99 protein-coding genes and 3 tRNA genes (2 of these 102 running past the window's edge) are annotated in these 115,343 nt (G+C 69.2%); 55 read left to right on the top strand and 47 right to left on the bottom strand.

Features of this window, described 5'->3' with window-relative positions:
• The 4 genes from ACWGSK_RS13150 to ACWGSK_RS13135 form a co-directional block, all read left to right on the top strand.
• Positions 1-110, top strand: the final stretch of a protein-coding gene (locus tag ACWGSK_RS13150) for an ATP-binding protein (RefSeq protein WP_452455908.1). It extends 1,669 nt beyond the left edge of the window; the window shows 110 of its 1,779 coding nt (coding positions 1,670-1,779); the start codon falls outside the window, past its left edge; its stop codon occupies positions 108-110.
• Between the two features lie 85 nt (positions 111-195).
• Positions 196-381 (top strand): hypothetical protein, encoded by a 186-nt coding sequence (locus tag ACWGSK_RS13145; protein ID WP_452455907.1) that lies wholly within the window; start codon positions 196-198, stop codon positions 379-381.
• Positions 378-593, top strand: a complete 216-nt coding sequence (locus ACWGSK_RS13140; RefSeq protein WP_452455906.1) for a helix-turn-helix transcriptional regulator — start codon at positions 378-380, stop codon at positions 591-593. The genes ACWGSK_RS13145 and ACWGSK_RS13140 overlap by 4 nt, the downstream gene beginning before the upstream one ends.
• Positions 593-2,050, top strand: a complete 1,458-nt coding sequence (locus ACWGSK_RS13135) for a site-specific integrase (protein ID WP_452455905.1) — start codon at positions 593-595, stop codon at positions 2,048-2,050. The genes ACWGSK_RS13140 and ACWGSK_RS13135 overlap by 1 nt, the downstream gene beginning before the upstream one ends.
• 136 nt (positions 2,051-2,186) lie before the next feature.
• Here ACWGSK_RS13135 and ACWGSK_RS13130 read toward each other — a convergent pair.
• Positions 2,187-2,260, bottom strand: a tRNA-Ile gene (locus ACWGSK_RS13130).
• Between the two features lie 262 nt (positions 2,261-2,522).
• Between ACWGSK_RS13130 and ACWGSK_RS13125 the strand changes: the two genes are divergently transcribed.
• Together ACWGSK_RS13125 and ACWGSK_RS13120 are read left to right on the top strand one after the other, a co-directional pair.
• On the top strand, positions 2,523-3,515 hold the full coding sequence (locus ACWGSK_RS13125; RefSeq protein WP_358514876.1) for a malate dehydrogenase: 993 nt from the start codon (positions 2,523-2,525) through the stop codon (positions 3,513-3,515).
• A 119-nt stretch (positions 3,516-3,634) separates the two neighbouring features.
• Positions 3,635-6,130, top strand: coding sequence for a DEAD/DEAH box helicase (locus ACWGSK_RS13120; protein WP_358514884.1), 2,496 nt, complete (start codon positions 3,635-3,637; stop codon positions 6,128-6,130).
• Positions 6,131-6,139: 9 nt separating this feature from the next.
• On the opposite strand, the gene ACWGSK_RS13115 is transcribed toward ACWGSK_RS13120, so the two are convergent.
• Both ACWGSK_RS13115 and ACWGSK_RS13110 read right to left on the bottom strand, forming a co-directional pair.
• Positions 6,140-6,625, bottom strand: a complete 486-nt coding sequence (locus ACWGSK_RS13115) for a cytidine/deoxycytidylate deaminase family protein (protein WP_358514873.1) — start codon at positions 6,623-6,625, stop codon at positions 6,140-6,142.
• A complete protein-coding gene (locus tag ACWGSK_RS13110) occupies positions 6,622-7,326 on the bottom strand; it encodes a RibD family protein (RefSeq protein ID WP_452455904.1) in 705 nt (234 codons plus the stop codon). Before ACWGSK_RS13110 ends, ACWGSK_RS13115 begins: the two co-directional genes overlap by 4 nt.
• A gap of 533 nt (positions 7,327-7,859) precedes the next feature.
• Here ACWGSK_RS13110 and ACWGSK_RS13105 point away from each other — a divergent pair.
• Positions 7,860-8,747: an SAM-dependent methyltransferase gene (locus ACWGSK_RS13105; RefSeq protein ID WP_452455903.1), complete on the top strand. Its 888-nt coding sequence runs from the start codon at positions 7,860-7,862 to the stop codon at positions 8,745-8,747.
• Between the two features lie 126 nt (positions 8,748-8,873).
• On the opposite strand, the gene ACWGSK_RS13100 is transcribed toward ACWGSK_RS13105, so the two are convergent.
• Together ACWGSK_RS13100 and ACWGSK_RS13095 are read right to left on the bottom strand one after the other, a co-directional pair.
• Positions 8,874-8,946 (bottom strand) — tRNA-Asn (locus ACWGSK_RS13100).
• Between the two features lie 59 nt (positions 8,947-9,005).
• Positions 9,006-9,078, bottom strand: a tRNA-Asn gene (locus ACWGSK_RS13095).
• Positions 9,079-9,239: 161 nt separating this feature from the next.
• Here ACWGSK_RS13095 and ACWGSK_RS13090 point away from each other — a divergent pair.
• Positions 9,240-9,572: a hypothetical protein gene (locus tag ACWGSK_RS13090; protein WP_358514864.1), complete on the top strand. Its 333-nt coding sequence runs from the start codon at positions 9,240-9,242 to the stop codon at positions 9,570-9,572.
• Positions 9,573-9,574: 2 nt separating this feature from the next.
• Positions 9,575-10,117 (top strand): hypothetical protein, encoded by a 543-nt coding sequence (locus ACWGSK_RS13085; RefSeq protein WP_452455902.1) that lies wholly within the window; start codon positions 9,575-9,577, stop codon positions 10,115-10,117.
• Here ACWGSK_RS13085 and ACWGSK_RS13080 read toward each other — a convergent pair.
• The 4 genes from ACWGSK_RS13080 to dnaG all read right to left on the bottom strand — a co-directional run bounded on the left by ACWGSK_RS13080 (position 10,114) and on the right by dnaG (position 17,608).
• Entirely contained in the window at positions 10,114-13,026 is a 2,913-nt protein-coding gene (locus ACWGSK_RS13080; RefSeq protein WP_452455901.1) for an FAD-binding and (Fe-S)-binding domain-containing protein, read from the bottom strand. The genes ACWGSK_RS13085 and ACWGSK_RS13080 overlap by 4 nt on opposite strands.
• Positions 13,027-13,101: 75 nt before the next feature.
• Positions 13,102-14,427, bottom strand: coding sequence for a glycoside hydrolase family 18 protein (locus ACWGSK_RS13075; protein ID WP_358514856.1), 1,326 nt, complete (start codon positions 14,425-14,427; stop codon positions 13,102-13,104).
• 116 nt (positions 14,428-14,543) lie between these two features.
• On the bottom strand, positions 14,544-15,674 hold the full coding sequence (rpoD, locus tag ACWGSK_RS13070) for an RNA polymerase sigma factor RpoD (protein ID WP_452455900.1): 1,131 nt from the start codon (positions 15,672-15,674) through the stop codon (positions 14,544-14,546).
• A 59-nt stretch (positions 15,675-15,733) separates the two neighbouring features.
• The gene (dnaG, locus tag ACWGSK_RS13065; protein ID WP_358514850.1) at positions 15,734-17,608 is read right to left on the bottom strand and encodes a DNA primase; all 1,875 of its coding nucleotides are present in this window, start codon (positions 17,606-17,608) and stop codon (positions 15,734-15,736) included.
• Between the two features lie 148 nt (positions 17,609-17,756).
• Between dnaG and ACWGSK_RS13060 the strand changes: the two genes are divergently transcribed.
• Both ACWGSK_RS13060 and ACWGSK_RS13055 read left to right on the top strand, forming a co-directional pair.
• Entirely contained in the window at positions 17,757-18,926 is a 1,170-nt protein-coding gene (locus ACWGSK_RS13060) for a hypothetical protein (RefSeq protein WP_358514847.1), read from the top strand.
• A complete protein-coding gene (locus tag ACWGSK_RS13055; RefSeq protein ID WP_452455899.1) occupies positions 18,923-20,524 on the top strand; it encodes a VWA domain-containing protein in 1,602 nt (533 codons plus the stop codon). Before ACWGSK_RS13060 ends, ACWGSK_RS13055 begins: the two co-directional genes overlap by 4 nt.
• A gap of 20 nt (positions 20,525-20,544) precedes the next feature.
• On the opposite strand, the gene ACWGSK_RS13050 is transcribed toward ACWGSK_RS13055, so the two are convergent.
• From ACWGSK_RS13050 to ppdK, 3 genes are all read right to left on the bottom strand, one after another.
• Positions 20,545-21,795: a deoxyguanosinetriphosphate triphosphohydrolase gene (locus ACWGSK_RS13050; RefSeq protein WP_358514844.1), complete on the bottom strand. Its 1,251-nt coding sequence runs from the start codon at positions 21,793-21,795 to the stop codon at positions 20,545-20,547.
• A 23-nt stretch (positions 21,796-21,818) separates the two neighbouring features.
• Positions 21,819-22,853 (bottom strand): YdcF family protein, encoded by a 1,035-nt coding sequence (locus ACWGSK_RS13045; protein WP_452455898.1) that lies wholly within the window; start codon positions 22,851-22,853, stop codon positions 21,819-21,821.
• Between the two features lie 276 nt (positions 22,854-23,129).
• Positions 23,130-25,823 carry a pyruvate, phosphate dikinase gene (gene ppdK / locus ACWGSK_RS13040; protein WP_452455897.1) on the bottom strand — a complete coding sequence of 898 codons (2,694 nt, stop codon included), beginning with the start codon at positions 25,821-25,823 and terminating at the stop codon, positions 23,130-23,132.
• A 440-nt stretch (positions 25,824-26,263) separates the two neighbouring features.
• On the opposite strand from ppdK, the gene trhA reads away from it, so the two are divergent.
• Entirely contained in the window at positions 26,264-26,986 is a 723-nt protein-coding gene (gene trhA / locus ACWGSK_RS13035) for a PAQR family membrane homeostasis protein TrhA (protein WP_358514177.1), read from the top strand.
• Between the two features lie 61 nt (positions 26,987-27,047).
• Here trhA and fdhD read toward each other — a convergent pair whose 3' ends face one another.
• From fdhD to ACWGSK_RS13015, 4 genes are all read right to left on the bottom strand, one after another.
• Positions 27,048-27,893 (bottom strand): formate dehydrogenase accessory sulfurtransferase FdhD, encoded by an 846-nt coding sequence (gene fdhD / locus ACWGSK_RS13030; RefSeq protein ID WP_452455896.1) that lies wholly within the window; start codon positions 27,891-27,893, stop codon positions 27,048-27,050.
• Between the two features lie 204 nt (positions 27,894-28,097).
• Positions 28,098-29,486: a glycine--tRNA ligase gene (locus ACWGSK_RS13025; protein WP_358514181.1), complete on the bottom strand. Its 1,389-nt coding sequence runs from the start codon at positions 29,484-29,486 to the stop codon at positions 28,098-28,100.
• A 195-nt stretch (positions 29,487-29,681) separates the two neighbouring features.
• The gene (locus ACWGSK_RS13020) at positions 29,682-29,975 is read right to left on the bottom strand and encodes an antibiotic biosynthesis monooxygenase (RefSeq protein ID WP_358514183.1); all 294 of its coding nucleotides are present in this window, start codon (positions 29,973-29,975) and stop codon (positions 29,682-29,684) included.
• Between the two features lie 77 nt (positions 29,976-30,052).
• A complete protein-coding gene (locus ACWGSK_RS13015) occupies positions 30,053-33,769 on the bottom strand; it encodes a CDP-glycerol glycerophosphotransferase family protein (protein WP_452455895.1) in 3,717 nt (1,238 codons plus the stop codon).
• A 482-nt stretch (positions 33,770-34,251) separates the two neighbouring features.
• Between ACWGSK_RS13015 and ACWGSK_RS13010 the strand changes: the two genes are divergently transcribed.
• Genes ACWGSK_RS13010 through ACWGSK_RS12995 form a run of 4 tightly spaced genes read left to right on the top strand, consistent with a single transcriptional unit; the run spans position 34,252 to position 36,774 of the window.
• The gene (locus ACWGSK_RS13010; protein WP_358514187.1) at positions 34,252-34,602 is read left to right on the top strand and encodes a DUF6703 family protein; all 351 of its coding nucleotides are present in this window, start codon (positions 34,252-34,254) and stop codon (positions 34,600-34,602) included.
• A 60-nt stretch (positions 34,603-34,662) separates the two neighbouring features.
• Complete coding sequence (locus ACWGSK_RS13005) at positions 34,663-35,514, top strand: metal ABC transporter ATP-binding protein (protein WP_358514189.1); 852 nt, start codon at positions 34,663-34,665, stop codon at positions 35,512-35,514.
• Positions 35,507-36,400, top strand: coding sequence for a metal ABC transporter permease (locus ACWGSK_RS13000; RefSeq protein WP_358514191.1), 894 nt, complete (start codon positions 35,507-35,509; stop codon positions 36,398-36,400). Before ACWGSK_RS13005 ends, ACWGSK_RS13000 begins: the two co-directional genes overlap by 8 nt.
• Positions 36,397-36,774 (top strand): Fur family transcriptional regulator, encoded by a 378-nt coding sequence (locus tag ACWGSK_RS12995; RefSeq protein ID WP_358514193.1) that lies wholly within the window; start codon positions 36,397-36,399, stop codon positions 36,772-36,774. The genes ACWGSK_RS13000 and ACWGSK_RS12995 overlap by 4 nt, the downstream gene beginning before the upstream one ends.
• Positions 36,775-36,856: 82 nt before the next feature.
• Here ACWGSK_RS12995 and ACWGSK_RS12990 read toward each other — a convergent pair whose 3' ends face one another.
• The 4 genes from ACWGSK_RS12990 to recO all read right to left on the bottom strand — a co-directional run bounded on the left by ACWGSK_RS12990 (position 36,857) and on the right by recO (position 40,189).
• Positions 36,857-37,696 (bottom strand): SGNH/GDSL hydrolase family protein, encoded by an 840-nt coding sequence (locus ACWGSK_RS12990; protein ID WP_358514195.1) that lies wholly within the window; start codon positions 37,694-37,696, stop codon positions 36,857-36,859.
• Positions 37,697-37,839: 143 nt separating this feature from the next.
• A complete protein-coding gene (locus ACWGSK_RS12985; protein WP_358514225.1) occupies positions 37,840-38,601 on the bottom strand; it encodes an SGNH/GDSL hydrolase family protein in 762 nt (253 codons plus the stop codon).
• A 32-nt stretch (positions 38,602-38,633) separates the two neighbouring features.
• Positions 38,634-39,461, bottom strand: a complete 828-nt coding sequence (locus ACWGSK_RS12980) for an isoprenyl transferase (RefSeq protein ID WP_358514197.1) — start codon at positions 39,459-39,461, stop codon at positions 38,634-38,636.
• Positions 39,458-40,189: a DNA repair protein RecO gene (recO, locus tag ACWGSK_RS12975; protein WP_358514199.1), complete on the bottom strand. Its 732-nt coding sequence runs from the start codon at positions 40,187-40,189 to the stop codon at positions 39,458-39,460. Before recO ends, ACWGSK_RS12980 begins: the two co-directional genes overlap by 4 nt.
• A gap of 365 nt (positions 40,190-40,554) precedes the next feature.
• On the opposite strand from recO, the gene ACWGSK_RS12970 reads away from it, so the two are divergent.
• Positions 40,555-41,436: a CAP domain-containing protein gene (locus ACWGSK_RS12970; RefSeq protein WP_358514201.1), complete on the top strand. Its 882-nt coding sequence runs from the start codon at positions 40,555-40,557 to the stop codon at positions 41,434-41,436.
• 84 nt (positions 41,437-41,520) lie between these two features.
• Here ACWGSK_RS12970 and leuA read toward each other — a convergent pair whose 3' ends face one another.
• The 3 genes from leuA to ACWGSK_RS12955 form a co-directional block, all read right to left on the bottom strand.
• Positions 41,521-43,221, bottom strand: coding sequence for a 2-isopropylmalate synthase (gene leuA / locus ACWGSK_RS12965; RefSeq protein ID WP_358514203.1), 1,701 nt, complete (start codon positions 43,219-43,221; stop codon positions 41,521-41,523).
• Positions 43,222-43,663: 442 nt separating this feature from the next.
• The gene (locus ACWGSK_RS12960) at positions 43,664-44,032 is read right to left on the bottom strand and encodes a hypothetical protein (protein WP_452455894.1); all 369 of its coding nucleotides are present in this window, start codon (positions 44,030-44,032) and stop codon (positions 43,664-43,666) included.
• Positions 44,033-44,199: 167 nt separating this feature from the next.
• Positions 44,200-45,339: a protein-L-isoaspartate O-methyltransferase family protein gene (locus tag ACWGSK_RS12955; protein ID WP_358514207.1), complete on the bottom strand. Its 1,140-nt coding sequence runs from the start codon at positions 45,337-45,339 to the stop codon at positions 44,200-44,202.
• A 661-nt stretch (positions 45,340-46,000) separates the two neighbouring features.
• On the opposite strand from ACWGSK_RS12955, the gene ACWGSK_RS12950 reads away from it, so the two are divergent.
• From ACWGSK_RS12950 to ACWGSK_RS12940, 3 genes are all read left to right on the top strand, one after another.
• Positions 46,001-47,053 carry a hypothetical protein gene (locus ACWGSK_RS12950; protein WP_358514209.1) on the top strand — a complete coding sequence of 351 codons (1,053 nt, stop codon included), beginning with the start codon at positions 46,001-46,003 and terminating at the stop codon, positions 47,051-47,053.
• Between the two features lie 17 nt (positions 47,054-47,070).
• Positions 47,071-47,553 (top strand): hypothetical protein, encoded by a 483-nt coding sequence (locus tag ACWGSK_RS12945; protein ID WP_358514211.1) that lies wholly within the window; start codon positions 47,071-47,073, stop codon positions 47,551-47,553.
• A gap of 229 nt (positions 47,554-47,782) precedes the next feature.
• Positions 47,783-49,057: a M14 family metallopeptidase gene (locus ACWGSK_RS12940; RefSeq protein ID WP_358514213.1), complete on the top strand. Its 1,275-nt coding sequence runs from the start codon at positions 47,783-47,785 to the stop codon at positions 49,055-49,057.
• A 50-nt stretch (positions 49,058-49,107) separates the two neighbouring features.
• Here the strand turns inward: ACWGSK_RS12940 and ACWGSK_RS12935 are convergent, their stop codons facing one another.
• The 4 genes from ACWGSK_RS12935 to ACWGSK_RS12920 form a co-directional block, all read right to left on the bottom strand.
• The gene (locus tag ACWGSK_RS12935) at positions 49,108-50,376 is read right to left on the bottom strand and encodes an amidohydrolase family protein (RefSeq protein ID WP_452455893.1); all 1,269 of its coding nucleotides are present in this window, start codon (positions 50,374-50,376) and stop codon (positions 49,108-49,110) included.
• Positions 50,377-50,560: 184 nt separating this feature from the next.
• Positions 50,561-52,276, bottom strand: a complete 1,716-nt coding sequence (gene gcl / locus ACWGSK_RS12930; protein ID WP_452455892.1) for a glyoxylate carboligase — start codon at positions 52,274-52,276, stop codon at positions 50,561-50,563.
• Between the two features lie 128 nt (positions 52,277-52,404).
• Positions 52,405-53,292, bottom strand: coding sequence for a 2-hydroxy-3-oxopropionate reductase (locus ACWGSK_RS12925; protein WP_452455891.1), 888 nt, complete (start codon positions 53,290-53,292; stop codon positions 52,405-52,407).
• A 32-nt stretch (positions 53,293-53,324) separates the two neighbouring features.
• A complete protein-coding gene (locus ACWGSK_RS12920) occupies positions 53,325-54,122 on the bottom strand; it encodes a hydroxypyruvate isomerase family protein (RefSeq protein ID WP_358514221.1) in 798 nt (265 codons plus the stop codon).
• Between the two features lie 374 nt (positions 54,123-54,496).
• Between ACWGSK_RS12920 and uraD the strand changes: the two genes are divergently transcribed.
• The 6 genes from uraD to alc all read left to right on the top strand — a co-directional run bounded on the left by uraD (position 54,497) and on the right by alc (position 60,552).
• A complete protein-coding gene (uraD, locus tag ACWGSK_RS12915) occupies positions 54,497-55,051 on the top strand; it encodes a 2-oxo-4-hydroxy-4-carboxy-5-ureidoimidazoline decarboxylase (RefSeq protein ID WP_358514223.1) in 555 nt (184 codons plus the stop codon).
• On the top strand, positions 55,048-55,392 hold the full coding sequence (uraH, locus tag ACWGSK_RS12910) for a hydroxyisourate hydrolase (protein ID WP_358511984.1): 345 nt from the start codon (positions 55,048-55,050) through the stop codon (positions 55,390-55,392). Before uraD ends, uraH begins: the two co-directional genes overlap by 4 nt.
• Before the next feature lie 183 nt (positions 55,393-55,575).
• Positions 55,576-56,472 (top strand): factor-independent urate hydroxylase, encoded by an 897-nt coding sequence (gene pucL / locus ACWGSK_RS12905; protein WP_358512123.1) that lies wholly within the window; start codon positions 55,576-55,578, stop codon positions 56,470-56,472.
• A 341-nt stretch (positions 56,473-56,813) separates the two neighbouring features.
• Positions 56,814-58,307, top strand: a complete 1,494-nt coding sequence (locus ACWGSK_RS12900; RefSeq protein ID WP_358511987.1) for a nucleobase:cation symporter-2 family protein — start codon at positions 56,814-56,816, stop codon at positions 58,305-58,307.
• 90 nt (positions 58,308-58,397) lie between these two features.
• The gene (locus ACWGSK_RS12895; RefSeq protein ID WP_358511990.1) at positions 58,398-59,336 is read left to right on the top strand and encodes a LysR family transcriptional regulator; all 939 of its coding nucleotides are present in this window, start codon (positions 58,398-58,400) and stop codon (positions 59,334-59,336) included.
• 88 nt (positions 59,337-59,424) lie between these two features.
• The gene (gene alc, locus ACWGSK_RS12890) at positions 59,425-60,552 is read left to right on the top strand and encodes an allantoicase (RefSeq protein WP_358511993.1); all 1,128 of its coding nucleotides are present in this window, start codon (positions 59,425-59,427) and stop codon (positions 60,550-60,552) included.
• 99 nt (positions 60,553-60,651) lie between these two features.
• Here alc and allB read toward each other — a convergent pair whose 3' ends face one another.
• Positions 60,652-61,998, bottom strand: a complete 1,347-nt coding sequence (gene allB, locus ACWGSK_RS12885) for an allantoinase AllB (RefSeq protein WP_452455890.1) — start codon at positions 61,996-61,998, stop codon at positions 60,652-60,654.
• On the bottom strand, positions 61,995-63,278 hold the full coding sequence (locus ACWGSK_RS12880; RefSeq protein ID WP_452455889.1) for a DUF6986 family protein: 1,284 nt from the start codon (positions 63,276-63,278) through the stop codon (positions 61,995-61,997). Before ACWGSK_RS12880 ends, allB begins: the two co-directional genes overlap by 4 nt.
• Positions 63,279-63,522: 244 nt before the next feature.
• Here ACWGSK_RS12880 and ACWGSK_RS12875 point away from each other — a divergent pair, with 244 nt between their 5' ends.
• Positions 63,523-64,305 (top strand): IclR family transcriptional regulator, encoded by a 783-nt coding sequence (locus ACWGSK_RS12875; protein WP_358512002.1) that lies wholly within the window; start codon positions 63,523-63,525, stop codon positions 64,303-64,305.
• A gap of 82 nt (positions 64,306-64,387) precedes the next feature.
• Here ACWGSK_RS12875 and era read toward each other — a convergent pair whose 3' ends face one another.
• The 6 genes from era to ACWGSK_RS12845 form a co-directional block, all read right to left on the bottom strand.
• Positions 64,388-65,356 (bottom strand): GTPase Era, encoded by a 969-nt coding sequence (gene era / locus ACWGSK_RS12870; protein ID WP_452455888.1) that lies wholly within the window; start codon positions 65,354-65,356, stop codon positions 64,388-64,390.
• A 9-nt stretch (positions 65,357-65,365) separates the two neighbouring features.
• The gene (locus ACWGSK_RS12865) at positions 65,366-65,710 is read right to left on the bottom strand and encodes a cytidine deaminase (RefSeq protein ID WP_358512008.1); all 345 of its coding nucleotides are present in this window, start codon (positions 65,708-65,710) and stop codon (positions 65,366-65,368) included.
• Positions 65,707-67,098 carry a hemolysin family protein gene (locus ACWGSK_RS12860; protein ID WP_358512010.1) on the bottom strand — a complete coding sequence of 464 codons (1,392 nt, stop codon included), beginning with the start codon at positions 67,096-67,098 and terminating at the stop codon, positions 65,707-65,709. Before ACWGSK_RS12860 ends, ACWGSK_RS12865 begins: the two co-directional genes overlap by 4 nt.
• Positions 67,095-67,592: an rRNA maturation RNase YbeY gene (gene ybeY, locus ACWGSK_RS12855; RefSeq protein WP_304077739.1), complete on the bottom strand. Its 498-nt coding sequence runs from the start codon at positions 67,590-67,592 to the stop codon at positions 67,095-67,097. The genes ACWGSK_RS12860 and ybeY overlap by 4 nt, the downstream gene beginning before the upstream one ends.
• A 137-nt stretch (positions 67,593-67,729) precedes the next feature.
• Positions 67,730-68,824: a PhoH family protein gene (locus tag ACWGSK_RS12850; RefSeq protein WP_358512014.1), complete on the bottom strand. Its 1,095-nt coding sequence runs from the start codon at positions 68,822-68,824 to the stop codon at positions 67,730-67,732.
• Between the two features lie 216 nt (positions 68,825-69,040).
• A complete protein-coding gene (locus ACWGSK_RS12845; protein WP_358512017.1) occupies positions 69,041-69,391 on the bottom strand; it encodes a histidine triad nucleotide-binding protein in 351 nt (116 codons plus the stop codon).
• 341 nt (positions 69,392-69,732) lie between these two features.
• Between ACWGSK_RS12845 and ACWGSK_RS12840 the strand changes: the two genes are divergently transcribed.
• Positions 69,733-70,263: a SigE family RNA polymerase sigma factor gene (locus ACWGSK_RS12840; RefSeq protein WP_358512126.1), complete on the top strand. Its 531-nt coding sequence runs from the start codon at positions 69,733-69,735 to the stop codon at positions 70,261-70,263.
• The gene (locus ACWGSK_RS12835) at positions 70,260-70,973 is read left to right on the top strand and encodes a hypothetical protein (protein WP_358512020.1); all 714 of its coding nucleotides are present in this window, start codon (positions 70,260-70,262) and stop codon (positions 70,971-70,973) included. The genes ACWGSK_RS12840 and ACWGSK_RS12835 overlap by 4 nt, the downstream gene beginning before the upstream one ends.
• 86 nt (positions 70,974-71,059) lie before the next feature.
• On the opposite strand, the gene ACWGSK_RS12830 is transcribed toward ACWGSK_RS12835, so the two are convergent.
• From ACWGSK_RS12830 to hrcA, 3 genes are read right to left on the bottom strand one after another with little or no spacing between them, the layout of a single operon-like run.
• Positions 71,060-71,797, bottom strand: coding sequence for a 16S rRNA (uracil(1498)-N(3))-methyltransferase (locus ACWGSK_RS12830; RefSeq protein ID WP_452455887.1), 738 nt, complete (start codon positions 71,795-71,797; stop codon positions 71,060-71,062).
• A complete protein-coding gene (dnaJ, locus tag ACWGSK_RS12825) occupies positions 71,794-72,945 on the bottom strand; it encodes a molecular chaperone DnaJ (RefSeq protein WP_358512026.1) in 1,152 nt (383 codons plus the stop codon). The genes ACWGSK_RS12830 and dnaJ overlap by 4 nt, the downstream gene beginning before the upstream one ends.
• A 4-nt stretch (positions 72,946-72,949) precedes the next feature.
• On the bottom strand, positions 72,950-73,963 hold the full coding sequence (gene hrcA / locus ACWGSK_RS12820) for a heat-inducible transcriptional repressor HrcA (RefSeq protein ID WP_067605768.1): 1,014 nt from the start codon (positions 73,961-73,963) through the stop codon (positions 72,950-72,952).
• A 177-nt stretch (positions 73,964-74,140) separates the two neighbouring features.
• Between hrcA and ACWGSK_RS12815 the strand changes: the two genes are divergently transcribed.
• Positions 74,141-74,980, top strand: a complete 840-nt coding sequence (locus ACWGSK_RS12815) for a DUF3097 domain-containing protein (RefSeq protein ID WP_452455886.1) — start codon at positions 74,141-74,143, stop codon at positions 74,978-74,980.
• 40 nt (positions 74,981-75,020) lie between these two features.
• On the opposite strand, the gene ACWGSK_RS12810 is transcribed toward ACWGSK_RS12815, so the two are convergent.
• Complete coding sequence (locus ACWGSK_RS12810) at positions 75,021-75,512, bottom strand: hypothetical protein (protein WP_452455885.1); 492 nt, start codon at positions 75,510-75,512, stop codon at positions 75,021-75,023.
• On the opposite strand from ACWGSK_RS12810, the gene ACWGSK_RS12805 reads away from it, so the two are divergent.
• Entirely contained in the window at positions 75,501-75,830 is a 330-nt protein-coding gene (locus ACWGSK_RS12805; protein ID WP_358512036.1) for a DUF4870 domain-containing protein, read from the top strand. The genes ACWGSK_RS12810 and ACWGSK_RS12805 overlap by 12 nt on opposite strands.
• Positions 75,831-75,863: 33 nt before the next feature.
• Positions 75,864-76,505: a DUF4870 domain-containing protein gene (locus ACWGSK_RS12800; protein ID WP_452455884.1), complete on the top strand. Its 642-nt coding sequence runs from the start codon at positions 75,864-75,866 to the stop codon at positions 76,503-76,505.
• Positions 76,506-76,580: 75 nt separating this feature from the next.
• On the opposite strand, the gene hemW is transcribed toward ACWGSK_RS12800, so the two are convergent.
• A complete protein-coding gene (gene hemW, locus ACWGSK_RS12795) occupies positions 76,581-77,813 on the bottom strand; it encodes a radical SAM family heme chaperone HemW (RefSeq protein WP_452455883.1) in 1,233 nt (410 codons plus the stop codon).
• A gap of 257 nt (positions 77,814-78,070) precedes the next feature.
• Here hemW and ACWGSK_RS12790 point away from each other — a divergent pair, with 257 nt between their 5' ends.
• A complete protein-coding gene (locus ACWGSK_RS12790; protein ID WP_452455882.1) occupies positions 78,071-78,616 on the top strand; it encodes a hypothetical protein in 546 nt (181 codons plus the stop codon).
• Positions 78,617-78,726: 110 nt separating this feature from the next.
• Here the strand turns inward: ACWGSK_RS12790 and ACWGSK_RS12785 are convergent, their stop codons facing one another.
• Positions 78,727-79,794: a LacI family DNA-binding transcriptional regulator gene (locus ACWGSK_RS12785; protein WP_358512048.1), complete on the bottom strand. Its 1,068-nt coding sequence runs from the start codon at positions 79,792-79,794 to the stop codon at positions 78,727-78,729.
• A 96-nt stretch (positions 79,795-79,890) separates the two neighbouring features.
• Here ACWGSK_RS12785 and ACWGSK_RS12780 point away from each other — a divergent pair, with 96 nt between their 5' ends.
• The 5 genes from ACWGSK_RS12780 to ACWGSK_RS12760 all read left to right on the top strand — a co-directional run bounded on the left by ACWGSK_RS12780 (position 79,891) and on the right by ACWGSK_RS12760 (position 86,852).
• Entirely contained in the window at positions 79,891-81,492 is a 1,602-nt protein-coding gene (locus tag ACWGSK_RS12780) for a glycoside hydrolase family 13 protein (RefSeq protein ID WP_452455881.1), read from the top strand.
• 142 nt (positions 81,493-81,634) lie between these two features.
• Positions 81,635-82,867, top strand: coding sequence for a sugar ABC transporter substrate-binding protein (locus tag ACWGSK_RS12775; protein ID WP_452455880.1), 1,233 nt, complete (start codon positions 81,635-81,637; stop codon positions 82,865-82,867).
• Between the two features lie 216 nt (positions 82,868-83,083).
• Positions 83,084-84,334, top strand: a complete 1,251-nt coding sequence (locus ACWGSK_RS12770) for a sugar ABC transporter substrate-binding protein (protein WP_452455879.1) — start codon at positions 83,084-83,086, stop codon at positions 84,332-84,334.
• A gap of 2 nt (positions 84,335-84,336) precedes the next feature.
• Positions 84,337-85,953 carry an ABC transporter permease subunit gene (locus tag ACWGSK_RS12765; RefSeq protein ID WP_452455878.1) on the top strand — a complete coding sequence of 539 codons (1,617 nt, stop codon included), beginning with the start codon at positions 84,337-84,339 and terminating at the stop codon, positions 85,951-85,953.
• Positions 85,950-86,852, top strand: a complete 903-nt coding sequence (locus tag ACWGSK_RS12760) for a sugar ABC transporter permease (RefSeq protein WP_358512062.1) — start codon at positions 85,950-85,952, stop codon at positions 86,850-86,852. The genes ACWGSK_RS12765 and ACWGSK_RS12760 overlap by 4 nt, the downstream gene beginning before the upstream one ends.
• 94 nt (positions 86,853-86,946) lie before the next feature.
• On the opposite strand, the gene lepA is transcribed toward ACWGSK_RS12760, so the two are convergent.
• Entirely contained in the window at positions 86,947-88,785 is a 1,839-nt protein-coding gene (gene lepA / locus ACWGSK_RS12755) for a translation elongation factor 4 (RefSeq protein WP_452455877.1), read from the bottom strand.
• Between the two features lie 232 nt (positions 88,786-89,017).
• Between lepA and ACWGSK_RS12750 the strand changes: the two genes are divergently transcribed.
• The 5 genes from ACWGSK_RS12750 (at position 89,018) to holA (ending at position 95,085) form a co-directional block, all read left to right on the top strand.
• Complete coding sequence (locus tag ACWGSK_RS12750) at positions 89,018-89,998, top strand: hypothetical protein (RefSeq protein WP_452455876.1); 981 nt, start codon at positions 89,018-89,020, stop codon at positions 89,996-89,998.
• 208 nt (positions 89,999-90,206) lie between these two features.
• Positions 90,207-90,476, top strand: coding sequence for a 30S ribosomal protein S20 (rpsT, locus tag ACWGSK_RS12745; RefSeq protein ID WP_067605805.1), 270 nt, complete (start codon positions 90,207-90,209; stop codon positions 90,474-90,476).
• A gap of 153 nt (positions 90,477-90,629) precedes the next feature.
• Positions 90,630-91,727 (top strand): helix-hairpin-helix domain-containing protein, encoded by a 1,098-nt coding sequence (locus ACWGSK_RS12740; RefSeq protein WP_452455875.1) that lies wholly within the window; start codon positions 90,630-90,632, stop codon positions 91,725-91,727.
• Positions 91,728-91,734: 7 nt separating this feature from the next.
• The gene (locus ACWGSK_RS12735; protein WP_452455874.1) at positions 91,735-94,074 is read left to right on the top strand and encodes a ComEC/Rec2 family competence protein; all 2,340 of its coding nucleotides are present in this window, start codon (positions 91,735-91,737) and stop codon (positions 94,072-94,074) included.
• Between the two features lie 48 nt (positions 94,075-94,122).
• On the top strand, positions 94,123-95,085 hold the full coding sequence (gene holA / locus ACWGSK_RS12730; protein ID WP_452455873.1) for a DNA polymerase III subunit delta: 963 nt from the start codon (positions 94,123-94,125) through the stop codon (positions 95,083-95,085).
• A gap of 5 nt (positions 95,086-95,090) precedes the next feature.
• On the opposite strand, the gene ACWGSK_RS12725 is transcribed toward holA, so the two are convergent.
• Together ACWGSK_RS12725 and hflX are read right to left on the bottom strand one after the other, a co-directional pair.
• Positions 95,091-96,299 (bottom strand): amidohydrolase family protein, encoded by a 1,209-nt coding sequence (locus ACWGSK_RS12725; RefSeq protein ID WP_358512080.1) that lies wholly within the window; start codon positions 96,297-96,299, stop codon positions 95,091-95,093.
• A 448-nt stretch (positions 96,300-96,747) separates the two neighbouring features.
• Entirely contained in the window at positions 96,748-98,196 is a 1,449-nt protein-coding gene (hflX, locus tag ACWGSK_RS12720; RefSeq protein ID WP_358512083.1) for a GTPase HflX, read from the bottom strand.
• Between the two features lie 314 nt (positions 98,197-98,510).
• On the opposite strand from hflX, the gene aceB reads away from it, so the two are divergent.
• The 4 genes from aceB (at position 98,511) to ACWGSK_RS12700 (ending at position 104,339) form a co-directional block, all read left to right on the top strand.
• Positions 98,511-100,115 carry a malate synthase A gene (gene aceB, locus ACWGSK_RS12715; RefSeq protein ID WP_358512086.1) on the top strand — a complete coding sequence of 535 codons (1,605 nt, stop codon included), beginning with the start codon at positions 98,511-98,513 and terminating at the stop codon, positions 100,113-100,115.
• A 123-nt stretch (positions 100,116-100,238) separates the two neighbouring features.
• On the top strand, positions 100,239-101,729 hold the full coding sequence (locus ACWGSK_RS12710) for an FAD-linked oxidase C-terminal domain-containing protein (protein WP_452455872.1): 1,491 nt from the start codon (positions 100,239-100,241) through the stop codon (positions 101,727-101,729).
• Positions 101,730-101,760: 31 nt separating this feature from the next.
• Positions 101,761-102,951, top strand: coding sequence for an FAD-binding oxidoreductase (locus ACWGSK_RS12705; RefSeq protein ID WP_452455871.1), 1,191 nt, complete (start codon positions 101,761-101,763; stop codon positions 102,949-102,951).
• Positions 102,952-102,983: 32 nt separating this feature from the next.
• Positions 102,984-104,339: a (Fe-S)-binding protein gene (locus tag ACWGSK_RS12700; RefSeq protein ID WP_452455870.1), complete on the top strand. Its 1,356-nt coding sequence runs from the start codon at positions 102,984-102,986 to the stop codon at positions 104,337-104,339.
• Here ACWGSK_RS12700 and dapF read toward each other — a convergent pair.
• Positions 104,305-105,120, bottom strand: coding sequence for a diaminopimelate epimerase (dapF, locus tag ACWGSK_RS12695; protein WP_358512096.1), 816 nt, complete (start codon positions 105,118-105,120; stop codon positions 104,305-104,307). The genes ACWGSK_RS12700 and dapF overlap by 35 nt on opposite strands.
• A gap of 92 nt (positions 105,121-105,212) precedes the next feature.
• Between dapF and miaA the strand changes: the two genes are divergently transcribed.
• Positions 105,213-106,220, top strand: coding sequence for a tRNA (adenosine(37)-N6)-dimethylallyltransferase MiaA (miaA, locus tag ACWGSK_RS12690; protein WP_358512099.1), 1,008 nt, complete (start codon positions 105,213-105,215; stop codon positions 106,218-106,220).
• Here the strand turns inward: miaA and ACWGSK_RS12685 are convergent, their stop codons facing one another.
• Positions 106,221-106,907 (bottom strand): class III extradiol dioxygenase subunit B-like domain-containing protein, encoded by a 687-nt coding sequence (locus ACWGSK_RS12685; protein ID WP_358512102.1) that lies wholly within the window; start codon positions 106,905-106,907, stop codon positions 106,221-106,223.
• Positions 106,908-107,041: 134 nt separating this feature from the next.
• On the opposite strand from ACWGSK_RS12685, the gene ACWGSK_RS12680 reads away from it, so the two are divergent.
• Positions 107,042-107,785: a TetR/AcrR family transcriptional regulator gene (locus ACWGSK_RS12680; RefSeq protein ID WP_358512105.1), complete on the top strand. Its 744-nt coding sequence runs from the start codon at positions 107,042-107,044 to the stop codon at positions 107,783-107,785.
• A 19-nt stretch (positions 107,786-107,804) separates the two neighbouring features.
• A complete protein-coding gene (locus ACWGSK_RS12675; RefSeq protein ID WP_358512108.1) occupies positions 107,805-109,052 on the top strand; it encodes a cytochrome P450 family protein in 1,248 nt (415 codons plus the stop codon).
• 18 nt (positions 109,053-109,070) lie between these two features.
• Here the strand turns inward: ACWGSK_RS12675 and miaB are convergent, their stop codons facing one another.
• A complete protein-coding gene (gene miaB, locus ACWGSK_RS12670) occupies positions 109,071-110,537 on the bottom strand; it encodes a tRNA (N6-isopentenyl adenosine(37)-C2)-methylthiotransferase MiaB (protein WP_452455961.1) in 1,467 nt (488 codons plus the stop codon).
• 358 nt (positions 110,538-110,895) lie between these two features.
• On the opposite strand from miaB, the gene ACWGSK_RS12665 reads away from it, so the two are divergent.
• From ACWGSK_RS12665 to ACWGSK_RS12645, 5 genes are all read left to right on the top strand, one after another.
• Entirely contained in the window at positions 110,896-111,639 is a 744-nt protein-coding gene (locus tag ACWGSK_RS12665) for an amino acid ABC transporter ATP-binding protein (RefSeq protein WP_157091065.1), read from the top strand.
• Positions 111,640-111,695: 56 nt separating this feature from the next.
• Positions 111,696-112,538: a glutamate ABC transporter substrate-binding protein gene (locus ACWGSK_RS12660; protein WP_358512132.1), complete on the top strand. Its 843-nt coding sequence runs from the start codon at positions 111,696-111,698 to the stop codon at positions 112,536-112,538.
• Positions 112,539-112,614: 76 nt separating this feature from the next.
• Positions 112,615-113,289, top strand: a complete 675-nt coding sequence (locus ACWGSK_RS12655) for an amino acid ABC transporter permease (protein WP_358512111.1) — start codon at positions 112,615-112,617, stop codon at positions 113,287-113,289.
• Positions 113,286-114,284 carry an amino acid ABC transporter permease gene (locus tag ACWGSK_RS12650; protein ID WP_452455869.1) on the top strand — a complete coding sequence of 333 codons (999 nt, stop codon included), beginning with the start codon at positions 113,286-113,288 and terminating at the stop codon, positions 114,282-114,284. The genes ACWGSK_RS12655 and ACWGSK_RS12650 overlap by 4 nt, the downstream gene beginning before the upstream one ends.
• Positions 114,285-114,455: 171 nt before the next feature.
• Positions 114,456-115,343, top strand: partial view of a S9 family peptidase gene (locus tag ACWGSK_RS12645; protein ID WP_452455868.1) — the start only. It continues 1,290 nt past the right edge of the window; 888 of the gene's 2,178 nt are visible here — the first part of the coding sequence; the start codon lies at positions 114,456-114,458; its stop codon lies beyond the right edge, outside the window.

The raw sequence follows: 115,343 nt of genomic DNA, 5'->3' as shown, positions 1-115,343 counted from the left end.
GGCCGGTCGAGGCCGGCACTTGCACTTCCTGCGAGGCCTCGTTCCGCCGTTTCGAGGCCACCACTCACCCGACGGTGTGCACCGGTTGCGCGCACCGCCACCGGTCCTGACCGCACACACGACAAAGCGGCCCCGGCTCGTACCGCCAAGCACCCGCCGGGGCCGCACCTCAACCGAAGGAGAGGCACCTTCAGCATGACCGATCAGCGCAAAACCCGCCTGGATCTGGCCAAGGTCCGGGTGATCGGACCGCCCGAGGTCGTGGACCAGGTGGTCGACGCCATCACCACCGCGTTGCCGTCCGCCAACCCCTCGCGGCCCTACCCCAGCCGCCACAACCCCGAGCACGTCCGTGTCTACCTGGAGGTCATCCCCGCATGAGCACCAAGATCCTCAGCGTCCCGGCACAACGGTCCCGGAACTGGTTGACCGTCGACGAGTTCTGCGAAGAGCTGGGAATCGCCAGGTCGACTTTCAACGACTGGCGGGCGAAGGGCCGGGCGCCCAAGTGCGCCAAGCTCCCGAACGGACAGCTTCGAATCCGCCGGTCGGTGTTCGAGCAGTACATGGCCGAGTTGGAGGACCTCTCCTGATGGACGGCACGACCTTCGACGTTCGGATCTGGAAGAAGATCGAGGTCTACAAGGGCAAGCGGAAGACCACCCATACCGTCCGCTGGCGTGTGGGAACCGGAGAGTTCCGCGAACCCCACGCGACCGCGGCCATGGCCGACTCCTTCCGGTCCCGTCTGGTCACCGCCACCAACCGTGGTGAGGCGTTCGGCCTCACCACGGGGCGGCCGGTGTCCTGGGTGGAAGAGGCCGCGAACGAGGAACCCGAGGCGACCTCGTGGTTCGAGTTCGTGACGGGCTACATGGACACGCACTGGACCACCGCTTCGGCCTCGCACCGGAAGGACCGGGCGAAGTATCTGGCCAATGCCTCCGTGTCCCTGATGGACCACCAAGCGGCCGGACAGCCGGACGTGGACCTTGTCCGCGAGGCGCTGCGGAACTGGGCTCTCAACAAGGTTCACCGGCACTCTGAGCGGCCCCCGGAGATCGAGGACGCTCTGGCGTGGCTGACGCGACACACCCTTCCGGTGGAACGTCTGGAGGATCCCGTGGTGGCCCGTGAGGTCCTCACGAGGATCACCAGCAGGTTGCCGGCCAATGGTGGTGGGCCGCTCGGGGCGAAGGCCGCGGTGAAGGCCAAACGCATCCTTTCGCACTGCCTCGACTTCGCAGTCGAACAGGGCCATCTCAAAGCGAACCCGGTGAGCCATCACAGGAACCCCACCGGGGCCATCAAATGGCGGCCTCCGAAGGTGAACAACCTGGTGGACAAGCGGTCGGTACCCAACCCGCAGCAGGCCCGGCGCCTGTTGGACGCCGTGTCGTCGGAGGGACGAAGCGGTCACCTTCTTCGTCCATTCTTCGCGGTGATGTACTTCGCCGCCCTACGTCCCGAGGAGGCAGTGAACCTTCGTTGGTCGGACCTGACCCTTCCCGAGTACGCCTGGGCTCCCGAGAAGGACGACTGGCTCCCTCTGAGTTCGGGGTGGGGAGAGATCAACGTCCAGGAGGTGGCTCCGGACGTGGGCCGGCGGTGGACCGACAGTGGCCGGCACCGGGACAGGCGACCTCCGAAGGGCCGGGCCGAGAACGAGACCCGGCCGGTCCCGTGCGCCCCCAAGCTGAGCCGCATCCTGTGGGAACACCGGAAACTCCCCCACCAGGGGCCGGATGGCCTGGTCTTCTTCGGGGAGAGGGGACGCCAACTCGCCACAAGCACCTACTCCAAGCAGTGGCGCAAGGCTCGTGTGAGGGCTCTCACCGCCCAAGAGGTGGCCTCTCCCCTGGCGAAGCGCCCGTACGACCTGCGTAGCGCCTGTGTGTCCACCTGGTTGAACAGTGGCGTCCCGCCCCGACAAGTGGCCGAATGGGCGGGTCACGGCCTCGATGTCCTGCTTAGGATTTATGCCCGAATTCTGGACGGCAGTGAGCACGAATCCCGGAGAAGGATGGCGGATGGCTTCGAGGACTTCTGACCCGAGGAACTTCAACGTGTATTCCCCGCAACCGACCGGACCGACCCGTAGTCGACCGTAGTCACTCGGATAACGAGAAAAGCGCCGCTGGCCTGTATCCGCAGGCTGGCGGCGCTTTTTGCATGCAAGGAAGGGGTAGGCCGGGCAGGACTCGAACCCGCGACCCAGGGATTATGAGTCCCCTGCTCTAACCAACTGAGCTACCGGCCCTCCGCCGTTGGCAAACGTCATCCTAACAGGATGCGTCCGCCGTTTCCGCGCCCGAATCCGTTACTCGGCAGAGGTTGCACGACCACCCGGTATGCGTCCCGTGGCGACTGACCCGACCTTGGTCACGGACGTGGGAGACGGGCGGTCTAGGGTGGGTTGGTGCGGTGCTCGCCAGGCCGTACCCCCTGGGCCCGGCGCCGGAACCGCTTCGAACCCGTTGGTAACATCGCGGGTCGCACATCGTCGTCAGGAGAGTTCACGCATGTCCAAAGCACCCGTCAACGTCACCGTCACCGGCGCCGCCGGCCAGATCGGCTACGCCCTGCTGTTCCGGATCGCCTCCGGTCAGCTGCTCGGCGCCGACACCCCGGTGAAGCTGCGTCTCCTTGAGATCCCCCAGGCGGTCAAGGCCGCCGAGGGCACCGCGATGGAGCTCGACGACTGCGCCTTCCCCCTGCTCGCGGGCATCGACATCTTCGACGACGCCAAGAAGGCCTTCGAGGGCACCAACGTCGGCCTGCTGGTCGGCGCCCGTCCCCGCGGCAAGGGCATGGAGCGCGGTGACCTCCTGGAGGCCAACGGCGGCATCTTCAAGCCCCAGGGCGAGGCCATCAACGCCGGTGCCGCCGACGACGTCCGCGTCCTGGTGGTCGGCAACCCCGCCAACACCAACGCCCTCATCGCGCAGAACCACGCTCCGGACGTTCCCGCCGAGCGCTTCACCGCGATGACCCGTCTGGACCACAACCGCGCGCTCACCCAGCTCGCCAAGAAGCTCGGTGTGTCGATCAACGACATCAAGAAGCTCACCATCTGGGGCAACCACTCCGCGACCCAGTACCCGGACCTGTTCCACGCCGAGGTCAACGGCTCCAACGCCGCCCAGGCCGTGAACGACCAGTCGTGGCTGGAGAACGACTTCATCCCGACCGTCGCCAAGCGCGGCGCCGCGATCATCGAGGCCCGTGGAGCGTCCTCCGCCGCCTCCGCCGCGAACGCCGCCATCGACCACGTCCACGACTGGGTCAACGGCACCCCCGAGGGCGACTGGACCTCCGCGGCCATCCCGTCCGACGGCTCCTACGGTGTGCCCGAGGGCATCATCTCCTCCTTCCCCGTCGTGTCCAAGAACGGCGCGTGGGAGATCGTTCAGGGCCTGGAGATCGACGAGTTCTCCCGCGGCCGCATCGACGCCTCCGTCCAGGAGCTCGTCGAGGAGCGCGACACCGTCCGCAAGCTCGGCCTGGTCAAGTAGGACCTTCGCGAGTACGAACGGCGGGCACCTCCCATGAGGGGGTGCCCGCCGTCGTCTTCCCCCTTTGTCCCGAAGAGGGTTCGAGAGCGGGCAGTATAGAGACCGTGAGTCTCATCGATGTGCTTCCGGCCGAACCTGAACCCGATTCCCTCTTCGAGGCTTTCGCTTCGTGGGCCGAGGAGCGGGGTCTCACCCTCTATCCGCACCAGGAGGAGGCCTTGATCGAGGTCGTCTCCGGATCCAACGTCATCCTCAGTACCCCCACCGGTTCCGGCAAGAGCATGGTCGCCACCGGTGCCCTCTTCGCCGCCCTGGCCCGGGACGAGTGCGCGTTCTACACCGCGCCCATCAAAGCGCTCGTGTCGGAGAAGTTCTTCGACCTGTGCGAGATCTTCGGCACCGAGAACGTCGGCATGATGACCGGTGACGCCTCCGTCAACGCGGATGCCCCCATCGTGTGCTGCACGGCCGAGGTCCTCGCCCAGATCGCCCTGGCCGAGGGCGAGAACGCCGACATCAACACCGTCATCATGGACGAGTTCCACTTCTACGCCGAGCCCGATCGCGGGTGGGCGTGGCAGGTGCCGCTGTTGGAGATGCCGCAGACCCAGTTCGTGTTGATGTCGGCCACCCTCGGCGACGTCAGCCGCTTCGAGGAGGACCTGGAGAAGCGCACGGGCAGGTCCACCTCCGTGGTCTCCTCCGCCGAGCGCCCCGTGCCCCTCTACTACGACTATCGGGTCACCCCGCTGCACGAGACCCTTGAGGAACTCCTGGGCAGCGGCGACGCCCCCGTGTACATCGTGCACTTCACCCAGGCGCAGGCCGTGGAACGCGCGCAATCGTTGACCAGCATCAACATGTGCACCAAGGAGGAGAAGGCGAGGATCGCCGAGGAGATCGGCAACTTCCGCTTCACCACCAAGTTCGGTCGCAACCTGTCCCGGTACGTGCGGCACGGCATCGGCGTCCACCACGCCGGGATGCTGCCCAAGTACCGACGCCTGGTGGAACGGTTGGCCCAGGCCGGACTGCTCAAGGTCATCTGCGGCACCGACACCCTGGGGGTGGGCGTGAACGTGCCCATCCGCACCGTGCTGTTCACCGCGCTGAGCAAGTACGACGGGGTGCGGGTGCGCAGGCTTCGGGCCCGCGAGTTCCACCAGATCGCCGGACGCGCCGGCCGTGCCGGGTTCGACACCGTCGGCAACGTCGTCGCCCAGGCGCCCGAACACGTCATCGAGAACGAGAAGGCCCTGGCCAAGGCTGGTGACGACTCCAAGAAGCGCCGCAAGGTCGTGCGCAAGAAGGCCCCGGAGGGCTTCGTCGCCTGGGATGACGCGACCTTCCACAAGCTCATCGAGGCCGAGCCCGAACCCCTCAACTCCCGGTTCCGGGTGAGCAACGCGATGCTGTTGAGCATCATCGCCCGCCCCGGGAACTGCTTCGCGGCGATGAAGCACCTGCTCACCGAGAACCACGACGACCGCAAGGCCCAGCGCAAGCACATCGGCGAGGCCATCGCGATCTACCGTTCGCTGTTGGACGGCGGCATCGTGGAAACCCTGCCCGAACCCGACGAGCAGGGGCGCACCGCCCGACTCACCGTCGACCTGCAGGCCGACTTCGCGCTGAACCAGCCGCTGTCGACGTTCGCGTTGGCGGCGCTGGACCTGCTCGACGTGGAGTCGACCACCTACCCGCTCGACGTGCTCACCATCGTGGAGTCCACCCTGGACGACCCACGGCAGATCCTCGGCGCGCAGCTCAACAAGGCCCGTGGCGAGGCCGTCCAGCAGATGAAGATGGACGGCATCGAGTACGAGGAGCGCATGGAGCTGCTGGAGGACGTCGACTACCCCAAGCCGCTGGAAGAGCTCCTCGAACACGCCTACGACGTGTACCGGCGAGGCCACCCGTGGGTGGGCGACCACCCGCTGCGGCCCAAGACGATCGCCCGCGACATGTACGAGCGCGCGATGAACTTCGTGGAGTACGTGGGCCACTACGAGCTGGCCCGCTCCGAAGGGCTGGTCCTGCGCTACCTGGCCGGCGCCTACAAGGCCCTCAACCAGACGGTGCCCGACGACGCCAAGACCGAGGAACTGCGCGACCTCATCGAGTGGTTGGGCGAGCTGGTCCGACAGGTCGACTCCAGCCTCCTCGACGAGTGGGAGAAGCTCACCAACCCCGAGGACGAGGTCGAGGGCGAGGACAAGGCGGAGGCCGAGGAGAAGGTCCGCCCGGTCACCGCCAACGCCCGTGCCTTCCGTGTCCTGGTGCGCAACGAGATGTTCCGCCGCGTGGAGCTGGCCGCCCGCCGCCGCTACGGCGAACTCGGCAAGATGTCCGAGGACGACGAATGGGACGGCGAGGAGTGGGCCGAGGCCTTGGAGGCCTACTACGCCGAGCACGACGAGATCGGTATCGGCCCGGACGCGCGCGGCCCGAAGATGCTCCAGATCGAGGAGGAGAAGGACGTGTGGCGGATCCGTCAGGTCTTCGCCGACCCCGAGGAGCACCACGACTGGGGCATCAGCGCCGAGGTCGACCTGGCCGCCTCCGACGCCGAGGGCCGGGCGGTCGTCCACGTCACCGACGTGAACCGGATGTGACCGAGGCGTTCAATCGAGCAGGTGCGCGTTGACCTCGCGTACCCGCGCGGCGAGGTCGGGGCGTTCCACCACGACCCGGCCCGCCGCGGCCAGGCGTTCGGCGCCGTCGCAGTCCACGAACACCTCGGGTTCGCGCCAGGCCAGCACCACCCGCGGGATCGGGGTGTCCAGGATCAGGGCGCTGCAGGCTCGGGGCCGGGAGGCGCGGGCGCTGCACGGTTCCAGGGAACTGTAGATCGTGGCCGTGGCCAGCCGGGGGTCGTGATGGTCCACGCCGCGCAGGGCGACCTCCTCGGCGTGGTCGTGGGGGTCGTCGCGGCGGGAGTACCCCTGGCCCAGGACCAGGCCGTCGGCGGTGACGATCACGGCGCCCACGGAGTAGGCGGTGTCCGACGGAGGGCAGGATCGGGACAGCGTGATCGTGTGTTCCAGCCAGTGGGTATCGGCGTCGCCCTCCGCGGGGGCGGGTCCGCGCATCGTGTGTGCCATGGTCATCGTCCTTCCTCCGGGGCGAGGCAGTAGCGCAGGACGGCGACCTCGCCCAGGGCACGGGCCTCCACCAGACGCATCGGCGTTTGCGGGGTGTAGGGGTAGGCGCCCGGCCGGACGAAGCTCGGGGCGTCCTCCTGCCCCACGAAGAACGGGGCGACGGCCAGCCGCAACTCGTCGACCAGCCCCGAGGTGAGGAAGAGGGTGTGGATGTGGCCGCCGCCCTCGACCAGGACACGTTCGACCCCGCGATCGGCGAGGTCGGTGAGGATCCCCTCGACGGTGGGCGGGTCACCGGCGTCGACGACGTCCACGGGCGGGTGGGTCTCGGGCCGCTCCGAGAGCAGTCGGGTGGCGGTGCGCACGCCCGCTCCCCCGGTGTACACCACGGCGCCGGCGTCACCGGTGGCGAAGAACCGGGCCTTGGGGTCGAGGTCTCCACCGCGGGTGACCACGGCCTTGAGGAGGTTCTCCGTGCGTCCCTGCTCGCGGCGGCGCTCGCGCAGCACCGGCGAGCGGACCAGGAGACGCGGGTTGTCGGCCCGCAGGGTGCCGGCGCCGACGAGGATGGCGTCGCATCCGGCGCGCAGTTCGTCGATCTCGGCGAAGTCGGCCTCGTTGGACAGCCGAAGTCGTTCGGGTCCACTGTCGTCGATGCGCCCGTCGACCGACATCGCGCAGCTCAGGATGGTGTAGGGACGGTCCATGCGCTCAGGCTAGCCGGACCCGGAGCGGAGCCGGGCGAGTGCACCGGCACGGCGCGTTCCCTTCCCGGCGTCGTACATTTCATGAGGGATTCGGAACCACGTCGAACGAATACGGTCGGGCTCTTCGGTAGTGGATTCTCGCTGGCAGTGGACGGTTCCGCTAATTGAGCGGGACCATTCCTTTAGGGTGGCGGAGTATTTTCACCATGCCCCTTACCTCCATCGACTCCCATGGTCGACCGCTGGAGGCCGTTCGCGACCGAGTGCCCGGGGCGCTCGGCACCTCGGATCCCCACGGTGGCCCGCGCTCCCCGCGCACACTCCCCGAGCCCGTTCCTCGCATAATGGACATTAGGCATAAAAACACAAGGGACCCCAGGCCGAACCTTACCCACAGGACCAGCCTCTTCGAGGTCGACCTCGGGCGACGTTTTTTACCACATGTATCCTGGACTCGGTTAACAACCAGGCGAACTCCGAATACAATCCTGGGAGTCGACCACACTTCCCCACCTCAGAACAAGAGGACGGCGATGTCTCGTTTCACCTCCCCCGATTTCCTGAGGCAGGCGGGGGAAAATCACGTCCGGGCGAAACCCCCGCCGCCCGTCAACCTGACCAGGGCCGCCATCAGCCGGCTGCACTCCTTCCACCTCAAGGGTAAGGACCACTTCGAGGTGGACCGGGAGTTCGCCGCCCAGGCCGACCAGGTCGCGCCCGGCTTCGTCGACCTCGTTCTGGGGGAACGCGCCTTCCAGCAGCGCGCCGTCCGGCACATGGCCACCGATCTGGGAATCACCCAGTTCCTCCACGTGGGGGCGGGTCTGCCGGCGCCGGGTGATCCTCACCAGATCGCTCAGGAGGTCTCTCCCGAGGCCCGCGTCGTCTACGCCACATCCGACCCGATCGTCCTCACCCACCACCGCGCCCTGACCCGCGACGGCCGCACGACCACCGCCGTGCCCGCCGGCCTGGAGAACCCCGCGCGGCTGCTGCACGACCCCGAGAGCAGCCGCTTCCTGAACCTGGAACGACCGGTCGGCCTCCTGCTCACCGGTGCCGTCTCGCATACCCCGAACACGGAGGACGCCGCCCGCAACATCGCCACCCTGCGCGACGCCCTCGCCCCCGGCAGCCACATGGTCCTCAGCCACTACTGCCGCCCCGACCCCGTGCGGCACCCCAAGGACGCACGTCGCGCCGAACAACTGGAACAACTGTTCCTACAGCGACTCGGTCACGGCCACTGGCGCACCGAGGAGCAGATCACCGCGTTCTTCGACGGGTGGGAATCGGTTCCGCCCGGCCTGCTCCAAGCCCAGAAATGGCGCACCATGCCGGTGGCTCCCCCGGTCCCGGGCAGCTACCAGATGCCGCACCGCAACCGTCGACTGATCATCGGCGGTATGGGCCGCATCTGACCGCGACATCCCCGTACCCGCGTTGGAGCCCTGGAGGACCGGCAGCGGGCGGGGGCCGCGTCTGTTCGCCTCCACCCCGCGCACGACGAAGGCCCGCCGGATTCCTCCGACGGGCCTCGCTCACCGCTCCCGCGACTGGACTCGAACCAGTAACCTGCCGGTTAACAGCCGGCTGCTCTGCCGATTGAGCTACGCGGGATCGCGTTCGGGTACAAGCCCAACGCTCCCGTGAAAGGGACGCGAACCCCTTGTCCACAGCTCCCGCGACTGGACTCGAACCAGTAACCTGCCGGTTAACAGCCGGCTGCTCTGCCGATTGAGCTACGCGGGATCGCGCCTTTTCCCGGGGCCCTGTGGGCCTCGGCGACATCACTAGACTAGCGCGCTCCCGGAGTGCTCGTGACCGGTGTCGGCCCGTGTGGTGGGAACCACGAGGCGGTAACGTCGGGCACGGACCACTCCGACCGTCACCAAGGCTGTAAAGAGGGACCCATGCGCTACCGGATCACATTCGTCGCCGGACTGGCCATCGGCTACGTCCTGGGCGCCAAGGCGGGCAGGGCCCGCTACGAGCAGCTCACCCGCACCGCGCGCAAGGTGGCCGACAGTCCGCTCGTGCAGGAGGTCGCCGGGCTCGTCGGCGCGCAGGCGAGCAACGCCGGCCGCGCCGTCTACGACAAGGCCGTGGACAAGATGCCCATCACCTCCGTGCGGGACTTCCTGTCCCGCCCCACCGAGGAAGAGTCCGAACTGCTCGATTGGGAGGCCGGCACCGTCAACGGGACCGCGCCCGAGCCCCGCACCGGACCCGACCGGGACCTGTGAACATGGCGTGGTTCGGACGGGACGACGTACCCGCCCAGATCCGTTCCCGGTTGGAGCGCGGCGAACGTGTGCTCGCGCACGCGCCCGTCGCCGCTCCGGCCGGGGCCGGGCCCTCTCCCGAGGAACGGCCACCGGTTCTGGTGGCCTCCACCCGCTCCCTGTACCTGCCCGACGGCCACGCCGTCCGTTGGCAGGACATCGATCAGGCCAAGTGGGGCCCCGAGGAGCTGAGGTTCATCGAGGAGGGACACGGTGAGCGCACCGTACGGTTGCGCACCGAGCTGACCGGCGGCGTCGTCGACTACCGACGGATGGCCGAGACCGTCGCCGAGCGGGTCACCTCCAGCATCCTGGTCAACCGCTTCGTCCCGTTCCCCTCCCCCGACTCCACCGAGGGTTTCCGTCTGGTCGCCAGGCGCGCCCCACTCGGCGACGAGATCGACTGGCGGGTGCACCTGGGCGAGGGCCTGGACCCGAACGACCCGCGTCTCTCCGACGCCGTCTCCCGGGCCCTGGCCCTGATCCGCGAGCAGATGGGCGTCTAGTTCGACTCACCGAGCGCCCGGGCGAGGACCTCTGCCAGGTGCAGGGCCCGGCGGCCGGTCCCCTGTTCGATCTGGGTGCGGCAGCTGTACCCGTCGGCCAGCACCAGGGTGTCCCGCTCGGCCTCGCGCACGCGCGGTAGGAGTTCGCGTTCACCGATGGCGCTGGAGACCTCGTAGTGCCCCTCGGTGAACCCGAAGTCGCCGGCCAGGCCGCAGCAGCCCGAGTCCAGGACCTCGCCGTCGATGCCGGCGCGGGCGATGAGCTCCCGGTCGGCGTCGAACCCGACCACCGCGTGTTGGTGGCAGTGCACCTGCGCCAACGCCGAGGCGTCCACCCGCGGCGGGGTCCAGTCCGGGGCGTACTCGTTGAGGAAGCCCGCGAAGGTGTGCACCGCGTTCGCCACCCGGCGGCTCTCCTCCCCCGGCAACAGCTCCACCAGGTCGTGCTTGAGCGCCGCCGTGCAACTGGGCTCCAGGCCCACTACCGGCAGCCCCTGGGAGACCAGGGGCGCCAGGGCCGACACCGCCCGGCGCATCACGGCCCTGGCCACGTCCAACTGTCCGGTGGACACCCAGGTCAGCCCGCAGCACACCTGTCCCTTGGGCAGCACCACCGAGAACCCGGCGTCCTCCAGGACCCGGACCGCGCTCGTCAGCACCCCCGGGTTGAGCAGGTTCCCGAAGGTGTCCGGCCACAACACCACCTTGGGACCGCCCTGGCGTCCCTCCCCGCGGTTCAGGCGCCGTTTGAAGGCCCGGGTGAAGGTGGTGCGCGCGAACGCCGGGAGGTCGCGTTGGACGGCCACCCCGGCGGCCTTCTTCGCCAGGGAGGACACCCCCGGTAGCCGCGCCAGTCGGTTGGTCTCGGCCGGCGCCAGCGACGCCAGACGGGCCAGCACCGGCAGCCAGCCCATCGAGTAGTGCGCGGCCGGCCGTACCCGGCCCCGGTAGTGCTGGTGCAGGAACTCGGCCTTGTAGGAGGCCATGTCCACGTTGACCGGGCAGTCGCTCAGACAGCCCTTGCAGGACAGGCACAGGTCCAGGGACTCGCGCACCTCCTCGGACCGCCACCCGTCGGTGATCACCTCGCCGTTGGCCATCTCGAACAGCAGGTGGGCGCGCCCGCGCGTGGAGTGCTTCTCCTCCTGGGTGACCTGGTAGCTGGGGCACATCACCCCGGGTCCGCTCTGCCTGCGACACTTGCCCACGCCCGAGCAGCGGCGCAGCGCCTTGACGAAGTCCCCGTCGTCCTCGGTGTAGGCGAGCGTGGTCTGGGAGATCAGCGGCAGTTCGGGACGCAGGTCGGTGGCCACGCGCACGTCGGCGTCCAGGGGCAGCGGGTCGACGATGATGCCGGGATTCATCAGCCCCCGCGGATCCCAGATCCGCCGGAACTCGGCGAAGGCGTCGATGACGCCGCGCGGGTACATGCGCGAGAGCAGCTCCGAACGGGCCTGACCGTCACCGTGTTCCCCGGACAGGGATCCGCCGTGGCGGACGACGATCTCGGCGGCCTCCTCCATGAACGCCCGGTATTCCCGCCGTCCCCGTTCGTGGGTGAGCTCGAAGTCGATGCGCACGTGCAGGCAGCCGTCACCGAAGTGCCCGTAGACCAGCCCGTAGCGCTCGTGCCGGGCCATGAGGGCGTCGAAGTCGCGCAGGTAGTCGCCCAGGTTCTCCGGGGGCACCGCGGCGTCCTCCCATCCCGACCAGGCCTCGGCGCCGGTGGGGGTGCGGGAGGTGAGCCCGGCGCCCTCCTCCCGGATGCGCCACAGCGCCTTCTGGTGGACGGAGGAGACCACCACGGACGCGTCCCGGGGTCGGCTGTCGCCCTCCAACGAGGCGATCATCGCCTCGGCGGTCTCGGCCGCGTCCCGGGGGTCCTTCCCGGCGATCTCCACCAGCAACCACGCCCCGCCCAACGGCAACGGAACCCGGGAACTCGATCCCTGCCGGTCCAGGGCCGCGACCATGCGGTCGTTGATGCCCTCCACCGTGAGCGGGGAGTGTTCCAGCAGGGCGGGAACGGCGTCGGCGGCCGACGGCGCGTCGTCGTACCCCAGGACGGCAAGGGCCCGGGCGGGCGGTGACTCCACCAGGCGGACGGTGGCGCCCAGGACCATCACGCAGGTGCCCTCGGTGCCGACCAGCGCCGCGGCCACGTCGCGTCCCTTCTCCGGCAGCAGCCGGTCCAGTCCGTAGCCGGAGACGCGGCGGCGGAACTCGGGCATGGCGGTGCGCAGTTCGGCGCGATGGGTCTCCACCAGGCGGGCCAGGGCGGCGTGGATCTCGCCCTCACGGCCGGGGCGTTCGGCCAGAGCGGCGAACTCCTCGGCGGTGTGCCCGGAGCCGACGGTCATCCGGGTGCCGTCGGACAGCAGCACGTCCAGGGCGACGATGTTGTCGGCCGTGGTGCCCCAGGCCACCGAGTGCGAGCCGCAGGCGTTGTTGCCGACCATGCCGCCGATGGTGCAGCGGCTGTGCGTGGAGGGGTCGGGGGCGAAGGTCAGGCCGTGTTCGGCGGTCGCGGCCCGCAGGTCGTCGAGGATCACCCCGGGTTCGACGGTGGCGGTGCGCGAGGCGGGGTCGACCTCGACGACGCGCCGCAGATGGCGTGAGGTGTCGATGACCACGCCGGTGCCGATGGCGTTCCCGGCGATGGAGGTGCCTCCCCCGCGCGGGATCACCGGCACCCCGTGCGCGGCGCAGGCGCGGACCGCGGCCACGCAGTCCTCGACCGTCTCGGGGATGACCACGGCCAGGGGGACACGGCGGTAGTTGGAGGCGTCGGAGGTGTACAGGGCGAGGGTTCCCGCGTCCAGGGCCACGGTCCCCTGGACGGAGTCCTCCAGGTCCCTGCGCAGGGCGGCGAGATCGGGGCGTGCGGTGGTGCTGCTCGGGTCGGCCATGGGATCAGCGTGGCGTGAGGCACGTCGTCCTGGCAACCACGCCGCGCGACCACCCGTTCACCGCCTCGGAGCGGATCATTCCAAAGACTCGTCCATGGCGCGCACCAGGTCACCGTCGGTGTCCATGTCGAGGTTCCAGACCATCATCCCGGCCAGACCCTCCTCCCGCACGTACTCGCCCTTGAGGGCGATCACGTCGGGGTTGTCGTAGGTCCACCACTCGTCGCCGTCGTAGACCCAGTAGGCGCCGGCCTCCTCGTCGAGGAAGCGGCGTCCCTCCGCCTCCTCCAGCTCGCCGAACGCGCGGGTCGGGCCGTCGTAGTCGTCGTCCGCCGGTCCCTGCGCGGTCTGGCCGCGGCCACCCTCGTCCGCGGGCACGCCCTGCCAGCCGCGCCCGAACGCCGGAACCCCCATCACCAACCGACCGGGGTCGGCGCCCAGGTCCAGGTAGCGGCGGACGGCCTGGTCGACGCTGTTGGCCTCGTCGTCGTAGTCGGGGACGTAGAGGTTGGAGTGGTGGGCGGTGCTCTCGCTCCAGGGACCGGAGAAGTCGTAGCCCTGCACGGTGGCGAAGTCGACGTGGTCGAAGATCTCCGCTTCGTAGGCCTCGCTGTGGGAGGCCCCGCCGGGCAGGGACGCCGACAGGACGTACTCCTGGCCGGTCTCGGCGGAGAGTTCGTCCATCTGGCGGCGGAACTCGGCCAGCAGGAGGGTGAAGTTGGCCGGGTCGTCGGGGTGTTCGACATTGGAGGCGTTGCCCTGGCCGCCCGGCCATTCCCAGTCCAGGTCGATGCCGTCGAAGACACCCGCCGCGGCCCCGTCCCCGCCCTGGGGTTCGTCCCCGCGCACCGGCAGGTTCCCGCGCAGCCACAGATCGAGGCAGGAGGACACGAAGGCCTCTCGGGACTCCTCGGTGCGGGCGGCGGTGGAGAAATGCACCGACCAGTTCCACCCGCCCAGGGACAGGCTCGCGCCCAGGTCAGGACGCAGGGCGCGCAGTTGCCGGAGTTGGTTGAGGCTGCCGGCCAGTTCCTGCTCGTACTCGTCGGCCTCCCCGTTGACGCTCTCGTCGGCGTCGTAGCGACGCTGGTACAGCTCCCAGGGCTGGTCGTGGTCGTCCTCGGGGATGTGGCACAGGCCCTCGGGGTCGATGTCGCCGAAGGCCCACATCAGCCGCGTCAGGTGTTCGGGGGCCCCGCTCTGCCTGAGCCGTTCGATGGTGAATCCGCGGTTGGCCACGTTCCAGTCGGCGAAGTAGCCGATGCGTTCGAGCGGCCGCTTGTTCAGGAGCACGATGGTCCCCACGATGAGTACGACGGCGACGACGGCCGCTCCCACCACCAGCAGCGGACGCCGTCCGGGGGACGGTCGGGGCCTGGAGGGTGTCGGCAGGGCGTTCACACCACGACCGTAGGGGCAGGAGCCCGGTGGGGGCGGTGGTTCGTCCCATGTCGGCCACATGAGGCCGTTCCGGGACGTTGGGGAACCGTGGGCGGCCCCCGGACGTTGTACGGCGATCAACCGCCGCGCAGGAAGTCCTTCAGGGTGCCGGCCCGCGAGGGGTGGCGGAGTTTGGCGAGGGTCTTGGCCTCGATCTGCCGGATGCGTTCCCGGGTCACCCCGAACTCCCGGCCGACCTGCTCCAGGGTGCGTGGACGACCGTCGACCAGCCCGAACCTCAGTCGGATGATGCGGCGTTCACGTTCGGACAGGTCGCCCAGGATCACCCGCAACCGCTCCTGGAGCAGGCTGAAGGCGGCCGCCTCCACCGGTATGACGGCGTCGGAGTCCTCGATGAAGTCGCCGAAGTCGGACTCCTCCTCGCCGATGGGGGCCTGTAGGGAGACCGGTTCGCGGGCGATGCGCTGGATCTCCAGGACGCGCTCCCCGCCGAAGCCCGCCGCGGCGGAGATCTCGGCGAGGCTGGGTTCACGGCCCAGTTGCTGGTGCAACCGGTGCTGGACCCGGATGATCTTGTTGATGGTCTCCACCATGTGCACGGGGATGCGGATGGTGCGCGCCTGGTCGGCGATGGCGCGGGTGATGGCCTGGCGGATCCACCAGGTGGCGTAGGTGGAGAACTTGAAGCCCTTGCCGTAGTCGAACTTCTCCACGGCGCGGATGAGCCCCAGGTTGCCCTCCTGGATCAGGTCCAGGAACATCAGGCCGCGCCCCATGTAGCGCTTGGCGATCGACACCACCAGGCGCAGATTCGATTCGATGAGGCGCCGTTTGGCCCGGCGACCCTCCTCGATCAGTTCGGCGAGTTCCTCCGCCGTGCAGAAGTCCTCCTCGGGGTCCCTGCGCCCGGCGTACAGCCCCGCCTCGATCGCCTTGGCCAGGTCGACCTCGTCCCGCGCGGTGAGCAGGGGTACCCGGCCGATCTCCCGCAGGTACATCCGGACCAGGTCCGAGCCGGAGCGGCGGCCCTGGTCGAGGACGATGGGCACCTCCTCCGGTTCGGCCACGTCCACCCCGGCGCGGGACAGGTCGGAGATCGTCCGGTCAAGGGAGTCGGGTGGCGCGTCCAGACGTTCCAGCGCGGCCGCGACCTCCCCACGACTGACCGTTCCCCGACCCGAGTCGGGGAGAAGTGGGACGACCTGACGAATGGAGGGTATTTCCTGGGACACAACCGTGGGAGCCACCCGTACATTGTGCCCACAATACTAGCGAAATAGGGAGAACCATTATTGTCACCCCCGTGCTACATACCCTCGATCCCCGACTCTCGCAGTGCGCGTTTTTGCTGGCCGAGCCGCATGAGTTCGGCGAACACCCGGTTGAACTCCTCCGGCTGAGCCGCCTGATCGATACGGTGCAACTCGGATTTGAGGTTTGCCTCGCGCCGATTGATGGAATGAGTCTTGATTGTGCTCAGCATTACTCGGGAGGAATGTTCGTCGAGTTCTCCATAGAACTTGATCTCCTCTACACCGAGGCGCGTGACGAAATCGCGTTGGAGATCGTTGGGCGCCGCCTCGCGCAGAACGATCGGCCAGTGCTGGGGGTCTCCCGCGGCGGCCACACCGCCCCGCTCCCGGATGATCCGTAGCACCGCCTGGTGCTGGGGGACGGTGAAGTCCTCCTCCCCCAGCGCGTCGAAGCCCACGGCCAGGTGCGGTTGCTGGATCGCGAGTTTGAGCGCCTGGCGTTCGCGCTGCACCGACGGGTCGCTCAGGTCGTAGGGGGCCTCCCGGGCGTCCGGGGTGGGCGTGACGGGGGCCGGGACGGCGGCGCGTCCACGGCCTCGGCCCATGTGCTGGCGGACCCGGCGCAGCACGAAGGCCTCGTCCATCAGCCCGAGCCAGCGGTCCAGGTTCTTGCCGTAGGTTAGGCGCACACCCTCGTCCCGGATGCTGGCGACCACGGGCGCGGCCGCGTCCAAGGCGGCGATGCGGCCCTCGGCGTTGGTCAGGTCATAGCCCTCGACGATGGTGCGGATCATGAACTCGTACAGCGGGCTGGCGCCGTCGACCAGGTCGGCCACGGCCTGAGGGCCTTGCTGGAGTCGCAGGTCACAGGGGTCGAGACCGTCGGGTTGGACGGCCACGAAGGTCTCCGAGGTGAACCCGTGTTCCTCGGCGAACGCGCGCACGGCCGCCTTCTGTCCGGCCTTGTCCCCGTCGAAGGTGAACACGACCCGGCCGCCCTGGTTGGAGCGGCCCAACAGCATGCGGCGCAGGATCTTGAGGTGGTCCTCACCGAAGGAGGTTCCGCAGGTGGCGACCGCGGTGGTCACCCCGGCTTCGTGACAGGCCATGACGTCGGTGTAGCCCTCGACGATGACCGCCTCGCCCTTGCGGGAGATCTCCCGTTTGGCCAGGTCCAACCCGTACAGAAGGCGCCCCTTGTGGAAGATGGGGCTCTCGGGCGAGTTGAGGTACTTGGGGCCGTCCTCGCTCGGGTCCAGCTTGCGCGCGCCGAAGCCGACCACCTCGCCGGTGACCTCACGGACCGGCCACAGCAGCCGGTTGCGGAAGCGGTCGTAGGCGCCTCGCCGCCCCTGGCTCGCCAGGCCGCCCTCGATGACCTCGGCGTCGGTGAAACCCTTCCGACGCAGGTGGTCCACGAGGTTCTGCCAGCCCGCCGGGGCGAAACCCAGCCCGAACTGTTCGGCGTGCGCCCGGTTGAACCCGCGCTCGTCGAGGAACTGTCTCGCGGTCACCGCGGCCGGGGTCAGGAGTTGTTCGGCGTAGAAGTCCGCGGCGGCCTTGTGCGCGTCGAGCAACCGTTGGCGTTTGCCCTCGTCCCGCCTGGGTGTGCTGCGCCCACCCTCCTCGTAGCGCAGCGTGATGCCGGTCTGGCGAGCGAGCGTCTCGACCGCCTCAACGAAGCTGAGGCTGTCGATCTTCTGCACGAACGAGATGACGTCCCCGCCCTCGTTACAGCCGAAGCAGTAGTAGAGGTTCTTCGACGGGGTGACGTTGAAGGAGGGCGACTTCTCGTCGTGGAAGGGGCACAGTCCCTTGAGGGAACCGCCTCCGGCGTTGCGCAGCTGGAGGTACTCGCCGATGACGTCGGCGATGGGGGTGCGCTCGCGTACGAGTGCGATGTCTTCGTCTTTGATCCGTCCTGCCACGGTTTTCAGCCTAGTTCGCTCCCGAGGCGGTCCGGCCACACCTTCCGGGTTCGTCCGGGCGCAACCGCGGTGTCACCTGGGATTCGGTCCCCCGCCGGATCCGGCGGACATGCTGGGGATGTCCCTTCTCTTCCCCCGGGAGGCCCCCTTGCCGGATCCGCAGTCCAGGTCCGACCGTGTCCGAAGGTGGATCGTTCTCGTGGGCGGGGCCCTGGTCGTGATCCTGGTCGCCACGCTCGGATTCGTGGTGGTCGACCGCTTCGGGGGTTCCCCGGTGGTGGTCGAGGGGGTCGTGGGTTCGGAGAAGGTGGACCTGTTCGAGGACGAGCGGGTCCGGGAGCGGTTCGCCGAACTCGGGTACGACGTCCGGGTTCGCCCGCGAGGCTCGCGGCTGATGGCCGAGGAGGCCGATCGGTCCGACTTCGTCTCCCCCGGGTCCACCATCGCCTCCGAGCACGTGCGCGAACTGCACGGGGTGGACACCGAGCACCGCCCCTTCAGCACCCCCATGGTGATGCTGACCTACGCGCCCATGGCGGAGGCGTTGCGGGAGTTCGGTGTGGCGCGCGAGGCCGAGGACGGTGCCTGGTCGTTCGACATGTCCGCCTACCTGGAGCTGACCGAGGAGCGCACCCGCTGGCGGGACCTCCCGGGCGACTCGGTGAGCGCGGGCAACCGCAACGAGGTCCTGGCCCGCACCACCGATCCGCGCACCTCGAACTCGGCCGCGATGCACGTGGTGGTGCTGTCCTACCTGCTCAACGGCGAGGAGGTCGTCTCGCCCGGCGCGCAGGACGAGGAGCTCGTCGAGACACTGTCCCGGTTGTTCCTGTCCCAGGGGCAACCACCGGAGTCCTCCCAGCAGCCCTTCGAACAGTTCCGAGACCTGGGCCCGGGGCACACCCCGCTGCTGTGGGCCTACGAATCACAGTACGTGCACGCGGCGGTGCGCGGCCCCGCGTTACCGGAGGACACCGTGCTGATGTACCCGGAGCCGACGGTGTTCTCCACCCACACGATCGTCCCGTTCGGCGAGAACGGCGACGAGGTCGGACGGTTGCTGACCAAGGACCCCGAACTGCGGGAACTGATCACCGAACACGGTTACCGCACCGACGACACCGAACACTTCGGCGACCTGGTGGAGGAACACGGGCTGCCCGTGCGGCCACGTGTCGGTGACGTGGTGCACTCCCCCGCGCACGATGCCCTGGAGGCCCTGTTGAACGGCGTCGAGACGGCCTACGAGGACACCGGGGCCGGCCCCGCGGTGGAGGAGGAAGCGGCTTCGAGCCGTTCCGGGGGTGGTCGGTCGTGAGGAGGGCATGGGGGGCGGCGGCCGTCGCGGTGACCCTGCTGACCGCGGGCGCGTGCGCGCCTGAGGCCGAGGACGCGACACTGCGGGTGCTGGCCGGCAGCGAACTGGCCGACATGGAGCCGCTGCTGGAGGCGTCGGCGCAACGCACCGGGGTGAGCCTGGAGCTGGAGTACTCCGGGACCCTGGACGGAACCGAGCGGATCGCGGCGGGTCGGGCCGACGGGTTCGACGCGGTGTGGTTCCCCTCCAACCGCTACCTGCACCTGGTCGACGGGGGGCGTTCCACGATCCATACCGAGACCTCGATGATGCTCTCCCCCGTGGTGATGGGGGTGCTGGAGTCACGGGCCGAGGCGTTCGGTTGGACCGTGACGGACGGGACCGTCCCCGACCTGACCTGGGAGGACATCGCCCTCGCGGTCGAACGGGAGGGGTTGACCTACGGGATGTCCAGCCCGGCCGCGTCCAACTCCGGGTTCTCCGCGCTGGTCGGGGCGGCCTCGGCGATGGCGGACACCGGCGCGGCCCTGGAGAGCGAGGACGTGGCCGGCGTCGAGGACCGTCTGGAGGCGTTCTTCTCCGGTCAGGGGCTCACCGCCGGTTCCTCCGGGTGGTTGATGGACGAGTTCGTGCTGCGGCAGGCCGGCGACGCCGGGGCGCAGGGTCCCACCCTGGACGGGGTGCTCAACTACGAGTCGGTACTGCTCTCGCGCGGCTCCGACCTGGCCGGGGACGACCTGGCCCTGGTGTACCCGCAGGACGGGGTGGTCACCGCCGACTACCCGCTGACCCTGTTGTCCGGTGCCTCGCAGGAGCTGGTGGACGCCTACGAGCGGGTCGTGGCCGACCTGACCTCGGAGGAGGTCCAGACCGAGATCGCCGAGACCACGTTCCGTCGTCCGGTCACCGCCGAGGCCGCCGGCCGGGACCTCCCACCGGTGGTGGAGCTGCCGTTCCCCGCCCGCCAGGACGTGGTCGACGACCTGGTGGCGGCGTACTTCGCCGAACTGCGCCGCCCGGCGCGCACCGTGTACGTGCTGGACGTGTCCGGGTCGATGGACGGAGAGCGGATCGACGACCTGCGTACGTCGCTGACCGCGTTGACCGGCACGGACGAGGGCCCGTTGTCCTCGCGTGGTCAGACCTTCCAGGAACGGGAGGAGGTCACGCTGTTGCCGTTCTCCGACGAACCGGGGGAGCCGCTCACCTTCGTCCTGGAACCGGACGGTTCGGAAGGGGTGCGCGCGGAGCTGGCCGAGGAGGTCGCCGCGCTGGAGGCCGACGGTGAGACGGCGGCCTACGACGCGGTGGGACGCGCCTACGACCTGTTGGAGGAGGCCGGTGAGGACTCCCACCTGCTGTCGGTGGTGTTGATGACCGACGGTGAGGTCAACCAGGGCAGGGACCTGGACGAACTGCTGGGTTCGTTGGCGGAGGCGCCCTCGCACGTGGCGGCGGCCCCGGTGTTCACCGTGTTGTTCGGCGACGCCGACGCGGCGCAGATGGAGCGATTGTCGTCGGAGACCGGCGGTCGGGTCTTCGACGCGCGGGAGATGGAACTGGAAGAGGTCTTCCGGGAGATCCGCGGCTACCAGTGACCGGGCCGGCGGCTCCGGGCTCAGCCCAGGAGCCGCCTGTGCAGGGCCGAGGCCGAGGTGTCGGTGAGCGTGGAGACCTGGTCGATGATCACGCGCAGCGCGGCGGCGTCGTCGGGCGCGGTCTCGTACGGGGCCCGGAACAGGGGTTCGAGGGCCCCGGGGGCACCATGCCAGAGCACGTCGACCAACTCGGTGAGGACGCGGCGTTCCTCGATCTGATAGCGGCGCGCCTCCGCGCGGTCCATCACGAAGTGCGCGGCCATGGCCTTGAGCAGGGCGCACTCCAGGAGGGTGCGGCGGGGCACGATGAGGTCGGCACCGTAGCGGGTGAGCGCGCCGGGACCGTAGGCCTCGCGGGTGGCCAGTTCGGCGGCGTGGCAGAACCGGCCGATGAGTTCGCTGGTGAGGTTCTTGAGCCCGGCCAGGGAGGCGAGGTCGCCGGTGAACTCGCGGGGCCAGATCGGCTCGGCGAGCAGGGAGAGGTAGGCGTCCTCCAGTTCGGCGGCGTCGGCGTCGCAGTAGTGGGCACCGGCGATGCGCACCACCTCGGCGCGTTCGGCCGGGTCGCGCAGGGCCGTCATGCGCACCATCCCGGCGTGCATGGCGTCCTCGACGTCGTGCACCGAGTAGGCCACGTCGTCCGCCCAGTCCATGACCTGGGCCTCGAAGCAGGTCCGACCGGTCGGCGCGCCCTTGCGCAACCAGGTGAACACCTCGACGTCGTCGGGGTAGCAGTTGAACTTGTGGGTGTCGCCGCCCTCCCCTCTTCGCCAGGGGTACTTGACCGTGGCGTCGAGGGTGGCGCGGGTGAGGTTCAGTCCGGCGCTGCGGCCGTCGGGGTCAACGACCTTGCCCTCCAGTCGCATGAGCAGGCGCAGGCTCTGGGCGTTGCCCTCGAACCCGCCGCAGACCGCGGCGGCCTCGTCGAGGGCGCGTTCGCCGTTGTGCCCGAAGGGCGGATGTCCGAGGTCGTGGGACAGGCAGGCGGCCTCGACCAGGTCGGGGTCACAGCCCAACGCCTGTCCGAGCTCCCGGCCGATCTGGGCGCACTCCAGGGAGTGGGTGAGTCGGGTACGCGGAAAGTCGCTGACCCCGGGCTGTACCACCTGGGTCTTGGCCGAGAGCCGGCGCAGCGCGGAACTGTGCAGGACACGGGCCCGGTCGCGTTCGAACGGACCACGTCTTCGGCTCTTGCGGGATTCGAGGGCGAAGCGTTCGGTGTCGTCGGCGGTGTAGCCGCGATCGGTGGCCTCTCCCGGGGTGGTCGTCATGTTCGTGACCCTACTCGCCGAGGTCAGGCGGCGTTGACGCGGAGTTCGCTGCTGTCATTGAAGATCCAGTAGTACCAAAGGGAAGCGGTCTCCCTGGTGATGTACCAGAGTTGGGTGCGGCGTTCGATGACGGCGGGTCCCGAACGCGAGGGCGAGGTTCCCGCCTCGATGCCGAAGTCGGAGGCCATCACCTTGGAGCGCAGGCTGTGCCAGGGGTCGGAGACGAGGATGGCGGTCTCCCACTCGTTGGCCTCGTACACCTCCGAGACCGCCTGGAAGCTCTGGAGGGTGTCGCTTCCCTCCTCGACCGCGACGACGTGGTCGGCGGGCACTCCGACGTCCACCAGCCAGTTCCGTCCGGCTGCGGCCTCGGTGAAGTTGTCGTCGGGCTGTTTGCCGCCGACGGTGACGATGACGGGGGCGACCCCGTCCAGGTAGAGGACCTGGGCCTGGCGCAGTCTCGCCTCGAAGACGGGCGAGGGCACACCGTTGTACTGGCTGGCCCCGAGCACGATGATCGCGTCGGAGGCCTCGCGGTCGTCCTGTCGCGCCGTGTACCAGACCCAACCCCAGGTCGCGGGTGGGATCGCCAGGGCGACGAGAAGGATCAGGGTGATGATCCGGCCCAACCGGAAGCGGCGACGCTTGCGCCGCCGGGGCCGGGGCCGGGGCTCGGGGTCCTCGTCCAAGGGCCCGTCGTCGTAGGGCCCATCGTCGTAGGGCCCATCGTCGTAGGGTTCGTCGTCGTAGGGCTCGGGAGGCGGGGCCGGCGGGCGCTCCTCACGGGTCCGGGGCCGGGGCCGGGATCCGGGCCGTTCCCGCACGAACTTGCGGGTGAACTTGTCCGGTTCGCCCGCCGCGGGCCCGTCGGACGGGGGCTCGGCCCGCCCGAACTCCTGGGTGGGCTCGGTGTCCTGGGCACGGGTGAAGGCTCTGGTGGCCTCACCGGAGGAGGCGAGATCATCGCGGGAGAAGACCCGAGTGGCCTCGTCGTCGGTCGAGCCGGACGTGGAACCGTTCCACGCCTCGTCACCGCGATCGTCGCCGACCATTCGCACCGGCTCACCTCCACACAATCGTCACCGGGATACCTGTCCCCGACTGGGACGGCCCCCACCCCGCGCTGGTTCGCGAACCCCACGTGAACGTGGTGAGGAAGGTGTGGGGGTGCCGGAGACGTCGGCGGGGAGACCGTCACGGCCGCCAGAATATATCACGAGGAGATCACGAAACCGGTTCGCGCGAGGCGGCCCCGCACGCCGAGTCTATTCACGAAACGGCCCGTGGGGACGCCTCCGAACAGGCGTCACCACGGGCGGTGATCCGGAGCACGGTCAGTGGGCACGCCCGGCGGCGCGACCGGCCTCCAGGCGGGCCACGGGGACCCGGAACGGCGAGCAGGACACGTAGTCGAGCCCGGCCTCGTGGAAGAAGTGCACCGAGGCGGGGTCGCCGCCGTGCTCACCGCACACGCCCAACTTGATGCCCGGACGGGCGGCTCGCCCCTCCTCGACGGCTATGCGGATGAGCCGGCCCACCCCGTCCACGTCCAGGGACTCGAACGGCGAGACCCCGAACACACCCTTCTCCAGGTAGGCGGAGAAGAACGACGCCTCGACGTCGTCGCGGGAGAACCCCCACACGGTCTGTGTGAGGTCGTTGGTGCCGAAGGAGAAGAACGCCGCGTTCTGCGCGATCTGACCCGCGGTGAGCGCCGCCCGCGGCAGTTCGATCATGGTGCCGACGGGGAAGTCGAGTTCCATCCCGTTCTCCTCGCCGACCTCGCGCAGCACCCGTAGGGCGTCGTCGCGGATGATCTCCAGCTCCTGGACGGTGCCCACCAGCGGGATCATGATCTCCGGTCGGGGCCGCCCGCCCTCACGGATCCGATCGACGGCGGCCTGGGCGATGGCGCGCACCTGCATGGTGAACAGGCCGGGCACGACCAGGCCCAGGCGCACGCCGCGCAGGCCCAGCATCGGGTTCTGCTCGTGCAGCTTGTGCACGGCCTGTAGGACGCGCAGGTCGTTCTCGTGGCTCTCGCCGCGGGCCTCCGCCACGGCCACGCGCACCGACAGCTCGGTGATGTCGGGCAGGAATTCGTGCAGCGGCGGGTCGAGCAGGCGCACGGTGACGGGCAGGCCGTCCATGGCTTCGAGGATGCCGTTGAAGTCCTGGCGTTGCAGGGGCAGCAGGGTTTCCAGGGACTCTCGCTGTTCCTCCGGGGTGTCGGCGAGGATGAGGCGCTCCACCGACTGACGACGGTCGCCGAGGAACATGTGCTCGGTGCGGCACAGTCCGATGCCCTGTGCACCCATGCGGCGGGCACGGGCGGCGTCCTCGGGGGTGTCGGCGTTGGCGCGCACGTACATGCGGCGGGCGGCGTCGACGTAGTGCATCATCCGGTCGACCGAACGCACGAGGTCGTCGGCCTGGTCGGAGGCGGGGTCGATCTCGCCCTCGAAGTAGCGGACCACCGGGGAGTCCACGACGGGTACCTCGCCGAGGTAGACCCGGCCGCTGGTGCCGTCGATGGAGATGACGTCGCCCTCCTCGATCACCCCTCCGCCGGGCGCGGTCATGCGCCGGTTCTTGGTGTCGATGTCGATCTCCTCGGCGCCGCAGACGCAGGTCTTGCCCATGCCGCGGGCCACGACGGCGGCGTGCGAGGTCTTGCCGCCCCTGCTGGTGAGGATGCCCTCGGCGGCGATCATGCCTTCGAGGTCGTCGGGGTTGGTCTCACGGCGGCACAGGATGACCTTCTCGCCGCTGCGCGACCACTTGACGGCGGTGTAGGAGTCGAAGACGGCCTTGCCGACGGCCGCGCCGGGAGAGGCGTTCATGCCGCGACCCAGGAGGTGGAAGTCGTCGCCCACGGCGACCTCCTCGTCGAAGCGGGGGAACATCAGCTGGGCGAGCTGGTCGCCGGTGACCCTCTGGACGGCCTCTTCGAGGGTGATCATGCCCTGGTCGAGGAGCTGGTCGGCGATGCGGAAGGCCGCGGCGGCGGTGCGCTTGCCCACCCGGGTCTGGAGCATCCAGAGCTTGCCGCGCTCGATGGTGAACTCGATGTCGCACAGGTCGCGGTAGTGGTTCTCAAGCTTGTCCATGATGCCCATGAGCTCTTCGTAGCCGTGGGCGTCGATGTTCTGCAGGTCGGAGAGGGGCACGGTGTTGCGGATGCCCGCCACCACGTCCTCGCCCTGGGCGTTGCGCAGGTAGTCGCCGTAGACGCCGGGTCGCCCGGTGGCGGGATCGCGGGTGAAGGCCACTCCGGTGCCCGAGTCCATGCCGAGGTTGCCGAAGACCATGGAGCAGACGTTGACGGCGGTTCCGAGGTCGGCGGGGATGCGTTCCCGGCGACGGTAGAGGACGGCGCGGGGCGCGTTCCAGGACTCGAAGACGGCTTTGACGGCCAGGGCCATCTGCTCGCGCGGGTCGGTCGGGAAGGGCTTCCCGGTCTGGTCTGCGACGACCTCCTTGAACCGTTCGACGAGTCGGCGGAAGTCGGCGGCGTCCAGATCGAGGTCGTCGGTGACGCCCTTCTCGGCCTTGAGTTCGTCGATGGCGGCCTCGAAGAGCTCGCCATCGATGTCCAGGACGGTCTTGCCGAACATCTGGATCAGGCGACGGTAGGAGTCCCAGGCGAAGCGCTCGTCGCCGCCCTGGATGGCCAGTCCGACGACGGACTCGTCGTTGAGGCCGATGTTGAGGACGGTCTCCATCATGCCGGGCATGGAGAAGCGCGCGCCCGAACGTACGCTCACCAGGAGCGGGTCGTCGGGCCTGCCGAGTTCACGGCCCATCGTCTTCTCCAGCTCGACGAGGTGGGCCTCGATCTCCTCGTCCAGTCCGGCGGGCATGGTGCCGCTGTCGAGGTAGTGGCGGCACGCCTCGGTGGTGATGGTGAAGCCGGGGGGAACGGGGAGACCGATGTTGGTCATCTCGGCGAGGTTGGCGCCCTTGCCACCGAGAAGATCCTTCAGATCCTTGTTGCCCTCGGTGAACTTGTAGACATGCTTGGTCACGGGGGTGCTCCCTCGTTCTCGCGGCGACCCGGCGTTCGGGGCCGGCCTCTGGATCTGGGCGCGACCCTATCCACATCCGACAAAAGCAACCCTCCAGATACCACCACTTCATGGCATATTCGCAGTTCAAAGGCGTTAAAAAGGTCTATACCAATGGTCCAGTTATTCATCAGCGCCCCCACCTCGACTTCCTTGGGATCGGCGCACATCCATGGAACGAACCCACCGGTCAAGGCCGTTCGACCAAGGAGGATCCGAACGCACCAGGCCCACCACCGACCCCGGCGACCCCGGGACCACTCCCCCACCCCGGCCGACACTCCAAGCCCATATTGTGCGGGGCGACACAGCCCTACCTTTAAGTAACCTACGCTCCCGTAAGTTAGGCTTTACCCGGACCCGTCAAGGGGCGGGACCGGACCGGCAGAAGGGTGCGCGACGTGATCAAGAGGCAAGGGCGGGTGGAGACCGAGGCGAACGCCTCCGTACCCGAACGGGCCGCGACGGCCGCCGGTGACCTGCTGGAGGCCGTCAAACCCAGACTGCGCGGCTGGCTGCACCTGGGCACCGCCCCGCTCGCGCTCGCCGCCGGTGTGGTCCTGGTGGCGCTCTCCCCCACCCTGCCCGCGATGCTCGCCGCCGCGATCTACGCGCTCAGCTCGGTCCTGCTCTTCAGCACCTCGGCCGTGTACCACGTGGGCCGCTGGTCACCGCCCGCCCAACGCGTGCTGCGCCGGATGGACCACTCGAACATCTACCTGATCATCGCCGGCACCTACACGCCGTTCATCACGCTGGTCCTGGACGGCACCCTGCGCGTGGCCATGCTCGCCCTGGTCTGGGGCGGGGCGATCGCCGGGGTGACGTTCAAGCTCCTGTGGCTCAACGCCCCACGCTGGCTCTCCACCGCCCTGTACCTGGCCATCGGCTGGGTGGCGGTGCTGTTCATCCCCGACCTGGTCAACGGCACGCACCCGGCCACCTGGATCCTCATCCTGGTCGGCGGCGTGCTCTACAGCGTCGGCGCCGTGGTCTACGGGCTCAAGCGACCCGACCCCGCGCCCCGCTGGTTCGGCTTCCACGAGATCTTCCACTCGCTGACCATCGCGGCGTTCGTGTGCCACTACATCGCGGTGTCCTTCGTCGTGTACACGTCGGGTTGATCCACCCGGTGGCCGGAAACCGCTCCCCCCGGTCCGGCCGTCTCCGCGTTCCCGGGGAGCGTCAGGCCACGGGGGAGGCCGCCTCGATCAGCACCCTCTCCCGGCCCGCGTAGACGTTCATCGACTCCCCGCGCAGGAACCCCACCAGCGTCATCCCCGCCTCGGTGGCCAGGTCGACCGCGAGGGAGGACGGCGCCGAGACCGCCGCCAGCGTCGGGATCCCCGCCATCCAGGCCTTCTGGACCAGCTCGAACGAGGCGCGCCCGGACACCATCAGCACGCTCTCGCGCAGCGGCAGACGTCCCTCTCGCAGGGCCCAGCCCACCACCTTGTCGACGGCGTTGTGCCTGCCCACGTCCTCACGCACCACCAACAGCTCGCCCTCGGTGGTGAACAGCCCGGCCGCGTGCAGGCCACCCGTACGGTCGAACACCCGTTGGGCCTCGCGCAGCCGATCGGGCAGTCGCGTCAGCGTCGACAGCCCGACCCCCGCCTCGTTCTCGGTCACCGACCACCTGGCCTGGGTACGCACCGCGTCCAGGCTCGCCTTGCCGCACAGCCCGCAGGAGGAGGTGGTGTAGAAGTTGCGCTCCAGTGAGGTGTCCGGCGCCGGGACGTGCGGGGCCAGGGACACGTCGAGCACGTTGAAGGTGTTGGAACCGTCCTCGGTGGCGCCCGCGCAGTAGCGGATGACCCGCACGTCCTCGGTGTGGTGGACCACGCCCTCCCCCACCAGGAACCCCGCGGCCAGGTCGAAGTCGTTGCCGGGGGTGCGCATGGTGACCGTGAGCGGGGAACCGTCGATCCGTACCTCCAGCGGTTCCTCGGCCACCAGGGTGTCCGCCCGCTCGCTCACCACGCCGTTCCTGATCCGCAGAATCCTCTGGCGTGTGGTGACCCGTCCCATGTGCCCCCCGTTCCGACGCCGGTCCGCACCGGTCGTGTGTCCGCGTCACGTTACAACCGTCGGGCCGACAGGTACAGATCGGCTCCTATCGCACCAGGGCATTTCGGGTGGGACGGGTAAGGACGAACGTCCCCGTCCCCTCGGACGAGAAGGGCCCCGTGCTCCGCGAACGCGAAGCACGGGGCCCGAACCCCGATGTACCGATCAGCAGCCGGGCAGGCGCTCCACCAGGTACATCTCGACGTTGTCCAACGACACGCGCTCCTGCGACATGGTGTCGCGGTCGCGCACGGTCACCGCGTTGTCCTCAAGGGTGTCGAAGTCCACCGTGACGCAGAACGGGGTACCGATCTCGTCCTGGCGACGGTAGCGACGACCGATCGCACCGGCGTCGTCGAACTCCACGTTCCAGCGCTTGCGCAGCGCGGCGGCGAGCTCACGGGCCTTGGGCGAGAGGTCGGAGTTGCGCGACAGCGGCAGGACCGCGGCCTTGACCGGCGACAGACGCGGGTCCAAACGCATGACGGCGCGCTTCTCCAGCTTGCCCTTGGCGTTGGGGGCCTCGTCCATGTTGAAGGCGTCCAACATGAACGTCAGCACCGCCCGGTCGACACCGGCCGCGGGCTCGATGACGTAGGGGAAGTAACGCTCGTTGCTCTCCTGGTCGAAGTAGGACAGGTCCACGCCCGAGGCCTCGGAGTGCGTCTTGAGGTCGTAGTCGGTGCGGTTGGCCACGCCCTCCAGCTCACCCCACTCGCTGCCCTGGAAGTTGAAGCGGTACTCCAGGTCGACGGTCCGCTTGGAGTAGTGCGACAGCTTCTCCTGCGGGTGCTCGTACAGGCGCAGGTTGTCCTTGGCGATGCCCAGGTCCAGGTACCACTGGTGGCGCTGCTGGATCCAGTACTCGTGCCACTCCTCGTCGCTGCCGGGCTTGCAGAAGAACTCCATCTCCATCTGCTCGAACTCGCGGGTCCGGAAGATGAAGTTGCCCGGGGTGATCTCGTTGCGGAACGACTTGCCGATCTGGCCGATGCCGAAGGGGACCTTGCGGCGGGCGCTCTGCTCGACGTTCTTGTAGTTGATGAAAATGCCCTGCGCCGTCTCCGGGCGCAGGTAGGCGAGGCCCTTGTCGTCCTGGACCGGGCCCAGGAACGTGCGGAGCAGACCGTTGAACATGCGCGGCTCGGTGAAGGAGGCCTTGGCGCCACAGTTGGGGCAGGCGATCTCGGCCAGGCCCTCGGCGGGCTCGTGACCGTGCTTCTCTGCGTAGGCCTCGATCAGGTGGTCCGCGCGGTGGCGCTTGTGGCAGGCCTGGCACTCGGTGAGCGGGTCGGCGAACTCACGGACGTGACCGGAGGCCTCCCAGACCTCGCGGGCCAGGATCACACTGGAGTCCAGGCCGACGATGTCGTCACGTTCCTGCACCATCGAACGCCACCACTGGCGCTTGACGTTGTTCTTCAGCTCCACGCCCAAGGGGCCGTAGTCCCAGGCGGCGCGCAGACCTCCGTAGATCTCACTGGAGGGGTAGACCAGACCTCGGCGCTTGGCGAGGTTGACCAGTGCGTCCATTGCCTCTGACTTGGCGGCCATGGGTGACTCTCCATCCGGCTGGCGGTCGGTGGATCGCTGTTCGCGATACATCGTCGTGTGTTGGGAACGCGGATCACGCGCGGAGCCACGGATGTGGCGCACCGGGCGACCGCGTCACCCCAGGCTAGAGCAACCAAGGGACTCTCGCGCACTCCTTTCCCAGGACCGGGGCCGGCCGACCCGCCGCGTATCAGGTCAAGGGGTCTTCGCGGGGTGGAGGATCTCGAAGGCGCTGGGTTCGTCGATGGCTCGGGACAGCAGCGGCACGGCGGTGACCTTGACCTCGTAGGAGGACAGGGCGCGACGGTAGAAGCCGGCGCCGTCCCACTCGGTCACGACGGTCCACAGGGTGGGATCGTCGGCGGCACGGCCGATGCGGTGCCACCGGAATCCGGGGCGTTCGGCGAGTACCGCCACGGCGGCGTCGGCGTCGGTTCGGAAGGCCTCGGTGTCGGCCTCGGGCACGGAGTAACGGGTGATGACGATCACGATCCCATTGTGGCCCAGGAGACGGGCCGGGCCGTCCCGGGAGTCCCGGAACGGCCCGTGATCGGGTCTTTCCGCACCTACTCGCCGAACACCCGGTCCACGACCCTGGCGGAGGCCCGACCGTCGTCCAGCGGGCAGAACCGTTCGACGAACGACCGGTACTTGGCGCTGTTGCGCGCCGCGACCTCGTCGATGTCGAGCAGGGCCTCGATGACGTCGTCGGACTCGGTCAGCAACGGGCCGGGCGCGGTCTCCTCGAAGTCGAAGTAGAAGCCGCGCAGGTTGTCCCGGTAGCCCTCCAGGTCGTAGGTGAAGAAGAGCATGGGACGCCCGGTGTTGGCGAAGTCGAACATCATCGACGAGTAGTCGGTGACGAGCACGTCGGTGATCAGGAACAGTTCCATGATCTCCGGGTACAGGGACACGTCGTAGACGAAGTCCTCACCGACGATCGGCACGCTGTCGACCACACGGGGGTGGCGGCGCACCAGCAGCACGTGGTCGTCGCCGAGCTTCTCGTACATCCGGCGCAGGTCCAGGTGCAGGTCGAGCTTGTGCTTGCCCCGGGTGTAGTACTTGTCGTCACGCCAGGTCGGCGCGTACAGCACGACCTTCTTGCCCTCGGGCAGGCCCAGGACGCGCCGGATGCGTTCGGCGACGCGCTCCTTGTCCGCGGAGAAGAAGATGTCGTTGCGCGGGTAGCCGGTCTCCAGGATCTCGCCGTCGAAGCGGAAGGCGCTGCGCAGGATCGGTGTCGCCCAGGGGCTGGGCGAGACCAGGTAGTCCCACTGCTGTGTCTCCCAGGCCAGCTTGTCGAAGTAGTCGCGCGACTTGCCACGGATGTTCTCCACGTCGAAGCCGATGCGCTTGAGCATCGACCCGTGCCAGGTCTGCACGACCAACTGGTCGGGGTGGCGATGGAACCAGGCGGGCTGGCGGGAGTTGGTCACCAGGTAGCGGCTGCGAGCCAGCTCCCGGTAGAACTCCTCGCCCTTGTGACGGACCGGGGTGAGGTCGTCGGGCAGGCGCACCTGCCCGTCGGCGACCAGCCACGACATCGGGTAGTCGGCCCAGCCCTCGCGCTCGCGCAGCTCCGCGTAGATGCTCTGCGGGCTGTCGGAGTACTGACGACCGGTGTAGGTGTCGAACAGGACGCCATCGGTCACCGGCAGTTCGCGCTGGGCCGGGTAGAAGACCTCGCGCAGGCGACGCTGGGCGAAGGTGCCCCGCTCCACCGGGCGCAGGTCGCTACCGACCTGGATCACCGGGATGCCACGGTTCTGGTAGGTGAGCGTGTAGGTGCGCTCGGGGCTCTCGGTCTGCGACGGCAGCTCACCGATGATGGCGTCGGCGAACTCCACGCCCACGTCGACGGTGGCCTCCGAGCCCTCGTCGGCGCCCTCCTCCCCGATACGCCCCCACAGCTGGTAGGAGCCGGCCGGCAGGGAGATCTCGCCGGACAGGGTGCGGATGCGGGAGGGATCGAAGCGGGTGGTGAAGCGGCCCCCGTCGCGTTCGATTTCGAGTTCGTGCTCCTCGTCGCGGCCCCGGGCCTTGGCGACGATGCGCAGGTCCACCCCGGCGGGGAAGTCACCGCCCAACACGAGGGTGCGCTCCTGCCACTCCGCGCTGTCCACCACGGGATGGGCACGACCGGCGCGCAGCTTCAGGTGGCCGGTGGCGCTGCGCAGCACCACGAGTTCCTGCTGGGCACCGTCGGAGTTGTAGGGACGTCCGGGCACCTCGTCCGGCAGGATCAGGGGCACCCGGGCCCCCGCCTCCGTCACGAGTTCGGCGTCCCACTCCTCCTGGCGGATCACACCGCCGCACTCGCTCAGGCTCCGGGCGAAGAGCTCGTCGGCGCGCACGCGTGCCCTGAACCGACCGCCCTCGATCCGGACCGGGTAGGTCAGGCGAGCGGTGCCGGGACGGCGGATCAGGCGCATCCCGGTGGCCTCCGCCGCGGGCGGGGCCAGCAGTTCGCCCTCGATGTGGAGTTCGGCGTCGCGCTTCTCGAAGTGGTGTTCGGTGACGCGGGCACGGGCGGGTTCGACGCTGATGAGCAGGTGGCGTTCCCGGCTCCAGTGCGGGCGGATCCACATGTCGCCGCCGACGCTGTGGTAGCCAGGGCGCTCGGGCTGACCGGAGACGGGGTTGGAGATGAACTTGCGTCGGGTCAGGCCGCGGTTGAACACCACCAGTTCGAGCTTCCAGTCGCCGGGCTCCCAGGTGCGCGACGAGCGCAGTCGACGCGGGTCCACGATCGCGGTGAAGCCCCCGTAGTCGTGACGGGCCGCGTCGGGCAGGTCGGGCAGACGGTACTCGGCGGCCAGGCGGACCTGGACGGGTACGCGGATGCGTCGCTTGGTGGCGGTGTTGACCGCGAAGGCGACGATGTGCTGGTGCCAGCGCTTGTGGGCGCGCAGGTGGCGGATGCCGACGCGCCCCTTGATGTGCAGGCGCCCGTCCTCCCAGTGGACGGCCTCGGTCTTCTGCCGGACCTTGATCTCGTCCTCGAGCCGGTAGATCTCCCGGGGCACGGACTTGGTCTGATCGTCGGTCTCGAAGAAGGGGTAGCGGATGTAGTAGCCCAACCCCTGACGGACGGCGGGCGCCTTCTTGATCTCGACGCTCTTGGCGAAGGTGGCGACCTCCAGCACGTCCTGGGAACGGCGCTTGCGCACCAGGTGGTACAGGAGTCGGTTCAGGACCGACAGGCCGCGCAGCAGGGACGGGGACACGTGGTCCAGGTAGGCGTTGACCAGGTCCATGGCGATCTCGCGCACCTGCGCGTCCGCGTCGTCCAGGCGCAAGAGGAGGTTGTGGATCTCGCCCTGGAGGAGGGTACGGTCCCACAGTTCGCGGTCGGCCGCGCCCAGATCCTCGGCGATCCGGCGCATCGCGGTCAGCCGCCGCTTCAGGACGGCCTGTTCCAGCGGCAGCCGGGTGTCGGTGCGTTCGCGCTTGAGCAGCACCGGGGCGGGCAGGACGTCGACGGCGTCGGCGCTCAGTGAGAGTCGCCGGACGGCGAGGTCGTCGTCCTGCGGGTCGATCTCGGGCGCGGTGCGCGAGAGCCAGAACTCCTTGCGCCAGAGCCGGTTGCCCAGGGTGGCGTCGGAGGCGAGGCCACCGATGTTGCGGGGGTCCTCGGCCAGGCGGAGACGGCCGCAGAGTCTCTTGTGCGCCTTGGAGGGCGAGGCGCCCAACTCGTTGAACCGGTACACGTTGCCGATGACCAGGTCCGAGCGCGTGTCGGTGGCGCTGTGGAACAGGTGGGCGACCGCGTAGCTGGTCAGGGCGTCGGAGCCGGTGAGGAAGAGCAGGTGGCTGCCGCCGGCCTCGGCCGCGCCGCGTGCGCGGGCCTCGGGGTGGTGCGGCGCCGGTTCCCCGTCCAAAAGCCGAACGCGCAGGCCGGCGGGCGGTGCCTGCGCGAAGGCGCGGGCCGTCGCCAAGCCGTCCTCGCGCGCGGAGGCGACGGCCTCGTCGCCCTGCTCGTCCTCCTCGGGACCGGGCCCCTCGGAGCCGGTCTCGGGCTCCTCGTTGTCCTCGTTGTCACCGTTGGTATCCGATTCGGTGGCCCGCCCCTCGGGGACCTCCGGATCGGTGGACTCGTCGACGGTGTCGCCACCGCCGTTACGGACCGGCACGAGGACGATCTCGGTGTCGGTCCTGGCGTCGTCGGGCGACGCGTCCCCGGTCTGGACCTCGTCGCGTTGACGGGCCAGTGAGTCGAGGCAGTTCTGCAGATGAGGCTCGGTGACGTCGAACGTCACGATGACTGTGGGTTCGGGCACGGAAGTTGACACCCTCCGGAGGGTTCGTCGCGGTGCGACGTGCGGGCACCGTAGTGCGGACGGTCCGCGCTGATCAGACGGTCACTAACTGAATGTAGAAGGTACTTGACCCTTCGTGCACCGAGCCCCGGACAGCGAAAACCGGGGGGAGAGGGGCTGCGAGGGACGGGCGACGGTGCCCGCTCCCACGCCGCGGTGCCCTGCGACAGGGTCTGACCCACGAACTCGGCTTCCTCCCTGGACGGGATTTCCACTCGACGATCCTCGACCTTCGAGTGGTGTCGCACGCCTCGCGGCGGCGGCCGGTTCCTGCTTCACTGACATGGGCTTCACTGACATGGTGTGACCCAGAGGTCTCGGCAGACTGGCACGGATCGCCTACCCGCGCATGCCCGCCACCTGCGGCGGACACGCATGTGAATCTACCAGGCAAGCGGGACGGGACATCCCGATGAACACCGATGAAGGGGAAACGGGCGACGATGACCTCTCCCGAGCACGAAGACGAGCGCCCACTTCCCGAGGGGGACTCCCTGTTCACTCCGGGCGCGGGCCGACTGCGCCGCGAGGTGGAGCGGCGCAGCGCGGTCCCACTGGTGTGGTTGCACCAACGCCCTCGGTGGTCGGCACCGGTGGCGCTGGGCGCCCTGTTCATCGCGGGCCTGATGGCGCCGGGTGTGCCGGGGGCACTCTGTCTGGCCCTGGTGGTGGTGTTCTTCTCATGGTTGGCGTACCTGACCTGGCCGACCCTGGACCGACGCCGGCGGGCGCCCCGGATACTGATGATCCTGGTGGTGTCGGTGTTGGCGGTGGCCCGTGTCCTGGGCTATTGACCTGCGGCGAACCGAACATCAAGTTTTGACAACCATTTTCGTTTTCGCCATAATGTGTGAGTGTCTGACCAGTTCACCGGGGCGAGGGCGAACGCCCCCGAGACCCCGCCCGCCTTCCAGGCCATCGACGCGCACGCCGCCTACGACGGCGCTCCCGTCCTCAACGGCGTCGACCTTCGGATCCCTTCAGGTCAGACCATGGCCGTCCTGGGACCCAACGGTTCGGGCAAGTCGACCCTGATGCGCGCGATGCTCGGCATCGTCCCGCTCACCTCAGGTGAGATCCGGATCCACGGCACGCCGCTGCGCCGCTTCCGCGACTGGAAGCGCATCGGCTACGTGCCCCAGCGGCTCACCGCCGGGGGCGCCGTGCCCGCCACCGTCCGCGAGATCGTCGCCTCGGGTCAGGTCGCCCGACGCCGCAGATTGTCGCTGTCCACCAAGGCCGACCGAGCCGCCGTCGACGACGCCCTGGCCGCCGTCGACCTGAGAGACCGGGCCGGCGACGCCGTACGCGAGCTCTCCGGCGGCCAGCAGCAGCGGGTGCTCATCGCCCGCGCGCTGGCCGGACGCCCCGACACCTTCGTCATGGACGAACCCATGGCCGGGGTGGACGCCGAGAACCAGCGGGCACTGGCCCGCGCCATCGCACGCCTGCGCGAACAAGGCAGCACCGTGGTCCTGGTCCTGCACGAGTTGGGGCCGCTGGAGAACGTCATCGAACGCGCCGTGGTCCTGGAGCACGGCCGGTCGGTGCACGACGGCGCCCCGCCCGAGGCCACCGGTGAGTGCGCGCGGCCCGGGCACGAACACCAGCACCCCCACCCCGATCCCAACGACCCCGACCCCCGCGTGGCGCCCACCGACGTGAACGCGGAGATCGTCCGACTAGAGGTGCCCCACCGTGACTGAACTGCTGCACTACGAGTTCATGCGGCGGGCACTGATCGCCGCCGTGCTGGTGGGTCTGGTCACCCCGGTGATCGGCACCTTCCTCGTCCAGCGGCGTCTGGCCCTGCTGGGCGACGGCATCGGCCACGTCGCGCTGACCGGTGTGGCGCTGGGCCTGATGACCAGCACCTCCCCCGTGGTGACCGCCGCGGTGGTGGCGACCCTGGGCGCCGTCCTCATGGAGTTGGTCCGGGTCCGTACCCGCACCAGCGGCGACGTGGCGCTGGCGCTGCTGTTCTACGGCGGCATCGCCGGTGGCGTGCTGCTCATCGGGCTGACGCCGGGGGCGAGCAACGCCACCCTGACCTCCTTCCTGTTCGGTTCGGTGAGCACCGTCGCCGAGGAGGACATCTGGGTCGTGGGCGTACTGGCCGTGGGCGTACTGGCGGTCCTGGCGATCTTCGGCCGGGAGCTGTTCGTGCTGTGCCAGGACGAGGAGGTGGCCCGGGCCCACGGGCTGCCGGTGCGCTTCCTCAGCATCCTGTTGGCGGTGACCGCGGCGTTGACCGTGGTGATCGCGATGCGGGTGGTGGGCGTGCTGATGGTGAGCGCCCTGATGATCGTCCCCGTCGCCGCGGCGCAGCAGCTCAGCCGCAGTTTCCGTGTGACCATGGGCCTGGCCGTGCTCATCGGCCTGCTGTCCTCGGTGGGCGGACTGACCACCGCGTTCTATTCGGACCTGGCTCCCGGAGCCACCATCGTCCTCCTGGCCCTCGCGGTGTACTGCGTGGCCGTGGTCGCCGGTGGGGTTCTGCGCCGGGCCACCAAGGGCCGTGGGGTGGCGCCGACATCGACAGGCCCCACGGATACGATGCTCCAGACCGATCGGGGGAAGGTGACACCATGAGTACACGACGTGAGGCCGTGCATCAGGCACTGACGGCCTCCTCCGGTTTCCGTAGTGCGCAGGACCTTTACGCGGACCTGCGGGCCGACGGCTCCAAGATCGGCCTGACCACCGTCTACCGCGCCCTCCAGGCGCTGAGCGACTCGGGCGACGTGGACGTGCTCCGCACCGACGAGGGCGAGGCCGTCTACCGCGCGTGCGACACCGAGAACCACCACCATCACCTGGTCTGCCGGGTGTGCTCCACCGCGGTGGAGATCGAGGGGCCCGCGGTGGAACGCTGGGCCGCCGAGATCGGCGCCCAACACGGTTTCACCGGGGTGACCCACACCGTCGAGGTCTTCGGTACCTGCGCCGAGTGCTCCAAGGGCTGAACCGTTTCGCTCGCCCTCATGAGTGAGGCCCCCACCGATCGGTGGGGGCCTCACTCATGCTCGGACGGCTCCGGGCACCGGGTCAGTCGGTGCGATGGTGCGTGGGCTCGCAGCGTTGCAGGGTGGGGCGCTTGGCGCTCACACCGTCGCCGGAGGAGCGACCGGTCAGCCGGCGGTGGATCCACGGGACCAGGAACTCTCGCGCCCAGTGCAGGTCCTCGTGGCGGGCGGTACGCCAGTCACGGGGCTCCGGCGGGGGCCAGGGTTCGTTCCAGTCGCCCTCGACCGGCACGTCCAGCACCTCGCACACGCGCAGGGCCAGGCGCCGGTGACCTTCAGAGGACAGATGCAGGCGATCCCAGCTCCAGGCACGGTTGTCGTCGAGGGCGCGCATGCTCCACACGTCGACGACCTCGCAGCCGTACTTGTCGGCGACCGCGCGCATGTGCATGTTGTAGGTGGCGATCTTGCCGCGCAGGTGGCGCATGACCGGCTGCCAGTTGGTGTCGAAGCCGGTGAAGATGACCACCCGGGCGCCGGTGGCGCGCAGTTCGGCCACCATCGACTCGAAGATCGCCACGACCTGGTCCGGATCGCTGCCGGGGCGCAGGATGTCGTTCCCGCCCGCGCACAGGGTGACGAGGTCGGGCTTCATCTCGACCGCGCGCGGCACCTGCTCGTCGCGGATCTGGCGAATGAGGCGACCTCGGATCGCGAGGTTGGCGTAGCGGATCTCACCGACGTGTTCGGCGAGATGCTCGGCCACACGATCGGCCCAACCCCGATAGCGGCCGTTGGGCACGCTGTCGCTGTCCGGGTAATGATCGCTCATACCCTCGGTGAAGCTGTCACCGAGGGCGACGTAGGACAGGATGTCCTTGCTCTTCCATTCACCGGAGGAACCGGTCCGCACACCACTCATGGTGTTCGATGATGCAACCCGAGACCCGGGTTACGCGACAGTAGGTTGATGGTTCGTCACGTTTTGGGGTGGACCTCACACCACGGGCGGTGCGCCCTGGGTCGCTCGGGGCGACCGCCCATGGTCCCCGCCCGCCGACCGGGTCAACGATCCTTGGTCAGGGGCGTCAGTTCAGGACGTTTGGCGGTCACCGTGTCACCGGAGGAACGCCCGGTAAGGCGGCGGCCGATCCACGGGCCCAGGGACTCCTTCACCCAGTGCAGGTCCTCACGGCGCGCCTGGGCCCAGCGCACCGGATCGATCTCGGGCCAGGGCTCGTCCCAGCGCTCGGAGGTGGGAACGCCGAGGACGTCGGCCACGCGCAGCGCCAACCGACGGTGTCCCTCGGGGGACATGTGCAGTCGGTCCTCGTCCCAGGCGCGGGAGTCGGTGAGCACGTCCATGGACCACTGGTCGACCACGTGACAGCCGTACTCGTCGGCGATCGCGCGCACGTTCATGTAGTAGCGCGCGAACAGGCCGATGGTGCCGCGCATGTACCCGGTCGCGATGTTCACGCCGGTGAAGAGGACCACGTCGCTACCGCCCTCGCGCAGGCGGGACACGGTGTGCTCCAGGACGCGGGCCAGGCGCTCGGGGTCACCGGCCGGGCGCAGCAGGTCGTTGCCGCCGGCGCACAGGGTCACCAGGTCCGGGGCCATCTCCAGGGTGGGCGGCAGCTGGTCGGTGACGATCTGCCGGATGAGCTTGCCGCGTACCGCCAGGTTGGCGTAGCGGATCTCTCCGACGTGGTCGGCCAGGTGTTCGGCCAGCCGGTCGGCCCAACCGCGGAACACCCCGGAGCCGTCCGCGTAGGGGTCTCCCACGCCCTCGGTGAAGCTGTCCCCCATCGAGACCAGGGACATCCCGGGTCGGATCAGTGCGTCCTCGCGATCCTTCACTTCTTCTCCCCCTCGACCGGGTTGGGCACGGCACCTCCGTACCGGCGGTCCCGGCTCGCGTAGATCTCACAGGCACGCCACAGGTCGCGGCGGTCGAAGTCGGGCCAGAGTGTCTCCAGGAAGACGAACTCGGCGTAGGCGCTCTGCCACAGCAGGAAGTTGGACAGCCGCTGTTCCCCGGAGGAGCGCACGAACAGGTCCACCGGGGGGACCTCGGGGGCGTACAGCTGCTGGGAGATCGTGTCCTCGGTGATCTTCTCCGGGGACATGCGGCCCTCGGCGACCTGACGGGCCAGAGCGCGGGCGGCGTCGACGATCTCGGCCTGGCCGCCGTAGTTCACGCAGAACTGGAGGGTCAGCGCCGTGTTGTCCTTGGTCATCTCCTCGGCGTCCTTGAGCTCGGAGATGACGCTCTTCCAGAGCATCCCCGCGCGTCCGGACCACTTGACGCGCACGCCACGGGCGTGCAGCTCGTCACGGCGCCGACGGATGACGTCGCGGTTGAAGCCCATCAGGAACCGCACCTCGTCGGGGGAACGCTTCCAGTTCTCGGTGGAGAAGGCGTAGGCGGACAGGTTGGACACACCCATCTCCAGGGCGCCCTCGACCACGTCGAAGAGGGAGGCCTCCCCCGCCTTGTGGCCCTCGGTGCGCGGCAGACCGCGTTCCTTGGCCCAGCGGCCGTTGCCGTCCATGACCACGGCGATGTGGCGGGGTACCAGGTCGGCGGGGATCCGGGGGGGCCGCGCCCCACTGGGGTGCGGGACGGGTGCGGTGTACTCCCGCTGGTCCCGCCCTCCTTTGTCGAAGCTGAACAGGCTCAAGAACGCTCCACATGGCGCAGGGATCGAATTCCGTTCTCCAGGTGCCACTGTAGGTAGGCCGCGACCATCCCACTGCACTCGGAGCGGTGCCTGCCGTCGCTGGCGTCCGCGCTGCCCCAATCGCCTCCGAGCAGGTCGAACATGAGTCGAACCGTCTCGGGGGCGGGGTACACGGAGCCGTGCGGGCGGCACACCGAGCAGACCATACCGCCGGCGTGCACCGCGAAGGCACGGTGTTCCCCCCGGGTTCCGCAGCGCGCGCACTCGGTCAGGGCCGGGGCGTAGCCGGCCACGGCCAGCGACCGCAGGAGGTAGGCGTCCAGGACCAGCCTGGAGTCGTGGCCTCCCTCACCCAGGGTACGTAGGGCACCGATGAGCAGGAGGAACTGGCGCAGCGCCGGATCCTTCTCCACCGCGACGACCTTCTCGGCCGTCTCCAACATCGCGGTCGCGGCGGTGTACCGGGAGTAGTCGTGGGCCACCGCCGTGCCGTAGGACCGAATGGTCTCGGCCTGGGTGATGACGTCGAGGGATCGCCCGGTGTGCAGTTGGAGGTCGACGTGGGTGCACGGTTCCAGGCGGGCGCCGAAGCGGGACTTGGTACGGCGCACGCCCTTGCCGACGGCGCGCACCAGTCCGGTGCGGCGGGTCAGGAGGGTGACGATGCGGTCGGCCTCGCCCAACTTCTGGTTGCGCAGGACCACACCCTCGTCTCGGTAGAGGCTCACCCCTCCATTGTCGCGGATGCGTCAGACCATCTGGTCGGCCGCTCCCGGAAAGACCGACCAGACGGTCTGTCCATACCGACGCGCACACCCCTGAAGTGGTTTAGTACCGTTTAGATTCCCTTTTTAGGACATTTGCTCTACTCTCACGCGCTAGGGAGTTTCGACGTTCGGGATGTGCCGCCCTTCCCCCTCGGCTTCACAGGACCCCCGACGTCGCACACGCTCCTTCTGACGCGGGCACGGGAACGATCACCCCGAGACGGATCTCGGCCCCGACCCGTATCCCCACGGGGGTGCCCGCGCGATCCCCGACCCCGCACGGAAGGTACAGCGAAATGGCGCGAGGCCGCCGAGGCAGGCGCAGGATGAGCGCTCGCGAACAGCGCTCGCTCCGCGACCACCCGTCATCGGAGTACGACGCTCGTTACGACGACGAGTACGACGATGACTTCGACGCGCGGGGCCATGGCTCCGCGCGTCGCAAGAAGCGCCGAGTGGTGCCCCTGGTCGCCGGGATCATCGCCGTTCCGGTCGGGCTGACCCTGGCCGGGGCCCTGGTCCTGAACACGGTCGGCGAGGACGGTTCGGACGCGGCCGATGGCGCGAGCGCCGTCGGAGAGATCGGGGAGGGCGCCGTCGCCGACGACTCCCAGGTCCCCGAGAACGCGGAGGACGACGATTTCTTCGACGAACCGACCGCGACGCCGGAGCGCGCCGAGCCCTCCGGTGACAGCGCGACCCTCAGCGCGCAGGCGACCGCCACGTTCTCCCCCCAGGACGGCGAGGACGCCGGCTCCGAGGGCGACGGCGGTGGTGGAAACGGCGACGGTGGTGGAGGCAACGGAGGCGGCGGTGGCGACGGCACCACCTCCAACGCCGGTGGCCCCCTGGCCAACGAGGTCGTGAACCTGGTCAACAGCGAACGTTCCGCGAACGGCTGCGAACCGGTGCACGTGGACGACCGGCTGACCGCCGCCGCCCAGGAGCACAGCGACGACATGGCCGCCCGTGACTACATGGCGCACCAGAGCCCGGACGGGGAGGGCCCCGGCGAGCGAGCGAACCGCCACGGCTACGACTCCTGGGGCGCGGAGAACGTGGCCAAGGGGCAGCAGAGCGCCGAGCAGGTCATGGACGCCTGGATGAACAGCGAGGGCCACCGCGCCAACATCCTCAACTGCGACCTGCAGGCCATCGGCGTCGGCGAGGCCGACCGGGCCTGGACGCAGAAGTTCGGCTACGAGTAGTTCGAGGAACACGCGCGACGGGCCGCGTCCCCGATGGGGGCGCGGCCCGTTCCCTCAGTGCCAGGGGTCGGTTTCGAGCGTGGCTCAGGCGCGGCCGATGGCGCTGCACATGGCCTTCAGAGAAGCCGTCGTGATGTTGCTGTGGATGCCCACGCCCCACACGACCTCGCCGTCGATCTCGGCCTCCACGTAGGCGGCGGCGCGGGCGTTGCCGTCCTCGCCCATGGAGTGCTCCACGTAGTCGTTGACGCGCACCTTGACGTCGACGTCGGTCAGCGCGTCGGCGAACGCGGAGATGGGACCGTTGCCGGTGCCCTTCAGCTCACGGATCTCGCCGTTGACGCGGGCGTCGGCCTCGATCGTGTACGTGCCGTCCTCACCGGTGCTGGAGCGGTGCGCCAGAACCGCGACCGGGCCCTCGTCGGCCAGGTAGGTCTTGGAGAAGATCTCCCAGATGCGGCCGGCCGGGAACTCGCCGCCCTCGGCGTCGGTGAACTGTTGGATGACCTGCGAGAACTCGATCTGCAGGCGACGCGGCAGGTCCAGGGAGTGGTCCCGCTGCATGATGTAGGAGACGCCGCCCTTGCCGGACTGGCTGTTGACCCGGATGACCGCCTCGTAGTTGCGGCCCACGTCCTTGGGGTCGATGGGCAGGTACGGCACGTCCCAGGGGTACTCCTCGACGGGGACCCCGGCCTCGACGGCGCGCTTGTTCAGGTCGTCGAAGCCCTTCTTGATGGCGTCCTGGTGGGAGCCGGAGAAGGCCGTGTAGACCAGGTCCCCGCCGTAGGGGTGGCGCGGGGCCACGGGCAGTTGGGTGCAGTGCTCGACCGTGCGGCGGATCTCGTCGATGTCGGAGAAGTCGATCTTGGGGTCGACGCCCTGGCTGAACAGGTTCAGACCCAGGGTGACCAGGCAGACGTTGCCGGTGCGCTCACCGTGGCCGAACAGGCAGCCCTCGACGCGGTCGGCGCCGCCCATGACCGCCAGTTCGGCGGAGGCCACACCGGTGCCGCGGTCGTTGTGCGGGTGCACGGACAGGACCACGTGCTCGCGGCGGGACAGGTTGCGGCTCATCCACTCGATCTGGTCGGCGTAGATGTTGGGGGTGGCCCGCTCGACGGTGGCCGGCAGGTTCAGGATGATCTCGCGTCCCGGGCCGGGGTTCCACACGTCCATGACGGCCTCGCAGACCTCCAGGGCGAAGTCCAGCTCGGTGTCGACGAAGATCTCCGGCGAGTACTGGTAGCCGAAGTACTCGGTCTCGCCCAGGTACTGCTCGGCGAAGCGTACGACGTGGCGGGTGCCCTGGACCGCGATGTCCTTGCACGCCTCCTCGTCCACCTTGAAGACGACGCGACGGAAGGTGGGCGCGGTGGCGTTGTACAGGTGCACGGTGGAGCGCTTGGCGCCGATCAGGCTCTGCACGGTGCGCTCGATCAGGTCCTCGCGGGCCTGGGTCAGCACGGAGATCTGCACGTCGTCGGGGATCAGTTCGCCCTCGATCAGTTCCCGGACGAAGTCGAAGTCGGTCTGGCTGGCGGCCGGGAAGCCGACCTCGATCTCCTTGTAGCCCATCTTGACCAGCAGCTGGAAGATCTCGTGCTTGCGCGCGGGGTCCATCGGCTCGATCAGCGCCTGGTTGCCGTCGCGCAGGTCGGTGGACAGCCAACGCGGAGCCTCGGTGATGGTCTCGGCGGGCCAGGTGCGGTCCGGCAGGTCCACCGGCTTGAAGGCCTGGTAGCGCTCGAACGGCATGGAACTGTGCTTTTGCTGCGGCACCATAACGGTGTTGCTCCTCGGGAGAAATCAGTGGCACGTGATGTAACGGCCGACAAGGCAAGCCGAAGTCCCGCGGCGAGGGGCCGACCTTCTAACGATCCCCGCCGCGGCCACTAAGGAGGAGCAGCTCGCGCAACATAACGATCGTCACGCTAGCAGACGGTCGCGAAATTTCGACACTCGATGCTCACATGCTGAGACGGTGCCCACGTGATCTGGGGTGACGCGAGGGGCCCACAACGATTTGAGATGATCGTTCAAAATGGGTACCTCGACTTCAAGATACAGGCGATGAGGGCTACCCTGGAGGGGAACCCTTCAGTGCTAGGGGGGTCATACGGAGTCCGTCGGCGGGACCCAGGGTGCGGCCAACACCCGAGGCCTCGGCAGGCCGGTAAGCCCGAGCCACCGCGTGCCGGTACCGCCGACGGACATCCTTCTTCTCTCAGCCCGTAGCGCCTCGGGCCACCGTCACCGGCGGCAGCGCGAACTCCGCCCAGAGCGCGATCACCGGCTCTCCCCACTCCCAACGAAGCCGCCGCGCGCCCCACCGGTCACTGAGGTGGTCGACCATCTCCAGGTTCCGGCTCTCGGACTCGGGATCGTCCGCCTCCGGGTACGGCATCGCCTCGACCGCACTGCCCACCGGCCGCTCGGTGACGATCAGTCGCAGCATGGTGCGGGCACCGTTCCGCCCCAGGGAGAGCACGCGCACCACGTCGGCGCTGCGCCCGCCGCGCGCGGCCCGTCTCATGGTCACCGTGAGCATCTCGCTGACGCAGAGGATGACGGCCGCCTGCTTCGAGGGATCCATGCCGGGCACCTTCCTCAGGTCCCGGGCCGCGTCGAACCTGGCCCTGGTCAGCGCCTCCACGACCTGTGGATACCGACGTGAACTGGGAAAACCCGGATAGGCGGTGCGTGAACCACGTGCTCGCGGCCGGACACGTTCACACGGACCGACCCGGCCCTCGAACCCCCTCATGCGGTCACCGCCCACACCGTGCGCTCGTCGTCCAGCCAGATGGTCTGTCCCGTGGGCCCGGCCGTCACCCCGAAGCGATCCAGTCCCGGCCGCCCGACCCGCTTCCACGCCATGTGGGCGCGCGCCCACTCGTCGAAGAGCATGCGCGGGCCGCGTTGCCTGGCCAGGACCCCTCGTGGCGCCTGGGCCGCGACCGCGCCCAGCGCCCAGGAACCGGACTCCGGATCGATGAGGTAGAGGGCCACGCGCAGGTCCGACCGCAACAGCGCCGGCCGCACGATCCGCCGCACCCCGGGCATCGTCAGACCACAGCACAGCGCGCTCGCCTCGTCCATCAGGTCCCACGCGTCCAGGTCGAAGGCGTGTGACCGTTCCTCCTCACCCGGTCTGACGTACCGGGAGATCAGGGCGGCCTCGTGCTCCCCCGCGAGCGCGGGAGCCCAGGGGCGCGCCACCGTGAAGTGGCCACGGGCACGATCGTCGGCGCCCACGCGCAGGTCGGCCACCAGGTCATGGGAGAAGGAACCGCCCCAACGGGTGAGGATCCGCCCTCCGGGCAGGCACTGTTCCACCCACCGGTCGGGCAGCCGCTCGACCGGCACCGAGGAGACCACCCGGTCGAAGGGCGCTCGGATCGCGCAACCGTCCACACCGTCACCGGCCACCACCGTGGGGACCGCTCCCGCGCCCAGGAGGTTGACGCGCGCGTGATCGGCGCGGTCGGGATCGATCTCGACCGAGACCACCGCGTCCTCTCCCAGGAACCCGCACATCAGGGCGGAGCAATAGCCGCTGCCCGTACCGATCTCCAGGACGTGCATGCCGCGGGTGAGATCGGCGCGGAGCAGTAGGTCGGCGGCCCGGGAGGGCGAACACACGGAACCACCGATCGAGCGCGCGCCGTCGAGTCCGCCGGCCTGGTGGTGTCCGACCGTGGCCCCCTGGTCGGCGTAGGCGGCCTCCATCCACGCCGTCTCGTCGTGCCACCGGTCGACCTCGTCCCGCCCACCGTCCGGGACGAAGCGGTCCGGAAGGAACCGGTGGCGCGGGACCTCGGCGAAGACCTTCTCCCAGTCGGAGCCCACTCGCACCTGCGCGCGAAGACGGTCGACCATCCTCCGGTGGGCCCGGCTCACGTCCCCACCTCCCCCGCTCCGACCGGGCACGTTCTTCGTTCGATGGCCGCCGGTCCGAGCTCCACGCTCATGGAACGCTCGCGTGTCGATCGGGAGATGGACATGGGGACCTCCACATGTGGCGGGCACACGAACCGATCAGGGTCTTCGGTCCATTCACCGGCCACCGAATCCGGGTAAGGATGAACAAGGCGAGCAAACCTCGTTTTCCCCTCGGCACGGAATCCCGCACAGATATACACCGGTGATATGTATGGCGAAATCGCAGCTCCAGACCCGGGTACTCCCGCCGGGTCCGTTCTGGAATCGAAACGACGTTCGTGGCTGCCTCGCACGAAGGGACGCGGGTGCCCTCTTGGGGCTCGTGCGCCTGCACACCGGTGCGAGCCAGCAGACGATCGGTTCGGCGATCGACATGGCCCAGCCCCACGTGAGCGCGATCATGTGCGGGCGCCGTTCGGTCACCGCTCTAGACACCTGGCTCCGTGTGGCCGACGGTTTATCCATGCCCTCGCAGGCCAGAAGGGTTCTCGGACTCGCGGCCTCGGATTCCGAGAATGAAATGGAGGCGTCGTGGACAGAATCCTCCTTACGCGTTAGCGACTCCTCCCCCGCCGCGGATATGGCGCGGGAGATGGCCGAGCAGACTCTGAGGGACCTGATGAAACGTAGAGAGGCATTCGCCATCGGCGGCACGATCCTGGTCGGGGCCGCGCTGACGGAACTCCTGGAACGGTGGACCGCACCCGGCACACCAAGGACCCGAAGTGGCGGATCGACCATCGGTGTGATGGAACTGGAGCGGATCGAGGCGGCGACCGTGTGCCTGCGCCACTGGGACGAACGGTGGCGGATGGGGACACGACGCAAGGCCGTGATCGGGCAGCTCTCGGAGGTCTCGGAGTTGGTCGAGCACCGACAACGGCCCGACGTGCAACAGCGCCTGTTCGCGGTGATGGCCGAACTCGCGCGGGTCGTGGGGTCGATGTCCTTCGACTCGGGCGACCACGGCACGGCGCAGCGCTACTACTCGCTCTCCCTGCGGGCGGTCCGGTACGCGGGCCCCGAGCACTCGTCCTTCGGGGTCCGGGTGCTGGCCGACATGGCGCGTCAGATGTTGGACCTGCACCACCCCGAGGACGCGCTCGACATCACGCGCCTGGCCCTGGACCAGGCGGCCTCGCTCGGGGCCCCGCCCTCGGTCCGTGCCCTGTTACGCACGCGCGAGGGGTGGTCGTACGCGCGCATGGGTCGCGTGGCGTCGTTCGAACGCACGGTGGGTCAGGCCCAGGACCTCCTGGCACGGGAGGAGGGTCCCGCACCCGAGTGGTCGCAAAAATTCGACGAGGCCGAACTGGCCGGTGTCGTGGGCGCGCGCTACCGCGACCTGGGTCGGTCCCTGGAACGGCCCGAGTCCGAACGGTTCGCGCTGAAGTCGGTCGAGTACATCTCGTCCGCGCTGGAGCGACGTGGGACGGGCCGGGGAAGGACCCTCGACCTGATCGGACTCGGCCGCACGTACGCGGCCCTGGGAGAGGGCACGGAGTCGGCTCGTTCCGTGCGCGCGGCGCTGGGATCGGGCCCGGGCCTGGCCTCGGGGCGGGTGCGCCGACGTCTGCGCGATTGGTACGTCGAATCCTCCGCACTGCACAAAAACCCGGACACGGCGGCGATCCGTGACGAACTTCCCCTTACCCTGCTGGCAACGCCATAGAAGACAAAGGGGGCAGGATGCCACGGATCGGGATCACCGGACACTCTAACCTGACCGAGGAGAGCCGCGAGGCGGTCGTCAAGGCGCTCGGCGCGGCCCTGACGCCCTACCGAGGCGAGGACCTGGTCGGCATCTCCTGCCTGGCGCGCGGTGCCGACCGGCTGTTCGCCGAGGCCGTCCTGCGCGCGGGGGGCAAGGTCGAGGTCGTGCTCCCCTCCGCGGACTACCGGGAGAACAAAGTCAAGCCGGAGGACCGCGAGGACTTCGACGGGTTCCTCATCCGCGCGTCGTCGGTGCGCTACATGCCGCACCGGCGGGCCGGCCGCGCCGCCTACGAGGACGCCAACCAGGCGGTGCTGTCGAACGTGGAACGGCTCTTCGCGGTCTGGGACGGGCATCCCTCCGACGGACGCGGAGGCACCGCCGACGCGGTGGTCGCGGCCCGGGACCGGGGGTTGCCGGTCGAGGTGATCTGGCCGGACGGCGCCCGACGCGGGTAAGCGGTCGAGGGGCGGCGGTCGACGTGGCACGGGGGTCCCATGTGGCCGGATCCGGCCACGCTCGGCATCCGCGCGGTCACGGAAAAAGCGGGCTTCACGTGGCAAGTACTCCAAACAAGACGATTCGCCATCTCGCGGCCGGAAAATCCGCCACATTGACAGGTCGGGGTGGCCCGATCTCCAATACCGCCTAGTATTCGCCGCCTCACTCCCCGCTCATGGAGGCATAGTGGAGTACCCCTCCCCCACGACCCCCGTCAGAAGAGTCCTCGTCCCCGTCGCCGCCGGCGCCCTCCTCCTGGGGACGCTGGCCACCGGAAGCGCCACCGCCGAACCCTCCTACGGTCTGTACGAGGTCGACGGCGTGAGCACCGCCGAGGAACGTTCCGAGATCGCCGCCACCGGTGTCGCCATCGACCACGTCGGCGACGACTCGTTGCTGATCACCGGCTCGATCGACGACGTCGACGAACTGGACTCCCTCGGTTACGCCGCCGAGCCCTACGAACTCCCCGAGACCCTGGCCTCCCCCGACCCGGGCTACACCACCTACCCCGAACTGCTGGAGATCGTCGACGAGGTCGTCGCCCAGCACCCCGAACTCGCCGCCAAGGAGGTCTACGGGCAGTCCTACGAGGGCCAGGACCTGGTCGCGGTGAAGATCAGCGGCAACGTGTCCGTGGACGAGGACCGGCCCGAGGTGCTGTTCACCCACTCCCAACACGCGCGCGAACACCTCACCGTCGAGATGGCGATCTACCTGATGGACCTGCTCACCGACGGGTACGGCGAGGACGACCGGATCACCGAACTGGTCGACGGCCGTGAGATCTGGATCCTGCCCAACGTCAACCCGGACGGCAGCGAGTACGACATGGCGGATGACACCTGGCGGGACTGGCGCAAGAACCGCCAGCCCAGCGAGGGTTCGTCGGCCATCGGTACCGACCTGAACCGTAACTGGGCCTACAACTGGGGCTGCTGCGGCGGTTCCTCCGGCGACCCGGAGAGCATCACCTACCGGGGCGACGCGGCCGAGTCCGGTGTCGAGGTGGCCGCCGTCGCGGACTTCGTACGCGGCCGCGTGGTGGACGGCGAACAGCAGATCACCAGCGCCATCGACTTCCACACCTACAGCGAGCTCATCCTCTGGCCGTTCGGCCACACCTACGACGAGACCAACGACGCGATGTCGCAGGAGGAGTACGACACCCACGAGGCGCTGGGCGAGTACATGGCCGAGGCCAACGGGTACACGCCCCAACAGTCCAGCGACCTGTACGTCACGGACGGGTCCATCAACGACTGGTTGTGGGCCGACCAGGGCATCGTGAACTTCACATTTGAGATGTATCCGAAGTCGCCCGCGGACGGTGGTTTCTACCCGCCCTCGTCGGTCATCGAGCGTGAGACCTCGCGCAACGAGGAGGCGGTGCTGCGCCTGCTCGACTACGCGGACTGCCCCTACCGCATCATCGACCAGGAAGAGACCTACTGCGGCTGAGCCGCCTCATCGAGGCCCCCGGTCCGCCCGCTCGGACCGGGGCCTCTCCTCTACCCGAGGCGATCGCGATACGTCAGCCCGTCCTTGACGATGACCGACAGGTTCCGCTCGGGGTCGGCCAACAGGGAGAGGTCACGGGTGGGATCACCCTCCACCACCAACAGGTCCGCCCAGGCGCCCGGCCGCACCACCCCCAGCTCGGCCTGACCATAGGGATCGCGGGCGCCGGACATGCGCAGCAGGGCCGCGTTGCCCGAGGTGCCCACGCGCAGGGCGTCCACCGGTGACATGTACCGGTCCAGGCGGGCGAACATCCGTGATTGTCGATCACCCGCGTCCGGGGCGAAGAGCAGGTCGGTGCCGAAGGCGATCCGCGCGCCGTGATCGCGAGCCCAGGTGAACAGGTGGTCCACTCCCCGACAGACCCTGGCGTCCTTCTCCTTGGAGCGCGGGTCGGGGAAGGTGTGGTCGCCCTCGGCGAAGGGCTGGGTACTCAGCCACGCCCCCTTGCTCGCGATGAGGGCGACCGTCTCCTCGTCCGCCAACTGCCCGTGTTCGATGGAGCGGACCCCCGCGTCCAGGGCACGCTTGATCCCCTCGGTGGTGAACACGTGCACGGCGACGTAGGTTCCCCAGTCCTGGGCGGCCTGGACCGCCACCCGCAGCTCCTGCGGGGTGAACTGCACCACGTCCAGGTCGTCGTAGATCGAGGTGACCCCACCACCGGCCATGAGTTTGACCTGGCTGGCCCCCTTCTTGAGCTGTTCGCGTACGGCGGCGAGCACCCGTTCGGTGCCGTCCGCGACCCGCATGATCCCCACCTGGTCCGCTCGGGAGAGGGGCCCGCCCAGGGCGGTGGGCGCGTCGTAGACGGCGGAGAAGTCGCCGTGTCCGGCGGTCTGGGAGATCGCGGCGTTGCTCGGATAGATACGCGGACCCGGGAAGTCACCGGAGTCGATCACGTTCTTGATCGCCGCGGTGGGCCCGCCCATGTCACGCGCCGAGGTGAACCCGCGCATGAGCATGCGCCGGGCCTCGACGAGGGCCTTGCAGTGCACCAGCCCGTCCGGACCGGTCAACACTTCGAGGGCGGAGATGCCGCCGACCGCCAGATGCGTGTGGGCGTCGATGAGCCCGGGCATGAGCACCCGGGTGATCTCTCCCGCCTCACCGGCGCAGTCGATGACCCGGGCACCGTCGGGTTCGGCGACCGGGTCCGTGTGAGGGACGATCCGGTCGACGCGCCTTCCGCGCACCACCACGTGCCCGGGTTCGAGTCGGTCGTTCTCACCGTCGAAGACGCGTACGTTCTTGATCACCAGCGATGATGACTCAGAGTTCTTGTCCACATGGTCTCTGTGATCGCCTTGGGGTCTTTCGAAACCTCCGCGGATGTACCCGGCGAGGGAACGCCGGAAGCGGGGAAAGGGCCCCTCCTGCCGGTCTCGGAGGGGCCCTGCCACGGGGCTCGGGTGCAGGTCCGGCCCCGTGGCGGTCTTCGGATCAGGCGCTCGGCAGCGGCTCGAACTCCTTGACGGCGTCGATCGCCGGACCATGCGGGGTGTTGGCCTCGCGCTCGATCATGATCTCCACCAGCACCGGACGCGAGGTCGCCTTGGCCTCCTTGCGGGCCCACTCCAGGGAGTCGCGGACCTCGCCCGGTTCCCACACGCGCCGCCCGGAGCACCCGTAGGCCTCCATGAGCTTGACGTTGTCGGTGCCGTACTCGTCGTAGTGGACGTCCACCTGGTAGTTCATGTCGAACGGGATGGAGGCCTGACGGATCAGACCCAGGTACTCGTTGTTGAGCATGATGATCACGTACGGCACGTCGTACTGGGCGGCGACGGCCAGCTCCTCGACCATGTACTGGAAGCCGTAGTCACCGACGATGCCGACGACCTCGGCGTCGGGTTCGGTGTTCTTGAGCGCCTTCTTGACACCGATGGCCGCGGGGATCTCCCAGCCGAGCGGGCCCGCCTGGCCGCAGATCTGGTAGTGGCGCGGCTTGTACGCCTTCTGGTGTTGGCCGCCCCAGATCTGGTAGAGGCCGATGGCGGTGACGAAGTAGGTGTCGGCGTCGAAGACCTCGTTGATCTCCTTGTACACGCGCGGGGCCTTGACCGGGACGCTGTCGAAGTCCTCGCGACGGGTCAGGGTTTCCTTCAGCTCGCCGACGCGGGCGATCCACTCCCCCACCCGCGCCTTGGTCTCACGACGCCTGGCGGCGGCGAGCAGTTCCCGGATGAACAGTTTGGCGTCGGAGACCACGCCCAGGTCGGGTTCGAAGACCCGACCGATCTGGGTGGCCTCGATGTCGACGTGGACGAACTTGCGCTCGCCCCGGTAGACGTCGATCTGGCCGGTGTGACGGTCCGCGAAGCGCGCGCCCACCGCCAGGACCAGGTCGGACTCCAGGAAGGACGTGTTGCCGTAGCGCTGGGAGGTCTGCACGCCGGTCATGCCCGAGTACAGGGGTGAGTCCTCGTCGAAGGAACCCTTCCCCATGAGGGTGACCTGCACCGGGACCTGGAGGTACTCGGCGAGTTCGCGCAGGTCCTCGGAGGCCTCGGCCAGGATGACCCCGCCACCGGCGAGGATGAGCGGACGCTCGGCCTCCAGCAACAGGTCCAGCGCCTTCTCCACGCGTGGAAGGTGCGGCTCGACGGTGTTGATCTTGAGCGCGGCGTCCAGCGCGGGGTCGTACTCGATGACCCGCTGGGCGACGTCCAACGGAATGTCGATCAGGACCGGTCCGGGGCGCCCCTCCTGGGCGACCCGGAACGCCTCGCGGAAGATCCACGGGGCGGTGGCCGCCTCCTTGATCTGCACGGCCCACTTGGTGACGGGCTTGGCGATCTCGACGATGTCGACCGCCTGGAAGCCCTCCTTGTCGAGCAGGTCGGTGCGCTGCTGACCGGTGATGCACACGATCGGGACCGAGTCGGCGATCGCGGTGTACAGGCCGGTGATCATGTTGGTGCCGGCCGGGCCGGAGGTGCCGATGGCCACGCCGACCTTGCCGGTGGTGCGGGACCACCCGTCGGCCATGTGGGTGGCGCCCTCCTCGTGGCGGACGGTCAGGTGCTCGATGCCGCCGACGTCCTCCAGGGCCTTGTAGAGGGGGAGGATCGCCGCGCCGGGGCAGCCGAAGGCGGTGTCGACGCCTTCATCCTTGAGAACCTCCACGACGGCGTTCATCGCGGGCATTTTCGCCATGGGAGCGAACCCTTCAGTGCTGGGGTGACTGTGTGTGCCAGGGGTGGGGGCTCCGTCGTGCCGATCCCGGGTGGGCCAACACCCGGGGACGACGGCCGCGCCCCGTGTTCTACGGGAGGATCGGTTTCCTACCGGTCGCGGCCGGAGAGCCGTTCGACGATCTTGAGCAGCGCGGAGTGGTCGAGGCCGCCGTGCCCCTGGTTCTTGAGCGCGGCGACGTACTGCGCCACCTGCGACCCGAGCGGGATCGCCACGCCGGCGGCGCTCGCGGAGTCGGTGATGATGCGCATGTCCTTGTCGTGCAGGGCGATGCGGAAGCCGGGCTCGAAGTCGCGCTCGCGCATGCCCTTGCCCTTGCGTTGCAGGACGGTGCTGCCGGCGAGCCCGCCGCCCAGGACCTCCAGGCCGGCCTCGGTCTCCACCCCGTGCGCCTCCAGGAACACCAGGGCCTCGGCGAGGAGCTGGAGATGGCCGGCCACGATGAGCTGGTTGGCGGCCTTGACCGTCTGGCCGGAACCGCTGGGGCCGACCAGGACCGGGGTGGTGCCCAGGACGTCGAAGATCGGTCGGGCCGCGTCGAAGTCCTCCTGGGCGCCGCCGACCATGATGGACAGCTTGGCCTCGACGGCGCCGGCCTCGCCCCCGCTGACCGGGGCGTCCAGGACCCGGAAGCCGCGCTCGGCGCCGGTGGCGGCGAGGGCGCGGGCGACGTCGGGGCGGATGGTGCTCATGTCGATGACGAGCGTCCCGGGCTTGGCGCTCTCGAAGACGCCGTCCGGACCGGTCAGGACGGCCTCGACGTCCGGGGAGTCGGGGAGCATCGTGATGACGACGTCGGCGTCGGCGACCGCGTCGGCGACACCGCCGCCGCGTAGGCCGCCCTCTCCGACCAGAGCGTCGACGCGCTGCGTGCTGCGGTTGTGACCGGTGACGGTGTGACCGGCGCGGACGAGGTTGACGGCCATCGGCAGGCCCATGATGCCGAGGCCGATGAAGGCGATCTTGCGGGCGGACATGGCGGGTCCTTGTCTGTCGGTGTGTGCGCTGTTCACGGGAGCCGGGTGAGGCTTTGGGCGGAGGGGACGGTGGGCTTGTACTCCAGGCCCACCAGGCCCTGGTAGCCGCCGGCCCGGGAAGCGGTGAGGAGTTCGGCGAGGGGGAGTTCGCCGGTACCGGGCTCTCCGCGTCCGGGTGCGTCGGCGATCTGGACGTGTCCGAAGTCGGCGGCGTGCTCGCGCACCACGGCGGCGAGGTCTTCGCCGTTGACGGCGAGGTGGAAGAAGTCGGCGAGGAGGGCGACGTTGTCGGCCCCCGCGGCCTTGGCCCGGGCGACGAAGGCCAGGCCTTCGGCCGCGGTCTTGAGCGGGTAGGTCTCGGACCCGCTGATGGGTTCGACGAGGACCGTGCCGCCGACCTTGGCGACGCCTTCGGCGGCGGCGAGGGTGTTCTCCAGCGCGACGCGGTCCTGTTCGGCCGGGTCGACACCGTCCTGGCGCAGCCCGTAGAGGGCGTTGAAGCCGGTGACCCCCGTGCGTTCGGCGATCTGGACGACGACGTCGACGTTGGCGCGGAACTCGGCGACGCGGTCGGGGTGGGAGAGCACGCCGCGGTCGGGGCCGGGCAGCCGTCCGGCGAAGAAGTTGAGGCCGGTCAGGCGTACGCCGGCGGTGTCGATGGCGGCGACGAAGGCGTCGACGTCGGCCTGCTCGGGGGTGGCGGTCTCGAAGGGCCACCAGAACTCGATGGCGTGGAAGCCCGCGTCCTTGGCGGCCTGAGGGCGTTCGTTGACGGGGAGCTCGGTGAACAGCAGGGAGCAGTTCACCGTGTACCCGAGTGTGTGGCTCATGCGCGGCCTCCAGAAGCTACTTCCACTTTGCGGAAACTACTTTTCACTTTAAGGAATGATTTGAGTGTGCAGCGCCCCACCGAGGCTTGTCAACCACTCTTTCGGCCCCACCCCCACCCCAACGACCGGCCCACCACCCGCGAACAGCAACTTCCCGCGTTCTTCGCGCGAGGACACAGAACCGGGACTTTTTCCCAGAAAGCCCCTTGCCAGTGTTGACAAGGTCACACTGTCATCGTTTAGAGTCCCTTCAATCCGTAATGCGGAATCAGCTATCTGCCCTACGAAACCAAGGTCCGAGCCGCGGGACTCCCCGCCCCGTGGGCCCTGTGCCCCGTGAGCAGGGGGACACCGGCCGGACCCAGGGAGAACACATGCCCGAGACCACCCCGGACACCTCGGGGGCCGTCCCCGAGCCGGGACTGGCCCGCCTGAACCGGCTGTCGAAGGAGGACCTGCGCACCGAACTCGCGCAGTGCCTGGACATCGACCGCTGGGTGGAGGCCGTCGCCACGGAGGCGCCCTTCACCGACCGCGCCACCCTGCTCGCCCGTGCCGACGAGCACGCGCGTGCGATCACCCCCGACGAGGTCGCCACCGCCCTGGCCCGCCACCCGCGCATCGGGGAGAAGGCCAAGGGCGAGAACACCGAAGCGACCTGGTCACGCGGGGAACAGTCCGCGTTCTCCGCCGACACCGACGACGCCTCCACCCGCGTCCAGCGGATCTTCACCTACGCGCAGGGGGAGTACGAGGGTCGGTTCGGGCAGATCTACCTCGTCTGCGCCAGCGGACGCTCCGGCCGTGAACTCCTCACGGACCTGGTCGCCCGCCTGGACAACGACCCCGAGTCCGAACTGGCCGTGGTCGGCGACGAACTGCGCAAGATCGCCGGGCTGCGCCTGGTCAAACTGTTGGAGGCGGCATGAGCCACGTGACCACCCACATCCTCGACGCCGCGCTGGGGCTGCCCGCCCGGAACGTGCCCGTACGTCTGGAGGCGGCCGCCGACGACGCGCGCACCTCCTGGAAACCGGTGGCCGAGGGCCGTACCGACGACGACGGGCGCATCCCCGACTTCGGCCCCGATCGGCTCGACGCCGGGTACTACCGGGTCGTGTTCGACACCGGGTCCTACTTCACCGCGACCGGGCAGAAGGGCTTCTACCCCGAGGTCACCATCGTGTTCGACCTCGCGGACGAGGACGCGCACTACCACGTGCCACTCCTGCTCAGCCCGTTCGCCTACTCGACCTACCGGGGCTCCTAGCCCCGGACCACCGGCCCCGAGAAGGAGGAACACCAGACCGTATCCCCGCCGCACACAAGGCATCCCCCGACTCTTCGAGTGCGTGACAGGTCCTTCCGCATGACCACAGCGGTCCTCCCTCATACGCACAGCGCGCACCGGCGCGAGCGATGAAACGAATCCACACGGATGGAGTTCACCCTGATGGGCATCAGGCTCGGAGACAACCAGTACGGCAAGGCCGAGGTCCGCCTCGTCCACATCAACCGCGACACCGACGTCCACCGGATCAAGGACGTCAACGTCACCTCCCAGCTCCGCGGAGACCTGGAGGAAGTCCACACCATCGGCGACAACGCCAAGTGCCTGCCGACCGACACCCAGAAGAACACCGTCTACGCCAAGGCCCGGGAGTGGGGCGGCGTCGGCGCGATCGAGGACTTCGCCCTTCGACTCGCGCGGCACTTCGTGGACGAGCACGACTACGTGTACGGCGCCCGGCAGGAGGTCCAGGAGTACTCCTGGGACCGCATCACCACCGCCAAGGGCCCGCACGACCACGCGTTCACCCGCCGTGGCGCCGAGACCCGCACCACCGTCGTCAACAAGGACGGGGACAAGGAGTGGGTGGTCTCCGGCTTCGAGGGCCTGACCGTCCTCAAGTCCACCGGCTCGGAGTTCCACAGCTACCCCAAGACCCGGTACACCACGCTGCCCGAGACCAACGACCGGATCCTCGCCACCGACGTCACCGCCCGCTGGCGCTACGTCGGCACCGAACACGACTTCGACAAGGTCTACGCCTCCGTCCGCGGCCTGTGCCTGGAGGCCTTCGCCGAGACGCACAGCCTCGCCCTGCAGCAGACGCTGTACGCGATGGGCAAGGCCGTCCTCGAAGCCCACCCGGAGATCGCCGAGATCCGCTTCTCCATGCCGAACAACCACAACTTCCTGGTGGATCTGTCCCCGTTCGGCCTGGACAACCCCAACGAGGTCTTCTTCGCCGCCGACCGTCCCTACGGCAAGATCGAGGCCGTCGTCGAACGTGACGACGCCCCCGAGGCGGGCGACGCCTGGAAGGCCGTCCCGGGCTTCATCTAGTACCACGTCGAGGGACCACGTCCCCATGATCGCGACGTGCGGGGCCGAGGCGGCACCGTCTCGGCTCCGACCTCGACAGGACTCCCGTTCTCCGGGGCCCGCATGTGCGGCCGGGCCCCGGTCCCTCGTCGGCGTACCCCGCGACCGGTTCATGCTCCCGTCCGCTCCGCCGTCCTGAGGGCACCATCCGAGGACCACCTCGCCTGGCCCACGCTCCAATGGGCCCCGCCGGCCTCAGGCGTACCCGAAATCGGTCCGCCGGGCCGTAGCGACACCACGGATCCCCCGCATCCGCAATCAGGTCTTCCACGACCGCCGATCGCAAAGGCTGGAAACTGGCCATGTCGAACAGTCCGTCCGCGAAGGACTCGGCCACAACGAACGCCACGACCCCCGATCGTCCGGAGGACGAGAAGCTGCCCGTCCGGCTCCTCCTCGTCTACGGGCTCCAGCACATCCTCACCATGTACGCCGGTGCGGTGGCACCGGCCCTCGTCATCGGCAGCGCCGCTGGACTCGCGAACGACCCCGCGGCCATGGGAATCCTCGTCAGCGGCGCGCTCCTGATGGCGGGTATCGCCACGCTCCTGCAAACCGTCGGGCACCGGAAGGTCGGCGCGCAGATGCCGATCGTGGTGGCCTGTTCGTTCGTCCCCGTCAGCGCCATCGCCACCCTGGCCGCCGGGCAGGACGGGGAGAACATGCCCGTCGCCCTCGGCGCGTCCATGGCCGCCGGCGTGTTCGCGCTGCTGCTGACGCCCTTCTTCGGCCAGCTCATCCGCTTCTTCCCCCCGATCGTGACCGGCACGATCATCACCGTCATCGGCATCAGCCTCATGCCGGTGGCCGCCGGCTGGATCATGGACGACACCACCACGGTCCTCGACGACGGCTCCACGGTTCCGGCCGCCCCCATGGCCAACCTCGCCCTGGCCGGGGTGACCCTCGCGGTCATCCTGATCGGTTCCCGCGTGTTCCCCGGCATCTGGGGACGTCTGTCCATCCTCTTCGGCCTGGTCGTCGGCACCCTCATCGCCATCCCCTTCGGCATGGCCGACTTCAGCCGCGTGGGCGAGGCGGACATCGTGTTCAACCCGACCTCGGTGTTCTACTTCGGCGCCCCCGAGTTCGAGGTCGCCGCGATCGCCACGATGTGCGTGATCATGCTGGTGGTGCTCACCGAGGGCGCCTCGCACATCATCGCGGTCGGCGAGATCACCGGTTCCAAGGTCGACGCCAAGCGCATCTCCGCCGGTCTGCGCGCCGACGTGAGCGGCTCCATCATCGGACCGATCTTCAACACCACCCCCACCAGCTCCTTCGCGCAGAACATCGGGTTGCTGGCCCTGACCGGCATCCGCAGCCGTTACGTGGTGGCCACCGGCGCCGGCATCCTGCTGCTGCTGGGCATGTTCCCGATCCTGGGCGGGGTCATGGCGGCCCTGCCGACCCCGGTCCTGGGAGGGGCGGGCCTGGTCCTGTTCGGCACCGTGGCCTCCAGCGGCATCAAGACCCTGACCAAGGTCGACTTCACCAACAACCTCAACCTGATCCTGGTGGCCACCTCCATCGGTGTCGCCATCATCCCCCTGGCCTACCCGACCTTCTACTCCTTCCTCCCCGAGGCCGTCGAGATGATCGCGCACTCGGGCATCATCGGGGCGGCGATCGTGTCGATCCTGTTGAACATCTGCTTCAACGTGATCGGACGACCGGCCTCCGGCCCGCCCTCCGACATCGACCGGGAGGACATCGGCAGCGCCGGTCCGGGCGAGGCCAAGTACTCCGACCACGCCGGGCACGCCTACCGCGACGGCACGACCGACCCGGTCTGATCGACGACCCTCCGGGGCGGGCGCACGGGATCGTGCGCCCGCCCCTCTCTCGTTCCACGGATCCGATTCCGTTCAGCGAAGGTGAATGGTATGCCTGTGAAGGTGACCGACTGGGACCTGCGCAAGCTTCGTGTACTCCGCACCCTCCACGAACGCGGAACCGTCCGGGAGACCGCCGAGGCGCTGTCCATGACACCCTCCGCCGTCTCCCAACAGCTGTCATCGCTGTCCCGACAGGTGGGGGTGGCGCTGCTGGAGGCGCACGGGCGCCGCGTCCGACTGACCGACGCGGCACACGTGCTACTGCGCCACGCCGACGTGGTGCTGGCCCAATTGGAGCGGGCCGAGGCCGAACTGGACGGATTCGTCCGGGGCGAGGCCGGCCGGGTGCGCGTGGGCGCGTTCGCCACCGCCATCCCGACCCTGGTGGTGCCGGCGTTGAGCGCCCTGCGCCGCACCCATCCGCACCTTCGCACACGGGTGCACCAGGCCGAAGCCGCCGAGGTGTACGAACTGCTCTCCGCCGGGGAAGTCGACATCGGTCTGTCCCTGGCCGCTCACGCCCCCGGTGACCAGGACGGACGCTACGAACGAGGCGAGTTGCTGACCGACCCCCTGGACGTGGCGCTGCCCGCCGGGCACCGGCTGGCCGACGCCCCCGCGCCGCACCTGCGCGACCTGTCCGACGAACCGTGGATCTACGGCGCGTCCGGCCCCTGGCGCGACATCACGGTGGCCGCCTGCGCCCAGGCCGGCTTCGTACCCGAGCAGGGGCACGTGGCCTCGGACTGGCGGGCCATCCTCGACATGGTGGCGGCCGGACTGGGGGTGGCCCTCGTCCCACGACTGGCCGCGGCCGACGACGCGCCCGGGGTGGTGCTGCGGACCCCACGGTCGGACCGACCCCGCCGGCACGTGGTGTGGGCGGTTCGCGCGGGTTCGGGCCGACGCCCCCAGATCGACGCGGCCCTGCGCTCCCTTACACGGGTCGCCGAAGAACTGCACAGCACAACCGTTCAGTACAAGTGAACGTATAGATCAAAAAGTTTCGCTGGAAGTTATCGGTCTCCCCTGCCAACCTGGATACGTCCCCACCCACCGACGTGACAGGAGAACCATGAGCGGGGCCCAGCCCTTCGATCCTCGTGACTACAACGCCCGGCCCTACGGCGGAGGTGACCCCTACGCCGACTACAAGAAGACCGAGCTCGACTTCTCCGGCCTGGTCGACCTCGCCGACCGACGTCTGGGCGGCGGCGTGCTCGCGGCCAACGACGAGTTCTTCGCCCAGCGCGAGAACCTCCTCAAGCCCGAACCCGCCTTGTTCGACCCGCACGCCTTCGGGCACAAGGGCAAGGTCATGGACGGCTGGGAGACCCGGCGCCGCCGCGGCGTCAGCGCCGAACGGCCCCACCCCACCGCCGATGACCACGACTGGGCACTCGTCCGCCTGGCGCTGCCCGGCGTGATCAGCGCCCTGAACGTCGACACCGCGCACTTCCGAGGCAACCACCCCACCGAGATCGGTGTGGAGGCCGCCCAGGTGGAGGGCACACCCACCACCGAAGAGCTGCTCGCCGCCGACTGGACCGAGCTGGTGCCCCGCACCCCCGTGTACGGGCACGCCGCCAACGGCTTCGAGGTCACCTCGACCCGCCGCTGGACCCACCTGCGCCTCAAACAGTTCCCCGACGGCGGCGTGGCCCGCCTGCGCGTGTACGGCGAACCCGTCGCCGACCCCGCCTGGCTGGCCGCGCAGGGCGCCTTCGACGTGGCCGCGCTGCTCAACGGCGGTACCGTCGAGGACGCCTCGGACCGGTTCTACTCGCCGCCGGAGAACATCATCGCCCCGGGGCGTTCGCACAAGATGGACGACGGCTGGGAGAACAGGCGCCGCCGCGACACCGGCAACGACTGGGTGCGCTTCCGGCTGACCGCCCAGGCCACCGTGCGCGCCCTGGAGGTGGACACCGCCTACCTCAAGGGCAACGCGGCCGGGTGGATCACCATCAAGGGCCGTGACGCCCGCGGCACCGACCCGGACGCCTGGTTCGAGATCGTCGGCCGAACCCGCCTGGAACCCGACAGTCCGCACCGCTTCGTCCTGGACGCCCCGGTGACCGTGACCCACGTGCGCGTCGACGCGTTCCCGGACGGCGGCATGGCCCGCCTGCACGTCTTCGGCACCCTCACCGAGACCGGTGTGGCCGACCTGGAGTCCCGCTGGAAGGCCACCGGCTCCTGACCACTCGGTCCATCGATGAATCGATGAGGGGAGGGCCCCACCGTTCGTTTCGGTGGGGCCCTCCCTACGTCCGAGGACGGTCTTGCGACCCGAACACGCCTACCGGGTGATCATCCGCCCGTTCACGCTGTCCGCGGTGACCTCGACGCCGCGCAGCAACGTGCGACGCACGCGGCCCTTGAGTTCGGCGCCGTCGTAGGCGCTGACCGGGTTGCGGTGGGCCAGCTCGCCCACGGACACCCGGAAGGACTCCTGCGGGGCGAACACGGCCAGGTCCGCCTGGGCGCCCACCTCGATGGCGCCCCTGCCCCGAACCCCGGCGACCCGGGCCGGCCCCTCCGACATCCACCGCACGACCTCGGCCAGCGGAACCCCGCGGCCGGCCGCCTCGGTCCACATCGCCGACAGACCCAGTTGGAGTCCCGAGACACCGCCCCAGGCGGTACCGAAGTCGCCGGTCTCCAGCTCCTTCAGATCCGGTGTGCTGGGCGAGTGGTCGCTGACGACACAGTCGATCAACCCGTCCCGCAGCGCCCGCCAGAGCAGGTCCCGGTTCGCGGAGTCCCGGATCGGCGGGCAGCACTTGTAGCTGGTGTCCCCCGCCGGGATCTCCTCGGCGACCAGGGTCAGGTAGTGCGGGCAGCTCTCCACCGTGAGCGGCACGCCCTCCCCCTTGGCCTGGGCGATCAGCGGCAACGCGGAGGCGCTGGACAGGTGCAGCACGTGCGCCCGCACCCCGGTACGGCGGGCGGTGTCGATGACCCGGGCGATCGCGGCGTGCTCGGCCTCGTCGGGACGCGAGGCCAGGAAGTCCGCGTACTCGCGCCCGGACGCGGCGGGCGCCGAGTCCAGCACCGTGGGGTCCTCGGCGTGCACGATCAGCCGACCGCCGAAGGCGTGGATGGCGGCGGCCGCCGTGTCCAGGTGTTCGGGGTCCAGGTGCCCGAACTCGTCCACTCCGGAGGGCGACAGGAACGATTTGAACCCGAACACCCCCTCCGCCCACAGGTCGGCCAGGGCGCCGGTGGTGTCGGGTCCGGTGTTCTCGGGAACGGCACCGCCCCAGAACCCCACGTCGACGGCGAGCTTGCCCTCCGCCGCCGCCTTCTTCGCCTTGAGGCCGGCGGTGGTGGTCGTGGGCGGCACGCTGTTGAGCGGCATGTCCACGATGGTGGTCACCCCGCCCAGGGCGGCGGCGCGGGTCGCGCTGGCGAACCCCTCCCACTCGGTACGCCCGGGCTCGTTGACGTGCACGTGACTGTCGACCAGTCCGGGCAGCAGGACCTCGTCTTCGGCCGGCCGCAGCTCACGGCGGGCGCCGACGGCGTGGTCGGTCCCGGGGAGGACGTCGGTGATGCGCCCACCGTCCACCACCACGGTGACGGGGCGCTCCCCTTCGGGGGTGAGGGCGCGGTCGGCCCGCACCACGAGTTCGTGTTCGCTCATCCCTGCTCCTGTCCGACCCGGCGGGTGGCGAGGGCCTCGATGCCGGCGGCGTCGGTACCGCAGGCGTCGACGACCTCGGGCTCCTCCAGGGCACCGCACCGCAGGCCGCGGGCCAGGACGGAGGCCAGCGCCTGGGCGGTGGCCGGTTCGTCCACGACGTTACCGGCGGCGTGGCCGAGGTAGGCCTGCAAGCGCGCCGCCGCGGGGGCGAAGGCCTCGCGGTAGAACGCGTAGGTGGCCAGGTAGCGGATGGGCAGCTGGTTGGGGTGCAGGTCCCAGCCCTGGTAGAAGCCGCGCTCCAGGGAGCGCCGCACCAGCCCGGCGTGCAGACGCCACGCGGAGTGGACCTCCTCGGGGGTGCCGGCGGGCATGATGTTGCTGCCGCCGTCGGAGAGCCACACGCCGGTGCCGGCGGCGGCCACCTGCATGACGGACTTGGCGTGGTCGGCCGCGGGGTGGGCCAGGCTCTGGTGCGCGGCGGTGATCCCGCAGGCCGCGCTGTAGTCGTAGGTGCCGTAGTGCAGGGCGGTGACGCGGCCCTGTCCGGCCTGGATCATCCGGGAGACCGCGACGGTGCCGTCGGGCAGCAGGATCGATTGGGGGGTCTCGATCTGCAGTTCGAAGCGAATCCGCCCCTGTGCCAGGTCCAGGTTCCTCTCCAGGCGTTCGCTCAGCCAGACCATGGCCTCGACCTGCTCCATCGAGGTGATCTTGGGCAGGGTGAGCACGAGGTTGTCGGGCAGGGATCCGTGTTCCTCTAGGAGGGTGCCCAGGAACATGCCCAGGGTGCGCACCCCGCGGTGTCGGCCGGCGGCCTCCATTCCCTTCATGCGGATGCCGAAGTAGGGCGTGGCCTCCCCCTTCGCCAGGTCCGACGCGAAGGCGCGGGCCACCTTGAGCACGTCCCGGTCCTCGGCCTCGTCGCCGGGGCTGCCGTAGCCGTCCTCGAAGTCGGCGCGCAGGTCCTCGATGGGTTCACGGGCGAGTTTGCCGCGGACCAGGGGCAGGGCGTCGGCGACGGCGGCCTCACCGATGCCGGTGGCCGCGGCCAGGTCGGCGGCCTTGGGGGCGAACTCGTCGAGCGCGGCCAGGGCCTTGGCGCCCCAGTCGGCGGCGAGAGCGGCCCCGACCTTGTCGGCGGGGACGTAGACGCTGTGGATCGGCTGGCGGCCGCCCTGATCGCCCGGGTACTCACGGTCCAGGCGGGCGTCGGCCTCGGCGAGCCGGGAGTCGAGTTCGGTGGCCAGGCCGCTCAGGCCGGGTGGGGTGTCACTCGCCACGTGGGGTGTCCTCCTCCGTCTGCGTCACCGGTCTCCACTCGAAGACCGGTCAAGTTTTCTACATGCGGATACTAACTTTTGCAATTCGGAAGAACAAGAGCTCTCGGGCGGCGAAAATCCGTCGCCGAGAGCTTCCCCGCGTGACCGAGAGCGAAAGACACCTTTCGTATTGCAGAATGAGAGCGTGACCGTAGCGGCCCTCAGCATGGGAGCACGACCCTTGTCAGCCTCACAGACCCCCCCTATGGACCAACCCCGCCCCGCCGCGGAGACGGCCCGTCGCCCCGGTGGCGTACAGTCCCTCGACCGTGCCTTCTCCCTGTTGGAGATCATGGCCGAGGCGGGTGGCGAGGCCTCACTGAGTCAACTCGCCGACTCCTCCGGGCTCCCCCTGCCCACCATCCACCGCATCATCCGCACGTTGGTCGGCAACGGCTACGTCCGCCAACTCCCGTCCCGCCGATACGCCCTGGGCCCGCGCCTGATCGGGCTCGGCGACAAGGCCGCCCAGATGCTCGGCACGTGGGCCCGACCCCACCTCGCCCAGCTCGTCGATGACCTCGGGGAGACCGCCAACCTCGCCATGCTCGACGGCGACAAGGTCATCTACGTGGCGCAGGTCCCCTCGCCGCACGCGATGCGCATGTTCACCGAGGTGGGCCGGCGCGTCCTGCCGCACTCGGCGGGGGTGGGCAAGGCCCTGCTGTCCCAGCTGAGCGACGAGGAGGCGCTGGCCACCGTACGGCGCACCGGCATGCCCGCCGCCACCGAACGCACCATCACCGACCCGGACGCCTTCCTCACCGAACTCCACCGCATCCGGGAGGCCGGCTACGCCATCGACGACGGCGAACAGGAGATCGGCGTGCGCTGCGTGGCCGTCCCCGTCAAGGACGCCCCCTCGGGCATGGCCGTCTCCATCTCCGGACCGGAGGCCCGCGTGAGCTGGAAGTTCGTCGACCGGGCCGCACCCATCGTGCGAAGCGCGGCCACGCTCCTGGCCACCGACCTCAACAACCAGTCCTGAGGCACCCATGACGAGGGGCCCTGACCGTTTTCGGTCAGGGCCCCTCGTCATGCTCACAAGTGCCGGCGGAGACCCAAAATGACTAAGTCTGTTGGTCGAATCCCAGCTTGCGCAGCTGCTTGGGGTCACGCTGCCAGTCCTTGGCCACACGCACCCGCAGATCCAGGAAGACCCGCTGCCCCAGCAGACCCTCGATCTGCTTACGGGCCCGCGAACCCACGTCCCGCAGCCGCGAACCCTTGGAGCCGATCACGATCGCCTTCTGGCTGGAGCGCTCCACGTACAAGGACGCGTAGATGTCCACCAGTTCCTTGCCGGGCTTGGTGTTCTCACGCTCGAACATCTCGTCCACCACCACCGCGATGGAGTGCGGCAGCTCGTCGCGCACACCCTCCAGGGCCGCCTCGCGCACCAGCTCGGCCACGAGCATCTCGTCGGGCTCGTCGGTGAGGTCGCCATCGGGGTACAGCGGCGGCCCCTCCGGCAAGTGCGAGCAGAGCACCTCGGCGGCGGTATCAAGCTGGAAACCACTCTGTCCGGACACCGGCACGATGTCGGCCCAGTCGCCCAGCTCGTTCACGGCCATCAGGTGTTCGCCGAGCGCGCTCTTGTCGACCAGGTCGGCCTTGGTCACCATCGCCACCACGGGGGTGTTTCGCTGGGCGGCCAGTTCCTTGGCGATGTAGGTGTCGCCGCGGCCGATCGGTTCGTTGGCCGGCAGGCAGAACACGATCACGTCCACCTCGACCAGCGTGGACCGCACCAGGGAGTCCAACCGCTCCCCCAACAGGGTGCGGGGTTTGTGCAGTCCGGGGGTGTCCACGATGATCAGCTGCGCTTCGGGGCGGTGCACGATCCCGCGCACCGTCCGCCGCGTGGTCTGGGGACGATTGCTGGTGATCGCCACCTTCTGCCCGACCAGCGCGTTCATCAGGGTGGACTTGCCGACGTTGGGTCGGCCCACGAAGCACGCGAAACCGCTGCGGAAACCCTCCGGATAGGTGGGGAGTTCGAGCGGAACACGGAGCTTCTCGAGGTCGAGATCGTTCATGGGTCCTTCTCAGCGCCGGGTGATGCTCGCGGGCACCCCGTCAGGGGCGGCGATCACCAACACCTGGGTCTTCAGGTCGTCCGCCACAGCGCGGTCGTCCTCGGTCAGCTCCTTGGCCTCGGTGACGACCACCGCGGCCTCCAGGGCGGAGGCCTCGCTGGAGACCGCCGCGGCCACGGCGGCCTGGAGCGCGGACAGGCGCAACGAGCTCAACGACACCGTCGTGGCCACGTACGTTCGGCCGGTCTCATCGCGCACCGCGGCGCCCTCGGCGGTCGCGTTGCGTGCCCGGGAGGCGCGCGCGAGCGTGATGAGCTTGGTGTCCTCGGGGTCGAGCCCCGTCGTGTCCGTCACTGGTCCATGCTCCTTACGTTCTCTTCCTTGCCCGCCTCGGGGCCGGAGTCCTCCTCCGGCAGCCGTTCCACCAGGACGGTCGTCATCCGGTTGCGGCGGCTGCTCTTGCCCTCCAGCGTGAGCCTGAGTCCAGCGTATTCGGCCTGGGCCCCTCCGGCGGGGACCCGGCCCAGCACGAACGCGACGAGTCCGCCCACGGTCTCCACGTCCGACACCTCAAGGTCGAGTTCGGGGAAGAGTTCGGCGAGCTCGCCCAGCGGAAGACGGGCGGTCACCCGAACCCGGGATTCGTCCAGACGCTCCACCGGCGGGATCTCGTGGTCGTACTCGTCGGTGATCTCCCCGACGATCTCCTCCACGATGTCCTCGATGGTGACCAGCCCGGCGGTCCCGCCGTACTCGTCGATGGCCACGGCCACGTGGTTGCGCTGCTTCTGCATCTCGCGCAGCAACTCGTCGATCGGCTTGGTGTCGGGGACGTAGGTGGCCTGACGCATCACGTCGCCCGCGGTCAGCGGAACGTCGTCGGCACCGCCCGCGGCGGCCGCCCAACGGTCGCGCAGCCGCTCCACCAGGTCCTTGAGGTAGACGATGCCGACGACGTCGTCCTCGTCCTCACCCGTGACCGGGATGCGCGAGTAGCCACTGCCCAAGGCGAGGGTGAGCACCGCGTCGGCGTCGGCCTCGCGCGCGGTGAAGACGATGTCGGGCCGGGGCACCATCACCTCGCGCACGGAGGTGTCGTCGAGCTTGAACACGGAGTGGATCATCTGCCGTTCCTCGGCGTCGATGACCTCACCCCGTTCGGCCAGGTCCACCAACTGCCGCAGTTCGGTCTCGGTACTGAAGGGTCCCTCTCGGTCGCCCTTGCCGCGCGGGGTGAGCGCCCGGCCCGCCCCCACCAGCAGCCGGGCCAGGGGACCCAGCACGACCTGTACCGGGTGGATGATCGCGGCACTGAACCTGGCGACGGGTCCGGCGAACTGCCGGCCGAGGATACGCGGGGTGACGGCGATCAGGACGCACTCCACCACGATCATCACGACGGCGGTCAGAATGATCGCGGGCCAGCCGATGCCCAGCAGGAACACCATGCCGATCCCGGCGGCCAGGACGGCGCACACCTCGCACACCACACGCAGGAACAGCAGCATGTTGAGGTGCGCGGTGGGGTCCGCGGCCACCCGTTCCCAGGCGGGACTCGCCTTGACCGCCCGCTCGCCGTAGGTCGCCTCCATACCGACCGCCACCACGCGGGTGACGGCGACCTCGGCGGCCACGAGAAGTCCGGCCAGCGCTGTCAGCACCAGCGCGACGACCAGGGCCAGCGCCCATTCCCAGGGTTCCCCGGTGCTCACCGGTGCCAGATCGGGCCAAAGCGCGCTCATCGTGCGGTCTCGTCCCCTTCGAGCTCTTCCTTCCGCGCGGCCTCACGCTCGCGCCAGGAGGCCAGGATCTCACCCTGGAGCCCGAACATCTCCTTGTGTTCGTCGGGCTCGGCGTGGTCGTAACCGAGCAGGTGCAGGATGCCGTGGGTGCACAGCAGGTCGATCTCGGCCTCGGTGCCGTGTCCGGCCTCCTCACCCTGGCGTTCGGCGACCTGCGGGCAGATGATCACGTCACCGAGCACGCCGGGGTCGCTGGTGCGGCCGGGGCCACCGGGACGCAGTTCGTCCATGGGGAAGGAGAGCACGTCCGTGGGTCCGGGCTCGTCCATCCAGCGCACGTGCAGGTCGGTCATCGGCCCTTCGTCCACCAGCACGACGGAGAGTTCGGCCAGCGGGTGGACGCGCATGGCGTCGAGCACGTGCCGGGCGAGGCGGGAGAGCCTCTCCTCGTCCATGCCGGAGACGCCGGACTCGTTGGCGACGTCGATACTCATCGAATGCGGGTGCCTCACTTGATCGGTGGTGGTCGGCGGGGCGACCCGCCGGGCGTTCTCGCGACAACGCCGTATCCGACAGCGGTGGGCCCGCGCGTTCGGCGGACCCACCGGCCGGTGTCACTACGTACTCTTCCTCAGTCTGCCCGCTCCGGGCCGTCCCCGGAGACGTCCTCTCCCCGGGTGTCGCCCGCGGGTCGGCGCCCGCGACGGGGCCGCGACCCACCCGCGTCGCCGCCGCGCCCGCTCTGAGCGGCGTCGTAGCGGCCGTAGGCGTCGACGATCTGCCCCACGAGCTTGTGCCTGACGACGTCCTCACTGGTCAGCCGGCAGAAGGCGATGTCGTCGATATCACGCAGGATGTTCTCGATGGTGCGCAGCCCGCTGGTCTGTCCACCGGGCAGGTCCACCTGGGTGACGTCACCGGTGACCACGATCTTGGACCCGAAGCCCAAACGCGTGAGGAACATCTTCATCTGCTCCGGCGAGGTGTTCTGCGCCTCGTCCAGGATGATGAAGGAGTCATTGAGGGTCCGGCCACGCATGTACGCCAGGGGGGCGACCTCGATGGTGCCGGCGGCCATCAGCTTGGGGATGGAGTCCGGGTCGAGCATGTCGTGCAGGGCGTCGTAGAGCGGACGCAGGTAGGGGTCGATCTTGTCGTAGAGGGTGCCGGGCAGGAAGCCCAGGCGTTCACCGGCCTCGACCGCGGGGCGGGTGAGGATGATCCGGTTGACCTCCTTGTCCTGCAGGGCCTTGACCGCCTTGGCCATCGCCAGGTACGTCTTGCCGGTACCCGCCGGGCCGATGCCGAAGACCACGGTGCGCTGGTCGATGATGTCGACGTAGCGCTTCTGGTTCAGCGTCTTCGGGCGGATGGTCTTGCCCCGGTTGGACAGGATGTTGGTGGTGAGCACGTCCGCGGGGCGTTCGTCGCCCGGGGCGCCCAGCATGTGGATCATGCGCTCGATGGTGTCCGGGGTGACGTGCGTGCCGCTCTTGGCGAGTTCGATGAGCTCCTCCACGAGGCGGACCACGACGGCCGTCTCCTCGGGGTCTCCCTTGATCGTGAACTCGTTGCCGCGAACGTGGATGTCGCTGTCGAAGGCCCGCTCCAGCGCTCGGAGCAGTTCGTCACCCGAGCCGAGCAGGCTGATCATCGTGTGTTCGTCCGGCACCACGACCTTGACCTGACTGCCGGCGTCCGGGTGCGTGTGAGTTGAATCGGCCATGGTGTGGCCTTACGGCCGCTGTCCCTACCCTTCGGTCACAGACCCCTCGTCGGGGCCGGGTCCCGGGCCAGGCACCGCGGTCGACGGCGCCGTTCCGGCTCACCACGGGGGTTCGGTTCACCCGAAGTGGCCGGTGGGGCCCTGTGTTCGAGTCTACCAAGGCGGATCCGGCGGATTCGAGGAGTTTGTTCGCGCCCCACCGTCACTTCCGGCCACTCACCCGGGGGGCCAGTTGAGGCCACGACCTCCCAGGACGTGCGCGTGGAGGTGGAACACGGTCTGCCCGGCACCCGCGCCGGTGTTGAAGACGAGCCGGTATCCGGTCTCGTCGATGCCCTCGGCCACGGCGACCTCGTGGGCGTCCTGGACCAGGGCGTCCAGCAGGCCGGTGTCGTGGGCGGCCGCGGAGGCCGCGTCGGGGTGGTGGTCGCGCGGGATCACCAGGACGTGGGTTGGTGCCTGGGGGTTGATGTCACGGAAGGCCACCGTCCGCTCTCCCTCACGGACGATCTCCGCCGGCACCTCCCCCTCGACGATCTTGCAGAAAAGGCAGTCGGGGTCGGCCATCGCACACCTTCCATCATGGGACCCTCGCCGTGCGGCGGGGCCCGTACCCGGTTCGTCCGTGGACCATGATGCCGCAGTGGCCCGTAGGTCGCAGGGGACACAAGGAAGAGATGAACCCTCAACCTTTCCGGGATCGTACCGATCCCGGCTCCCCCCACGGGAGTGGGATACGGCACGATAGGCTTGGCGTCCGTGCGCGTCGAAGTGTCCATTCCACCTGCCCTTCGGCCGGATCCGGCGCGTTCGGACGGGATCGCACGACTACCTGGAAAAGAAGAGGTATGCCCTTTCGTAAACCCCGCGACAAGGGTGTGCGTCGAACAGACGTGACGACAGAAACCATGGTCGCCGGAGCCGGCACGGCGCCGCTCTCGGTCGAGTGGGACGCGGACCACGCCGTGACGGAGCTCTATCGAGAGCACTACCGTCCACTCGTTCGACTCGCCACCCTTCTCGTCCGGGACCACGCGACCGCCGAGGAGGTCGTCCAGGACGCCTTCGTGGCCATGCACGGAGCCTGGCGCCGGCTGCGAGACCCCAACAAGGCCCTCTCCTACCTGCGTCAAGCGGTGGTGAACAAGGCCAGGTCCGTCCTGCGTCACCGCGCCGTGGTCGAGAAGCACGCCCCCAAGGCCCTGCCTGACGCCCCCAGCGCCGAGCACGGGGCCATGAACCTGTTGGAACGCGAGGCCGTGATCCGCGCCCTGCGTAAACTTCCCACCCGCCAGCGAGAGGCCATCGTGCTCCGGTACTACGGTGACCTGTCCGAAGCACAGATCGCCGATGCCATGGGCATCAGCCGAGGCGCGGTCAAGAGCCACACCTCCCGTGGTGTTTCCGCGCTCCGCTCTGCACTGGAGCAGACCTCATGAGCAGCCCCAACGATCCGAACGAGATGGAGTTCGAGAACCGACTCCGGCAGGCCCTGCACGCCTCGGCCGACGAATTCACACCGTCGGCCGAGGGACTCAATCTGATCCGTGAGCGCACCGAACGCCGCCGTGGCGCGCTCTGGCTCGGTCTTCCCTGGCTACGCCCCGTCGCCGCGGTGGCGGGGGCCGTACTCATCGCCGGTTCGGTGATCATGTCGAACCCCCAAGTGCGCGACCAGGTGATGGAGATCGTGCCCGCCGGGGCGGACCGCGAGGACACCCCTCCCGCCGCCGGTGAGGAGCAGGGCGGTGACGCGTCCGCTTCGTCCACCGCGAGCGACTCCGCGACCGGGACCAGCCACCCCACCGAGAAGCCCGAGGAGGGTTCCGAGGCCTCCCCCTCTCCGGAGGACGAGGAGGACACGGAGGAGGAGGGCGTGGAGTCCACCTCCAGCTGCCCGCCCAAGGACGAGGTCACGCCCACGGCGACCGACTCCGAGCGGGACAAGGAGGAGCGGGACGCGGCTTCGGCCGATCCCGAGTGCGACCCGGAACAGGAGCCGACCGAGGAACCGACCGGCCCCGGCACGGACCCCGGCACCGCCCCGGAGGACGACCCCGAGGACGACGAGTCCCCCGGTGGCGGCACCCCCGGTAACGGGAACAACGGCGGCGGCGGTACCGAGGACGAGCTTCCCAGCGCCCAGTGACCCGGGTGGCATGAGGACTCCGGTGGTGTGACACCGAGAAAACGAGGAGGACCCGCGCCTACGGCGCGGATCCTCCTCGTTTCGTTCTACCAGCGCCCGGTTCGGGCCTGGAGCAATGACAGGGCCGCCACCCCCGCGGTGGAGGTGCGCAGGACCGAATCGCCCAGCAGAGCCCGGACGGCACCCGCCTCGTCGAACGCGGCGAGCTCCGCTTCGGACACTCCGCCCTCGGGCCCCACCACCAGTACGACCTCGGTGACGGAGTCCGGCAGCGGCAGTCGGGACAACCGTTCGGTCGCGTCCTCGTGCAGGACCACCGACAGGTCGGCCTCGGCCAGCAACGCCGCCGCACCCTTGCGGTCGACGGGTTCGGTGACCTCGGGCAGGCGCGCCCTGCGGGCCTGTTTGCTGGCCTCCCGGGCCACGGCCCGCCACTTGGCGAGGGCTTTGGCGCCCCGGTCGCCCTTCCACTGGGTGACACACCGTTCCGCGGCCCAGGGGACGATGGTGTCGACCCCGACCTCGGTCATCGTCTCCACCGCGAGCTCCCCCCGGTCCCGTTTGGGCAGGGCCTGGAGCACGGTCAGACGGGGACGCGGCTCGGGTTCGTCGAGGCGTTCGAGAACCCGGCACAGGAGGGCTTCCTTGCCGAGGACCTCCACCACCTCACACCGCGCCCGTGAGCCGAGACCGTCGGAGAGATCGACGGTCTCGCCCTCACGGACGCGTCGGACCGCGGCGGCGTGCCGCCCCTCGGGCCCGTCGAGCCGGATCCGGTCGGCGGCCAGGGCCGCGGTGTCGACCAGGAATACCGGTGGGGTCACTTGCCGGCGCCGAAGGCGTCACGGATCTTGGAGAAGAACCCGCCGTGGCCGGGGCTGAACCGGCCCGGGTTCTGGTCCTCCCCGCGCAGTTCGGCGAACTTGCGCAGCAGGACCTCCTGCTCCTCGTCGAGCTTGCTCGGCGTCTCCACGTCCACCCGGATGCGCAGGTCGCCCCGTCCACCACCGTCGAGGTGGCTGACGCCCTTGCCGGGAAGGGTGATGACGTGTCCGGAGTTGGTGCCCGGGCGCAGGTCGATGTTCTCTGTGCCGTCGAGGGTGTCGAAGGCGAAGGAGGCGCCCAGCGCGGCCGCGGTCATCGGCACGGCGATGGTGCAGTGCAGGTCGTCACCGTGACGCTCGAAGGTCGGGTGCGACTTCTGGACGATCTCCAGGATGATGTCGCCGCGCGGTCCGCCGTTGGGGCCGACCTCGCCCTCTCCCGCGAGCTGGATGCGGGTGCCGTCGTCGACACCGGCGGGGATCTTGACTGTGCGGGTGACCTTCTCGCGGACCCGCCCCTCACCGGCGCAGTCGCCGCAGGGGTTGGTGATGACCGAGCCCTGGCCCGAGCACTGCGGGCAAGGGCGCGAGGTCATGACCTGGCCCAGGAAGGAGCGCGTGACCTGGGATACCTCACCCTGGCCATGGCACATGTCGCAGGTGGTTCGCTGTGAACCGGCCGCCGTCCCCTCACCCTGGCAGGTGTCGCACAGGATGGCGGTGGGGAAGGTGATCTCCTTGCTGACGCCGAACGCGGTCTCGACCAGGTCCAGCTCGATGCGGATCTTGATGCTGCGTCCGCGCCGGACCCGCTCGCGCGGGCCCCGCCCACCGGGCTGGCCGCCGCCGAAGAAGGCGTTCATTATGTCGTCGAAGGCGAAGCCGCCCGCGCCACCGAAGCCGCCGGCGCCGCCACCGCCTCCGCCACCGGGGGCGAAGGGGTCGTGACCCATGTCGAACATCCGACGCTTGTTCTCGTCGGAGAGGACCTCGTAGGCCTGGGTCACCTCTTTGAAGCGATCCTGGGTCGCCGGGTCGGGGTTGACGTCCGGATGCAGCTCGCGCGCGAGCCGCCTGTACGCCTTCTTGATCTCGTCCTTGGACGCGTCGCGACGCACCCCGAGAACCTGGTAATAGTCTCTGGCCACTGAGTTACTGTCCTGCCAAAATCTGTCCGACATACCGAGCCACCGCACGGACGGCGCCCATCGTCCCCGGGTAGTCCATCCGGGTGGGTCCCACCACACCGATCTTGGCCAGCGACTGGTTTCCCACACCGTAGTCGGCCGACACGATGGAGGTGGACCGAAGGCCCTCGTGGAAGTTCTCGGCGCCGATGCGCACCGTGAGCATCGAGGGGTCCTTCGCCTCACCCAACAAACGGATGAGGACCATGTTCTCTTCCAGTGCTTCGAGCACGTCCCGCAGACTCGCCGCGAAGTCGACCGCGGCGAGGTTGGCGGTTCCCGCCAGTACGATCTTCTCCTCGTGTCGTTCGACGAGGCTCTCCAGCAGGACCGAGAGGACGGCGACCGCCACGGGCCGGTCCTCCGGGGCAACCTGCGCGGGGAGGTCGTCCACCGCGTCCGGTACGTCACCGAGGTGCTTCCCGGATATGGCGCGGTTGAGCATGTTGCGCAGATCGTCGACCACCTTCTCGTCGACGACGCCCAGACCGTCGATGACGCGCTGTTCGACCCGTCCGGTGTTGGTGATGACGACCATCATGATGCGTTGGCCGCCCAGGGGTACGAGTTCCACGTGCTGCACCGACGAACGGGTCAGCGACGGGTATTGGACGATCGCGACCTGACGGGTGAGCTGCGCGAGCAACCGCACCGTGCGGGCGACGATCTCGTCGAGGTCCACGGCACCGCCGAGGAAGGACTCGATGGCGCGGCGTTCGGCGGCCGAGAGCGGCTTGACCGAGGAGAGCCGGTCCACGAACAGGCGGTATCCCTTGTCCGTGGGCACTCGCCCCGCGCTGGTGTGCGGCTGGGCTATGTACCCGTCCTCCTCCAGCGCGACCATGTCGTTGCGGATGGTCGCCGGGGAGACACCGAGCGGGTGTCGGTCGGCCAACGACCTGGAACCGACGGGCTCGTTGGTGTTGACGAAATCCTCGACGACGGCACGCAGGACCGCGAGCTTGCGCTCATCCAGCAACTCGCCACCTCCTGGCACTCCGTGGTCCTCAGTGCTAATTCTATGCCCGACCGCAAACGCGTGTGGGTACCCGCCGGTAGTAACACGGGAGCGAGGCCGTCTTCTTCCCGACGGATCGGCGACGTGCGCCACCCGACCACGCGGTTCCTGAGCCTGTCACCAGTACACTGCGGCACCGTGGTTACCAATGGAACCGGCCGTTACGGCCGCGACGTTCTGGCCGGAGACCGGCGACTCCCCAAGAAGGGCACGGTGCCCGAGATCCCACTCGACCACGACCTGGTGGTCGAGGACGCCGACGAGACGTTCTGTGGGGCGGTGGTGGCCTGGGACAAGGCCACGGTGACCCTGGAGGACCGTGACGGTGGTCGCCGGGTGTTCGAGTTGGCACCCGCCGCGTTCCTGGTGGACGGGAGACCGGTGACGCTGGTGCGCCCCACCGCGAAGCCGAAGGGCCCGCTGCGCAGCGCCTCGGGATCGATCGCGGTGACCGGCGCGCGGGCGCGTACCGCGCGGGAGAGCCGTATCTACGTCGAGGGCGCGCACGACGCCGAGCTCGTGGAGAAGGTGTGGGGTCACGACCTGCGGGTGGAGGGCGTGGCCGTGGAGTTCCTGGAGGGTGTGGACGACCTGCCCGCGGTGGTGGCGGAGTTCGCCCCCGGGCCGGGGCGCCGGTTGGGTGTGCTGGTGGACCATCTGGTGCCCGGGTCCAAGGAGAGTCGTATCGCCGAGCGGGTGCGCGGCGAGGACGTGCTGGTGGTCGGGCACCCGTATGTGGACGTGTGGCAGGCGGTCCGGCCGGGCGCGGTCGGGATCGGGGCCTGGCCGCGGGTGCCGCGTGGACTCCCGTGGAAGGAGGGGGTCGTGGACGCCCTGGGGTGGCGGATGGAGACGGGTGAGGCATGGCGCCGCATCCTGGGGTCGGTGCGCGGCTATGGTGACCTCGAACCCTCCCTGTTGGGACGTGTCGAGGAGCTCATCGACTTCGTCACGGGCCCCCATCCCCTGGAAGACTAGGCTTGCGGGACCACCGGCCCCACCATTCGGGCACGTCCGATCAGCATCCCCGACAGCGGATCCAAGGAAGACCATGAGCGAGACTCCGTCGAATCCCCCGTCCCCGGACGAGCCGCAGGGGCAGCAACGGCCTCCGCTGCCGCCACAGGCGCCGCAGGCGCCCCCACAGCAGGGCGGGCCGGGGTACGGGCGGACGCCCGGGCCGCATCCGCAGCAGCCCCCGGGCGCCCGGCCCGGTCCCGGTCCCGGTCAGCAGTATCCGCCTCAGCAGCCGCAGCAGCAGGCCCAGATGCCGCAGCAGTACGCGCAGCGGCCACCCCAGCAGGGACAGCCGGGTTTCGCCCCGCCCGCATCCGCGCGACCCGCCGACCACGGGCAGCAGTACGCGCAGCAGCCGCAGGCGCCACAGCAGGGGTTCGCCCAGCAGCCCCAGCAGGTTCCCGGGCAGCAGCCCTACGTTCAGCAGGGGTACGCGCGGCAGCCCCAGCGGTCGAGCGGCGACGATGGCATCCTGGTCGCGATGTCGGCGCACCTGACCGGCTTCATGATCGCCTTCCTCGGCTGGATCCCGCCGCTGGCCATCTACTTCGCCAAGCGCAACACGTCGCCGTTCGTGCGGCACCACGCCGCCGAGGCCGCGAACTTCCAGATCACGATGCTGATCCCTTACGTGTTCGCGGGGGTTCTGTACGTTGGTCTGGGTATCTTCTTCGGGAACCTGGCGTGGATCGGTTCCCTTCTCATCGCCCTCGTATGGATCCTTTCCATCGTCTTCGGCGTCCTAGGGGCCTCAGGCGCGAACAAGGGGGCGTGGTACCGCTACCCGTTCAGCATCCGACTTCTCAAGTAGATACAGCTCTCGCACCGACAAGGAAACCGAGCCATGTCCTACCCCAACGGCCCATCTCCGGAGGATCCGTACTCCCAGCAGGGCGGCCAACCCGGTCAGCCCTCGGGCGGCTATCCCGCGCCCGACCAGGGCGGAGGATACCCGCCCCCGCCGCCCGGTCAGCCCGGCTATGGTCAGAGCGGCCCGCAGCAGCCCGGATATGACCAGGGTGGCCACCCGCAGCAGCCCGGCTACGGCCAGGGCGGTTACCCGCCGCCTCCCGGCTACGACCAGGGTGGTTACGCGCAGCAGGGCCAGTACGGCGGCTACGCCCCGCACCCCGGCATGCAGGGGTCCTCGGCGACCACCGGTCAGCCCAACCAGGACGAGCGCACCATGGGTCTGCTCAGTCACCTGAGCGGCATCCTGCTCGGCTTCCTCGGCCCGCTGATCTTCTTCCTGATCAAGAAGGACGAGTCCCCGTTCGTTCGCGACCAGGCCGCTCAGGCGCTGAACTTCCAGTTCATCCTGTTGATCGGCTACCTGATCTCGGCGGTGCTGTACATCATCTTCATCGGGGCCATCCTGCAGCTGGCCGTGTGGGTGTGCGCGGTCGTCTTCGGCATCCTCGGCGGCATCGCGGCCAACAAGGGCGAGTGGTACCGCTACCCGTTCAACGTCAGCTGGGTGAAGTAGTCTCCGGCCACGACCGGGGCTCGGCTTCGGCCGGGCCCCTTCGTCGTGTCCGGGTCGCGCGTTCGCCGGCGCGACTCAGGTGAGGTCGCGCACGACCGCGTCGGCGAGCAGACGGCCTCGGCGGGTCAGGGCGGCGTATCCGCGGGCGTGGGCTCCGGGTTCCAGCAGCCCCTCCCCCACCAGGCGTTCGGCGGTGGTCAGACCGGAGGCGTCGAGCAGCTCCAGGGGGCAGCCCTGTTCCATCCGTAGTTCGAGCAGGACGCGTTCGAAGCGGCGTTCGTCCTCGGTGAGGATCTCCCTGGCCTGTGCCGGCGTCTCCCGGGCGGCCAGGCGCGCGGCGTAGGCGGCCGGGTGCTTGACGTTCCACCAGCGGGTTCCACCGACGTGGCTGTGCGCGCCGGGGCCCACGCCCCACCAGTGCCCACCGGTCCAGTACAGCGAGTTGTGCGCGCTGCGGCCCTCGGGCGCGCGTGCCCAGTTGGAAACCTCGTAGGGGGTGTATCCGGCGGCGGCCAGGGCCTGGTCGGCCATGAGGTAGCGGTCGGCCATGGTGTCGTCGTCGGGTTCGGTGAGTTCGCCGCGGCGCACCCGGGCGGCCAGCCGGGTGCCCTCCTCGACGATGAGCGAGTAGGCGGAGACGTGATCGGGGCCCGCGCCGATCGCGGCCTCCAAGGACCCCGCCCAGTCGTCGTCGCTCTCACTCGGGGTGCCATAGATCAGGTCGAGGTTGACGTGCTCGAACCCGGCCTCACGTGCCCAGGCCACGCACTGTTCGGGCCGTCCGGGCGTGTGGCCTCGCTCCAGGACGCGCAGGACGTGCGGGCGGGCGCTCTGCATGCCGAAGGAGACCCGGCTGAAGCCGGCCTCGCGTAGGCGGCGCAGGTAGTCGAGGGTGACCGTCTCCGGGTTGGCCTCGGTGGTGACCTCGACGTCGGGGGTGAGACCGAAGCGGTCCCTGATGGCGGCCAGCACGCTCCCCAGGTCCTCGGCGGGCAGCAGGGTGGGCGTGCCGCCTCCGATGAACACGGTGCTCACCGGGGGGCGCTCGCCGGTCAGGACCTTGTCGGCGAGGTCGATCTCGGCGATGGCCTGTTCGGCGTAGGTCTCGCGGGAGGAGGTGGCGGTGCCGTCCCGGGAGACGAGTTCCTCGGCGGTGTAGGTGTTGAAGTCGCAGTAGCCGCATCGGGTGACGCAGAAGGGCACGTGGACGTAGAACCCGAGGGGCCGGTCGCCGAGTTCGGCGAGGGAGTGCGCGGGAAGCTCCCCGGTGCGGGGCACCGGTTCGCCGTCGAGGGCTACGGAAGGCATGTTCCCAGTGTCGCCGACGGGGCAGGGTGGGCGGGCACGGTCGCGGCCCGGCTGTGGCGGAGAGCTCGCGCCATCGAGAGCTCGGACACATACCGACCGGTCGCGGACGTGCGCGGGGGCGGTGATCCGGGGCTTTCCCGGAACGCCCGCCGAGGTGGGACCTTCGTCCTTGGCGGCCATTACCACCGGGCCTCGAAAGGCGCTCGTACAAGGGGTTGTCTTGGAGGTGACACAACAGTTCGGCGAGAGGACACACGATGTCCGACCACACGACCACCCCCCGGAGCGCGCCGATGGAGGAGCGACCCCTCATCGGGTCCCGCGCGGCCCGTTACGTCTTCGCCGTCACCCGGATCTCGATCGGCTGGGTGTTCCTGTGGGCCTTCTTCGACAAACTGCTGGGGCTGGGGTTCGCCACCCCCGCCGAAGCCGCCTGGATCAACGGGGCGAGCCCCACCGAAGGCTTCCTGACCAACGCGGTCGATGGCCCCTTCGCCGGAGCGTTCGGCTCGATCGCCGGGACGTTCTGGGCGGACCCGCTGTTCATGGCGGGGCTGCTGGGCATCGGAGCCGCCCTGGTCCTGGGCGTCGGTGAGAGGATCGCCGCCGCCACGGGCGCGTTGATGATGATCCTGATGTGGGCGGCGGTGCTGCCCTTGGAGACCAACCCGTTCATGGACGACCACATCGTCTACGCCCTGGTGCTGGTGGGCCTGGCGTGCGTGCGGTCGGCCGAAACCCTCGGGCTGGGTCGCTGGTGGGGTTCCACCGCCCTGGTCCGCGGGTTCCCCGCCCTGCGGTGACCGGAGCTCCCGTCCCGCGGTGGGTGCGGGACGGGAAACGGGGGTGCGTGCGCGCGGCACGCACCCCCCTTTTCGTGTTCGTGTCTCTTCGTGTTCGGGCGCCCGGCCGGTCAGTGGCCCTGGGCGGCGACCCTGGGTTGGTGTCGGGAGGGCGCCGCGACGGTGTGGGAGGGGGCGGCCGGTACCGCGGTGGTGGAGCCGCGCACGACCAGTTCGGGGTCGAAGACGTACTCGGCGTGGGAGACGGGGTGTCCGGCGATCTCGTCGCACAGGGCTCGCACGGCGGCCATCGCCATGGCGTTGATCGGCTGCCGGACGGTGGTCAGGGGCGGGTCGGTGAAGGCGATGAGCTGGGAGTCGTCGTAGCCGACCACGGAGAAGTCCTGGGGGACGCGCAGACCGCGCTGGCGGGCGGCGCGGATGGCGCCCAGCGCCATGATGTCGGATCCGCAGACCATGGCGGTGACACCGCGTTCGATGAGGCGGTTCGCGGCGGCGTGCCCGCCCTCGACCCCGAACAGGGAGAGTTCGACGAGGTCGTCGGCGTCCAGGCCGTGTTCGGTCAGCGCCTGATGGAAGCCCTCCAGCTTGCGGTGGACCGGGACGTAGCGCTCGGGTCCGCTGGTGAAGCCGATGCGGGTGTGGCCGAGGGCGACCAGGTGGTTGACGGCCAGACGGCCGGCCTCACGGTCGTCGGCGGAGATGAACGCCGCGGGGATGGCGTCGGAGTAGCCGTTGACCAGCACGATCGGCAACCGTCTGGCGACCAGGGCGTGGTAGCGCTCGTGCGAGGCGGAGGTGTCGGCGTGCTTGCCCGAGACGAAGAGGATGCCGGAGACGTTGCGCTCCAGTAGCAGCTCGACGTATTCGTCCTCGGATATTCCGCCGGGGGTCTGGGTGCACAACACCGGGGTGTAGCCACGCTGGGCGAGGGCTCCCTCCGCGGCCTGGGCGAACATCGGGAAGACCGGGTTGTCGAGCTCGGGGATCACCATGCCGACCAACCCGGCGGAGCGTTGTCGCAGCCGCGCCGGACGCTCGTATCCAAGGACGTCGAGGGCGGTCAGGACGGCTTTTCGGGTGTCGCCGCCGACGCCGGGCTTGTCATTCAGCACCCGCGAGACGGTCGCCTCGCTGACGCCTGCGTGCCGCGCGATGTCGGCAAGTCGTGGACCCATAACGACAACTCTAGTCGAGATCGGCGTCACATGACAGAAAGTTGACGGTAATCTTGCGCAAGAACTTGCAGCCACTCTTACGGAAGGACCCCGCTGATGCAGCACGAGGCGCACTGGTGGCGTGAAGCAGCCATTTACCAGATCTATGTGCGCAGCTTCGCCGACTCCAACGGGGACGGAGAGGGTGACCTGGCGGGGATCCGCGAGCGTCTCCCCCACCTGACGGAGTTGGGCGTCGACGCGATCTGGTTGACCCCGTTCTACGTCTCCCCGCTCGCCGACGGCGGATACGATGTCGCCGACTATCGTGACGTCGACCCCCGGTTCGGTACCCTCGACGACTTCGACGCCCTGCTCAAGGACGCCCACGAACAGGGCATCCGTCTGATCATCGACGTCGTCCCCAACCACTCCTCCTCGGAGCACGTGTGGTTCCGCGAGGCCGTGGCCGCCGAACCGGGCGACCCGGCTCGCGCGCGCTACATCTTCCGGGACGGCAAGGGCGCCGACGGCGAGGAGCCGCCGAACAACTGGAAGTCGATCTTCGGCGGTCCGGCCTGGACCCGCCTCACCCGCCCCGACGGCACCCCCGAACAGTGGTACCTGCACCTGTTCGACCCCGGTCAGCCCGACTTCGACTGGACCCACCAGGAGGTGCACGACGAGTTCGACGACGTCCTGCGCTTCTGGTTGGACCGTGGGGTGGACGGCTTCCGGATCGACGTCGCGCACGGCATGGTCAAGGACCCGGCCCTGCCCGACATCGACCCCGACGCCAAGGCCGACATGCTCGACGGCAGCACCTCGCTGCCGTACTTCGACCAGGACGGCGTGCACGAGATCTACCGTCGTTGGTCGCGGATCGCGTCCACCTACGAGGGCGATCGCGCCCTGGTGGCGGAGGCCTGGGTCGAGGACTCGAACCGGATCGCGCGCTACCTGCGTCCGGACGAGCTGCACCAGGCGTTCAACTTCGAGTACCTGACCGCCCCCTGGGACGCGGCCCGGCTGCGCGAGGTGATCGACGGTTCCCTGAAGGCCAACGGGGCCGTTGGCGCCACCACCACTTGGGTGCTGTCCAACCACGACGTCGTCCGGCACGTGACCCGCTTCGGCGACGGCGAGCAGGGCCTGCGTCGTGCGCGCGCGGCCACGCTGCTCATGCTCGGCCTGCCCGGTTCCGCGTACATCTACCAGGGCGAGGAGCTGGGTCTTTCGGAGGTCACCGACCTGCCCGAGGAAGCGTTGCAGGACCCCAATTGGGAGCGTTCGGGTCGTACCGAGCGCGGCCGTGACGGGTGCCGTGTGCCGCTGCCCTGGGAGGGCGAGGAGGCGCCGTTCGGGTTCGGTCCCGAGGGTTCCACCCCGTGGCTGCCCATGCCCGAGCGTTGGGCCGGGTCGACCCGGGCCGACCAGAGCGGTGTGGAGGGCTCCACCCTGGAGCTGTACAAGACCGCGCTGCGGCTGCGTCGGGAGCTGGACGCCCTGGGCGACGGCTCCATGAACTGGCTGGAGTCGCCCGAGGGTGTCCTGTACTTCGAGCGCGAGCCCGGTGTTCGGGTGGCCGTGAACATGACCGAGGCGCCGGTGGAGCTGTCCGCCTCCGGTGAGGTCCTGGTCGCCAGTGGCCCGGGTGTCGAGGTGTCCGAGGGCACCTTGACGCTGCCCGCCGAGAGCTCGGCCTGGCTGAGCGTCTGATCACCGACGCCGGGCGGTCCTCGTCCCGGACCGCCCGGCGTCACCCCCTGTTTCACCCCTGCTTCACCCCCAGATCCCCTGATGCGGGGCCACCCCTTCCGTGTGTCCACGGTCCCCGCCGGCTCTTCCTTTGGAGTGCATCATGAGGAAACTTCCTCTCTCACTGTGCGCGGGCACGCTGGCGTTGACCCTGGTCGCGTGTTCGGGCGCGGAGGAGGTCGACGACTACTCGTCGATCCCCTTGACCATCTGGGCCGACGAGGACCGCGCGCAGGCCATGCGGACCTTCGCGGAGGCCTTCTCCCGTGACGTCAACCAGGAGGTGGAGGTGATCGTGATCGACCACGAGGAGCTGCGCGCCAGCTTCCTGAGTTCGCACGCCACCGGCCTGGGTCCGGACCTCCTGGTCGGCCCCCATGACTGGACGGGTGAACTGGCCGCGGCGGAGTCGATCGTTCCGGTGGGACTGGACCCCTCCCGGTCCGACCTGTTCTCACCGGGCGCCTTGGAGGCGGTCGGTTACGACGGCGAGGTGTACGGGGTTCCGTACGCCACCGAGAACCTGGGGCTGTTCCGCAACACGGACCTGGTCCCGGAGGCACCGGAGTCGATCGAGGACATGGCCCGGATCGGGAAGGACCTCGTGGACGCGGGGTCGGTCGATCAGGCGTTGAGTCTGCAGGTCGGCGAGGAGGGCGACGCCTACCACATCCACCCGTTCTTCACCTCGGCCGGTGGCTACCTGTTCGGCGAGGACGAATCGGGCGACCCGGACCCCACCGAGTTGGGGGTGGCGGCGCCCGAGTCGATCGCGGCCTTCGAGAAGTTGGCCGAACTCGGCGAGGACGGTTCGGGGTTGCTCGATCGCGACACCACCGCCGACAACGCCACCGACCTGTTCGCCACGGGCGCGGCCCCCTTCCTGGTCAGCGGCCCCTGGAGCGTCTCCACCATCGAGACGAACGGGATCCCGTTCGAGGTGAGCCCGATCCCCGGGTTCGCCGACGGCGCCGAGGCACGCTCCCTGATCGGTGTGCAGACGTTCTTCGTGGCCTCCGGCGCGGCCGAGCCGACGTTGGCCCAGGAGTTGGCCGAGGCCTTCCTCGCCGACCCCGAACTATCGGTGATCCTGTACGAGTCCGACCCCCGTGTGCCCGCGCTGGACGCGGCGATGGAGATGGTGGCCGGCCAGGACCCCCACGTGGAGGCGTTCCAGCGGGCCGGGGAGGGCGGCATCCCCATGCCCGCGATCCCGGAGATGGAGGCCGTGTGGAACCCGTTCTCCCAGGCGACCGCGGACATCATCGGTGGAGCCGACCCGGCGGATGCGCTGACCGAGGCCGAACAACTGATCCTGGAGAGCTTCAGCCCCTGAACCGGCCCCTCGAACGAGCACCGGTTCGTGCACTCCGAGTGACCATCACCCGACTGTTTCCAGGGTGTATCCACATCTTTATCCCCAGAGTTTGCAAGGACTTTCATGTCCTGCAAGTTATTGCTAACGTCACATCATCAAGCATGCCCGCAACGGACCCGCAACCTCCAGAACCGCATGCATGCCCTCCGTCAGTCCTCCTGGAAGGAAGACACCATGAGATCTCGAAGCGCGTCAGCGGTCGCAGGCATCGCCGCGATCGCCTTGATGGCGACCGCGTGTGGCAGCGACGGCGACACCGGCGGCGGTGAGGAGGGCTCCGCAGAGGGCACCCTCGTCATCTGGTCCGACCCCGAACGCGCCGACGCCATCCAGAGCGCCGCCGCCGAATTCGCCGAGGCCAACGGCATCGAGGTCGACGTCCAGAACGTCTCCTTCGACGACATCCAGGGCGACATCGTCAACGCCCACCAGGCGGGCAACGCCCCCGACGTCTTCATCGGCGCCCACGACTGGACCGGCAACCTGCTGCGCAACGGCACCGTCCAGCCGATCGAGCTGCCCACCGACCGCGCCGAGGCTCTGGACGAGACCGCCGTGGAGGCCATGACCCTGGAGGGCCAGCTCCTGGGCGTTCCCTACGCGCAGGAGAACATCTTCCTCATGCGCAACACCGAGTTGGCTCCGGACGCCCCGGAGACCTTCGAGGAGCTCGTCGAGGTCGGAACCGACCTCAAGGACGACGGTGAGACCAGCGAGGTCCTGGCGATGGCGGTCGGCCAGGAGGGCGACCCCTTCCGCATGAACGCCCTGATGACCTCGGCCGGCGGCTACCTGTTCGGTCAGGACGACAACGGCGACTGGGACCCCGAGGACCTCGGCATCGGCTCCGACGAGACGATCGAGGCCATGGAGAAGATCGCCGAGTACGGCGAGGAGGGCGAAGGGGTGCTGCGCCGCTCCATCGACCTGGAGAACGAGGCCTCCCTGTTCTTCGACGGCGAAGCCCCGTTCTTCGTCGCCGGCCCCTGGAACGTCGGTGACGCCAACACCTCCGACATCGACTACGAGATCAGCGCCATCCCCGGTTTCGACGGGCTCGACCCCGCCAGCCCCTACATCGGCTACCAGGGCTTCTTCGTGACCGAGGGCAGCGCCAACAGCGCGCTGGCCGAGGAGTTCGTGGTCAACTACGTCACCGACTCCGACTTCATCCAGACGCTCTACGACGCCGACCCGCGCACCCCGGTGCAGAGTGAGGCCCTGGAGGCCGTCTCCGAAGAGGACCCGAACATCGCGCTGATGGCCGAGACCGGTGAGAACGGCATGCCGATGCCGAACATCCCCGAGATGGGTGAGACCTGGGAGCCCCTGGGTGTGGCCCAGGCCCAGATCATCAGTGGCGCGGACCCCCGTGAGGCCCTGGAGACCGCCCACGAAGCCGTCGCCGAGCGGATCGGCCGGTAACTGTGGCGACAGACCGTTCCGGCGACGCGGGCGCCTCCTCCAAGGGGGCGCCCGCGGGCCGCAAAAGCCCGAGAGGCCCACTGGCGGGCGGCTCCCTCGGCGGCCAGATCATGAAGATCCTCCTGTTGGGTCTCTTCACCGCCCTCGGCGTATGGGCGGTCCTGCCCCTGTACCTCGCGGGTGTGTGGTGGGGAATCGGTCTGGTCGTGGCCGTGGTGGCCCTCGTCTACTGGGTCTACTTCTCCAAGCGCACCGTCCCGGCCAAGTACCTCGTGCCGGGCGTGCTCTTCCTGATGGCCTTCCAGATCTTCCCGGTGCTCTACACGATGAGCACCTCGCTCACCAACATGAGCGATGGTCACCGGGGTTCCAAGGACCAGGCGATCGCGTCCATCGAGGCGTTCTCGGTGACCCGCGACGCCGACTCCCGCGAGTTCGTCCTCACCGTGGCCGCCAACGGCGACCCCGAGACCGGTGAACTGGTCTTCCTCCTCAGCGACGGCGAGGGTGGAACCTACGCCGGCACCGAGGAGGGGCTGACCGACCTGGTCGGCGCCCAGGTCGACGACTCGGGCAAGATCACCGACACCATCGGCTACACCGTACTGACGCCCGCCCAGGTGAACTCGCGCAGCGACGAGATGCAGGAGTTCGCCGTCCCCACCGACGAGGGCGCGGGCATCCGTTCCAGCGGCCTGTCCAGTGCCTTCGAGGGCAACGCCGTTCGCGTCTACGACGAGTCCTGCGACTGCATCGAGGACACCGAGACCGGCGTCGTCTACCACGCGGACGACGAGCGCGGCGCGTTCTACGACGAGGACGGTCAGCGCCTTCCCCAGGGGTGGCAGGTCGGGGTGGGACTGGACAACTTCCTCCGGTTCCTGTTCAACCCGACCTTCGCGTCCTCCTTCTTCGGCACCCTGGTGTGGAACATCGTGTTCGCCGTCACGGTCACCTTCCTGGTGTTCGTGGTCGGCCTGGCGGTGGCCCTGACCCTGCACGTGCCCAAGATGCGCGGCAAGGTGGTCTACCGAATCCTGGTCGTGTTGCCCTACGCCATGAGTTCGCTGGCCATGTACCTGCTGTGGCGGGACATGTTCAACGCCGACTTCGGCCTGTTCAACCGCATGCTCGGGTTGCAGGTGGACTGGTTGGGCGACGTGTGGGCGGCACGGTTCGCGGTGATCCTGGCCAACGTGTGGCTGGGCTATCCGTACATGTTCCTGGTCGCCACCGGAGCGTTGCAGGCCATCCCCCGGGAGCTGGGCCAGGCGGCGCAGCTGGACGGGGCGGGGCCCTGGCAGGCCTTCAGACACGTCACCCTGCCGCTGCTGATGGTCGCGATGACCCCGATCCTCATCTCCACGTTCGCGTTCAACTTCAACAACTTCAACGCGGTGTGGCTGATCACCAGGGGTGGGCCGTTCGGTTCGGAGGGCACCACCGCAGGTGGCGCCACCGACCTGCTCATCACCTACACGTACAGGCTGGCCTTCAGTGAGGCCACCGCGCAGTACGGCTACGCGGCGGCGTTGTCGGTGATGATCTTCCTGATCGTCTCGGTGATGTCCGTGGTCACCCTGAGTCGGACCAAGGCCCTGCAGGAGGTGGAGCGATGAGCGTCTCCGAAGTCGCCGCCAGGCCCGTCTACCGGCGCAGTCCGAGCGCCCGGTTCACCCTGTGGGCCGGTCGGCTGGGTTGGCGTCACGCCGTCATGTGGGTGATCGCGGCGTTCGCGATCTTCCCCGTGTTGTTCGTGGTATCGGCCGCGATCAACCCGCTCGGTACCCTGAGCAGTTCCCAGTTGTGGCCGACGGGCGCCAGCCTGTCCAATGCCATGGAGCTGTTCCGCAACACCCCGTTCACCACCTGGTACGCGAACTCACTGTTCTTCGCGCTCACCAACGCGGCGGTCACCGTGCTGCTGTCGGCGCTGGCGGCCTACGCCTTCAGCCGGATGCGGTTCAAGGGCCGTCGGGTGGGGCTGATCGGGCTTCTGGTCATCCAGATGTTCCCGCAGTTCCTGGCGATCGTGGCGATCTACCTGATGTTCTCCAACATCGGCGAGCTCTACCCGGCGATCGGCTTCGACACCCGTTGGGGCCTGATGCTGGTGTACCTGGGCGGTGCGCTCAGCATCAACACGTGGTTGATGAAGGGTTTCTTCGACACCGTGCCCAAGGAGCTGGACGAGTCCGCCCAGATGGACGGGGCCACGCACGCCCAGGTGTTCTTCCGGATCATGTTGCCGTTGGTCACCCCGGTGCTGGCGATCGTGGCGCTGCTGGTGTTCATCAACACCATCAACGAGTTCCTGTTGGCCAGCGTGTTCCTGCGGGACACCGACTCCCAGACCCTGGGCCTGGGGCTGTACCAACTGGTGGACTCCCAGCGCAACGCCAACTTCGGCATGTTCGCGGTGGGCGCCATCATGCTCTCCCTGCCCACCCTGGCGGTGTTCTGGTTCCTCCAGCGCTACATCAGCGAGGGCCTGACCTCGGGAGCGGTCAAGGGCTAGCGGTCACGAACGACACCTCGTTCATCGACGAAGGGCGGTGGGGACTCCCCCACCGCCCTTCGTCGTCGCCCGCCGGCCGAAGCCGGACGGACCACTACTTCTTCTTCTTGTCCTCGGGGGCCGACTCCGTGGACAGCGCGGTGATGAAGGCCTCCTGGGGCACCTCGACCCGGCCGACCATCTTCATCCGCTTCTTGCCCTCCTTCTGCTTCTCCAGCAGCTTGCGCTTACGGCTGATGTCGCCGCCGTAGCACTTGGAGAGCACGTCCTTGCGGATCGCGCGAATGTTCTCGCGGGCGATGACCCGGGCGCCGATGGCCGCCTGGACCGGGACCTCGAACTGCTGCCTGGGGATGAGTTCGCGCAGCTTCTTGGTCATCTCCACGCCGTAGGCGTAGGACTTCTCCTTGTGCACGATCGCGGAGAAGGCGTCCACCGGCTCACCCTGCAGGAGGATGTCGACCTTGACCAGGTCGGCCACCTGCTCGCCGATGGGCTCGTAGTCCAGCGAGGCGTACCCCTTGGTGCGGGACTTGAGCGCGTCGAAGAAGTCGAAGACGATCTCGGCCATGGGCAGGATGTAGCGCATCTCCACCCGGTCCTCGGACAGGTAGTCCATGCCCTGTAGCTCGCCGCGGCGCTCCTGGCACAGCTCCATGATCTGACCGATGTGGTCGGAGGGGGTGAGCAGGGTGGCCTTGACCATGGGCTCGTGGATGGAGTCGATCTTGCCGTCGGGGAACTCGCTGGGGTTGGTCACCACGTGCTCGGTGCCATCCTCCATCTCCACCCGGTAGATGACGTTGGGGGCGGTGGAGATCAGGTCCAGGTTGAACTCGCGCTCCAGGCGGGCGCGGGTGATCTCCAGGTGGAGCAGACCCAGGAAACCGCAGCGGAAACCGAAGCCGAGGGCGGCCGAGGTCTCCGGTTCGAAGTTCAGGGCGGCGTCGTTGAGCTGGAGCTTCTCCAGGGCGTCGCGCAGCACCGGGTAGTCGGTGCCGTCGATCGGGTACAGCCCGGAGAACACCATGGGCTTGGGTTCCTGGTACCCGGCGAGCATCTTCGTGGCGGACCGGTTCAGGGCGGTGATGGTGTCACCGACCTTGGACTGGCGCACGTCCTTCACGCCGGTGATGATGTAGCCGACCTCGCCCACTCCGAGGCCACCGGACTTTTGGGGCTCCGGCGCGCTGACGCCGATCTCCAGGATCTCGTGGGAGGCCTTGGTGGACATCATCTGAATGCGCTCGCGCGGGCTGAGCTTTCCGTCCACGACCCGCACGTAGGTGACCACGCCGCGGTAGGTGTCGTACACCGAGTCGAAGATCATCGCGCGGGCGGGGGCGTCCGCGTCGCCGACCGGGGCCGGGATCTGGTTCACGATCTCGTTGAGGAGCTCCTCGACCCCCTCACCGGTCTTGGCGCTGACCTTGAGCACCTCGGAGGGCTCGCAGCCGATGATTCCGGCGATCTCCTCGGCGTACTTCTCGGGCTGGGCCGCGGGAAGGTCGATCTTGTTGAGCACCGGGATGATCTGCAGGTCGTTCTCAAGCGCCATGTACAGGTTGGCGAGCGTCTGCGCCTCGATGCCCTGCGCGGCGTCGACCAGCAGGATCGCGCCCTCACAGGCGGCCAGCGAACGCGACACCTCGTAGGTGAAGTCGACGTGGCCGGGGGTGTCGATCAGGTCGAGCGTGTAGGTCTTGTCGTCCAGGGCGGTGAACGGGATCCGCACCGCCTGGGACTTGATGGTGATGCCGCGCTCGCGCTCGATGTCCATGCGGTCCAGGTACTGGGCGCGCATCTGGCGGTCCTCGACGACCCCGGTGATCTGGAGCATCCGGTCGGCCAGCGTCGACTTGCCATGGTCGATGTGCGCGATGATGCAGAAGTTGCGAATCAGCGCGGGATCGGTCCAGTTCGGCTGTGCCACCGTGCTCCGTTCAACGGGTTTGGTTCAGGGTCGTGTGCGCCTGTGGGGGCGGCTTCCCGCCTCGGCCGCGGGCACACGGCGTCCTCCATCCTCCCATGACGCGGGCACCGCCCTCACCGGGTGTATCCCGAGGCGGTACGGCAGTATGGGCGCGAGGCGCGGGTGTCGATGTCCAGATTATGCGAACCGACGCCGGGAACGGACCCGGTGGGTGAGAGCGGGTGGCGTAGGGGTGAAGTGGTTTCTGACACGGCTGTTGGCCGGGGTCGCGGCGGTCCTGGTGCTGGTGGTCGCGGCGGGCGCGCTGTTGAGCTTCCAGTTCTCGGGCACGCCGAGCGACGGGGCGGCCTCCCAGGAGACGGACGCGGCCTGGGTGGGTTCGTGGGAGGACACCGGAGCCCTGGCCGAGTTGTTGGACACCGGCGCGGTGGACACCCTGTACGTGTACGCGGGCGACGTGGCCGCCGACGGAACGGTGGAGCGGGTGCCCGACACCGAGGCGCTGCTTTCGTGGCTGGACTCCACCTACCCGCAGGTGCGTCCGCTGGCGTGGTTGCGGCACGTGGAGTCCGGGTCGTCGTTGCTGAGGGACCGTTTCCCCACCGAGGCCCGTGAGACGCTCGCGCCGACGGTCGCCGAGGTGGCGGCGGACGGTTTCGCCGGGCTGCACATGGAGATCCGACCGGTGACGGTGAACGACCCGTCGATCCCCACGCTGATGGCGATGGTGCGGGAGGAGTTGGGCGCGGACCCGGTGCTGTCGGTGCAGGCCCACCACGTGGAACTGCTCCCTGGTGGTCGCGTGGCGTCGTTCGTCGCCGACGGCGAGGAGAAGTACTGGTCCAAGGGGTATCTGGACCAGGTGACCGAACACGCCGACGAGGTCGTGCTGCCGGGGGTGGACGCGAACATGCCGACCGAGGGCATGTACGGCGGGTTCATGGTGCGGCAGGTGACCGAGTCCGTGGCGTCTCTGGGTGGGCGCGAGGACCTGACCCTGCGTTTCGGGGTGCCCGCCTACAGCGGTGAGGAGTGGGGGCCCGGCCATGAGAACGAGAACGCGCTGACCGCGATCGCCGCGATCAGGTTGGGGCTTTCCAGGGCGGAGCCGCCCGAGGAACTCACCACGGGTGTGGCGCTCTACCTGGCCGACGAGGCCGAGGAGGCCGATCTGGACGCCTATCGCACGGGGTGGCTGGGATCGATACCGTGACCTCGCGTTCCCGAGGCCCGAGTGGTCCAACGGATACGGCATAATGGAGAGTCCGTGTCTCGGACTTCCACGTTCGAATTCGAGCCCTTCTGGTCTCACACACACCCTGCGTCGGCGCCCACGCGAGCCACTCATGGAACGGCTGCCCATGAGACGAGCCGCCGGATCGATCGGCGCGCAGATCAAAGTTACTGGAGCACGTTTTCGCATGGCGAACATCAAGTCGCAGAAGAAGCGCAACCGGCAGAACGAGAAGGCTCGTCTCCGCAACCAGGCGGTGCGCTCCTCGCTGAAGACCTCCATCCGGAAGTTCCGCGAAGCCGCCGAGGCCGGGGACGTCGAGAAGGCCACCATCCTGCAGCGTGACGCCGCTCGTACCCTGGACAAGGCCACGAGCAAGGGCGTCATCCACAAGAACCAGGCCGCGAACCGCAAGAGCGCGATCGCCAAGCGTTTGGACGCTCTCCGGTCCGCCTAGGGATCAGATAGCACGCGACCTTCAGGGCCCGGTCTCCCCCGAGGAGACCGGGCCCTTCGCGTCCCCGGGTCGCCCGGGCGGGTCACCCGCGAGTTATCCACAGGTTGAGATCACCCGGTGACAGCCGGTGGTGATCTCCCTAGCGTTGAATCCATGACCGCTTCGCGCCGGTCACGGCGCCGCACTCCCGTCTCGACCCCCGAGGAACGACTCCGCGCACTCGGCTTGGACTCCTCCCCCTCCGCCAGGCGTCTGCGCGCCCGTATCCCGCGTCCATCCGCCGATCCCGCGACCGTCCCCCCGCCCCGGCCGGGCACCGACGTCCCGAGCGCGCCCTACGCGGTGCGCGACACCCGCACCCCCTATCGGCCCGCCGGGCGGGACTGGCCCGAACGCGCCCCGGAGGACGTGCTCACCGTCCCCGCGCCCGGAACAAAGCGGCCCGATCCCACCCCTTCGACGGAGAGGCCCGACACCGGTTCCGGCCCGTGGCGGGACCCCGGCCGCCGTGGACGTTCGGTGCCGGACCGGCCCACCGGAACATCCCGCCCTCCCGCCGGGTACACGGAGTTGGTCCCGGACGAACCCGTGGCGGCCCTGGACCGGATCACCCGGGGCTGGGCCACCGAGGCCGCGTTGTCGCGTCGTTCCCTGGCCGTACTGGTGATCTTGGGTCTGCTGGCGGTGGGGGTCGCGTTCCTGATGCTGCGCGAACGCCCCGAGGAGGTCGTCGCACCAGAGCTGGTCACCCAGGCGGCGTCCGACGACGCCCCGCCGGCCGCCTCCGGCACTCCCCCACCGGACGACGACGCCCCGGACGGCGAGGTGGTGGTGCACGTGGGCGGCGAGGTGAACGAACCGGGCCTGTACACGATGCCCGCGGGTTCCCGCGTGGCCGACGCCGTGGAGGAGGCGGGCGGCGCACTTCCCGACGCCGATCTCGACCTGCTCAACCTCGCCCGGACGCTGACCGACGGCGAACGCGTCCTCGTGGGGGTTCCGCAGGAGGAGATACCGGGTGACGGTGGCGCGGCGGCGAGCGGTGGGGAGGGAGCGACGGTGAACATCAACACCGCCGACGAGGAGGAGTTGCGTTCCCTCCCGGGGATCGGGGAGAAGAAGGCACGCCAGATCATCGACCACCGGGAGTCCATCGGTGGTTCCTTCGCCAGTGTCGAGGACCTGCTCGGGGTGGACGGGATCGCGGAGAAGACCTTGGAGAACCTGCGTCCGCACGTGACGGTGGGGTGAGTCGGCCATGGTGACGTGGTTGGGGACCGACGCGCACGGGTTGGGGCGTCCGCCGGACCTACGGCTGATCGCTCCGGCGTTGGCGTCCTGGGCCGCGGCCCTGGTGGCCTTGGCCGTGCCCGCGTGGGCGGCGTGGTCGTTGGCGGGCGCGATGGCACTCACCGCGGCACTGGTGTTCCTGGGAGGACGGGTGTCCGCACTGCTCGGGGAGGCTCCGCTCGCCGCCGTCGCGGCGACCCTGGTGTGCGCGGCGACGGTCGCGGCGGTGGCCGGCCTCCACGTGCATCGGACGGTGACCAGCGCCGCGGTGGCCGCAGCCGAGCGGGGCGGTGAGGTGGAGTTCCGTGCCGTGGCGACCGTCGATCCGCGGTCTCGGGCGGGCATGCCCCGGCCGGGAAGGGCGCAATGGGTGGTCCCGGCCCGCACCGTGTGGGTCCGTGTGGACGGTGAGATCCGTGCCTCGCGGGCGTCGGTGGTGGTGTTGGCCTCCGGTGCGGATTGGTCGGGGCTCCTGCCGGGCCAGGAGTTCACCGCGCGCGGGGTGTTCCTGACCGCCGAGGACGAACCACTGACGGCGGCGTTGGTACCGGTGCGCGGGCCTCCGGAGGAGACCGACGGGCCGGGGCGACTCCAGGCCTTCGCCGGTGAGGTCCGCGCCGACCTGAGGGAGGCCGCGTCGGCGCTGCCCCAACCGGAACGCGGGCTGTTGCCGGCGTTGATCGTCGGCGATACCTCTGAGCTGCGGGAGGAGACCGCGGAGGACTTCCGGGCCACCGGGATGACGCACCTGTTGACGGTCAGCGGGGCCAATCTGGCGATCCTGACCGGGTTCGTGTTGGCGGTGGCGCGATGGACCCGGGCGCCGACGTGGTGTTCGGTCCTGGGCGGCGCGGTGATGATCTGGCTGTTCGTACTGGTGTGCCGACCGGAGCCGAGCGTGGTGCGGGCCGCGTTCATGGGCTCGTTGGGGTTGTTGGCGCTGGCCACCGGGCGGGCGCACGCCGGTCTGGGCGCGTTGGGCGTGACCGTGGTGGGCGTGCTGTTCGTGGCTCCGGGGCTGGCGACCTCCTTCGGGTTCGCGTTGTCGACGTTGGCCACGGCCGGGATTCTGCTGCTGGTGCCGGGATGGTCGCACGCCTGGTCGGCGCGGATGCCCCTTCCCGTGGCGGAGGCCCTGGCGGTGGCTGTGGCGGCGCACGTGGCGGTGGCCCCGGTGCTGGTGCTGCTGTCGGGGGAGGTGTCGTGGGTGGCGGTACCGGCCAATGTGTTGGCCGCTCCGGTGGTGGCGGTGGTGACCGTGGCGGGGTCGGCGTTGGCCGCACTGGCGTCGGTCTGGTCGGATGCGGCGACGGTCCTGGTGCACCTGCCGGGACTCGGGGTGTCCTGGATCGCCGCGGTGGCGACGGTGGGGGCGCGGGTTCCGTACGGGGCGCTGCCATGGCGCTCCGACGTGGCCGGGGCGTTGCTGCTGGCGGCCCTGGTGGCGGTGTTCCTGCTGACCCGCGGTCGGCCACGCCGGGTGTTGGCCGCCGTGACCGTCGCGGTGCTCCTGTTGGGACTCTCGGCCCGTTGCCTGCCGGGGGGTTGGCCACCGAAGGGGTGGGCGCTGGTCTCCTGTGACGTGGGGCAGGGAGACGCGTTGGCGCTGTCCGTCGGCCCCGGAGAGGCGGTGGTGTTCGACACCGGGGACGACGTGGAACTGGTGGACGGATGCCTGGAGCGGCTGGGGATACGAGAGGTCCCGTTGTTGATGCTCAGTCACGACCACTCCGACCACGTGGACGGTGTTCCGGGGGTGCTGCGGCACCGCCGGGTCCCGGCGGCGTTGGCCCCCGCGGGTTTCGAGGACACCGCGGTGGGGCGCCTGTTGGCGAAGGAGGGCGTGGAGCTCCTGACCGCCGAGCGGGGACAGACCTTCAAGGTGGGTTCGTGGACGCTGCGGGTGTTGTGGCCACGGCCGGGCTACGTGGGGACGGTCAACGACACCTCGGTGGTGGTCCGGGCGGACGGCACGCACCTGTCGGCGCTGCTCACCGGGGACATCGAGGTGCCGGCCCAGGGTGAGCTACTGCGCGGGCCGGACTCCGAGCTGTTGGCGGTCACCGTCCTGAACACCCCGCACCACGGGTCGGGTACCCAGGACCCCGCCTTCCTGGCCGCGACTCGGGCGAGGGTGTCGGTGACCTCGGTGGGCGCGGACAACCCCTACGGGCACCCGGCACCGTTCACCCGGAACATCCTGGAACGGATGGCGCCGGTGAACGCGCGTACCGACACGGACGGGGACGTGGCGGTGCTGGACGACCCGGTGCGCGTGGTCTCCCGCGGGCCCTCTCCGGGCCGATGACCCACCGAACGGCACCGGCCGGTCGGTGGGTCGTGGCATGCTCGTGGTATGCCTGCACCCGCCCTCATCACACTCATCGTCGGCGACGAGGAACTGCTCGTCGACCGGGCCGTGGCCGCGGTGGTCGCCGCGGTCCGCGAGTCCGATCCGGAGGTGGACGTCCACGACCTCGTGCCCTCCCAGATCGGCCTGTCCACCCTGGTGGAGGTCACCTCGCCCTCCCTGTTCGGCGACCGCCGGGTGGTGGTGCTCCGTTCCTCCCAGGACCTGACCAAGGACCTGGCGGCGACCGTCATCGACTACCTCAAGAGCCCCGCCGACGACGTGAACCTGGTGCTCACCCACGCCGGCGGCGCCAAGGGCAAGGCGGTGTTGGAGGCCGCCACCAAGGCCAAGGCGCAGCGGATGGACTGCAAGGGCCCCAAGAAGGGTCCGGAGCGGGTGGCGTTCGTCAGGGGCGAGTTCACCACGGCCAAGCGACAGATCACTCCCGACGCCGCGGAGGCCCTGGTCGACGCGGTCGGCACGGACCTGCGGGAGATCGCTGCGGCCTGCACCCAGTTGATCGCCGACACCGAGGGCCGTGTGGACGCCGCCGCGGTGGCCCGCTACCACTCGGGCAAGGCCGAGGCCTCCGGGTTCACGGTGGCGGACCGGGCCGTGGAGGGGCGTCTGCCCGAGGCCCTGGAACAGCTGCGCTGGTCGCTGGCGGTGGGCACCGCACCGGTGCTGATCAACAGCGCCCTGGCCGGGGCGGTGCGCGGGATCGCGGTGGCCGCCCAGCCCCCGCGTGGGATGAGCGAGGCCGATCTGGCCAAGCGGGCGAAGGTACCACCGTGGAAGATGCGGTCCCTGCGCCAACAGGCCAGGGGATGGAGCCCCGCCGGGGTCACCCGTGCCATGGCGGTGGTCGCGGAGACGGACGCGCTGATCAAGGGCGCCGGCCGTGACCCCGAGTACGCGTTGGAGCGCGCGGTCATCGAGATCGCCCGCGCCCGCGGCAACCGCTGAGGCCGTCAGCGGATGGTCTGACCGCCCTGCCACACGCGCAGGGTCTTCAGCCCCATGGACCAGGCGAAGGCACCCTCGTGGTCGGCGTCCCACTGCACCATGTCGGCGAGACCGCCCGGGGCGATCCGTCCACGGTCGTTGAGTCCGAGGGCCCGTGCGCCGCCGACCGTGGCGGCGTTGAGCGCCTCCTGCACGGTCATCTCGAACATGGAGACCGCCAGGGAGATGACCAGGGGCATGGAGGTCGTGCCGGACTGGGCGGGGTTGTGGTCGGTGCCCAACCCCACGGGGACACCGTGGTCGAGCAGGGCTCGCACCGGCGGGGTGCGGCGTTCGTGCAGGGCCGTGGTGGGGCAGGCGACCACCGGTGTGCGGGTGGCGGCCAGGGCGAGCATGTCCTCGTCGTCGGCCTCGTGCATCAGGTCCACGGAGGTGCAGCCGAGTTCGGCGGCCATGCGCACGGCGCCGTGGCGGGGCCGTGAACAGGCGTGCATGGTGGTGCGCAACCCCACGGACTGTCCCACGCCGAGCAGCATGTGGGCGTCCTCGGTGGTGAACTGCTGGTTGTCGCAGTAGATGTCGACCCCGTCGGCGCCCGCCATGGCGGCGTCGCCGAGCCAGGAGGCCGCGGTGGCCACGTATTCCTGGGGGCGGCCGAAGAACTCGGGCGGTACCCCGTGCGCGGGGAAGAACGTGACGTGCAGGCGCGGCATGCCGGGTTCCTCCTCCAGGGAGCGCAGCAGGCGCACGTCGGCGAGTTCGCCGTCCCGGGTGAGGTGGTAGCCGGTCTTGGCCTCCACGGTGGTGCAGCCGGAGAGCACCCAGTGCCGGAGCCGTTCGCGGACGGCGTTGCACAGGGTCCAGGGGTCGGTTCCACGGGTGATGGTGACGGTGGTGGACACTCCTCCGCCGGCGGCGAAGATGTCGGCGCGGGTGGCGCCCTTGGCCCACATGTTGACCTCGGCGTAGCGGTCGCCGGCGTACACGGGGTGGCAGTGGGCGTCGATGAGTCCGGGGGTGACGAGTCCGCCGTAGATGTTGACGATCTCGTCGACGCCGGTGAGGTCCTCCATCACGCCGGGAATGCATTGTGGCAGCTCGGCGGCGGGTCCGACCCAGGCGATGCGGTCGTTGTCGATGAGGACCGCCGCCTTGGTCAACAGCTCGTTACCGGTCCAGAGGCGACCGATGTTGGTGAGGAGTACTACCGACATCAGATGGTCCGCCCCCGCCGGTCAGGTCCGTTGTGCGCCACGCGAACGGGGGGCGCGAAGAGCACGGGCGGACATGGCGACCTCGTATCTGGATGTGCTTCCGACAGGGCCGTGGGCGGCCTGGGGCCACCGCGCGGTACCGGGTCAGTGGGGGCGCACCGTCGGGGGGCGGAGGCCACTGCCGGCCAGTGCTCCAAAACCGTAGTCCATTCGCCGACGCCGTGTACACCTCCCCACAGGGACGAATGCGAACGTTCCGGGGCGAAGTTCGCGGAATCGTTGAGTGACGAAGAGCACCCGAATTGCGCTTGAGCTGCGATGACCCGCGTCACGGGTGGAAAACGGCCTATCTCTCAGAACACGAGAGACCCGGAAGACGCCCGGGGCCGGGGTGTCCATGCGGACTCCCCGGCCCCGGGCGTGTCACCGTCCGGAGGACGGCCTCCGGTCAGACGGTGCTCAGCGCGTACCCCTCGAACCTGGCCGCGAGCGACGCGGGCACGAACGCGTGCAGCTCGGTGCCGTCCGCGGTGTGCTCCTCGGTGACCACGCGCCCCTCGTCGTGGGCGCGGGCGATGAGGTCGCCCCGCGAGTACGGGACGAGCGCGCGCACCTCCTCGGCGATCTCGGGAAGCGCCTCGGCCAGGGCCGTCACCAGGCCCGGGATGCCTTCGCCGGTGCGCGCCGAGACCTCGACCAGGTCGGGGTATCGGGTGCGCAGGGTCTTGACGATGTCGGGGTCGGCGGCGTCGACCTTGTTGAGCACCATGAGCTCGCGGACGTCACCGGCCTCGATGTCGGCGAGGACCTCGTGCACGGCGGAGATCTGCGCCTCGGGGTCGGGGTGCGAGCCATCGACCACGTGCAGGATCAGGTCGGAGTCGGCGACCTCCTCCAGGGTGGAGCGGAAGGCCTCCACCAACTGGTGCGGCAGGTGGCGCACGAAACCGACCGTGTCGCTGAGCGTGAAGCCGCGACCGTCGGGCGTGCGGGCCTGACGGACCGTCGGGTCCAGGGTGGCGAACAGCGCGTTCTCCACCAGCACCCCGGCTCCGGTGAGCCGGTTGAGCAGACTGGACTTGCCCGCGTTGGTGTACCCGGCCAGAGCGACCGAGGGCACCTGTCGGGTACGACGGACGTCGCGCTTGACGTCGCGGGCGGTGCGCATGTGGACCAACTGCCGGCGCAGCTTGGCGACCCTGTCGTGGATCCGACGACGGTCGGTCTCGATCTTGGTCTCACCGGGACCGCGCAGACCCACTCCGCCGTTGCCGCCACCACCGGCGCCACCGGCCTGGCGGGACAGGGAGTGGCCCCAACCGCGCAGTCGTGGCAACAGGTAGTTGAGCTGGGCGAGTTCGACCTGGGCCTTGCCCTCGCTGCTGCTCGCGTGCTGGGCGAAGATGTCCAGGATGAGCGCGGTGCGGTCGATCACCTTGACCTTGACCACGTCCTCCAGCTGGATCAGCTGACCGGGGGTGAGCTCGCCGTCGGTGATGACGGTGTCGGCGCCGGTGGCCTCGACGATGTCGCGGAGCTCGGCCGCCTTGCCCTTACCGATATAGGTGGCGGGGTCCGGCTTGGAACGGCGCTGGGTGATGCCTTCCAGGACCAGGGCACCGGCGGTCTCGGAGAGTGCGGCGAGTTCGGCGAGCGAGTTGTCGGCGTCGGCCTGGGTTCCCCGGGTCCAGACTCCGATCAGGACCACGCGCTCCAGGCGCAGGGCCCGGTTCTCGACCTCGGTGACGTCGGTGAGTTCTGTGGACAGCCCCTGAACGCGACGTAGCGCGTGGCGTTCGGCCAGTTCCATCTCGCCCTGATCGGGCGAGCCCTCACGGAACGCGTCCTCGGCCTCGTGGCCGGTTCGGTCGTCTCCGTGGAAGTCAGCAGTATTCATATCCCTCCAGTTGGGTCAACGCGGGTGGCTCCGGGAATCTTCCCTGGCTCGATGGTGGCATCCGCCTTGAGTGAAGGCACGTTAATTATCGCGGCCGGTGTGACACAAGCCACCAGGACACGGTCGCCGTGTAACCTTCGAAAGTGCGGCGAGACCAAAGAAACCACGTATTTGCGGAAGAAGATTCACGAAGCTTCCCTTAGCGGAAACTTCACCCGCCATCGACACCGCGAGTGACGTTGACCGCTTGACATCGAGATAGTAGTTTCACTTCCACATACCAGAAGCTTATTTCGTATTGCGGAAGGTTTTCCATGGGCGCCACGCACGGGGTCGAGATCACGGGACCCCTCAACGACCGGTTCGACGAGATCCTCACCGACGACGCCCTCGCGCTCGTCGCCGAGCTGCACCGCACCTTCGAGTCCCGCCGCCAGGACCTCCTTGCCGCGCGCAGGACCGTCGAGGCGCGGGTCGCGGCCGGGGAGGACCTCGACTTCCTCCCCGAGACCAAGCACATCCGTGAGGACGATTCCTGGAAGGTCGCGCCCGCCGCCCCCGGCATCACCGACCGCCGCGTGGAGATCACCGGACCGACCGACCGTAAGATGACCATCAACGCGCTCAACTCCGGCGCGAAGGTGTGGCTGGCCGACCTTGAGGACGCCAACACCCCGCTGTGGGAGAACATGATCCAGGGGCAGCTCAACCTGCGCGACGCCCTGGACCGGCAGATCGACTTCACCTCCCCCCAGGGCAAGACCTACGCCCTGAAGGAGGACTCCGAGCTGGCCACCATCGTCGTGCGCCCCCGAGGCTGGCACCTGGACGAGAAGCACATCCTCGTCGACGGTCAGCGCACGAGCGGCGGCATCGTCGACTTCGCGCTGTACTTCTTCCACAGCGCACAGCGTCAGATCGACAAGGGCAAGGGCCCGTACTTCTACCTTCCGAAGATGCAGAGCCACCTGGAGGCCCGCCTGTGGAACGACGTCTTCGTCCTGGCCCAGGAGCGGCTGGGCATCCCGCGCGGCACCATCCGCGCCACCTGCCTGATCGAGACCATCCCGGCCGCGTTCGAGATGGAGGAGATCCTCTACGAGCTGCGTGAGCACTCCGCGGGTCTCAACGCCGGCCGCTGGGACTACCTGTTCAGCATCATCAAGACCCACCGCACCCGCGGCCGCGGGTTCCTGCTGCCCGAGCGCAACGCCGTCACCATGACCGCCCCGATGATGCGCGCCTACACCGAACTGCTGGTCAAGACCTGCCACAAGCGCGGCGCCCACGCCATCGGCGGCATGGCCGCGTTCATCCCGTCCCGCAAGGACGAGGAGGTCAACAGGAACGCCTTCGCCAAGGTCCGCGACGACAAGTCCCGCGAGTCCGGTGACGGCTTCGACGGCTCCTGGGTCGCCCACCCCGACCTGGTCCCGATCTGCCGCGAGATCTTCGACGGCGTCCTGGGCGAGCGGCCCAACCAGATCGACAAGCAGCGCCCCGACGTCGAGGTGACCGCGGCCGACCTGCTCGCCGTCGACCAGACCCCCGGCGGCGTCACCAAGGCCGGTCTGCGCGCCAACATCAACGTCGCCCTGCAGTACCTGGCCGCCTGGATGGGCGGCAACGGCGCGGTGGCCATCCACAACCTCATGGAGGACGCCGCCACCGCCGAGATCTCCCGTTCGCAGATCTGGCAGTGGCTGCACAACGACGTCACCCTCGACGACGGGCCCAAGGTCACCGCCGAGCTCGTCAAGCAGATCATCGAGGAGGAGCTCGTCACCATCGAGGACGCCCTCGGCGCCGGCTACGACGAGGGCCTGTTCGAGCAGGCCAAGGAGCTGTTCACCGAGGTCGCCCTGGACGACGAGTACGTCGACTTCCTGACCCTGCCCGCCTACGAGCGCATGCCGTAACGGTCAGTCATATTTCATAAAACGGAAGATTGTTTCCACCGCACCCCTTGTCTCGGCAAGGGGTGCGGTCGTACGGTCCCTCTGCGAGGTCGAGTCCTTCCGACCGCACCAGGGGAGACGCCCATGGCCACGTCCGTACGCCCGACGAGCATCCCGGCGGCGCTGACCGCCCTGGTCCCCCGACTACGCGAGATCTGCGGTGAGGACGGTGTCCTCACCGATCTCTCCCGACGTCGCGTCTACGAGAGCGACGGCCTCACCTACCACCGAGCCACCCCGGGCGTGGTCGCCCTGCCGACCACCACGGCGCAGGTCGCAGCCGTCATCTCCCTGTGCGCCGAACACGGCGTCCCCTACGTTCCCCGCGGCGCCGGCACCGGCCTGTCCGCGGGAGCGCTCCCCCACGCCGAGGGAGTCCTCCTCGTCACCTCGCGCATGCGTCGCGTCGTCGAGATCGACCTGGAGAACGAGTGCGCCGTGGTCGAACCCGGCGTGGCCAACCTCGACATCACCCGTGCCGCCGCCCCGTACGGCTACTACTACGCGCCCGACCCCTCCAGCCAGCAGGTCTGTTCGGTCGGCGGCAACGTCGCGGAGAACTCCGGCGGGGCGCACTGTCTCAAATACGGGTTCACCTCCGGGCACGTGCGCGGCCTGGAGATCGTCACCCCGTCCGGCGAGGTCGTGGAACTGGGCGGCAAGGCGACCGGCGCGCACGGATACGACCTCATCGGCGCGTTCATCGGCTCCGAGGGCACCCTGGGCGTCGCCACCCGCGTCACCGTCTCCCTGACCCGCTCGCCACAGAAGACCGTCACCCTGCTGTCCGCGTTCACGTCCATGGACGCGGGGGGTGAGGCCGTGGGCGCGATCATCGCCGCCGGGGTGCTTCCGTCCGCGATCGAGATGATGGACGCGTTGGCCATCGAGGCGGCCGAGGCGGCGGTGGCCTGCGACTACCCGGCGGGTGCCGCCGCGGTGCTGGTGGTGGAGTTGGACGGGCCGGCCTCGGAGGTCGACGCCCAGGTGGAGAGGGTGACCGAACTCTGTTCCGCCAGCGGTTCCTTCGAGACCCGCACCGCCAGTGGCGCGGAGGAAAGGGCCCTGATCTGGAAGGGCCGCAAGTCCGCCTTCGCCGCGGTGGGCCGGATCAGTCCGGCCTACATCGTGCAGGACGGGGTGGTGCCGCGCACGGCCCTGGGCGAGGTGCTGGGCCGCATCGCCGCGTTGTCCGCCCGGACGGGCATCCGGGTGGCCAACGTCTTCCACGCGGGTGACGGCAACCTGCATCCACTGGTGCTGTTCGACGACGCCGAACCCGGCGCGGGAGAGCGCGCCGAGGAGGTGTCCGGGGCCATCCTCGACCTGTGCGTGGAGCACGGGGGCTCCATCACCGGTGAGCACGGGGTGGGTGTGGACAAGGCGTGCAAGATGCCGCGCATGTACTCCGACGACGACCTGGCCACCTTCGACCTGTTCCGGCGGGCGTTCGACCCCGACGGGATCGCCAACCCGGACAAGCTTTTGCCCACCCCGCGTCTGTGCGGGGAACGGCCCGGGGTGCGCACCGGGGCGCACCCCTTGGTGGAGTCCGGGCGGGCCGAGCAGTTCTGACCCCGGACGGCGAGAGGTGGGAAGGGCGAGCGTGAAGGACTTGGACGTCGAAGGCGTCACCCTGCGGGCGGGGATCGGGGCGGACGCGGTATGCGGGGTCGCACCCGACCGTGTGGCCCGTCCCGAGGACACCGAGGCGCTCGGACGGCTGCTGGCCGCCGCCCGTGACGCCGGGGCGACGGTGACCCCGCGCGGGGGCGGCACCGCCCTGGACTGGGGTTCGCCGCCCCGATCCCTCGACCTGATGGTGGACACCTCGGCGCTGTCCTGGATCGACCACAACGCCGGCGACCTGGTCGTCGAGGTGGGCGCGGGTACGCCACTGGCCGAGCTTCGGCGGACGCTGGCCGAGGCCGGGCAACGCCTGTCCTACGACCCGGTGCGCGTGGGCGGGACCGTGGGCGGTGCGTTGGCGACCGGGGTGAACGGACCCCGTCGGTTGCTCGCCGGAACGCTGCGGGACCTGGTGATCGGGATGACCGTGGTGCGCGCCGACGGGGTGGTGGCGCGCAGCGGTGGTCGCGTGGTCAAGAACGTGGCCGGGTACGACCTGGCCAAGCTGCACACCGGCGGCTACGGAACACTCGGGGTGATCGCCTCGGCGGCGTTCCGGCTGCACCCGTTGCCACCGGCAGTTCGGGTGGTGGGCGTGCCGCTGCGGTCTCGGGAGGGGACCGAGCGGGTCCTGTCGGCGCTGCGGGCCACCACGGTGGTACCCGCGGCGGTGGAACTCGACCACGGTCGGTTGTGCGTGGTCCTGGAAGGAACCACCGAGGGTCTGGTCCCCCGGGTCGAGGAGACCGTTCGGGCGTTGGGCGGGGACGACGTGGAGATCGCCGAGGCGCTTCCCGAGGGGTGGGGCGTCCTGCCCACCGAGGGCACCCTGGTGCGGGTCCTGGTACCTCCGGCCGACGTCCCGGCCCTGGTCGAGGATCTGGACGCCCTGGCCGGCGACGTCCGATGGTACGGGTCGATCCCGGCGGGGACCCTGTACCTGTCGTTCGCTCCCGGTACCCCCGCCGACGTCGTGGAGAAGATGTCGGCGGCGGTCCGCCGCGCCCCCGATCGGTCCGCGGTCCTGCTGCGCGCCGAACCACACCTGCGCGAGGCCGGGGTCGATCCCTGGGGCGAGGTTGCGGGCCTGTCGCTGATGCGGGCGGTCAAGGACTCCTTCGATCCCGACCACCGACTCTCGCCCGGCCGCTTCGCCGGCGGGATCTGAACCGTTCACCGAGCGCCTCCTGGGAGGATCCCGTGACCGAACGACCGACCGAACCGGCAGCCGGACCGGAACGACTCTTCGGCGATCTGCTGAACGACTGCGTGCACTGCGGTTTCTGCCTGCCGACCTGCCCCACCGACGTGCTGTGGGGCCAGGAGATGGACTCCCCGCGCGGGCGCATCCACCTGATGTCGCAGATGCACGAGGAGGACGTGCTCACCGAGACCGCCGTCGGGCACTTCGACAACTGTCTGGGCTGTCTGGCGTGTGTGTCCTCGTGCCCGTCCGGGGTGGCCTACGACGCGCTCATCGAGCACACCCGGTACCGGGTCGAGGAGGAGTACGAACGCCCTCGGGGACAGCGCGCGCTGCGCGGGGCGGTGTTCTCGCTCTTCCCGTACCGCAACCGCCTCCGGGCCATGCGCGGCCCGCTGCGCGCCTACCAGGCGAGCGGGGTCTCGTCGCTGATCCGCAGATCCGGGATCCTGGACCGGATCTCGCCGACCCTGGCCACCATGGAGCGCATCGCCCCGCCGCTGTCGGCTCCCCCGCCCCCGCTGCCCGAGCTGGTACCCGCCGTGGGTGAACGACGCGCCCGGGTGGGCATGCTCGTGGGCTGTGTGCAGGGCGCGTTCTTCCCCGAGGTCAACACCGCGACCGCCCGGGTACTGGCCTTGGAAGGCTGTGAGGTGGTGATCCCGCGCGCCCAGGGCTGCTGCGGAGCGCTGTCGGGTCACTCGGGCAGGCTGGCCGAGTCGGCCGGCTTCGCCAAGCGGCTGGTCGAGGTCTTCGAGGCGCGCCAGGTGGAGCGGATCGTGGTGAACTCGGCCGGCTGCGGCTCCAGCATGAAGCACTTCGACCGGACCCTGGAGGAGGCGGGCGCGGGCGCGGCCTGGGTGGAGCGCGCCCGGGCGATCTCGGCGAAGGTGGTGGACCTGACCGAGTACCTGGTCGCCCTGGGACCGCGCGCCGAGCGCCACCCGATCCCGCTCCGGGTGGCCTACCACGACGCCTGTCACCTGTCCCACGGCCAGGGGATCACCGACCAGCCCCGTGAGCTCCTCCGACAGATCCCCGGTCTTGAGGTGGTCGACCTGCCCAACAAGGAGATCTGCTGCGGTTCGGCGGGCGTGTACAACCTGTTCAAGCCCGAGGCCGCGGGCGAGCTGGGCGACCGCAAGGGGCAGGACGTGGCCACCACCGGCGCGGAGGTACTGGTGTCGGGCAACCCCGGGTGTTCACTGCAGATCGCCTCGGCGATGGAACGCGCCGGCACGCCGGTGACGGTGACCCACACCGCGCGACTCCTGGACGCCTCCCTGCGCGGCCTGAGCGCGGAGCGACTGCTCGGGGTCAGACCAGGACGGTCTCGCCCTCGGCGACGATGACCGCTGGGCCCCGGAGGCGGGCACCCGAAGCGTCCAGGTGAACGGTGCACTCGCCGCCCAGGACACGCACCTTCCAGGTGGAGCTTCGGCCCTCGGGGGCGGCCGCGGCGGCGGCCGCGACGATGCCGGTGCCGCAGGAGCGGGTCTCGCCGGAGCCGCGCTCGAACACCCGCATGTCCAGCACCCCGGGAGCGACCTCGTTGTAGACCTCGACGTTGGCGCCCTCGGGGAAGGCCTCGGGGTCCAGTTCCGGGGGCAGGCTCAGGTCGACGTCGGCGACCGGGATGTCGACCTCGCAGGCCAGGTGCGGGTTGCCCACGGAGATCTGGTCGCCGTGGACGACCTGACGGGCGAGCTTGGCCGAGGAGGTGCCCTGCATCTCCACCCGGCCCATGTCTATGGTGACGTCACCGTCGTCCTCGATGACGACCTCCTTGGCGCCGTCACGCGTGCCGACCTCGAACCGGTCGGCGTCCACCAGCCCGGTGTGCAACAGGTAGCGGGCGAAGACGCGCACCCCGTTTCCGCACATCTCGGCGACGCTGCCGTCGGCGTTGCGATAGTCCATGAACCACTCGGCCCGTTCGGCGGTGCGCGCCGCCGGGGCGAGGGCCTCGCCGAGCTCACGCGTGCGGATCACCCGAAGGACGCCGTCGGCGCCGATGCCCGCTCTGCGGTCGCACAGCAGCCGGACGTCCTCCTCCGTGAGTCGAAGCTCCCCGTCGGGGTCGGGGAGGATCACGAAGTCGTTCTCTGTTCCGTGGCCCTTGGCGAATCGCATGCGGCCATCCTAGGGGCGCTCGTGGACATGACCCGACCATCGATCCTCCGTTGATGGTCACGAGCCGTGCCCGGCGTGGTTACGCTGGAGGAATGATCAAGGTGATCGCGGTCGTGGGCCCGACCGCTGTGGGCAAGTCGGACCTGGCCGTCGACCTGGCGGAGCGGTTGGAGGAGAGCACCGGACGCCGGGGCGAGGTGATCAACGCCGACTCCATGCAGCTGTACCAGGGCATGGACATCGGCACCGCGAAACTCTCCGAGGCCGAACGTCGTGGTGTCCCCCACCACCTGTTGGACGTGTGGGAGGTGCACCAACCCGCCGACGTGGCCAGCTACCAGAGCATGGCCCGCGAACTCGTGGAGGACTGCGCCGACCGGGACGTCATCCCCGTGCTGGTGGGCGGTTCCGGACTGTACGTCCGAGCGGTGCTGGACCACATGGAGTTCCCCGGCACCGACCCCGCGGTGCGCGCCCGTCTGGAGGCCGAGTTGGCCGACGTGGGGCCGGGTCTGCTGCACGCCCGTCTGGCCGATTCCGATCCCGAGGCGGCCCGCACCATCCTGCCCGGCAACGGACGACGGATCGTCCGCGCGCTGGAGGTCATCGAGCTCACCGGCAGGCCGTTCACCGCCAACCTGCCCGACCACACGTCCTTCTACCCGTGCCTGCAGTTGGGGTTGACCACCCCGCGCCCCGAACTGGACGAACGCATCGACCTGCGCGTGGAGCGCATGTGGGACCAGGGTCTGTTGGAGGAGGTCCGCCGACTGGACAAGCAGGGGCTGCGCGAGGGCCGCACCGCCGCCAAGGCCCTGGGATACGCCCAGGCGTTGGCGCAGCTGGACGGGGAGATCACCGAATTGGAGGCCAAGGAGAGCACCGCCCAGGCCACCCGTCGGTTCGCCCGCAGGCAGGAGTCCTGGTTCCGCCGGGACCCGCGCGTGCGTTGGCTGCCCTACGACTCCCCCACCCTGACGGAGCGGGCGATGGCCCTGGTCGAGGCGGCCCTGACCGGCCGCGGCGACGAACCGGGCGAGGCCCTGGTGGACGTGGCCACCATGGTCCCCTTCCCGCAGGGCCGAGACCAGGACACCTGATCAGGCCTTGAGCCACAGGGCGACGTGGTAGCCCACGCCGTAGGGGGCCTCGTAGGCCAGGGTCTCCGCGTCGAAGGGCCGCTCCCCCGCCGCGCCCGCCAGGGCCTGCCAGGCGGGGCGGCCCGCGACCATGAGCGCACGGGCGGTGTCGGGGTCCAGCCCGGCCAGATGAGCCGTGTCGGCCTCGGCCAGGGCTTCGGCGACGGCGTCGTCGTAGGGGATCGCGCGTTCGTCCACGTATCCGGGTGAACTCTCGGTGCGGCGTGCGCTGCCGTCCCCCATCACCAACAGGACCACCCGCGCGGCGGAGTCGGCCAGGGCCGCGCCCCGTTCGGCGGCCCGCTCCGGGGTGACGTCGGCGGGTAGTTCCAGGTAGCCGTCCGGGGTGAGGCCACCGCGTTCGGCCAGCCATCGGCCCGTGGTCGCCGCCAGGTCCAACACCCCCGGGGCCGGTCCCACGCGTACGTCCACGCCGTAGGCCCGTAGGTCCCCACCGGTGTCCGCTCCGTACTCCCGTTCGATGGGGCCACGTCCCACCACGTACAGCCGGTCGGCCCCGCGGCGGGCGAGCGCGGTGACGGCACGGTCACAGGCGGCGCGCAGTGGGTCGAGTTCGGCGCGAGCACCCTGGGCGACCTCGGGGAAAAGTACTGGCGGATGGGGACACACGGCGGCGGCGATCAACACATGAGGAGGCTACCGCCGAATCACCGGTACCTCTTGTGCGGGGCGTCGGGTCGATCTATCGTTGACTTCGTGACCGGTTTTGAAATCCGGTCAGGAAGTCAGCGACATCGACCCGAAGACGACGAGGTACCACCGTGACGACGAGAAGCGGCTCCAGGACGGCCAGGGAGGCCGAACGCGCCCGACGCGCGGCACGCATCCTGGACGTGGCCGGGGAAGCCCTCGTCACCTGGGGATACACCAAGATCACGATGGAGGACGTGGCGCGTCGGGCCGACGTCGGCAAAGGCACCGTGTACCTGCACTTCCCCACCAAGGAGACGCTGTTCAGCACGGTGCTGGTGCGCACGCAGATCGAGGTCGGCACCCACCTGATCGAACGTTTCCGGGCGGATCCCGCGGCGGTCCTGCCGAGTTCGATCGCCCGTGAGATCCACCTCGCCCAGGAGCGATGGCCGATCCTCAAGGCGCTGCTCACCAGTGACAACAACACCCTCGGCTCGATGCTCACCGCCGTCGGCGAGGAACGCGGCGACCTGATCAGGCGCCGGGCCCGGGTGATGCTCACCTACACCGAACTGCTGCGAAGGCACGGTCTGCTCCGTGCGGAGCGCACCGCCGAGCAGCAGAACCACATGTTCGTCTCGACCGTTCTGGGGGCGCTGGTCACGCCGTCGCTCCTGGAACTGCAGTCCTATCCGCTTCCGGACTTCGCGACACGGGCGGACATCCTCGCCGACACCGTGCACCGCGCCCTGGAGTCACCCGCGAGCCCTGAGGCGTTGCTCGCGGCCAGAGACGAGATCCTCCCCCTGTTCGACGCCCTGCTGGCCACGGCCCGGGACGTCCTGGCGGAGTATCTCCCACCCGTAGGCTGACCTCCCCTTTGGAGGGGACATGAGCACTCCGACGCTTCCCGACCTGACCTCACCCGAGGCGGCCGCCGAACTGCCCGGCATCCTGGAACGCCTCCGCGAGGCCGGGGGTTCGGCCCCCGCCTCCTTCGGTGGATCACCCGCCCGGCTGTTCGTCGACGACACCGACGCGCGCACCATCCTCAGCGACAGGCGCTTCGTCGTGGACGCCGCGAACATGGAGGGGGAGACCACCTCGCTGTCCCGTCCCGAACTCCTGCGTCACCTGGGGATCGAACCCGACCTGATCGTCTACGCCACCCAAGGTGTGCTGGACAAGGACGGAATCGACCACGTGCGTCTGCGCAAGCTGGTCTCGCGCACCTTCACCGTGCGCCGGGTCCAGGCGATGCGCCCCGGTGTCCAGGCCATCACCGACGAGCTCCTGACCGAACTGCCCGACCACGTCGAGGACGGCTCGGTCGACCTGCTCCAGCACTTCGCCTACCCGTTGCCCATCAGGGTCATCTGCGACCTGGTGGGCGTGCCCGAGGAGGAACGCGACATCTGGCAGGTGTGGAGCCACGCCCTGACCTCGTTCGACCTGAGCGATCCCGCGCGGCTCAACTCGACCCTGCGGGAACTGACCGCCGCCTCACGACGACTCATCGCCGCCCACCGGGCACGGGAACACGACGACCTGTTGGGCGACCTGGTCCGGGTGACCGACGACAACGGCGACCGCATGTCCGAGGACGAGCTGATCACCATGATCCTCTCGCTCGTCATCGCCGGGCACGAGACCACCGCCAACCTCATCGGCAACGGCACCCGCGCCCTGCTCGCCCACCCCGACCAGCTGACGCTGCTCAAGGACGACCCGGAACTGCTGCCCGCGGCCGTCCACGAGCTGCTGCGCTGGTGCGGCCCGGTGTTCCAGACCCGGATGCGTTACGCGACCGAGGACGTGGAACTGAACACCGGCGTGGTCCGACGTGGAGAGGCGGCCATCGCGATGATCGCCGGTGCCAACCGCGACCCGAACGTGCACCCTGATCCCGACCGGCTCGACCTCACCCGCCACCAGGGCGTTCCCGGTGAGGCCCACGTGGCGTTCGGGCACGGCATGCACTACTGCCTGGGCGCCGCCCTGGCCCGGTTGGAGGGTCAGGTGGCCTTCGGGTCCTTGTTCGGAGCCTTCCCGGGCCTGTCCCTGGATCCGGACAGGCCCGCCTCCCGACAGCCCAACTTCGCCTTCAACCGCTTGGAGAACCTGTACGTGCGGCCGTAGGTCCGGTCGAGGTCGGGGTCAGACGTCGCAGCAGCCGCCGGCGGGGGCCGGCTGTTCGTCGGGGACCCCGATCTTCGGCATGCCGAGCAGCACCTCGGGCTTGCTCACCTGGACCGGCCTGCCCTGACGGGCGTCCCAGGCGTCGCCGGCGCGGGTCCGACGCAGTTTCCGAATCCCGGAGTCCGCGACCAGGTGGTGCGGGGCCGCGTAGGTGATCTCGACGGTGACCATGTCGCCGGGGCGGGGCTCCTCGCCGTCGCCCAGGCCGAAGTGCACCAGACGGTTGTCGGGGGCGCGGCCGGACAGGCGGCGGTGTTCGCCGTCCTTCTTGCCCTCGCCCTCGGCGACCATGAGCTCGACCTCCCGACCGACCAGCTTCTGGTTCTCCTCCCAGGAGATCTGGTCCTGCAGGGCCACCAGGCGCTGGTAACGCTCCTTGACGACCTCCGGCGGCACCTGCTCGTCCATGGTGGCCGCCGGCGTCCCGGGGCGCTTGGAGTACTGGAAGGTGAACGCCATCGCGAACCGGGACTCCCGGACCACGTGCAGGGTCTCCTCGAAGTCCTCCTCGGTCTCACCGGGGAAGCCCACGATGATGTCGGTGGTCAGGGCGGCCTCCGGCATGGCGGCCCGCACCTTCTCCACGATGCCCAGGAAGCGTTCCTGGCGGTAGGAGCGACGCATGTCCTTGAGGACCTTGCTCGACCCCGACTGCAACGGCATGTGCAGCTGCGGCATGACGTTGTGCGTCTCGGCCATGGCCTCGATGACGTCGTCGGTGAAGTCGCGCGGGTGCGGGGAGGTGAAGCGGATCCGCTCCAGCCCCTCGATCTCGCCACAGGCGCGCAGCAGCTTGGAGAAGGCCTGACGGTCACCGAACTCGCTGCCGTAGGCGTTGACGTTCTGCCCGAGCAGGGTCACCTCGGTGACGCCCTCCTCGACCAGCGCGCGCACCTCGGCCAGCACGTCACCGGGACGGCGGTCCTTCTCCTTGCCGCGCAGCGCGGGCACGATGCAGAAGGTGCAGGTGTTGTTGCAGCCCACCGAAATGGAAACCCAGGCCGCGTACGCGGACTCGCGACGGCTGGGCAGCGTGGACGGGAAGTGCTCCAACGACTCGGCGATCTCGACCTGCGCCTCCCGCTGGACGCGCGAACGCTCCAGCAGGGTCGGCAGGGAACCGATGTTGTGCGTTCCGAACACCACGTCCACCCACGGGGCGCGGCGCACGATCTCGCCGCGGTCCTTCTGGGCGAGGCAACCGCCCACGGCGATCTGCATCCCGGGGTTGGCGTCCTTGACCGGACGCAGGTGCCCGAGGTTGCCGTAGAGGCGGTTGTCCGCGTTCTCTCGGACCGCACAGGTATTGAAGACGACGATGTCTGCGGTGGTGTCCTCGGCTGCGCGCGCGTACCCAGCGTCCTCCAGCAGACCGGAGAGGCGCTCGGAGTCGTGGACGTTCATCTGGCAGCCGTAGGTCCGCACTTGGTAGGTACGACTCTGGCTCACCGGTCCAGGCTATCCGCTCTTGGACGGGCCGCCGTCCCGGAGACCGGAAGCGAGGGCGGACACGGTGGGTGGCCGGTATCGGCCGGCCGATGGGGACTTCGATCCTGACCTGGGTATCTCCCGAAGGCCTCCGCACGGAGGGAGCCCGACGAGATCACGGGGAGTCACGAATGAGACGCTACAGAACGGAACCGCCACTCGTTGCGACGAGGGCGGATCCATGCATGCCATCACATAACGGTTTCGCGAATCACGCCGTAACAAGTCTGCTACTGGCGAAGCCAGGTGGCGTTTTCGTGATGACACGGCAACTCGGACCCATTAGGTTCCGATCATGACTTCAACTCCTCTCGTCGTGCTGGAGAACGTCAACAAGCACTTCGGCGACCTGCACGTGCTCCGCGACATCGATCTGACGGTGAACTCCGGCGAGGTGGTAGTCGTCATCGGTCCGTCCGGATCCGGCAAGTCGACGCTGTGCCGCACGATCAACCGGCTCGAGACGGTCGACTCCGGCACCATCTCCCTCGACGGACAACCGCTGCCCGCCGAAGGCCGCGGTCTGGCCAAGCTGCGCAGCGACGTCGGCATGGTCTTCCAGTCCTTCAACCTGTTCGCCCACAAGACCGTTCTGCAGAACGTGACGCTGGGCCCGATGAAGGTGCTCAAGCAGTCCAAGTCGGACGCCGAGGCGCGCGGCATGGAACTGCTCGACCGGGTGCAGATCGGCGACCAGGCGAACAAGTACCCAGCCCAACTCTCCGGCGGCCAGCAGCAGCGCGTGGCCATCGCCCGAGCCTTGGCGATGAACCCCAAGGTGATCCTCTTCGACGAGCCGACCTCGGCCCTGGACCCCGAAATGGTCCAAGAGGTCCTCGACGTCATGACCGACCTGGCGAACGAGGGCATGACCATGGTCGTGGTCACCCACGAGATGGGGTTCGCCCGTCGCGCGGCCAACCGGGTCGTGTTCATGGCCGACGGACAGATCGTCGAGGAGAACACCCCCGACGAGTTCTTCACGTCCCCCCGGTCGGACCGGGCCAAGGACTTCCTGTCCAAGATCCTGACCCACTAGTCCGCCCCCGGACGATGACCCAGCAGCTTCGCACGCTCAAGGAAGAGGTACCCCACATGCGAGCCCGTCGCATCAACACCGTTCTGGGCGGCGCCGCCGTCCTCGCTCTGGCCCTCACCGCCTGTGGTACCGCCGAGGTCGGCGACTCCGGCGGCGACGGAGGCGAGGGCGGTGGCGACACCATCACCATCGGTGTCAAGTACGACCAGCCCGGACTCGGCCTCGACGAGGGCGGTTCCCCCGTCGGCTTCGACGTCGACGTCGCCACCTTCATCGCCGAGGAACTCGGCTACTCCGCCGACCAGATCGAGTGGACCGAGGCAGCCTCGGCCAACCGCGAGTCCTTCCTCCAGCAGGGCACCGTGGACATGATCATCGCGACCTACTCCATCACCGACGAGCGTCGCCAGGTCGTCGACTTCGGCGGCCCCTACTACGTCGCCCAGCAGGACATCCTGACCCAGGCCGACAACTCCGACATCACCGGGCCCGAGGACCTCGACGGCCGCGTGCTGTGCTCCGCCTCCGGTTCCCGTTCGGCGCACAACATCACCGACGAGATGGAGATCGACGCCGAGCTGCGCGAGGCCGGCAACTACTCCGAGTGCCTGGAACTGCTCGGTAACGGCACCGTCGACGCCGTGACCACCGACAACACCATCCTCGCTGGCTTCGCGGCCCAGAACCCGGACGAGTTCCGGATGGTCAACAACCCGTTCGGCGAGGAGAAGTACGGCGTCGGCCTGCCCGCCGGTTCCACGGAGCGTTGCGAGGAGGTCAACGCGGCCATCACCAAGATGTGGGACGAGGGCGCGGCCACCGAGTACCTGGAGAACGCCTTCGGCGCGACCGACTTCGCCTACGAGGAGGAAGTCCCCGAGCTCGAAACCTGCGCCTAAAACCGTCATTTGACCTCGTTCGGAAGGTGGGGCCGACAACCGGCCCCACCTTCCGGGCCTTGACCGGCTGGGACCCATGGAAGCCTTTCTCAGCAATATCGACAGGGTCGTCGACGGTTTCTCATGGACCGTCAGGCTGACCCTGCTCAGTGCCTTCTTCTCATTCATCCTGGGCATCCTGCTCACCGCGATGCGGGTCTCCCCTGTCCCGCTGCTCCGCGGACTGTCCACCGCCTACGTCGAAGGCATCCGCAGCACCCCGCTGACCCTGGTGCTGCTGTTCTGCGGTCTGGGCCTCAACAGCGCCCTGGGCGTGAGCCTGGCCGACAGCGTGGCGATGGACGTGTTCTGGTGGGCGGTGATCGGCCTGTCCGCCTACACCTCCTGCTTCGTGTCCGAGACCCTGCGCTCCGGCATCAACACCATCCCCCTCGGGCAGGTCGAGGCGGCCCGTTCCCTGGGCCTGACCTTCACCCAGAACCTGCGCCTGATCGTCGTACCGCAGGCGTTGCGCACCGTAGTGGGTCCGCTGGGCAGTGTGCTCATCGCGCTCACCAAGAACACCACCGTCGCCTCCGTCGCGGGGTTGGGCGTCCAAGAGGCGTCCCGGGAGATGAAGCTCATGTTCGACCAGGGCATCGCTCCGGTCCTGCCGACCTTCGTCGGATTCGCGATCGGGTTCCTGATCCTGACCCTGCCGATGGGTTACTTCTTCGGCTGGCTCGCCAAGCGTGTGGCGGTGGTCCGATGAGCATCCAGACCTCGGTTCTCTTCGACGTTCCCGGGCCCCGCGCCCGGAAGCGCAACGTCCTCTACACGGTCCTCACCGTCTTCTTGGCGTTGATCGGCCTGTCCATCCTGTACCTGGGGTTCAACCGGACCCTGACCGACCGCGAGTCGAGCCTGTTCAGCGCCGAGACCTGGGCGGTGAACCCGGCGGGCCAATGGGCCGCCGACATGTGGGCGCCGTTCCTGCGCGCCGACACCTGGACCGGATACGTCATCCCCGGTCTGCAGAACACGCTGACCGCGGCGCTGACCGCATCGGTGCTGGCCGTCGTGTTCGGTCTGGTCTTCGGCATCGGCCGGCTGTCGAAGCACTGGTGGATCCGCGTGCCCTCCGGGGCCATCGTGGAGTTCTTCCGTGGCATCCCCCTGCTGATGCTGATCTTCTTCACCATGGCGCTGCCCATCGTGGCCTGGCAGGTGTTCGACGTTCCCACCGGCACCTTCCAGGTGACCGCGCTGGCCGCGGTCGTCACCGGTCTGACCCTGTACAACGGGTCGGTGCTGGCCGAGGTGTTCCGGGCGGGCATCCTCGCGGTGCCCAAGGGACAGAGTGAGGCCGCCGAGTCCATCGGCATGAGCCGGACCCAGACGATGTGGACGATCCTGATCCCTCAGGCCGTCACGTCGATGATGCCCGCGATCGTGGCGCAGCTCGTGGTCCTGTTGAAGGACTCCGCGCTCGGCTACATCATCGCCTTCCCGGAGCTGCTGCGCAGCTTCACCCTGCTGGCGACCCGGGAGAGCAACGTCATCCCGGCGGCGATCATCTGTGCCCTCATCTACATCGTGATCAACCTGACGCTGAGCAGGGTCGCGATCTGGCTGGAGCGTCGCAACGCCCGGCGCGGCAGGCCCTCGGCCAAGCCCACCGCCGCGGGAGGCGCTCCCTCCGAGGTGAACGGCACCCGTGGTTCCGACGAGAAGCCGACGGGGGAGACCGGCCCCGACAAGGGCTGACCGGGCCCGCTCCACGGCTCACGCCGCGGCCCCGTCGAACGCACCCCGAGTGCGATCGGCGGGGCCGCCGCCGTTTGTCCCTCCGAGTACCGGTCAGGGCTGCACAGCGACCCCGTGGAGCACTAAGGTCGACATGTCATCTCATCACACACGACCCATCCTGAGCGGGACATGTCTGAACTGTCGAGCCCTCATGGCCGCTGGCCATCGCCTATCAGCGCCGGAGACGTCGCCCGAGGAACGCTGCTGCCCGCGTTCCCCTCTGTTCGAGGCGACGAGGTCTGGTGGCAGGAGTACCGACCGGCCGAGAACGGCCGCACGACCCTGGTACGGCGGGACTCGGACGGGTCCGTGCACGACCTGCTTCCCGCGCCCTGGAACGTGGGAACCCGGGTGCACGAGTACGGAGGGCGCTCCTACCTGCCCGTCCCCCGCCGTGACGACAAGGCCATCCCCCGCGTGGGCGTGGTGTTCGCCGACCACGACACCCAGCGGTTGTTCCTGCTGGAGCGGGGCGCCAAGGATCCCCTCCCCCTCACCCCCGAGCCCGCGCGCAAGGCGGGGCTGCGGTACGCCGATCCGGTCCTGAGCCCGGACGGCAAGCAGATCCTTTGCGTGCGCGAGGACCACACCGGTGCGGATCTGAGCCGCTCCATCGTGTCGGTTCCGCTCTCCGGGCGGGGCGCCACGGACCCGACCGCCATCCGCGAACTGGTCACCGGGGCGCGCTTCTACGCCTCCCCCGCCCCCTCCCCGGACGGACGCCACCTGGCCTACGTGCGCTGGAACCACCCGCGGATGCCCTGGGACGGTACCGAACTTCGCGTGGGCGAGCTCACCGAGGCCGGTCTGATCGGCGAGTACACGCTCAAGGGCGGGGTCGACGAGTCCGTGCTCTCCCCCACCTGGGTCGATGACGACTCCATGTACCTGGCCTCGGACTGGCCGGGCTTTTGGAACCTCTACCACGCCGGTCTCAGGGGACAGGCGATCGCGCTCTACCCGGCCGAGGAGGAGTTCCACGAGGCACCGGGGCGCCTGGGCGATCGTTCCTTCTGC

The organism is Nocardiopsis sp. NPDC055551, from assembly GCF_053619415.1.
Note: the sequence above shows the minus strand (reverse complement) of the source record. Positions and strands in the feature narration are given on the sequence as shown.

Excerpts from the sequence above, each read along its gene's own strand:
- ACWGSK_RS13145 (WP_452455907.1), top strand. The coding sequence starts at position 196 with ATGACCGATCAGCGCAAAACCCGCCTGGATCTGGCCAAGGTCCGGGTG.
- ACWGSK_RS13140 (WP_452455906.1), top strand. The coding sequence starts at position 378 with ATGAGCACCAAGATCCTCAGCGTCCCGGCACAACGGTCCCGGAACTGG.
- ACWGSK_RS13135 (WP_452455905.1), top strand. The coding sequence starts at position 593 with ATGGACGGCACGACCTTCGACGTTCGGATCTGGAAGAAGATCGAGGTC.
- ACWGSK_RS13125 (WP_358514876.1), top strand. The coding sequence starts at position 2,523 with ATGTCCAAAGCACCCGTCAACGTCACCGTCACCGGCGCCGCCGGCCAG.
- ACWGSK_RS13115 (WP_358514873.1), bottom strand. The coding sequence starts at position 6,625 with ATGACCATGGCACACACGATGCGCGGACCCGCCCCCGCGGAGGGCGAC.
- ACWGSK_RS13110 (WP_452455904.1), bottom strand. The coding sequence starts at position 7,326 with ATGGACCGTCCCTACACCATCCTGAGCTGCGCGATGTCGGTCGACGGG.
- ACWGSK_RS13105 (WP_452455903.1), top strand. The coding sequence starts at position 7,860 with ATGTCTCGTTTCACCTCCCCCGATTTCCTGAGGCAGGCGGGGGAAAAT.
- ACWGSK_RS13090 (WP_358514864.1), top strand. The coding sequence starts at position 9,240 with ATGCGCTACCGGATCACATTCGTCGCCGGACTGGCCATCGGCTACGTC.
- ACWGSK_RS13085 (WP_452455902.1), top strand. The coding sequence starts at position 9,575 with ATGGCGTGGTTCGGACGGGACGACGTACCCGCCCAGATCCGTTCCCGG.
- ACWGSK_RS13080 (WP_452455901.1), bottom strand. The coding sequence starts at position 13,026 with ATGGCCGACCCGAGCAGCACCACCGCACGCCCCGATCTCGCCGCCCTG.
- ACWGSK_RS13050 (WP_358514844.1), bottom strand. The coding sequence starts at position 21,795 with ATGACGACCACCCCGGGAGAGGCCACCGATCGCGGCTACACCGCCGAC.
- fdhD (WP_452455896.1), bottom strand. The coding sequence starts at position 27,893 with ATGGGACGGGTCACCACACGCCAGAGGATTCTGCGGATCAGGAACGGC.
- ACWGSK_RS13025 (WP_358514181.1), bottom strand. The coding sequence starts at position 29,486 with ATGGCCGCCAAGTCAGAGGCAATGGACGCACTGGTCAACCTCGCCAAG.
- ACWGSK_RS13010 (WP_358514187.1), top strand. The coding sequence starts at position 34,252 with ATGACCTCTCCCGAGCACGAAGACGAGCGCCCACTTCCCGAGGGGGAC.
- ACWGSK_RS12995 (WP_358514193.1), top strand. The coding sequence starts at position 36,397 with ATGAGTACACGACGTGAGGCCGTGCATCAGGCACTGACGGCCTCCTCC.
- ACWGSK_RS12990 (WP_358514195.1), bottom strand. The coding sequence starts at position 37,696 with ATGAGTGGTGTGCGGACCGGTTCCTCCGGTGAATGGAAGAGCAAGGAC.
- ACWGSK_RS12985 (WP_358514225.1), bottom strand. The coding sequence starts at position 38,601 with ATGTCCCTGGTCTCGATGGGGGACAGCTTCACCGAGGGCGTGGGAGAC.
- ACWGSK_RS12970 (WP_358514201.1), top strand. The coding sequence starts at position 40,555 with ATGAGCGCTCGCGAACAGCGCTCGCTCCGCGACCACCCGTCATCGGAG.
- leuA (WP_358514203.1), bottom strand. The coding sequence starts at position 43,221 with ATGGTGCCGCAGCAAAAGCACAGTTCCATGCCGTTCGAGCGCTACCAG.
- ACWGSK_RS12960 (WP_452455894.1), bottom strand. The coding sequence starts at position 44,032 with ATGGATCCCTCGAAGCAGGCGGCCGTCATCCTCTGCGTCAGCGAGATG.
- ACWGSK_RS12950 (WP_358514209.1), top strand. The coding sequence starts at position 46,001 with ATGAAACGTAGAGAGGCATTCGCCATCGGCGGCACGATCCTGGTCGGG.
- ACWGSK_RS12945 (WP_358514211.1), top strand. The coding sequence starts at position 47,071 with ATGCCACGGATCGGGATCACCGGACACTCTAACCTGACCGAGGAGAGC.
- gcl (WP_452455892.1), bottom strand. The coding sequence starts at position 52,276 with ATGGCGAAAATGCCCGCGATGAACGCCGTCGTGGAGGTTCTCAAGGAT.
- ACWGSK_RS12925 (WP_452455891.1), bottom strand. The coding sequence starts at position 53,292 with ATGTCCGCCCGCAAGATCGCCTTCATCGGCCTCGGCATCATGGGCCTG.
- ACWGSK_RS12920 (WP_358514221.1), bottom strand. The coding sequence starts at position 54,122 with ATGAGCCACACACTCGGGTACACGGTGAACTGCTCCCTGCTGTTCACC.
- uraD (WP_358514223.1), top strand. The coding sequence starts at position 54,497 with ATGCCCGAGACCACCCCGGACACCTCGGGGGCCGTCCCCGAGCCGGGA.
- uraH (WP_358511984.1), top strand. The coding sequence starts at position 55,048 with ATGAGCCACGTGACCACCCACATCCTCGACGCCGCGCTGGGGCTGCCC.
- pucL (WP_358512123.1), top strand. The coding sequence starts at position 55,576 with ATGGGCATCAGGCTCGGAGACAACCAGTACGGCAAGGCCGAGGTCCGC.
- ACWGSK_RS12900 (WP_358511987.1), top strand. The coding sequence starts at position 56,814 with ATGTCGAACAGTCCGTCCGCGAAGGACTCGGCCACAACGAACGCCACG.
- ACWGSK_RS12895 (WP_358511990.1), top strand. The coding sequence starts at position 58,398 with ATGCCTGTGAAGGTGACCGACTGGGACCTGCGCAAGCTTCGTGTACTC.
- alc (WP_358511993.1), top strand. The coding sequence starts at position 59,425 with ATGAGCGGGGCCCAGCCCTTCGATCCTCGTGACTACAACGCCCGGCCC.
- allB (WP_452455890.1), bottom strand. The coding sequence starts at position 61,998 with ATGAGCGAACACGAACTCGTGGTGCGGGCCGACCGCGCCCTCACCCCC.
- ACWGSK_RS12875 (WP_358512002.1), top strand. The coding sequence starts at position 63,523 with ATGGACCAACCCCGCCCCGCCGCGGAGACGGCCCGTCGCCCCGGTGGC.
- era (WP_452455888.1), bottom strand. The coding sequence starts at position 65,356 with ATGAACGATCTCGACCTCGAGAAGCTCCGTGTTCCGCTCGAACTCCCC.
- ACWGSK_RS12860 (WP_358512010.1), bottom strand. The coding sequence starts at position 67,098 with ATGAGCGCGCTTTGGCCCGATCTGGCACCGGTGAGCACCGGGGAACCC.
- ybeY (WP_304077739.1), bottom strand. The coding sequence starts at position 67,592 with ATGAGTATCGACGTCGCCAACGAGTCCGGCGTCTCCGGCATGGACGAG.
- ACWGSK_RS12850 (WP_358512014.1), bottom strand. The coding sequence starts at position 68,824 with ATGGCCGATTCAACTCACACGCACCCGGACGCCGGCAGTCAGGTCAAG.
- ACWGSK_RS12845 (WP_358512017.1), bottom strand. The coding sequence starts at position 69,391 with ATGGCCGACCCCGACTGCCTTTTCTGCAAGATCGTCGAGGGGGAGGTG.
- ACWGSK_RS12840 (WP_358512126.1), top strand. The coding sequence starts at position 69,733 with ATGGTCGCCGGAGCCGGCACGGCGCCGCTCTCGGTCGAGTGGGACGCG.
- ACWGSK_RS12835 (WP_358512020.1), top strand. The coding sequence starts at position 70,260 with ATGAGCAGCCCCAACGATCCGAACGAGATGGAGTTCGAGAACCGACTC.
- ACWGSK_RS12805 (WP_358512036.1), top strand. The coding sequence starts at position 75,501 with ATGTCGGCGCACCTGACCGGCTTCATGATCGCCTTCCTCGGCTGGATC.
- ACWGSK_RS12800 (WP_452455884.1), top strand. The coding sequence starts at position 75,864 with ATGTCCTACCCCAACGGCCCATCTCCGGAGGATCCGTACTCCCAGCAG.
- hemW (WP_452455883.1), bottom strand. The coding sequence starts at position 77,813 with ATGCCTTCCGTAGCCCTCGACGGCGAACCGGTGCCCCGCACCGGGGAG.
- ACWGSK_RS12790 (WP_452455882.1), top strand. The coding sequence starts at position 78,071 with ATGTCCGACCACACGACCACCCCCCGGAGCGCGCCGATGGAGGAGCGA.
- ACWGSK_RS12785 (WP_358512048.1), bottom strand. The coding sequence starts at position 79,794 with ATGGGTCCACGACTTGCCGACATCGCGCGGCACGCAGGCGTCAGCGAG.
- ACWGSK_RS12780 (WP_452455881.1), top strand. The coding sequence starts at position 79,891 with ATGCAGCACGAGGCGCACTGGTGGCGTGAAGCAGCCATTTACCAGATC.
- ACWGSK_RS12775 (WP_452455880.1), top strand. The coding sequence starts at position 81,635 with ATGAGGAAACTTCCTCTCTCACTGTGCGCGGGCACGCTGGCGTTGACC.
- ACWGSK_RS12770 (WP_452455879.1), top strand. The coding sequence starts at position 83,084 with ATGAGATCTCGAAGCGCGTCAGCGGTCGCAGGCATCGCCGCGATCGCC.
- ACWGSK_RS12760 (WP_358512062.1), top strand. The coding sequence starts at position 85,950 with ATGAGCGTCTCCGAAGTCGCCGCCAGGCCCGTCTACCGGCGCAGTCCG.
- rpsT (WP_067605805.1), top strand. The coding sequence starts at position 90,207 with ATGGCGAACATCAAGTCGCAGAAGAAGCGCAACCGGCAGAACGAGAAG.
- ACWGSK_RS12740 (WP_452455875.1), top strand. The coding sequence starts at position 90,630 with ATGACCGCTTCGCGCCGGTCACGGCGCCGCACTCCCGTCTCGACCCCC.
- ACWGSK_RS12735 (WP_452455874.1), top strand. The coding sequence starts at position 91,735 with ATGGTGACGTGGTTGGGGACCGACGCGCACGGGTTGGGGCGTCCGCCG.
- holA (WP_452455873.1), top strand. The coding sequence starts at position 94,123 with ATGCCTGCACCCGCCCTCATCACACTCATCGTCGGCGACGAGGAACTG.
- ACWGSK_RS12725 (WP_358512080.1), bottom strand. The coding sequence starts at position 96,299 with ATGTCGGTAGTACTCCTCACCAACATCGGTCGCCTCTGGACCGGTAAC.
- hflX (WP_358512083.1), bottom strand. The coding sequence starts at position 98,196 with ATGAATACTGCTGACTTCCACGGAGACGACCGAACCGGCCACGAGGCC.
- aceB (WP_358512086.1), top strand. The coding sequence starts at position 98,511 with ATGGGCGCCACGCACGGGGTCGAGATCACGGGACCCCTCAACGACCGG.
- ACWGSK_RS12710 (WP_452455872.1), top strand. The coding sequence starts at position 100,239 with ATGGCCACGTCCGTACGCCCGACGAGCATCCCGGCGGCGCTGACCGCC.
- dapF (WP_358512096.1), bottom strand. The coding sequence starts at position 105,120 with ATGCGATTCGCCAAGGGCCACGGAACAGAGAACGACTTCGTGATCCTC.
- miaA (WP_358512099.1), top strand. The coding sequence starts at position 105,213 with ATGATCAAGGTGATCGCGGTCGTGGGCCCGACCGCTGTGGGCAAGTCG.
- ACWGSK_RS12675 (WP_358512108.1), top strand. The coding sequence starts at position 107,805 with ATGAGCACTCCGACGCTTCCCGACCTGACCTCACCCGAGGCGGCCGCC.
- ACWGSK_RS12665 (WP_157091065.1), top strand. The coding sequence starts at position 110,896 with ATGACTTCAACTCCTCTCGTCGTGCTGGAGAACGTCAACAAGCACTTC.
- ACWGSK_RS12660 (WP_358512132.1), top strand. The coding sequence starts at position 111,696 with ATGCGAGCCCGTCGCATCAACACCGTTCTGGGCGGCGCCGCCGTCCTC.
- ACWGSK_RS12655 (WP_358512111.1), top strand. The coding sequence starts at position 112,615 with ATGGAAGCCTTTCTCAGCAATATCGACAGGGTCGTCGACGGTTTCTCA.
- ACWGSK_RS12650 (WP_452455869.1), top strand. The coding sequence starts at position 113,286 with ATGAGCATCCAGACCTCGGTTCTCTTCGACGTTCCCGGGCCCCGCGCC.